Raw genomic sequence first — 115,343 nt, forward strand, 5'->3', positions numbered from 1 at the left:
GTGGCTGTTGGCTATGCTCCTATCGCAAGAAGCTCGATAATTCGAGCAGGTCGGCGAATTGTTAAATTGTTTGATCAGCTCTTCGCGGGTTTTGCCCTGCTGAGAACGCTCTGGCTGAGCCGTCGGCGTGTCCTGCTTAGCCACGGGTTTCCTGACCACGATCTTGTCGCAGGTCCCGTCGTCGTTCAACTCGTAACCGGAGCGACAAGTGATCTTCACGCACTTGTCGCCGCCGGACCGGTAGCCGGTCTCGCAGATCAAGGGACAAACGCGCACCGACTTGCCTCTTACTGCATCCAGCGCGTCCGCATTGGCCGTCTTCACGTCGAGTTTCATGCCCGCATGCTTGTTGAATAGCTCGAGGGCGTGTTGCGCCGCCGTGTTCCAGTTCCCGTCAACCGGCCCGGCGTTGCATCCGACGCGCTTCAACTCCGATTGCAGCGAGCGAGGTAGATCCGCAGCTGGTGCATGGTCCGGCTTTTCGGCCGATGGTGCTAGAGCGGCCAACTTCTCTTCCTTGGCTCTCTCTTCAGCCGCATCCTTGGTTTCTGCTGCAGCCTTTTTTTCTTCGGCAGCCCTGATGCGCTCCGCTTCATTCTCTGCGGCCTTGGCTAACGCTGCAGCCTTTAATCGTTCGGCTTCTGCGACCTTCGCCTCCTGGGCTTGCTTGGCCAACTCTGCTGCGACACGGGCCTCTTCGGTCGCTCTCGCCTGTTCGGCGGCCTTCGTCTGTTCGGCAGCCTTGGCACCCTCAATGGCTAGGCGGGTCTGTTCTTCCTGCGCTGCCCTTGCGTTGTTAGTGGCCTCAATCCGAACCGCTTCAGCTGACAGCTTGTCTCGATGGGCTTTGGCAAGGGCGGTGAAAAAGCCAGACGGATATTTTTCAATGAAGGCGTCCCAAACCGGCTTCGTGCCGACTTGAAGCGCGAATTCGTAATTCCGCTGCATCGTGGCATCGTTATCGGTCGGTGCGGCTGCTGCGGGCACCGGCGCGGCGGGCACGAGCGTTACGTCATCACCTCCTAACGACCCATAAACGAAAGGCTCCTGTGCATTGTTCGTCGCCTTCAATACGTCGTCGCGAACAAAGCCAAAGGCCTTGCGAAGATCAAGACCGGGCTTGGCAAGGTGATTAACCAGCGCCGTAGCGAAAGGACTGTTCTTGCTGTCGCCATCCGACGCCGTCGAACCCGCCTTCGCGGCAAACGCAATCATCGTGTTGGGGCTGGAAGGCTCAACCTTGGCGAGACCGCGTCCAATCGCGCGCGACGCAATCGTTCGCTTCATGTTTTTAGCGAACGGGTTGTCCCGGCAAGCATCGAGGATAACAAGCCGCAATTGCTTGGCCGGTTCAATCGCTACCAGAACGCGGTCCAACGGCAGCGTCTCGTCCAGGACGTCTGTATCCGTCTCGAGCGTGGCATCGACCGGAATGAGATAATTCGTGCCATCAAGCTCGATGCCGTGCCCGGCGTAGTAGACAACGGCGACATCCGCGTCCCGGCTTCTGTTGCCGAAGTCGCGCAGTGCCTTGCGTAATTCGCCCACGGTTAGGTTGAGCTTGGACTCGACCGTGTCGAAGCCTGCCGACTTGAACATCGTGGCAACCGCAGCTGCATCGTTCGCGGGATTACTAAGCTTGGCCACGTTCCGATAGGCAGAATTGCCGATCACCAGCGCAACGCGCTTCTCGGCAAACGCAGGCTCAGTGAAAAGCCAAGTCGACCAGATCGCAAAGACAACGGCCGCGATGGCGCGCATCAAAATTCCAATCGGCAATTGGCCGACCCTATCATTCAACCCATTGATCGCAATAGCGCGTACACACGTCTGTGACGTTACTCACAGATGATCCTCAGAGCCACAGTTTCAGACGTGACTTCCGCTCAGGGTCCAATCGCTGCCATATCGGACTCTTCGGCTCATGTCCGGTCTACCCCCGATAGCGACCGGATAGCGGACATCTCGGAATGGCAGTTTCGTGCCGATATTGTTGCAAAAGTCGTTTTGGGGTGCTGAACGAAAATTCCTAGAGCCGCTGATGCGTTTTAAGCGCGGCGACGGGAGGGACTCAGCAGTGGCGTTGAAACGCGACGCAGCAGCAGAGAAGTCCAAAGATCAGCTCTTGCGAGATTTTTGCGGTCATTCGATTTTCGACTTTTGCAACAAAATCTGCCAGAACCGGTCATTCAATCAACTCGTCGGCGGATGCGATAATTGAATCGGGCATGGTCAAACCAAGGACCTTGGCGGTCTTCAGATTTACTACAGTCTCGAATTTTGTTGGCCGTTCAATCGGCAATTCCGATACCGGAGTCCCTTTGAGCACGCGATCTACATAGTAAGCCAAACGACGATACGACTCGGAGAGCTTAGGTCCATAACTACAGATGGCGCCACTTCTTGCGAATACCGGCCAACCGGAAATTACTGGGGCACGATGTTTCATTCCGTAGTCAATGATCCGCTGCCGATACTGAATGGCAAAACCGTCGGCAAAAAGCGAAATCGCTTGCGGAGGGTTCGGGTCCATGGCGGCGAATGCGGAGGCTAGTTGTCCCTCGGTCGCGGTTCCAAAAAATTCCGTTGTCAGGCCAAGTTTCCGGGCTGTCTCCTCTGAGTAGGTCCGCTCGATCTGCGAACCGGGGTGTTCGGGGTTGGCGATGATGGCAACGCGCTGCAAACCTGGAATAGTATCCCGCAATATTTCCAACCGTTTGGCATTCAGTTCAGCCGCCATAAACGTTAGACCCGTCATGTTGTCACGGGGATGCGCAAGGCTGTCGGCGAAGCCAGCAACGACGGGATCCCCACTAAAAACGAACACGGTGGGTGTGGTTAGCTTCAGTTCGTATACCAAGGGGACCGCAGCGCCTTGGACAACCAACAGATCAACCGGTTTGCGAGCTAATTCGGCCGCTAGTGGGGCTACGCGCAACAGATTGTCGTCGCCATAGCGATAGTCGATTTCAAGGTTGTCGTTCTCACGATACCCAAATTCGCGAAGGCCACCTCGAAACGCCTCAAGAAACGGAGTAAGGCTCGGTTCTCGCTGAGCGGTGAGCCATCCGATGCGAAAGACCTTGGCCGCAGCGTGTGCGCAGCGATAGCCCGCTGAGAACGCGATAACAGCACTCGAAGCCAGAAATGTGCGGCGGTTCATTTTGGTTGTCCCGCAATCAGAGACCCGCAATATAACTGGACAGGACTGTTTTATCCAGCATCCGACCGAAGGCTATGACCGTTGTGGGTCAAAATGCGAAATACTCGCCCGGAGCACATGTCTTCCGGGTTACCACTGACAACGGACATGCCGCTGCACCGCAATAACTGACGCTATGTGCCATGAAGAGACATCGCAGTTTTTAATTAGCCTCCGACTAGGCGTTCAAACAACTGTACCTGCGAACGGCGCGCTATATCGTAACAGTAGATCGGCCTTACTCGATCTTGATGTTAGCCGCCTTTATGACCTTGGCCCACTTCACCGTCTCGTCCGAGATAAGCTTGCCGTAGTCAGCGGGTGAGCCTTGAAACACTATGCCTCCGCCGATAACAGCAAGCCGTACCACCATCTTGGGATCGGCGAGTGCGGCGTTGATCTCTTTGTTTAGCTTTTCGATTATTTCCACGGGTGTATTCTTGGGCACGCCAACACCATACCAGGAGCTTGCCTCATAGCCCGGCACGTATTCGCTCACGGTCGGGATGTCAGGTAATGCTTCCGAGCGCATCGCGGTCGTTACCGCCAATGCTCGTAAGCTGCCGGCCTTGATGTATTCGATCGATGCCGGCATGCTGCTAAACATCACCTGCACCTGACCAGCGAGCAGGTCAGTCAGCGCGGGGCCCGAGCCGCGATAAGGCACGTTAGTCATGTTGACGCCGGTCATAGTCTTGAACAATTCACCGGCCAGTTGTGTCACGTTTCCGAGGCCGGCAGACGCCATATTGATCTTGTCTGGATTAACTTTGGCCAAGGCAATGAACTCTGGGACCGTCTTGGCCGGAAATGACGAATTTACCACCATCACGAGAGGCTGACGAATAAGGCCCGTCACCGGGGCAATGTCGCGGATGAAATTAAAATTGAGATTTTCGTATAAAGTCACATTGGTCGCGGGAGAAGGATCTACGAGCAGAAGCGTATACCCGTCAGGATCGGCCTTTACGACCGCCTCGGTGCCTACATTGGTGTTGGCTCCAGGCCGGTTCTCAATAATGAACGGTTGACCGATGCGCTCCGAGAGCCATTGACCCAATAGGCGAGCGAGAATGTCTGTTCCGCCAGCCGGCGCGAAAGGAACGATGATTCTCACCGGGCGAGCAGGAAAGCTCTGCGCCCGCGCCACGACCGGCCACGCCGCCGCACCTCCCACGAGGCCAATAAATTCTCGCCGCTGCATGTCCACCCCCAACGTCGTTGGGCGACAGTGTAACTGCCTAAACTGGACACTTGGAAGACGTTGGGTCCAGCTCAAAGGAATATGTTTGGGGCATCGATGTCTCAGTTGGGTCAATCGCGTCACTTTGGCTGTATGCCGGTCACTTCTGGTTTGCACCCAACCGCGGACATGGCGCTGCACCGCAATAACTGACGCTAAGTGCACAGTTCCGGACTCATGCACCGTAGAGCAGCCGCCACCCTATTCAATCACTTCGTCTGCGAGCGCCGTCAGCGTCGCTGGAATTTCCAGTCCTATCGATTTCGCGGCCTTGATATTGATGACGAACTGGTAGCGTGTCGGCTGCTCAACCGGGAGGTCGGCAGGCTTCGCGCCCTTGAGGATAAGATCGACCATCGCTGCGGCACGGTCGAAGGATTCGCGCGTGTCGGCTCCATAGGACATCAAACCACCATCGCGAACGATGGAGTCCGCCTCAAAGATTGCAGGCAGACGATGCTCAGCGGCATAGTCAATCACGCGCTTTCGGTTGAGCACCGTCAGCGAGTCCGAAACCATCAGGATAGCGTCAGGCGGATCGCGGGTCATCGCCGCGAAAGCTTCATTAAAATCGTCGGGTTCCCGCACGCCAAGCGGCTGCACAGTAATTCCAACACCCTGGGCTGCGTTCGCGGAAGTCTCATAACGCATCGACATACCCAGATCGTCCTTGTTCCAAAGCATCGCTACCCGGCGAAGCCTCGGCAACAAGGTTGCCAGCAACGAGAGCCGCTTGGTGGATAGTATTGATGCGTCATCGGCTATTCCGGTTACGTTGCCACCCGGCCGCGCGAGACTTTCGACCAGTCCGGTCTTGACCGGATCGCCGGAGCCAGACGCCAACACGGTTGGGACGCCCGATGCCTTTGCTGCGGCAGCGGCTGGGTAGCCGAGGGTGACCACAACGTCCACGCTCGCCGCCTTGAGCTCCTGCATTAGCTTCGGCACCAGCTCAAGCTTGCCCGACGCCCCTCGTGCCTCGTGGATCAAGTTTTGTCCAAGCAAATATCCACGCTTCGCCAGCCCGTCGAAGAGAACCGCACCGCGATCCGCCGTAGCAGAGACCGGGGGGCCGGGAGTGAGCGTGCCAACGCGATAAACCTTCGCGGTCTGGGCAAGCGCGCTCAACGGCCAAGCCGCAGCCGCTCCACCAGTAAGCGCGATGAAGTCTCGACGTCGCATTCCTAATCCCGCCCCCGATGCCGCCAACCCGAGCCTAAGCAATTTTCGGCACAGGTCCAAGCGGTCAGATGTCCGAGTTGGGTCAAACTGAGAAGTCCGGGCGTTCAACCGGCAGGTCGGCTTTACCCCCAACTCCGGACATGGCCTTCCACCGCGCAAACTGACGCTTTGTGCCAACAGCGGAAGTTATTCGGTCCTATTCGATCACCTTATCAGCGCGCGCGATGAGACGGTCAGAGAAGGTTAACCCAAGGGCTGCGGCCGTTTTTAGATTGAGGGCTAACTCAAACGTCACTGGCTGTTCGACTGGAATTTCAGCCGGATCAACTCCTTTGAAGATTTTGTCGATATAATGCGCTGCCCTACGGAACACTGGTTTCAAATCGGCGGCGTAGCTGGCCAATCCACCCAAATCTACGTAAGCACTGCTTTGATAGATAGCTGGAATAGCAGACTGCGCGGCCAACGAAACGATTTCGGGTCTGGTTACGTCGGCAAGAACAAAGAGAGCGTCGCAGTTTTCTCGTTTCATTGTTTGGAACGCTTGCTCCAGATCACTAGGCGCCGCAGCCACAACCGGAACAGTCGCAAGGTCAAGCTTCTTCGCGGCACCGTCGAACAACTCGTACTGATGCGGATGGGTTGGATTGCGAGACATCAAGACGGCTACGCGCTTGGCGGTCGGTAGGGCCGAGTGAAGCAATTCGACGGCCTTACCAAGAGCATCGCCAACCATATTCGCTGTGCCGGTGATATTTCCCCGGGATGAGCAATGCTTTTGACGAAGCCTGATCCAATTGGATCGGTCGCTGGCGACATCACTATTGGAATGGTCGAGGTCGCGCGCTGAGCTGCTGCTATCGCTGGCGTGGCCACCGCAACGATGACGTCAGGGTGGCGACTTACCAGTTCTTTCGCGAGAGCAGGCAATTTATCGATCTGTCCGTTCGCATAGTTATAGTCGATCACGATATTCTGTCCTTCGACGTAACCGAGTAACTTAAGCTCATCGCGGAAGCCATCCCAATAAACGCCATCCGCCGGTTCTTGCCTGCCGGGATAGATATGACCGATCCGCCACACCTTGGAGGCAGACTGCGCCGCTGCGATAAATGGCCACGCGACTGTCGTGTAGCCGATGGCCTTGATTAAATTGCGCCGCAACATCGCAAGGGCTCCCAACATCGATCAAGAGGGAGCCGATCTTGAACGGGCTCGGGGATTTCGCAAGCGGGCCTTTGGTCTGGTTTGGGTCAAAGTGAGAAGTCTGGGCGTTGGACCGGCAGGTCGGTATACCGCCAACTCCGGACATGGCCCTGCAACGCAACAACTGACGCTATGTGCCACAAGCAGACATCGGCACCTGATCGATCACCTCGCTAGCGCGCAGCAGGAACGATCCGAGCGCGTCTTTGACGACGTAAAGTGCATCCGCGCGACCACTAAGCGATGAGCGGCACCACATGCCGCAGCGGCGGTTGAGGCCCCCTCGGCCCGCGGGTGCGGCAACTCCTGCCAACCACTCAACGGAAATTTACTGGTGCGCCCGTTCGGCGTCGGCGATCGCGGTGCCCATGTATTTCGATTGGAAATGAGCAACCCGCTCTCGCCACATTCCGACGAACGCCTCCGACGTCAGCTTTTCCACCGATTTCCACGCCTCTTTGACGGCCGGAAGCGTATTGCCCCAGATCGCGCGCCTGCACCATTTTTCGCCCTTCTCCCTGCCTTCGCTGGTGGCGCACATCGATTTCCAGGCGATGCGATTGGGTTGGCTGAGGTGCTCCGCGGCGCCTTCCCAGCCCTGCTGATGGATCAGGTAGAGATCGTTCAAGTCCGGCTTCCTGTGCGTCACCCACTCGAACAGAATGCCTTCAGTAATGATCTTGTAGGCTGCCGCAACGGCATTATCGCGGGGATTGAGAATGTCTCCGGAGCCGAATTTGCCGAACTCGTATTTGCTCAGCTGGAACAGCCCGATATACGACCCGGTGCGTTGCTTGGGGTCGAAACCGGACTCGACCTTGGCCACCGCCTTCATGAAAGTGAAATCCAGACCGAAAGCGTCGGACGCGCGCTTGATCTCTTCCACCGGCGTTCCGACCGGGATGTCCTTGAACGAACGCAAGACGATCGCAGCCGGCTTCTCGGCAGGCGGCAGTTCGGACCAGACATAACAAATGAGATACCGGAAATCCTGCGGCCCCGAGTTGGAGGCACCGCCCGATGCACCGCACGTTGTCGGCGCCAGTTGCGCGGCATCACGGTGGCCCGGGTCCACGGATTTCTGCACAGGCGGTAAATCGGCCGACAGCGTCTGCGACGGATCGGGCAACGCGGCCACGACCATCGTTTCCGGCTTATCCGAGGCCGCCGTCGTGTCTGTGGCCGTCCCCGCCGCGGGTTCGGCGGCCGTCGCCACTTCGGCGCTAGCGACGGCGGCGTTCGCGACAATGGCGTTGGCCATTGCGATTGCCTGCGGTTCATCTGCGAGCCTGGCGTTGGCGGCGAGAGAGGCTGCGCGGTCCTCGATTGGCACTGCGCCGGAGTTCTCGATACTGGCCGAAGCGAAGCCAGGAAGCCGGGCGACGACCCAGCCTGCGAGAACGACCGTTCCGCACAACGCCGCCGCCACTATCGCAAATCGCCGCGTGTTCATGATGCCGTCGCCTCCATAGGCTCCACCGGAGCCGTGTAGAAAAGCCAAGCATGCGAAGAGCCTCATTCTTGGGATCAATATGGGTCGCGCAATGGCGCAAACGGCCGCTCGTCAATTTTTCCAAAACATGTTGCCCGATGGCAACGCGTCGATCGCAAGCAATTGCGCCCGTCTCAACGGCAACTCACACCGTAATTGTGAGTACGGTCCAATTTTCGACCCACTGCGACCAGATTTGAAGGAGAGGCTTGGCGCGCTGTCGGGATGACGCATCAGGCGTCGGCTTCGCGCATCGTCTCGAAACGATGGAATCGCGGCTATGGGACCGGGCGATGTTCGCTAAGGGATTACCAACAATGCAGCGCGCGATAACAACGGCTGTATTCGCCATTTTCATGATCCCTGCGGGGATCGCACACGCTCAATTTCTGTTTGGACCCCAACACACGTTCTGGCCAAGCCAATACCCTCCGTACAAACACAAGCACCACCACCGGCAGACAAACTCCGAAACGGCGAAGAGCGCTCGGCCCGATCCCCTTCCGAAGGGCCCGCTCCAGATCATCATCTCGATAGTAGACCAACGGGTCTCGCTTTTTGACAACGGCGCCCTGATCGCACGCTCTTCGGTGTCCACGGGAATGGAGGGGCATCCTACGCCCCTCGGCGTGTTCAGCGTCATCAGCAAACAACGATGGCACCGTTCAAATATTTATAGCGCCGCCCCCATGCCCTACATGCAACGCATCACCTGGTCAGGGATAGCGTTGCACGCCGGTGTCGTGCCTGGGCATCCGGCATCACACGGCTGCATCCGTTTGAAAAATGATTTTGCCGTTCGGCTCTGGCATCTCACGAAGCGCGGCACGCGCGTGATCATTGCGCACGGTGATGTCCAGCCGGTCGAGATAACCAATCCGCATCTTTTTCAACCGAAAGCCGCGTCCGGTTCGTCGGAATTCCAGACTGCCACCGTCGCAACCAAGAGCATCGGTACAGCCGCAGCAACGCAGGGATCACTGGTGTCAAACGCTGAGACTCCGGAAGCCGCCAGTCTCCAGGTGCCGGGCTCGGCTCCCGCTGCAAGCGCGCCCAAAAAGATCGTCCCGATCTCCATCTTCGTCAGTCGTAAGTTGAGCAAGCTGTTCGTGCGTCAGGGCTTCACGCCGTTGTTTGATGTCCCGGTCAAGATCGAAAATCCGGAGGAGCCGCTGGGAACGCACGTGTTTACCGCAATGGAATTCCGGAACGAGGGAACTGCTATTCGCTGGACCGTCGTGTCGATTCCGGACGAATTTCCTCGCATCGAGGGTGCCACGAAAGGGCGCGAAGCGCCCGTGAAGCATGCCGCCCTATCGGTACCGTCGCCCGATCAGGCAAACGCTGTCCTCAACCGCATCGAAATACCGCAGGATACGGTTGAGAGGATCTCTAAACTTCTGACGCCGGCCTCTTCATTGATTATTTCCGACAACGGATTTAGCCATGAGACGGGAAAAGACACGGATTTCATCGTGGTAACGCATTGATGCGGCGGCGCAACCCACCAACACACGGTGCCGCTGCGCAACCCGCTGGAATTGTTCGACCGCAATTCTGGTGCAAAATTCTTGATGTCCGCACCTAAGCCAAAGCAGCGCGAGGTCCGTTCTGGGGTCAAACTGAGACCTTGGGCCGCGTCTAGGATTAGTCCGTTCATCCCCTGATAGTGTTGCAAAAGATGAAAATCGAACCACTCCGAAAATTCCGCAAAAGTTGATTTTTGGCCGACTCCGCCCCTGCAATACTCCGTAGCGTCGATACGAACCTCGATGGTCCTTTTTCTGAGGAACGTGTGGTCACTCACGTCGCCACGCACGAAACGCATCAGCGGCCTCTAAGAATTCGCTCGTCACCGCCAAAAGACTTTTTCAACACTATCCACCCCAGATGCGGACATCGCTCACCCTCGTCATCGTCCGACGTTCAAGGTTCAAACAAAATTTTCCGGAGTAGCGTAATACCGTCCTTATTCGTTGGCCGAAGATTGATGCAACGCGGGTCTCCGTGATGTCGCCGGCTCATGGACCCGCTCAATCAGTCGCGGCGTTCATATCAGTCTGAATTTTTTCAACGCTGCGAGTGGGTTCGACCTTGCTGTCGAGTGAGCGCGTACAGCAATCCAGCCGTTCTGTATCCTGCAAATACTCTCTTGAGTAGCGGACATTTGTATTAAGCACCCCTTAAAAACATCGAGGACCAGCCGCGCCGAATTGCCGCAAACAAGACGTGCCATCCGGGAAATATTGGGATATTTTTTTTGTTTCCGTGGTCCAAAATTGGGCTGGCCGCCAACCAGACAGTCGGTGGTGCCAATGCAACAGATTGCGGACTGGCTCGAGAAGCTTGGGCTTGGACAATACGCGTTGCGTTTTGCCGAGAACGGGATCGACCTTGGTGTCCTTGCCGAACTGACGGACCAGGACTTCGACAGGCTCGGGGTCCTGCTCGGCCATCGACGTAAAATGCTGCGCGTGATCGCTGAACTCAATCAAGCAGAACTGGTTGCCGAGCCGGCTCTTCGGCATGATGCCGAGCGACGCCACCTCACTGTAATGTTCTGTGATCTTGTGGGCTCGACCGCGCTTTCGGCGCGCCTCGATCCCGAGGACATGTGGGAGGTGATCCGTTCCTATCGGACCGCGTGCGCTAGGGTCATTGCCACTTATGACGGCATTATCGCCAGGTTTGTGGGCGACGGAATACTCGCCTATTTCGGCTATCCCCGCGCACATGAGGATGACGCGGAGCGCGCAGTGCGAGCGGGGCTCGACATCATCGCCGCAATAGGGCTGCTCGAAACGCGCGGGCAAGAACAGGTTGAGGTGAGGATCGCCATCGCGAGCGGGCTTGTGGTGGTTGGCGACCTCATCAGCGGAGGCGCATCAGAGGAGCAGGCAATGGTCGGCGATACACCGAATGTCGCTGCCCGTCTCCAGAGCTTGGCGGAGCCGGGAGCGGTTGTCGTTGCTGCTTCGACGCGCGCCCTGCTTGGCGATTTATTCACTTTTCGCAGCCTCGGCCGCCGCGAGGTCAAGGGCATCTCCGAGCCCATCGCGGTCTGGGCGGTCGAAGGTGGAGCCGCATCGGAGAGCCGCTTCGAGGCGGTGCGAACCGCGCGCTCGATTGGCTTTGTCGGCCGCAAGGCAGAGATCGAATTCGCACTCTCGCGCCAGCAACTGGCGTGGCAGGGCCAGGGCCAAGTGGTGTTGATTTCTGGCGAGGCCGGGATCGGCAAATCGCGCCTTGTTGCAACGCTCTCCGAGAACCCTGCGTTGGGGGCCCACCGTCGGGTGCGCTATCAGTGCTCGCCCTACCACACCAACAGTGCGCTTCATCCCTTTATCGCTCAACTCGAGCGCGCTGCCGGCATCAGGTCACAGGACACGCCCGAGGAAAAGCTCGACAAGCTTGAGGCAATGCTTGCGCTTGGAACGCAGCAGGTGGCTAAAGCGACGCCGCTCATTGCCGCTCTCCTTTCGATCGAAACTGGCGAGCGCTATCCGCCGCTCGGCTTGAATCCAGTGCAGCAGCGGCGGCAGACATTCGCCGCCCTTCTCGATCAGCTTGAGGGTTTGGCACGGCAGCAACCAGTGCTGATCGTCTGTGAGGACATGCATTGGGCCGATGCCACGACGCTTGAGCTGTTCGATCTCGCGGTTGACCGGGTCAGGGGGCTGCCGATACTCGCGCTCATGACCTGTCGGCCCGAGTTCGAGCCGCCCTGGGCCGGTCTTCCCAACGTCAGCCTGCTGCGGCTCGATCGGCTTGACCGGCAGGACACGCGCGCTCTGGTCGAGCAGGTGACCGTCGGTCGACGGCTGCCAGGTGAAATGATGATGCAGATCATCGAGAGGACGGATGGTATCCCGCTATTCGTCGAGGAATTGACCAAGATGGTGCTGGAGTCCGGACTACTCGTAGAAGATGCCGGGCGCTATCGCCTCGATAGTCCGCTCCCGCCGCTCGCCATTCCCGCGACACTGCAGGACTCGCTTATGGCGCGGCTCGACCGGCTCGCGCCGGTCAAGGAGGTGGCACAGATTGGCGCTGCCATTGGCCGCGACTTCTCATACGCGCTGCTGCGTTGTGTGGCGGGGCGCGATGATCTGACGCTGAGCGCCGCGCTCGGGCAACTCGAGGAGGCCGAACTGCTATTGCGCCGCGGGACGCCGCCAGAATCAAGCTACAGCTTCAAGCATGCGCTCGTTCAGGAAGCCGCTTACGAGAGCCTGCTCAAGAGTCGCCGGCAACTGCTCCATAAGCAGATTGGCGATGTCCTGCGCGATAGGTTTCCGGTCATCGCCGAGATCGAGCCGGAAGTCCTAGCATACCACTTCACTGAAGCCGGGCTGAGCGGAATAGCCCTCGAGTGGTGGCGTAAGGCGGGTCAGCAGGCGCTGAAACGCTCGGCATATTCCGAGGCAATCGCACATCTCGGCAAGGCGGTTGCGATCGCCGATGAGCTGCCTGATGAGCCGGGCCGGATCATGAACCGGCTGCATCTTCAAATCGTATATGGCCGAGCGCTGCGGGGCAGCCTTGGACACAGCGCGCCCCAAACGGTGGCCGCGTGGACGCGCGCCCGACAGCTAGCGGCTGACATCAACGATCCGGTCGAACTCGCGCCGATCCATTCGGGGCTGTTCAATGCCTGCTTGACTCACGGCGAGATCGCGCCGATGCGGGAATTGGCGGATGCAATAGTGAGCGCCGCCAACCGACGACCGGAATCGCCGGTGGCTGCAGTCGTCGCACATTGGACAAACGGGGTGACCTGCTGGTTCGGTGGCGATTACTTGAACGCGAAAATGGATCTTGAGCGGGCACTCGCGATCTACGGTGCCGAGCCGAATCCCGAGACCTTCAGGGCATCGACGCTGGACCTGCCGTGCGTTATTATGAGGTTTCTCGCTCTGGTGCTTTGGCCGATTGGGAAGATTGATCGATCGCACCGGCTCGCCGCACAAGCGGTGAGCGCGTCAGGAGAAAAGCGAGCGCTCCCTCAAGCCAACGCGCTCGTTCATAAGGCTGTCTTCGACGGACTATGCGGAGGCCCGTTGCAACAAACGGAGACAATCCTTGCCTTGGGCCTCGCCCGCGAGCACACGATGCCCTTGTATGTGGCCGCCGGCACCTACCTAAACGGTCTGGCAAAGTGGCGTGCCGGCGACCGAGAGGGTGGACTTGCAGAAATGCACCGAGGCTGGACCTTGCTGCACGAAAATGACTGCTATCTTTGTGAGCCATTTTGGGGGAAGCAGGTTGCCATAGCGAATGCAGCGGCAGGGCAATTCGAGACTGGGCTGGAAATTTTGCGCGAGTTGATCACCTGGACGGAACAATCCGGCCAGCGTTGGCTGGATGCCGAACTGCATCGTGTCCAGGGTGAGCTCTTATTGCGTCGCGACCCGCCGAACCCTTCTAGCGCCGAAAATGCCTTCAATAAGGCCCTTGACATCGCCCGAAGCCAACAGACGAAGACCTTCGAATTGCGCAGCGCAGTCGGACTTTCGCGCCTTTACATCAAGGATGGTCGTGCGGCGGCCGTATCTGCGATGCTCGCGCCGCTCCTCGCAGATTTCGATGCAGGGCGAGATATCCCCGAAATCGAAGAAGCGGAGAAGTTGCTCAGGCATAGGCATTAGCCAAGCTGGCCATTCTTTTTCGACCTTTCTCAACCCGAAACCGATAATGCTCGTGCACAAGTATCCCACTCGATACCCCACTTGCACGTTTGGTCACAGTTTATCCCGGAATCGAAATGAGCATCATCTAATGCGTTTGCACAAATTGGAGCGGTTGATGTCCACACATGCGGCCGATGCCACCTTCTCGACATAGAGGGATACGGCGCCTCGGTGCAGCCACGACAATTCTGGCGGGGCCAGACCATCAAGAGAAAGTTTGGATTAGATCCAGCCTAGCCGAAGCCGGTGAGATCTAGCGTCCGCACCTCAACGACCGCTTTGCGCCGCCAGGACCGACCGTTCCATAGTTGCCATTCCGCGAACCGGCTCATCTCCAAATCCTTCCATTCTGGTACTATTTAGAGCTTCGCATCGGCTTCGGAGATTAGCTGGCAGTACTTCGTGCCGTCGCCAAAACTGCCCGGCTCAGGCGGCAGTCCTGATCGAACCCGTCTCCGCCGATAGTCTCCCCAAAACGGGAATATTCGCGGAAATGGCCGGAGACTTTCGGCGATTTCCACCTCAAGTCCGGCGAATTGGGAGCCTGGAGACCAAATCGAATGCGCGAAAAGCCGGGATTTCCGGCGCATTCTCGCGTTTCCTGGGGAGCCCGGCCTAACGCCGGAATGGCTGGCTGGGGCGGGAGGGATCGAACCTCCGAATGGGGGAATCAAAATCCGCTGCCGGCGGCTGAATCATACCAAGCTTCTAACAGCACCGAGGGCGCAATAGGCTTTCAACGCGCGGCAGCCCGCACCGAGGATGAGCTCGGACACCGCTGATTAACAGGAAGCCGGCGCCGCTTCTCGTTCAAGGCTGAATTCTGATCGACTTTGACAATCAGCCTACTCGGTCGGGGCGGATCTTCGCCGTCGCAGACTCGCGACCGAAAACGTGGTGCGGCGCGTGGTGCGATAGAATTCGGAGCGTCAGAACGAGAGCTAAGTTATTGATATTACTGGTAGCGAGAGACCGCTGCGCTTTTCCCCACACGACCCAAATCTGCGATATTTCCTCCGATCGTCCGCCTAAACTCAGAAATTTGTCGGACGGAAGATTCAAATCGGGACACGCAAAAATCCGGCACGTTTGCCGACCATCGGGATGGCTGAGACGACCCTTGGGTCGGCATCCCCACCGCGATAGCCGCGGCGGAACTCAGAGGTGGCGCGTAACGAGGCCAGTCGGCGTGGCAATGCCTTCGAGGGTTCTGATCCGCTTCTCGAGCCACCAGCCAAACTCAGGTGACCAGTCCTCGAAGCGCGCGTCGATGCCGAGATCGTGCGCCCAGTGGTGGGCGATATTGGGATTGAACTGCGACTGGCGGCCGACAGCGATCAGATCGGCTTGGCCCTTCCGGAGAATGGTTTCGGCTTGCTCCGCCTCAAGAATGATGCCGACGGCCATGGTGGGCATGTCAGCTTCCTGGCGGACGCGCTCAGCAAATGGGACCTGGAATCCGAGGCTGCGCGTTACCTGAGCTGCCGTGGCCGCACCGGAGATACCGCCCGAAGAGCAGTCGATCACGTCCACGCCGCGCACCTTCAATTCGTGCGCAAGGGCGACCGTGTCATCCATGTTCCAGCCCTCCACGGTGCCATCGACCGACGAAACACGTACGAAAAGTGGCATCGAGTCCGGCATTTCACGGCGCACCGCCTCGACAGTTTCCAAGGGAAGCCGCATGCGCCCGGCCCGGTCGCCGCCGTACTCGTCGTCGCGCGTGTTGGAGACCGGCGACAAAAACGAGGCGAGCAGATAACCATGCGCCATGTGGATTTCGATGGTATCGAATCCGGCCTCAACCGCCCGTTTTGCGGCACCCGCCCACGTGCCGACCATCGTCTTGCAATCGGCTGTCGTCAGTGGCCGCGGCGTTAGCCAGCCTTTGGCGACGGGCTCGGCCGTCGGCCCGACCGGCTGCCAGATCTTGGCGCCGGCTTTCAGATTCTCCTCGGTCAACGGGCCCATGCCCTGCATGGCGCTCTGAATCGAGGCCTTGCGACCGGCGTGACCTAGCTGGATGCCGATCGCCGTGCCTTGGCGCTTCATAAACGCGATCAGCGGCTTGAAGCTTTCGGCCTGCGTATCGTTCCAGAGGCCGAGGTCATGCTCGTTGTTCAATCCAACCTCCTCGACCGCCGTCACCTCGACAAAGACGAGTCCGAAGCCGCCCAGCGCGTAGCGGCCGAGATGGACGACGTGGAATGTACCGCAGATATTTCCGGGATCGCAACGATAGTGGACCATCGGTGGCACAACGAGGCGATTTTTCAGCGAGAGCCCTCGAATCGCGAGTGGCTGGAATAGCATTGGCCGCACCACTTTTTCGCCGTTGATCGATCCGTCGGTCATTCCAATATCTCCCTGTATGCTGTGACCACTCAGCGGGCCTGCGCCATCATGCGTTGCGTTTCGGGGGTCCCACCGATGCGCGCGAGACGAATTCATTTGGAACGAGAACGCTGCGCGCTTCTTGCGAGTTACCATTTCGAATCCGATCGAGGAGCATGCCGGCGGCAATCCGGCCTACCTCCGCCTGATCCCACCCGATGACGGCAATCGGCGGTGTGAACAACTCGGCCAACTCGGAATGGCCCGACGCGACCACCGAGACATCTTCCGGTATCCTCAGATTGCGACCCCGGATGGCACGCAATACGCCCGACAACATGTCGATACCGCCGGAAATAATGGCCGTCGGCGGATTGCGCTGGCCGAGCATCGCCGAGGTGAAACGGAATCCGGCACCGGGCAGAAAGCTTCCGACTTGAATGAGCGACGGATCAGGCTCCAGACCGCGCGCGGCGTAGGCCTCCTGATAGCCGCGGACGCGTTCGCGCGCCGGGTAAAGCCCGCGCTCGCCGGTGATCAGGGCGACGCGCCGGTGACCGAGGTCCAGCAAATGGCCGACGGCAAGACGCATTCCTTCGGCGTGATCGGCGATCACGGCATCCGCCCAGGCCGTTTGATCTCGATCGATCAACACGATGGGAATATCGAGATCGCGCAGGAACGCCTCAAACTCACCGGAGATAGCCGTGTACGGCCCCATCATCACACCGTCGGCCTGTCGCCGCGACAGGCGGCTGAGCAACTCCCGCTCGCGCTCCATGCGGCCTTCCGAATTGGAGATGACCAGGGAGAAGCCGACCTCATCGAGCACGTCGTGCGCGGCTTTGACGAACCCGGCAAGCTGCGGGATGTTGATCTCGCGCAGGATACATCCGATCGTATGGGTCGACCCCATGCGCATGCTGCGGGCCACCGCATTCGGCGAATAACCGAGTACATCGATCGCCTGCTGGACCTTGCGGCGGATTTCAGGGCGAACGGTGGTGTTTTCATTGAGCACGCGCGACACCGTACCGGTGGAAACCCCGGCGGCAGTCGCCACATCGTGGATCGTCAGCTTGCTTCCGCGACTTGCCATCCGCCATCCGTCATCTGTCGCCCGTCGTTCGCCATCGTCGATCGATTCTAACGCATGATACACGGAAGTGAATCCCGATGGGTGATCCGAAGGTCGTAGGCATTTGGCGGGATTGCGGCTCAGACCTCGAAAGCCCACTGCTCCGCAACCAGGCTGTACTTTCTTGCCTCGCATCGCATATGGCCAAAGCCCGGAAAATGCAGGTGCATGCCGCCGACCAGCATGTCATCGGAGACCACCATGTCGAATATCATCTGCCGAGCAACGGCGGCGGCCTCAGGATCGGTGTCAAACTCCATCGTCACTTCGGGACGGGCGACCTGGATTTCCGGTACATGGACCGTGTCGCCCCAAATCACCAGTGAGCTGCCGCCGGACGAAATGACATAGGCAGTATGGCCGGGCGTGTGGCCGGGAATCGGAATCGCGGTCACGCCGGGTAGCACTTCGCCTTTCATGAAGGTACGCACACGGTCGGCGGCCATATAGGGCTTGATCTGGGTACGTCCGGCTTCGAAATAGCGTCGGCGGGGACGCTCGGCCGCTTTGGCCATCGCTTCGTCGTTGAACCAGTGATTGATCTCGTTCTCATGCACGATGACTTCGGCGTTCGGGAACAGCCGCGTTCCGGTCGCGGCATCCGTCAGGCCGTTGGAATGGTCGGGATGAACGTGGGTCAGCAGCACCCCGTCCACCGAGTCCGGATCGATACCGGCGGCCGCGAGATTGGCCGGCAGGCGACCGCACGTCGGCCCCATCAGGTCGGCAGAGCCGCAGTCGACGAGATAGGTACGGCCGCCGACGCGCAAGGCAAATGCGTTGACCGAGATGCGCGGCGGAGACGTGCGATGATCGCGCGCGAGGATGGTCTTGGTCTCGTCCTCCGGGATATTGCGGAAAATCGTGTATCCCATATCGACGTAACCGTCGCTGAGGCCGGTGACCAGCACGTCGCCGAGTTTGCGATGATAGACGCCTGGGACCTGCGTCGGGGACAAATTGTTCATCGGGCTTCCTCTTGAAAAAACCGAGCGACGACGGCGGGATCGTCGCGTCTGTGGTGCCAGCTGCGGCCGACGCGAAGTCCGGCCTTCGACCAGAGTCTGATCTGCATCAGGGCGTAGGCCCAGGTGACGGCGAAGACATCCATCACCGGCGCGCCGGCAATCTCGTGGACGCCGTGGCGGACAAGGAGCTCGGCCAACACACCCTCGGCCGGAATGATCACGTCGGCGCCGCGTGCCACCAGCCGCTCGGCCACCGCCGTGAAATTGGCGATAACAGGCGCCGGGTCGACGTAAGCCCGCGCCAGTGCCGGCTCGTCAAGCGGCGGATCCATCGCTGCAACTTCGAGCACGCGGGCGCCGAGCTTGTGTTTATCGACCGCAACCTTGGTCATCCACTGCACCGCCGGCGCGTTGGAGACCAGCGCCACGTAACTGCCGAGCGAGCAGCCGACCAGCAGCCCGCTTTCCGTGAGTGAGGCCACCGGGATATCGACCGCCGAGCGGATCTCGCGCAAGAACGGCTCGCTGAACGAGCCGATGACGAAGGCGTCGTAGCCCTGCTTCTCGGCCGCTATGGCATAGTCGATGACCCGGTCGAGAATCCGGTGATAGGCAAAGGCATTGCCCAGCACCGCGGTCGCCGAGGCGCCGCCATACGACCCGACCGGAAGCCCGTGGACGACGACATTTGCATCATCGCCGAGGATCTCCGCAGCGTGGGCCTCCAGCGCGCGTTTGTAGACATCAAGGTGATCGAGTTCGTTGACCGACTGATGCCAGATGCGCGGCGGCGATCCGTTCGGGACAGCTTCCATCATGCATCGATCCGCTCAGCTGTCAGACGCAGCGAGCGGAGCGAACCGAGATCTTCCAGGTTCCAGAGCTGCTCGAACAAGGCCGCGGCCTGCGCCCGCTTGAACACGCGCGTCGCGCAATCCATGAACTTGTCTTTCAGTTCGTCCCGCGAGAGCGGCAGCTGCCAACTGCCCTTGGCATGAACCACCGGCGCGTGCTCCAGCAACTGACCGGACGCAAGCACGACGCTGACCTGATCGGCCGGGGCGAACGGCTGGTCCCCGGGCATGATCTCATCCGTCGTCGTGCAGCGGACTTTTGCAAAGGTGGCGCCGACTTCCGGTCGCGACACAAACTCGTCCGTCAATTCGGAAAGACTGACCCGTCCGGCGATCAGCGCGGACGCCATCGCGAATTCCATGCTGAATTTGGCCTCAAGACCGGTCTGCGGATTGTTGTTGCGCAGCATCAGCTTTTGCGTAATGCCAGTATGGACGCGAATTTCTCGCACATCGTCCGGCTTCAGCTTGTGTTGGCTCACCAGTCCCAGCATCGCATCGATCGAGCGATGAGTGGCATAGCAGGTGGGATAGCGCTTCACATTGACGCCGAGATCCTCCAGCCGCCAGTTCTTGCCGATATCGATCGTTCCATGCTCGATGTCAGGCGTGCCTGAAGGCGAATGGGCACGCAGGAAGCCGGTTTGGTGCTCCAGCACGTCGAGCGACGCCGTAAATCCCTGATCGGCCAGACGCGCCGCAAGCACGCCCGACTGGGCGGTGCGGCCGGCATGCAGCGATTTGGTCATGGTGCCGAAATTGGCGACCAGACCCGACGCGAGCGACGCGGCAATGGCGATGGCATGCGCCGTCTTGGTGGAATCGAGCTTGCGCAGCCGCGCGCAGGCGGCGGCGGTCGCGAGCGCGCCCATCACCGCGGTCGGATGAAAGCCGCGTTCATGGAAGTGACCGGGCTCCAGCGCTGCGACCTGCGCCCATACTTCATAACCCGCGACGTAGGCCGCGAGCGCGTCGGTGCCGCTGGAATCGAGCGACCAGCCTTCGGCCAGGATCGCCGGCACCAGCACCGCGCTCGGATGGCCGGCGAGCGCGACGTCGTCATAGTCAAGCACATGCGCCGCGACGCCGTTGACGAGCGCGGCATCCGATGATGCGAGATTGCGGCCCGACGGAACCTCCGGCGCACCATCGTTATGGGTGGATGCGGCCACCATGGCCGACACAATTCGCACCGGCTGTTCTGCCGCGCCGGCGATCATGACGCCGACGCAATCGACGATGCCGGTCCGCACGGCCGCGCGGCACCTGTCGGACAGGTCGGATGGCTTGAGGCTCGCAACAAAATTCGCAGTCTGACGGGTGATATCCAGCATGGGTCGCCTCCTCAGTAAGAACGTGGAAGACCGAGCACGTGCTGCGCCACATAGGCCAGCACCATGTTGGTCGAGATCGGGGCCGTTTGATAAAGTCGTACTTCACGCCACTTGCGCTCGACGTCGTATTCCTGCGCAAACGCGAATCCGCCATGGGTCTGGAAGGTCGTGTCGGCCGCTTTCCAGGTGGCCTCGGAAGCCAGCAACTTGGCGATGTTGGCGTCCGGACCACAGGGCCGTCCCGCCTGGAACAATGCGGCGGCGCGGCGGCACATCATGTCGGCGGCCTCGAGTTCGGCGTAGGCGCGCGCCAGCGGGAACTGAATGCCCTGGTTCTGGCCGATCGGCCGGCCGAAGACCCGCCGTTCGTTGGCGTAGGCAACGCCCTTGTTGAGGAGCCAGCGGCCGTCGCCGACGCATTCGGACGCAACGAGGATGCGTTCAGCGTTCATGCCATCGAGGATGTAGCGGAAGCCCTTGCCTTCCTCGCCGATGAGGTTGGCCGCCGGCACCTTCAGATTCTCGATGAACACTTCGGTCGTGTTGTGATTGACCATCGCCTTGATGGGGCGGATTTCAATGCCGTTGCCCTTCGCTTCCCGCAGATCGACAAGGAATACGGAGAGTCCTTCGGTACGCCCCCTCACCTGATCGATCGGCGTGGTGCGCGCCAGCAGCAGCATGAGATCGGAGTGCAGCGCCCGCGACGTCCAGACCTTCTGACCGTTGACGACATAGACGTCGCCCTGACGCTCGGCGCGCGTCTTGAGCTGGGTGGTATCGGAGCCGGTGTTTGGCTCCGTGACGCCGAACGCCTGCAGCCGCAACCTTCCCGCCGCTATCTCCGGCAGATAGGTTCGCTTCTGCTGTTCGTTGCCATGACGCAGCAACGTCCCCATGATGTACATCTGCGCATGCGCCGGGCTGGCGCTGCAGCCATTGGCGTTGATCTCTTCGAGGATCACCGCGGCCGCGCGCAGCGGCAGGCCGGAGCCGCCATATTCCTCCGGAATCAGCGCACCGAGGAAGCCCGCTTCGGTCAGCGCGGCAACGAACTCGGTCGGATAGCCGCTGCGATCATCGAGCTTGCGCCAGTATTCGCCGGGGAAACCCTTGCAGATCTGCCGCACGCTGTTGCGCAGGTCGGAAAAATCTTCACCCAAGGCAACGGTGACTTCCATGTCAGCCGTCTGGGCGGTGTCGTGATAATTCATGTCTGATCCTTTCAGGCGGCGGCGCTGGCCGACACGCGGTACGTTTTGGGCAGCCCGGCGCGGGCGATCGCGCCGGAGAAGCGCTCGCCCGGTAACCAGCTCTCGACTTCGCGTCGCAACGCGACCAATCTTTCGACGTCGGCGCCGGTATCGAAGCCAAGCTGTTCGAGCAGGAATACGGTGTCTTCGGTGTCGATGTTTCCGGTGGCGCCCGGTGCGAACGGGCAGCCGCCGAGGCCGGCGAGCGAAGCGTCGAACGCACGCACACCCGCTTCCAGTGCGGCCGTTACGTTGGCGAGGCCGAGACCGCGGGTGTCGTGAAAATGACAGGCGACCGGCAATGGACGGACCGCCGCGATCACGGCGCCCATCAGCCGGCGAACCTGGCCGGGATCACCATAACCCACGGTATCTGCAACGATGATTTCGTCGGCGCCCAACCTCGCGAGCCGCACGGCGATCTCGACTACGCGAGCTTCCGACACCGCGCCCGAGATGGTGCAGCCGAAGGCGGTCGCGATGCCCGCGCCAAGCCCGATCCGCTTTCCCGGACGCTGGTCGCGCGCTGCGGCGATGCGCTCAAAATCGAGCAGCGAATCCTCGGTACTGCGGCGGACATTGGCTTGATTATGGGCCTCGCTTGCGGACAGCACGTAATTGACCATCGGCACGCCGAGCGCAAACGCACGCTCCGCGCCCTTCAGATTCGGAACCAGAACCGACGGCCGCAGGCCTGACATGGCCAGCGCGCCCCGGGCCACCTCCTCCGCGTCGGCGAATTGCGGGATGACCTTGGCCGGCACGAACGAAGTTACCTCGATCTCGCGGATCCCGGCCTCCATCGCCCCGCGGCACCAGGCGAGCTTGCGCTCGCTCGGCAAGATGCTCTTGACCATCTGAATGCCGTCTCTCGGCCCGACTTCGCGAACATGAGCTTTCTCACGCATCTGACGGTCTCCTCTACTTGCCCTGAAAGTTCGGCTTGCGGCGCTCGTTGAAGGCGAGCACGCCTTCACGCCGGTCCGCCGTTGGAACCAGGCGGTTGTAGGCCTCGATCTCGAAGGTGAGGCCGTCGGCGAGCGACATCTGCAGGCCGCGATGGATCGCCTGCTTGGCCTGCCGTACCGAGATCGGACCGTTGGCGGCAATGCGATGGGCGATGGCGAACGTCGCCTCCAGCAATTCTCCTGATGGCAGCACCCGATTGACCAGGCCCCATTGTTCGGCCTCGGCGGCGGAGAACGGCATGCCGGAAAGGATCAGTTCCTTGGCGCGGCGCTCACCGACGGCGCGCGGCAGATTCTGCGTGCCGCCACCGCCCGGCATGATGCCGAGCGTCACTTCGGTCAGCGCGAAGCGCGCATTGGTCGAGGCGTAGACGAAGTCGAGCGCCGCGGCGATCTCGCAACCACCGCCGTAGGCCGCGCCATTGATCGCACCGATCACCGGGATCGGGCAGCCCAGAAGCGCACGCAGCATGCGCTCGAAGACAAGATGCTGCGCTTGCCAGGCATCGTCAGTCATGCCGTTGCGCTGCTTCAGGTCGCCGCCGGCGCAAAACGCCTTGTCGCCGTGTCCGGTTAGGATCACCGCCCGCAGACCTTCGATGTCGGTCGAAAATCCCTCAAAGAGCTCGACCAGATCGAGGCCCATCTGGGTGTTCATGGCATTGGACGCCTCCGGCCGATGCAACGTCACAAGCAGGATATTGCCGTCGCGCCGCTCGACCTTGATCGTCTGGAATTCACTTCGCATGGGTCGTCCTCTTGCTTGCGGATGTCCGAAGGATGCCATTGTGCTGGCCCAGCGCCGGCGCAGCCGTGCGCGCGCGGGGACGCGCGCCATCGAAGGCAAGCGGTATACCGACCAGTTCGATGTCGTCGTCCGAGCAACGCACCATCATATCGAGTGCCCGGGTTTGTGGATGCCGTGCCACCTGATCGGTGGTGAGCAGCGGCGCATTTGGAACACCTGCTTCATCGAGAATTTCGCCGAGCGCATCGGCCGTATAGCGGCCGACAGCCGTCTGGATTTGCGGGATCAGCCGCTCGCGGTTGACGACCCGCGCTGCGTTGGTCGCAAAATCGCGATCGGAAGCAAGCGCCGGCAGATCCAGCGCACCGCACAGCTTGCGGAACAGATTGTCGTTGCCGGCAGCGATCATCAGCCAGCCGTCGGAAGCCTTGAAGGCCTGGTAGGGCGCGATCTCCGCCGTACCCGAGCCGTAGGGCTTGCGTACTTCGCCCGATGCCGCATGACCGGCCAGCGGCACCGTCATCCAGGCAAGTCCGGTCTCGTAAAGCGAGGTCGCAACGCTGCGCCCCTGCCCACCCTTGTTGCGCGCGACGAGGGCCGCGAGCATGCCGATCACCGCCCACATGCCGGAGCCCATGTCGACCAGGGAAACACCGACGCGCACCGGTGGACGGCCGCCCTCGCCCGTCACGCTCATGATGCCGGTGCTGGCCTGGGCGAGTGGATCGTAACCCGGCTTGCTGGCCAGCGGCCCTGTGGCGCCAAAGGCCCCGATGTCGCACCAGATCAGCGCAGGCTTCTCTGCGCGCAGCGCGCCGGCCGTGAGGCCGAATTTTTCCAGGATGCCGGGGCGCAGGTTCTGGATCACCGCGTCGGCCTCTTCCAGAATAAGCGAACGCAATTTTTCGCAGTCGCCGGGGTCGCCGAAATCGACGGTGACGCCTTCCTTGCCGCGGTTGAGGCTATGGAAAACACTTGCAGTCTCGTTCCAGAACGGCGGCCCCCAGCCGCGCGCATAGTCGCCGCTCCTGGGGTTTTCGACCTTGATCACGCGCGCGCCCAGATCCGCCAGAATGAGTCCCGCATAGGGCGCAGCCACGCTGTGCCCGAGTTCCACCACGGTGATACCCGCGAGCGGCTTGTCGACGTCGGTCATCAAATCCTCCCGGCAGGCGACGCAGACGTCGCTGCCATCATCAAAACAACTCTCATCGTGCGAGAAACCCTCCGTCGACCGGCAGCGTAACGCCGGTGATCATGCTTGCGGCTGGACTGGACAGAAACAAAATGGCTGCAGCGACCTCCGCCGGTTCGGCCAATCGATGCATCGGCGTCGCCTCGATCACATGGGCCGCCTTGACCGGATCGGCCATCATGCCGGCGATGAAATTCGTCCTGACGAACGTCGGCGCCACCGCATTGACGCGAATGCCGTCGCCGACCCACTCCAGCGCTAGCGCGCGTGTCATGTTGACGACCCCGCCCTTGGTGGTCTGATAGGCCACGTTGGGGTAGAGCCCGCCTGACAATCCCATGATCGAAGCCGTATTGACGATGGCGCCGGAGCGTCCGCGCATGCTGCGGGCCGCGATCCGGGCACACAGGAACATACCCGTCAGGTTCACGGCGAGGACGCGATTCCAGCTATCGACCGACAGCGTATCGGCCGGCTCACGCACCGCGAGACCGGCATTGTTCACGAGAATGTCGACCGGACCGAGCGTTGCAACCACGCTGGAAAATGCCGCCTCGACAGCCGTTTCACCGGAGACGTCGGCCGTGATGGCCATCGCCTTACCGCCTGCACCAACGATCTCCGCCCGAACGGCTTCCGCTTTTGCAGCATCGTGATCAAGTACGGCTACGGCGGCCCCGGCCTCCGCGAGCAACAACGCAGCGGCGCGCCCGATCCCATCGCCGCCGCCGGTCACGACCGCGCACTTCCCCTGGACCAGGAATTGCTCCAACGCTTTTGGCAGTTCGGTCTGCGCCATTTGCTTCATCGCCTCCCGTATTCGCGCGTCACGACTTGTCCATGGCGTTGTCGGCAACCAGTACCGCGCCATTGACGAAGCTGGCACGATCAGACAGCGCGAAGACGATCAGGTTGGCGAGTTCTTCCGGCTCTCCCCACCGCGTATTGCGCATCGAATTGTTTTCCGACCAGCGCTTTCGTTCGGCTTCGGCCTCTTCTGGGTTCAGATTGCGTTTGGCCAGCTCGCGCTCCCATTTCGCAAAGCGTTCCGGCGTGGTGACGAAGCCGGGAACGACGCAGTTGACGCGGATGTTGTGCGGTCCGAATTCGTTGGCGAGGATTTTCGAGAAGCGAATCTCCGCCGATTTGGCAGGCCCCGTGCACGACGACAGGAACGGCGGCATCGTCACCATGATCCCGGTTTCGCCGGCAACATTGACGATGCTGCCGCCGTTCTGCTCGACCATGATCGGGATGATACGCTGGCAGATGCGGAACTGGGCAAAGAAATTGATCGTCATGCCATATTGCAGTTCCTCGTCGGTGACTTCGAGGAACGGTTTGTAGGTGCCAGTGCCGGCATTGTTGACGAGGATGTCGATGCGGCCGAGGCGCTCGCGCGCAACCGCCGGCAGTGCTTCGATCTGCTTCAGATCGGTGACGTCGAGAGAGAGGGTCTCGACCTTGGCACCGGTTGTCTTCTCGACGTCCGCGCGGCATTCGGCCAGCGCGTCTTCCCGCCGCGAGCAGACCAGAACCTTGACACCCTCCTCCGCCAGCAGCCGCACGGTCTCAAGACCGATACCCTTGCTGCCGCCGGTGACGATGGCGGTCTTGCCTTCCAGTCCGAGTTTCATTGCTTTGTCCCGTTGTAAGATATGGTCAGGCGATCCAGCAGCGTGCGTATCGGCATCGATCCACCGTTGTGGGTGGAAGCGAAGACTTCCGCGGCCAGACTGCTTCCTTTGCCCGCCGGCATTCCTGAGCCGGCGAGACGGTTCTCGAACACCTCGCTGGCCCTCGCTTCGTCCTGAAACACCAGCCTCCCCGGCGCCTCGCGGGCAGTTCGGCGGTGGCGTGCACCATCCTGCATCTCAAGTTCGACAGTCGCGTCGAGATGGGTACCGACGTCGTCGGGCTCGACGGTCGTCTTCTCGACAAGCGCCATGATCTCCGAATCCTGGCGATGCGCGACGCCCATGTCGTAGTCCAGCCGACCGTAGCGGAGCATGGCAGCAACCGCGAAAGCCGTGCTGGCCTGGGTCTGCACAGTTCTCGTGAACGGTCCTTTGAAGGACGTTCCCGGGTATTCCGTATAAGGACGCCAGATCGTGACAGTGACCCGCTTGATCCGCGACAGGTCGATGCGGTCGCCGTGGAGCATATGGGCGGCCAGCACGGCGGACATGTTGTCGCCGAGGGTAGCGAAGGGCTTTGCCATGATGCCGATCATGGTCCCGAGATCGGGAGCCTGCAGCCATTGGTCCGGCATGCGATCGAGCCCGGCGAGCGAACGCATCAGGCCCTTTGGTCCTTCCAGGGCATCGGGCGCCCCCTGCACACCACGCGCGGCGAGCTCGGCGGCGATCAGGCCGCCATGGGCGGCGCGGCCGTTCTGCACACGCCATTCATCTGAACCGCAGCGCACCGGCTCCAGCGTGCCACCGGTCGTACAGGCAGCGATGGCGACCGCGTTCGTGGCCTTCGCAGCATCGAGCCCGAGCGCCGCAGCGCCAGCGGCGGCCGCGCCAATGGTGCCGAAGGTCGGGCTGGTCCGCACGCCCCGCCCGATCAGCCCGCGAGCGACGGTTTCGCCGGCCCCCAGCCATTTCAGCGTGGCGTAACCGACGGCGAGCGCCGCCAGCACGGTACGCAACGGCGCATCCAGCGCCTCGCCCAACGATACGGCAACCGGCGAGATCAGCGATCCCGGATGGGTCCAGGAATCGTGGTCGGTATCGTCCTGGAAATGCGCATGGACGGCGATGCCATTGGCGAGAACCGCTTCGGACAACGGCGCGCGCTTGCCGTTCGCCCAGATGCGCGCGGTCCGCGCGCCTGATGCGACCTCCGTCGCCATAGCGCGGGCCGCGGCAGCCGTCGGTTCGTCACGCGCGGCAAGCGCAAGTCCCAGCGAATCCAGCAGACAGATAGCGGCCTTTACCGCGACATCCGGGGAGAGTCCGGCGGCGGACGCCGTTGCCGCAAAAGTCCCAAGGTGCGTGGTCGCGTTCAATGTTGCAGTCATCACAGATACTCCTCGGCGAGCGCGACATCGCGAATTTCCGCGACGGTGCCGCTCCGCCTGATCTCGCCGCCACGCATCACGTAGCCGCGCGTGGCAAGTTTCAGCGCCGGGCGCGCCATCTGCTCGGTCATGAGAATAGTCGTGCCGCGCCGTTGCATGTGGCGGATCGCCTCGCTGATCTGCACGATCCAGACCGGCGCAAGACCTAGGAACGGTTCATCCAGCAGCAACAACTTCGGAAACGAACTCATGGCCCGCGCCAAGGCGACGATCTGTTGCTGGCCGCCCGACAGTTGTCCGGCCGGTTGACCGGCGCGCTCCTGCAGGATCGGAAAGATGCCGCAGAGCCAGCTCCAGGCCTCCCGCTGTGCCGCACCACCGCGCCCACAAGCGCCGCTCAGCACATTGTCGGCGACCGACATGGTTGGGAAGACACGGCGGCCTTCGGGAGAATAGCCCATCCCGGCGCGCGCACGCCCGTCACACGACACGGCACTGATATCGGCGCCGGCGAAACGCACGCTGCCGCGTGACGCCGTAACGAGCCCGATGACGGCATTGATCAGGCTCGACTTACCTGCGCCATTGGCGCCGATCAGCAGCACCGTCTCGCCCTCAGCGACGTCGATCGAGACGCCGCGGAGCGCCGTGATGCCGCCGTAGCGGACTTCAAGGTTGTCCACCGCCAGCATCAGGCCGCTTCCTCATCGATCGTTCCGAGATAGGCGTCAATCACGTCCTTCCGTGCCAGCACTTCATCCGGCGCGCCTTCGGCCAGGACGCGGCCGGAATCGAGCACCAGGATCTTCGGGCAGAGACGGCGCACGAGATCCATGTCGTGTTCGACAATCAGCACGCCGCAGCCCAGTTCCTCCCTCGCATGGCGGACAAAGGAGTCGACGCGCAGGCGTTCGCGCCGCTCGAGGCCGGCGGCCGGCTCGTCGAGCAGCAGAACCTTCGGCCGAACGGCGTAGGCCAGGATGAGGCCGAGCATCTTCTGCAACCCGTAAGGCAGCTTGTCGCTCTGCTCGTCAAGCTGCGGCGCGAGTTCGAATTCCTCGACCAGCGGTGCAATCGCCTGCCATGAATCCTGGCCGCCGCCGCTAAAGCGCAGGGCGCGCGAAATGTTTTCGCGCACCGTTGCGGTGCGGAAGGTATTCGTCTGCTGAAAGCTGCGGACGATGCCCATTCGGCTGATGACGTGAAGCGGCTTTCTCGTCATGTCCCTGCCGTCAAGCCAGACCCCGCCGGCGGTCGGCTGCAGCATGCCGCAGATGACATTGATCAACGTGGTCTTCCCGGCACCGTTCGGGCCAATGACGCCAAGCACTTCACCGGGCGGAATGGAAAAACTGATACCGTCGAAGACGTGCAGTCCGCCGAAGCGCTTGGAGATGGAGGCAACTTCGAGAAGCGCACCGCCGGTGCTGCGTTCGCTTGCATCGGTCATGGCTGCGGCTCCGTGGCGGTTGGCACCCGCAACGCCGCGGGCGAAGCCTTCAGAGACGATGAAGATGGTCCGGGCGAAACGAGCCGGACGCCAAGGCGATAGATCGTCCCGACCACGCCGTCGCGCGCCGCCAGCACCACGACGACGATAAGGAAGCCGAACAGAAACTGGGAATACTCGCCGCGCAACGCGAATATTTCTCCTGCCCAGATCAGCAAGGCGCCGCCGACCACCGGCCCAAGCATGCTGCCTTTGCCGCCAATGATCGCATAGGCGATATAGTTGACCGACGAGAGCGGGCTGAATGATGTCGGGTGAGCGGTGAGCAGCATGTTGACCAGCGCAAAACCGGCAAGGCCGGATACGCCCGCGGCCACGGCGAAGCCAAACGCCTTGTAATGCCAGACCACCAGGCCGAGGCTCTGGGCCAGCAGCTCGTTCTCCTCGATGGCCGCGAAATGCTGGCGCAGGCCGCGGGTAACCATGGCCGTGATCGTCGCGCCGGCAAGCGCCAGACCGGTGGTCACCAGCAGCACCGCCCGGTTATCGCCAAGCTCGATGCCGAAGAATGTCACGGCGGGCATGCCGACGAGGCCGTTGGAGCCGCCGGTCCATCCCGGCGTTTCAAACAGGACCAGTTGGGTGATTTCGGTCAGCACAAAGGTAACGAGCACGAAATAGACGCCGGTCAGCCGGAGCACCAGCGCGCCGAGCGGCAGCGCAAACAGCGCCGGCACCACGAAGCTCGCAACGCCGAGCAACAGGACGTCGGTCACGCCGTGACGAAGCCCGAGAATTGCAACCGTGTAACCGCCGATGGCCATGAAGGTCGGCACCGCAAAGGTCATCAGGTTCATGCGCAGCATGATGTAGACGCTGAACGCCGCGGTGATCGCGATCAGCATCTGATTGGCCAGCGAATAGATCATCGGGTTCTCGCTGACCCACGGAACCACGAAGACACAGGCGATGACGGCGACGCTCGCCGCTTCGGCAATGCCTCCGTCACGTCTCGTCGAAAGGGAGCGCGCGGTCATCGGCTCAGGCTCCCCGGACCCGGTGGCCAAACAGCCCTGACGGCTTCACCACCAGCATGACCAGCACCAGCACGAAGAGTGCGAGCGCGCCCTTGGACCCGCCGAGATAGACCGCCGAGAAGGCCTCCACCATGCCGACGAGGAAAGCAGCCACCGTCGCACCGCCCACGCTGCCGAGACCGCCGAGAATGACGATGAGGAAGGACGTCGCCAGCACCGGGTCGCCGATATGCGGCGCAAGCGACAGGATCGGGGTGACCAGCGCGCCCGTGAGCCCGGCCAGCCCCGTCGCCAGCGCGAAAGCGGCGGGAAACAAGACCGTCGGACGCAGCCCCTGCGCGGTCGCAACGGCGCGGTCATCGGCAAGCGCACGCAACGCGCGGCCGAAATCGGTGTGGTACATCAGGCCGTAGATCGACAGGATTCCGACGATGCAGATCCCCAGCACCACGAGATTTTCGACCGGCACAAAGAAACCGTAGCCGCGAATGACGCCGGTCAGGGGAAACGCGAAGGCGGGCGATTGCGGCCCGAAGATCACCAGGATGCCGCTCGACATCATCATGTAGAGGCCGAGCGTCAACATCAGCGTCGCCAGATGATCGTCGATCAGGCGATCCAGCGCGAAGCGTTCGAACAGATATCCGAGCCCGGTGGTGCCGAGCGCGGCGCAGACCACCGCGAGCGCGTAGGGCATGCCGAGAAAGGTCACCGCGGAATAAGCGAGATATCCCCCGAGAACATAGAAGCCTCCATGTGCGAAGTTGACGACTCCAAGGATGCCGAAGATCAGAGTGAAGCCGAGGGCGAGCAGCGCATACTGCGCGCCCAGGCTGATGCCGATGAGGCCGGTGGCGACAAAGCCCTGCACTAGATATCCGCTACTTGCCGCCGGCCGCTTCGACCCTCATGGTCGGCTGCAGCTTGCCGCCGGTCACAAGTCCGACACCGAACGGGAACGATAGTTCCTGGTTGATGCCGAAGAAGTCCTGGCCGATCCAGTGACCGGCTCCCAGATTGGGATCGCTTACCGGCAATGCCCGCAGCGCTTCCGCCACCTTGGCCGTATCGGCCGTACCCGCCTTGGCGATCGCCTTGACCACCATGCGAGCGCCGGACACCCACTGGAAGAACAGGTTGTTCTCCGGCCGTTCGGTGCCGAGCAATTTCTTGTAGTCGTCAGCGATCTGCTGCGCCTTCTCGTCGATGAAGACCGGCTCGTACCAGTAAAAATCCTTCAACACCTCGTCGCCGCCGGCGACGCGGGAGATCTCGCTGTAGCCAGGGCCGCCCAGGCGTCCGATCGGTCCCTCAAAACCGGCCTGGCGCAACTGCTTGACCATGATGCCGGCGTCGCCGGGCGGCGACGAGGCCAGATCGACGGCCTCCGGCTTGGCGTTCATGATGCGGGTGACGATCGGTGCGAAATTAGTGGTGCCGCGCTGATAGTATTCCTCGGTGGCTGCGATTCCGTTCTTCTTGTAGGCATCGGCATCGACGCTCGCGATATCGGTGCCGCCCTGATCGTTCGGCGCCACCAGCACGACGCTCTTGATGCCGAACTTCTGTTTGGCAATCTTGATGATTGGGTCGGCCCAGCCCGATGGGCCCGGACCAACGTGAAAGACCAGCGGCATCTGCGGCGACAGCGCATCCTTGGCGTAGCTGTTGCCCATCACCAGCATCAAATTGCGCTTGGCGATCGGCTTCACGCCCGTGAGTTCGGGCGAGCCGATCGGGCCGATGATGAATTTGACGCCCTGTCCCGCCAGCGTATTGGCCGCAGCGGCGGCGCCTTCAGCGGTATACTTGCTGTCGATGGCGACAACATTGACCTTGCAAGGTGCGCCACCGATCTTGATCAGACCATCCCTGTTGGCTTCCGCAGCGACAAATTCCACCGCGCCGCGCAGTGCCAGGCCCCACTGCGCGGCAGGGCCCGACAGAACGCCGACCACGCCCAGCGTCAATTCCTGTTCCGCGGCCAGCACCGAGGTGTTCGAACCGGCAAGCGCAGCACCGACAGCAGCGCCGGACAGCAACAGGCTCCTACGCGTAATGCTCATGACTTCCACCCTGAATTTTTTCGGCTGTACCGCCGCGATTTTTTGAACGAAGACCCGACGCGCCGCAGCCGGGAGCGCTCCCTTCGCATCGTTCGGTGGCAGGCAAGCTAGGTCGAGAAATGGCAATTGTCAATGAAACGTTTCATCTAATCGCATTTCGACAGCGCTGACTGTCAGCCGGGCTTCTCAATCGACCCACATCAAGTTACGCGAAATTGCATATAAATACACGTTTTTAGGCACATTTCGGGATACCGCTGACCGATGCGCGAACCGCAATCAGACTCGAATAAAGACTGACGCATATGAAACGTTTCACTTGAATGATGCAAATGCCCCAGCTACCGTCCCGAAAGTGTCGCAAGAACAGACGACGGTCAGGGGAGGAAATCGATGATGCGAAGCGCCGTGATGGCTCTGCTTGCCATGTTTGCCGCTCAATTCAGCCCGGGAGCCGCGGCTGAAGCGCAGTTCAAGATGCGGGCCTCGGTCGATACGTCAGCGACCCACGGCCGGACGTTGGCAGTCGGCGACTACCTGAAAAAACTGCAGGAAAAATCCGGCGGCAGGATCGAAACCGAGCTGTTCCACAGCGGCCAGCTATTTCGAGACCGCGATGTGGTGAAGGCGCTGCGTCAGGGCGCGGTCGAGATGGCCATCCCCGGCACATGGGTCTTGACCGCTTTCGTTCCTGATGCCGACGTCTTTCAGTTGCCCGCGTTTTTCGGCCAGCCCTACCCGGTGGTTTATGCCGCCGCCGACGGCAAGATCGGCGAGATCATCAACAAGCAGCTCGAGAGCAAGCTCGATATCCGCCTGCTCGGTCCCTGGCTGCAGCTCGGCTATCAAAACACCTACAGCACCAGCAAGCCGATCCGTGACTTTTCGGATCAGGCCGGCATGAAGATCCGCAACTCCGGCGGCGCCGGCCAGTCGTCACGCGCCAAATTCTTCAACGCCTCGCCGAACGTGACGGCGTGGCCGGATGTGCCTCTGGCGCTCTCGCAAGGCACGTTCGACGGCCTGAGTTCGACCGATGAGAGTCTTGCCAGCGCCAAGCTGTGGGAATCCGGCGTCAAATACGGTTTCGCCGATCGCGAATTCGTCGGCTTCTACGTGCCCATGATCAGCGAAAGCTTTTACAAAAAGCTGCCGCCCGATCTGCAGGCGCTGGTCATCGACCTCTGGCGGGAAAACATCAAGACCTACCGCAAGAGCATGGAAGATGCCCAAACCGAAGCGCGACATACGCTGGAGAAAAACGGCATCGTGTTCGTGTCGCCTTCGGAGGGCGCGCTTGCGGAAGTCCGCTCGAAGATGATGCCGTCGCAGGAAGGCATCGCCAGGGAACTGCGGATCTCGCCAGCGTTGCTGCAGCAGGTGCAGTCGGACGTGAATACGGCCGGCCATTGATCTGCATCCCATGATGAAGATCTGGAACAGGATCGAACTCCTCCTGATCGGAGTTCTCGGCGCCATCGCGCTGACGGTCGGGACCTTCCAGGTCATCGGCCGTTACGTGAACAAGAGTTTCACGTTCATCTATGGCGAAGAGGTCGTCGTCTATCTGACGGTCTGGGCGGTGTTCCTGGCTTCGAGCCAGCTGGTCCGGAGCGACGGCCATGTCAGGCCCGACGTCATCCTGCGGCTGCTGCCGCCGCAGGGACAAAGATGGGTCGAGACGTTCAACTGCTGCGTCGCCATCGTATTTTGCGCGGGGCTCGCTTATTGCGGATTCCAGATCGCCGATGCCGCCCGCAGCCTCGACGAACGCAGCATCACCGGCCTCGAATTTCCGATGTGGATCTACTATTCTGCAATCCTGACCGGCGCTGTCCTGATGCTGCTGCGCTACGTCATCAAGCTCTACCAACTCGTCTTCCACTTCGATCCCGCCACCATGGTGATCGCCGTTCACGATCACTGAGCGGACGGCGAAATCTTGCGGTCCGAACACGACCGATCTGCCATCGTCAAATTGACTGCCGCGGCCCCGGACCGGAGTGCCGTCCAACAACAACGAGAACCGACGCGATGTGGACGCTGCTCTTCCTGCTGATGTTCTTCGGGCTGCTTTGCGCCGGCATGCCGATCTTTCTGGTGCTCGGGCTCTGCGCGGCGGTCCTGTTCGGTTCCAGCGGACATCCGCTGGTGGCGATCGCGCAAAAGATTGCCGACGAGATGAATTCGAGCACCCTGATGGCCTTGCCGTTGTTCGTCATGGCCGCGGCCTTCATGCGGCGGGGCGGCGTGGCCAAGGCGCTGGTCGATGTCGCCATCGCATGGTTCGGGCAATTGCGGGGCGCGCTCGGCCTCGTAACCGTCGTCTCCTGCACGCTGTTCGCCGCCATCTGCGGCTCGTCGGTTGCGACCGCCTTGGCGATGGGCACCATCCTGGTGCCGGCGATGATCGAGCGCGGCTATCCCCGGCATTTCGCGCTTGGCGTGGTGGGTGCCTCCGGCACGATCGGTATCGTCATTCCACCCAGCCTGTCGCTGATCCTCTACGGGCTAATCGCCGAACAATCGGTGCCGCGGCTTTTCCTGGCCGGCATCCTGCCGGGCCTGCTTCAGGCCGTCATGTTCTTCGGCTGGGTGTTCTACTACTCCTACAAATACGAACTGCCCCGCGAACCGGCGGTGCCGCATGCCGAACTGATACGGATGAGCCTCAATGCGCTGCCCGCGCTCTGCGTGCCCTTCATCGTGATGGTCGGGATCTACGGCGGGCTGATGACGGTGACAGAAGCGGCTGCCATCTCCGCCACCGTGGCCCTGCTGGTCAGCCTGCTGTTCTATCGCGGCTTCCAGCTCAACCAGACGCTCGAAGTGATCGCAGAAGCCATCAAGAGTGCAGCCACGATCATGATCATCGTTGCGACCGCACTGGCCTTCGGTCACTGGATGACGGATTCGGGTATTCCGGCGTCGCTGGTGAAGTTTACGCTCGATAATCAGTTGCACCCCTGGCAATTCCTGCTCGCGATCAACGTGCTGTTGCTGGTGCTGGGCTGTTTCCTCGAAGTCGCTGCAACCCTGCTGGTGGTGATGCCGATCCTGGCGCCGGCGCTGAAGCCGCTCGGCATCGATCCCGTCCATTTCGCGATCGTCTTTACCCACAACATGGAGATCGCGCTGGTTCATCCGCCTGTGGGCCTGAACCTCTACGTCCTGGCGACAATCTCGACGGCACCGGTCACGGAAGTCGTGCGCGGCGTGCTGCCGTTTCTGGGTCTGTTGCTGTTGTGCCTCGCGATCATCACCTATGTGCCGCAACTCTCGCTTTGGTTACCCAACCTGGTCTACGGACCGGGTTAGCCTCGCGCTTCGAGAATGATCCAGACCTGGAGCACACTGTTGAAATCAATCCATTGGGCCTCTGAAATTTCCGATCTTGCGCTCCGCTACGGAGGGAGGCCGGCGGTCTTCGACATCGACGGCACGACGTCCTACGCGGACCTGTTCGCGAAGGCCGCCGGTGTCGGACATGCCTTGATCACGGTGGGCATCAGTCCGGGCGATGCGGTGGCAACATTGTTTCGAAACGGCGCCGACGCCGTCGCGGCAACTTTCGGCGTCATGATGGCGGGTGCCGTGGAGGTGCCGGTCAACCCTGCCCTCAGCGCCGACGAGCGGGCCTATTGCTTCGCGGTTGCGGATGTCCGCCTGCTGGTCACCAGCGCGGGATTGGCAAAGGATATCTGCACCGACCGACCGGCCGTCCTGACCATCGAGGGCATCAAGCCGGCGGCGCTCGATCCGGCCAGCTTTCCCTTCGTCGATGGCAATGCACCGGCACGCATTGTGTTCACGTCGGGCACCACCGGTCGACCGAAGGGCGCGGTTCACAGCCAGAATGGCCGCTGGACAGCCAACATCCTGCTTCGGGCGAACCTGCCGTTCCGGCCCGGCGCCGAAAGCAATGTTCTGCTAATGACGCCGTTTTCTCACGGCTCCTCCCTGATGACGCACGCCTATCTGTCGTCGGGAGCATCCGTGACGCTGCTGGATGGCGTCAATCCTCCGACGGTTCTCGGCATCCTCGGTCGCGGTGAATGCGACGCCATGTTTGCGCCTCCCACCGTGCTGGCAAAAATCGTCGCGGCGGCAAGCGAGCAGCGGTTCTCATCACTGCGTACGATTTTTTGCGGCACTGCGGTACTCAAGCCGACGCTCTACGCACGTGCCCGGGAATTGTTCGGACCCATCGTGCGGGTGACCTACGGCAAGAGCGAAGTGTTCAATCCCATTACCGTGCTCGAAGCCGAAGAGACCGAAGCCTGGTATGCGTCCGGCGGCGACGACGCCTGCGTCGGCTGGCCGGCACCCGGCGTCGAAATCGTCATTCGCGGCGAGGACGGCGAGCCGGTCACAACAGGCGATAGCGGCGAAGTTCTGATCCGCGCGCAACATCTGATGACGGGATACCGCACCGCCGAAGGCTTCAGCCCACTCGCACCGAATGAATTCCACGACACCGGCGATCTCGGCTATGTCGATGCCAAAGGCCGGCTGCACCTCACCGGCCGTAGCGCCGATGTCATCAAGTCGGGCGGCTACAAGGTCACCCCGGAGGAGGTCGAACGATTGCTTGCGCCGGCGCTTCAGCCATCGGAAGTCGCCGTCGTCGGCATTCCCTCGGATTACTGGGGCGAGGTCATTCTGGCCGCGGTCGAGAATCCCGCGCCGGGATGGGAGGAGCGCATCGATACGGTGGTGCGCACCCTGACCGACTACAAACGGCCTCGCCTGCTGATTGCCATGGACGAACTGCCGCGCAACGGAATCGGCAAGATCCTGCGCAGCGCCATTCGCGCCGACGTTCTGTCCCGGTTCCATCTCACCGAAGGGCCGCGGCCGCGACTGGAAAAGCGCGACTAAGCGATGGCTGTCTCGCGCGATATCAGGAAACAATATCCGCTGTGCCTTCGTTTGTCAGGTCGGCCCTCGGTGGGGGGATCGGAAGGCGGCATCTGCGCGATTGAGCTTCCGGTCGAAGAGATGACACCGGAGGTCCCCGCGCGCCGATATCCATCAAGCATGAAGCAAGTAGTCAGAGATTTCAGACGTCGATGGTCGGTTGCGAACGGGTCCGCCGAGTACGAATAATCCCGATCGCGCGCAAACCGAGCTTGCCCCATTTCGCCTGAGTTTATCGGACGAATTCATCCGCTCGCGTCGACGAGGCGCTACCATTGAGCGCAAAGGATCGCAAAGAATAGAAAGAAGGCGAGCAAAATCGTAGAAGTTGGTAGCGAGAGACCGCTACCGCTTTTCCCCACACGACGCAAATCTGCGATATTTGCTCCGATCGTCCGCCTAATTCAGAAGCTCGTCGCATGGCCCACCGAGACCCGACATTCACTGATAGGGCCAGTTGACATGGGGAGTTCGGTCCGAAGCTAAGAAGCGGGCTAATCCTGATGCACAAGTATCCCACTCGGTACCCTACTTGAACGTTTGGTCACGGCTGATCCCCGGAACCCAGATGACCGAGCGTGATCCAGTGCCTTTGCATAAAATGGAGCTGTTGAGTTCCACAACTGCGGCTGATGCATAGAGGGGTACGGCGCCTCATCAGGCGATGGGAGGCACGGCAATGCTGGTCGGTCCAGTCCATCATGGGGAAGTTTGAGCTAGGTCCAGCCAACGAAAGCTAGTTGGGTCAAATCTGCGTACATCTCAACGGCAGCTTCGCGCCAGAAGTGGTCGGTCGCGAATTCTTTTTGGGGAGAGCCAGACTGCTCAGTCGTCATAAATAATACGCTCGCGATAGAGCGACGCGGAGGGCGGGGTGGCGGAGGAGCCCCCATGCTTGTACGTCCTGTCGGCAGAGACCAACGACCTTGGAATAAGGGATTGCACATCGGCCAGAAAAAACCTCTCGAACCGAAGCACGTCTGGTCCATTCGCGTTCGCCTGGAAATCTCACGATCGTGGCGCGACCTTGTCATCTTTAACTTGGCGATCGACAGCAAGCTTCGCGCCTGCGACCTGGTCAAACTTCGATTAAACGACATTTGTTCAGGAGCAAAGGTGCGGCACCGAGCAACGATCGTGCAAAAGAAGACAGGTCGACCAGTCCAGTTCGAGATCACGGAGCAGTCGAGGAGCTCCGTTGAAGCCTGGTTACCGATGCTCGGGACCACTGGCTCCCGATATCTCTTCCCAAGTCGACTTCATGCAAGACCCCACATATCCACTCGCCAATATGCCCGGCTGGTGCATCGCTGGGTTGAAAGCATCGGCTTAGAGTCGACCTTTTATGGCACGCACTCGATCCGGCGCACGAAGGCTGCCCAGATCTATCGTAAGACTGGCAACCTGCGCGCTGTGCAACTCCTCCTGGGCCATTCGAAGCTGGAGAGCACCGTCCGATATCTCGGGATCGAGGTGGATGACGCTCTAAATATCGCCGAGCAGATCGAGCTCTGATCGTCGACGACCGGCGTCATGCCGGTGATCGCTTACGCGCCAGGAGCGGACCAGGCGCTCCTGCCGCTCCCACGTGACAATGTGATCTCCCAGGACAGAAGCCAGCAGCCCAGATGAGCGCTGCGAAATCAGCCTCGGGCGCGGTGAAATCAGTTCCGGATGTTGCTACGCTGATACTGGCAACGTTGACTGGAGCCGTTGGATGCCGTCGCATCCACCGTTCCTGACCGCATCGTCATTGCGGAAGACCCCAACGCAGGGCAACGTTCCGAATCAAGACAGCGAGGCAGGCCATGGTGAAACCGTTTCCGTCGAAGACCCACATCGGCAACCACATGCTGCATCCCGAAACGCTCATGCTGAACTACGGCTACGATCCGCAACTGTCGGAAGGAGCCGCCAAACCACCGGTCTTTCTGACCTCGACCTTCGTCTTCAGGACCGCCGAAGACGGACAGGACTTCTTCGATTTCGTCTCGGGTCGGCGCGAGCCTCCCGAGGGGATGAGTGCGGGCCTGGTTTATTCGCGGTTCAATCATCCCAACAGCGAGATCGTCGAGGACAGGCTCTCTGTCTACGAGCGCACCGAGAAATGCGCGCTGTTCTCGTCCGGCATGGCGGCGATTGCGACCACGATTCTCGCGTTCGCCCGCCCTAGCGACGTCATTCTGCACTCTCAACCGCTCTATGGCGGGACGGAAACTCTGCTTGCGAAGACGCTTGCGGGCCTCTCCATCGGCGCCGTGGGCTTTGCCGACGGCATCGACGAATCTGCCGTAAGGCTGGCGGCGGAGGATGCCATGCGAAAGGGCCGGGTGGTGGTGATCTTCATCGAAACCCCCGCAACTCCGACCAACGGCCTGGTCGATATCGCGATGGTCCGCCGCGTCGCCGAGATGATCGGCCAGGCTCAGGGGCACACGCCGATCGTCGCCTGCGACAATACGCTGCTGGGGCCAGTGTTTCAGCGGCCGATCGAACACGGCGCGGATCTTTCGTTGTACTCGCTAACCAAATATATCGGCGGTCATTCCGACCTGATCGCGGGCGCTGCGCTCGGCTCAAGAGCCCTCATGAAAGACATCAAAGCGTTGCGAGGCGCCATCGGCACCCAACTGGACCCCCATTCCTGCTGGATGATCAGCCGGTCGCTCGAAACACTGAGCATCCGCATGGAAAAAGCTGACAGAAACGCGCGGCTCGTGGCGGATTACCTGCGCGACCACACCAAGGTCGCGAAGGTCCATTATCTTGCTCACCACGAAGAGGCCTCCCCCGCCGGCCGTCTGTTTGCGAGGCAATGCACCGGCGCGGGCTCCACGTTCTCGTTCAACATTGTCGGAGGCCAAGCCGCCGCATTCAAATTCTTGAACGCGCTGCAACTCTTCAAGCTGGCGGTGAGCCTGGGCGGCACCGAGTCGCTTGCCAGCCTGCCCGCAAGCATGACCCACTCCGGCGTTCCGGCTGACATCCGCCAAAAGATAGGCGTTCTCGACTCCACGATCCGGCTGTCGATCGGCATCGAACACCCGTCCGATCTGATCGCGGACATCGCGCAGGCTTTGAACGAGGCATAGCTGCACTCCTTGCGTGAGAGCCAGCGCAAGAACCGACAACGGCCTTTGACAGCAGACGCACGGGTCTGCCTTGCGCCACCGGCAGACGTCAAGCTTCTGCACAGGTCGCGAGGGCTCACACGGTCTATCTATCCGCGTTTCTCCACGATGTGCATTGGTCAGCAGAACTGACCGATAGAATATCCGGTTGGTCGGACTTGATGAGTGGAAAAAATCAGCGCAGGGTCAGCCGGTGACGATCTGGCTGAGGATCGCGTAAAATGACGGCCACATCGATGAGCCGAACAGTTGTGCCGTCTCTCGCGCTTGTTGCAGCATGTGGTGCAGCACTTGTCTTCGGCATCACGCACATACGGCGCGAGCCGCCGGTTGAAACGGGCGCCGCAACCGCGGCGCCAACGGTTTCGTCACCTGCATCGAGCGCTCGAGATGAGAGTTCGGCGGCGCTCGCAACAGCGCAAGCTGACGCAAACGCCGTGGCAGCTGAACTTGCCGTTTCGCCACCCCCGCCGGTCACCGACGGGTCTGTGCCCGTTTTCGACATCGCCCGCATTGAGCGAACGGGCGACGCAGTCATCGCTGGCAGGGCAGCGCCAGGCGCGATTGTGGAACTGTTGCGAAACGGCGAGCGCCTTGATGGAGCGACAGCAGATCAATCTGGACAATTCGTTATGGTCCCTCCCCGCCTGCCGCTTGGGGATTACGAGCTGAGGTTGAGGTCCAGATTGCCCGACGGCACGATGGCAACATCCAAACAAGGCGTCGTGGTCGACGTGAACCGATCGCGCGCTGACGTGCCGTTCAATGTTCCAGAGACGGCGGCGACAAATCGATTATCCCTGGATCGCGCCACTAGGTCGTCTCAAGCGCGCCTGCTCTCCCAGCCTCCTCTGCATATTGCGAAGCGGCAGGACGTTGCTGTTTCAGAGCTGCCGCGCGCAACTGCTGCCGCCCGTCTGTCAGATGGAGGCTCATCGTCCCCCGTGGTCGGGCCCAAGATTGCGACCACGGTCGTATCTCGTGGCGACAGCCTGTGGCGCATCAGCCATGTCACCTACGGCGTGGGCACGCGATACGCGGTCATTTACAAAGCGAACCGAGACCGGATCCGAGATCCAAATCGTATATATCCCGGCCAGATCTTTGTCCTTCCCTTGAAAGCGCGCTGAAACGCGGCAATCCGATGTCGCAACGCGGGCCCACCGCCCTAACACAGTGCACGCAAAGACCGGTTCTGGCACTCCGCACACCGGCGAACGTCGGCTTTGAAACCGGCCATTCCATAACCGTTCATTCCGCACCGCTCATTCCGCGAGTTGAATCGTCGGCAATTGACTCGAAACATCGGTCCGCCACTGACGCCGCAGCACGTTCAGTTCAGCCTGCTTGCATTGGTTGTCGCTGGATCTTCTTTGATCTCTGGCGCTCCGTAGGGAAGGCCCCAGCAAAAATGGCATCGAAACCATGCATTACGCGCCTAAATGGGCGCCGCCGTTGGCATGGATCGCCTGCCCGTTGATGTAGCGCGCGCCCGGCCCGCACAGGAAGCGCACGGCGGCCGCAACGTCTTCCGGCCGACCCCGCTCCCCGGTGATGGTCCCGTGGGTCAGGTGGTGCGCCGGTTCCGGTCTGTCCTTCGGCCGCGGCGTGCCGATCAGGCCGGGAACCAAGCAGTTGACGGTGATGCCGTCATCGGCGAGGTCGTGGGCCAGCGCCCGGGTAAAGCCGATAATCCCGGCCTTCGCGGTGACCACATGCGCGCGATTTTTCGCGCCGGTATGCGCGCTGAGACCGCCGATATTGACGACCGTCCCTCCCCCCGACTGCCGCAATGCCGGCAGGCAGGCCTTGACGCAATGGAAGGTGCCGTCGAGCGTGACGTCCATGATCTCGCGCCACTCGGCATAGCTCATCTCGGTGAACGGCTTTTCCCGCCGCAGCGCGGCGTTGTTGACGAGGATATCGATCCGTCCGAACTGCTTGACGGCGGCGTCCGCCATCGCCTGAACCGATTTGGCGTCGGCGACGTCGCCGATGTGAACCAGCGCCTTGCCGCCGACGGCCTCGATCTCGCGCGCGACGCCCTCCGCCTCGGCGCGGTTGCTGCGGGCGTTGACCACAATGGAAGCGCCGCCTTCCGCCAGGGTCAGCGCGATCGCGCGGCCGATGTTGCGTCCCGCGCCGGTGACAATGGCGACCTTGCCGGTGAGTTCTTTGGTGGTCATTTTCGTTCCTTGGTCCGTCATCGTCCGCCTTGTGCGCGATTGCGCACTGGGGCGGACGATCCAGTAAACACCGATGCCCTTAGTTTTCTCGATCAAATTGCGATTACTGGATGTCCCGCCTTCGCGGGGCATGACAATTGTGGTTATGCGCGCAACGATGACAGATCGATCTTCCCCCGATACAGGTCCGCCATCAGCTTCAACGCCGCTTCGCCCTGCGCCCCGCTCCAGCCGCCATGCCGCGCATTGAGCGCAAACTTGTCGGTCACGTCCTGCCGCGTCAGCGGCTCCTGTGCACCGCTGCGCAGGTAAGGCTGCCGGTCTTCCACCACGCTGCCGTCGCGGAGCGTGGCGCGGATATGGCCGGTGTAATTGTTCGGATAGGGGTTGTCCGGATCGATCACGAATTTCACTTTCGCGGCCAGCGCCAATACGCGCGCATCGCTGATCGCGCTCTCGGTGAATGCGCCGAGCCCGACGCCGCCATGCACGAAACCGGTGGAGAGCAGATACGGCGTCGCGAATTTGGCAGCGTAGCCGTTGCGCGGGCGCTGCTTGTCGGCGAGCGGCTCCCACAACCGGTGCACCGTCCCTTCCGCGACCTCGCAGACGATTTCGGTGACATCCTCGGGCTTGATGCCGCGTGCGCCCAGCCGCCGCGCGCAATCGATATAGGGCTGCGCCATCGTCCCGCAGGGATAGGGCTTGAACGCCAGCGTGTCAGTGACCCAGCGGCTACCGAAATCGCCGGTCAGCGCGTCGTAATCGCCCTCCGTGGTGTGCGCGAAGCCGTGGAACAGGCCGTGGACGCCCTCGAACACCGTGCGGGGCCCTACGAACCCGCCCCGCGCCAGCAGCGCCGCGCGGATGCCGGATTGCGCCGCCCAGCCGGCATGCAACCGCTTGGTCCAGGCGCCTTCGGCCAGATATTCGATGATGCCGCCGGCCATGCTGCCGGCGACGCCGAGCGCGTCGACGATTTGCCTCGCATTGAGGCCGAGGGCGGCGCCGACACCGGCGGCGGCACCCATGGCACCGAACACGGCGGTGGGGTGAAAGCCTGCCTTGTGGACGGCCTTCGGCACCACCAGACTGAGACGGCAGAGCACTTCGGTGCCGACCGCGATCCCGATCAGCGCCATGCGCCCGTCCGGATTGTGCCGCTCGCAGGCCGCCAGCACGGCCGGCACGATCACCGCGCCGGCATGCACCGGGCCGCCCTCAAATGTGTCGTCGAAGTCCTCGCCATGCGCCGCGGTGCCGTTGACGAAGGCGGCGCCCGCGGCATTCAGCGTGCGTCGATGCCCGATCGCCGTACAGGGGCCGTCATCGTCGCAACCGGCCAGCGCGCTCTTGATGTAGTCCTCGTTGCGCGCGGTAACGCAGAGACCGACGACGTCGATCAGCAGATCCTCGCATTTGCGCGTGGTCGCGGCCGGGAGCGTGCCCGGCCTCAACGCTACGATTTTTTCGGCAAGCGTTTCCGCGACCGAAACCTTTGGCAATCCTGAGGTCATGCCGGTCAGACGCGGAAGATCTTGGTGTAACGCGCCTTGATGGACTCGCTTTCTTTCTCCACCGCCGCGGCATCGTCCTTCATCGTCTTGATCTCCTTGAGCGGTCTGCGCCCTGCCTTCTCAACTGCCTGCGCATGCACCGAGCGGAGGCCTCCGACATCGATGATCATCTGCTGGGCCTCGCGGCCGAGGCTGAACGACTGGAACAGCTTTGCCGCGTTCGGATGTGGCGCGTCCTTGAAGATGCCGTTCGGCCCGATGATCAGCGGCGATCCCTCCGATGCATAGACCGGCTCGACCGGGCGGCCCGATTCCTTCATCTGAAAGATGTTGTACTCGTTGCCATCGGCCATCACCGCGCGCTCGCCGAGGTCGAGCTTCTTTGGCGGATCGGCCGACGACTGTACCTGCATGATGTTCTGCTTGGCGAGCTGCTCGAAGAACGTCCAGCCGAGATCGCGCTGCATCTGGTAAGTCGCGGTCATGATGGTGCCGCTGTAGCCGGGATGCGCCTTGACGATCTTGCCCTTCCATTTGGGATCGAGCAGGTCGGCAAAACTCTTCGGCGCGTCCTGCGCCTTCACCAGATTGGTGTTGTAGGCGATGATGCTGAGCCAGACGCGGAAGCTGGCGAACTGGCCGTCGATATCCCTGTGCTCGGCCGGATAAAACTTCGCAACTTCCTCCGGCACATAGGGTGCCAGAATGCCGTCGCGCTTCCAGACGATGAAATGCGCGGCATCGGACGAATTGACGACGTCGACAGCGTGGATGTTGCTGGAATATTCCTGACCGATGCGCTGGAACACGCGTTCCGCGCCGGTGCGCTCGACGCGAACGGCGATCCCTGAATATTTCGCCTCGAACGCCTTGGCCAGCTTCTCCGCGACCGGCAGGTCGGTCGAGGTGTAGTAGATCACCTGACCTTCCTTCCTCGCCGCCTCGATCAGCGCCGGCGTCACCGGTTCCGCCGCCGGCGCATCCGCCATCACGCGAGTCGAAAATGCTGCGCCTGCGAGCACCGCGCCGGTGCCTTTAAGCAGGGTGCGTCGCGAAATCGAAGTCTTCATCGGCGTTTCCATGGGATTGGTCTTGGGACGTGTTTTTTTGCCCCGTTATGGGCTTATTCTTGCAGGGTCCGGTACGCCGAGCTTATCTTTTATTCCGATGGCGCACAGCCAGTCTTTCGTCGATTGCGGATTCCACCACCGACGGCGCCGCGCCATCGCAGCCGTGCCCAGCTATTATTTTGCAGGGCAAGCTGCGCCGGTTTTCACCCAGGCTTCGACCAGCGCCCCAGCCTGCTTTTGCGTACCGGGCGCGGGACTGCGTCCGGCACCCGGCGCCCAGGCCCAGCCCACAAGCGTATCTTCGCCGATGTGATGGATGAGATCCTCGACCTTGCGGCCGCCATTGCGTGCGGGATCCCTGAGCTGGTCGCAAATTTCGGCGACCGTTTTGCCCTCCCACGCCATTTCGCGCGGGGCGAGGTGCCATTCGGGGTGACCCGGCATGTGGCCGGGTTCGAAATTGGCATTGCCATGGCAAATCGAGCAGCGCATCGCCGGGAGGCCATGACCGTCGGCCCCGCGGGTAATCGGCGGCTGATGCAGTCGGCTCTCGTCGCCTTGCCGCGGTCGATCACCCGCCGGATGGCAGTTGGTGCAGCGCGGATGGGTCAGCACCTTGCCAAGTTCGGTGAATATAGCGGCCGAGCGCGCGTTGGTATCCGATATCGACGCAAAGCTGTCGGGGCTCGCAAGCGATGTCGGTGCGGTCTCGGAAACGGCGTAGCCCGCGAGCATGCTCACCGCGACTACGACAACGCAGAACACAAGCTGAGACCGCAGTTCCGATTTCATGTCGCGTTCCCCCCGCCTCCGCTCACTGGTTCGCTACGAGATAGCGTTTGGAATCCGCAAGGATCACATCGAGCACCGCCTCATGGTACTTGACGTAGCCGGTGCAGCGGCAGAGGTGACCGTCGAGCGCATCGGCGACGGTTTGCTCGAGTTCGGCGCGTTTGACCGGCGCCCTGGCCAGACGTTCCAGCAGGACCTGGCCCTCGTTCAAAAAGCCCGCCGTGCAATAGCCGCACTGGAACGCAAAGTGCGCGATAAAGGCCTTCTGGAGCACGGAGAGCTCGTCATTCTTCACATGGCCCTCGACGGTACGGATCGCCTTGCCGTCGAAACTCACCGCCGGGGTGACACAGGTCGGGCTGGTGTAGCTCGTACCATCGGGATTATCGACGATGATGGCGCAGCTCAGGCACTGCGCGGCGCCGCAGCCGAACTTGGTACCGGTCATGCCGAGATACTCGCGCAGGAAATCGTTCATCGAGAGATCGTCGCGGACATCCGTCGGTCCGTGCGGCTGACCGTTGATCGTGATGCTCAATTTGGTCACGCGAGCACTCCCTTGAGCAGGCTTGCGGTCACCGGCAGCGATTGAAAGCGGCGGCCGGTGGCGTCGAAAATGGCGTTCAGAATCGCAGGGACGACGGGAACCGTCACGACCTCGGCCATCCCCTTGGGCGGTTCGTCCGGCGTCAGCGGCGGCAGCATCTCGATCTCGAGGTCATGCAGCGGCAGGTCCGATCCGCGCGCAATGAGGTACTGTCCGAGGTTCCACTGGCCGTTGCCCGGTCCGCCTTCGTAGAGCGGCAGCGTCTCGAGCAGGGCATAGCCGACACCCATCGCAAAACCGCCCTGGGCCTGGCCCAGCACGACCTCAGGCACCAGCGCCTGTCCGCATTCGAAAACGCTATAAGCCTTGGCGATGCGCAGCGCACCGGTTGCCCGTTCGATCTCGACCCGGACCACCGTGCCGCACATCGAGGTATAGGCGGTGCCGATACGGTTGTTGTCAGTCGGCGGAAACTTGACGCTGACCCGATCGATACGCGCGAACTTGCCATTCCCCTTGCGCACGGCCAGCGCGTCGATCTCGGCACGATATTGTTCGCCGCCGAGCGGGAAGCGCGCGCGCGACCATGCCCAGCGGGAGAAACTATGCGCCACCGCCCCGGTCACGAGATTGCGCGCATGCGCTCTCGCAGCCAGCGCCGGCAATGGCAGCGGGTCGAGGCCGGGCATGACGAGATTCCCGTCCTTCCACTGCGCTTTGGGCCAATCCTTCGCGCGCGCGTCATCGGGCCCGATGCGCCAAAGCTCCAGCGCCGCCGGCCACAGGCCGAAACGAAAGATGACACGCGCCGCCTCGGCGGCCGAATGGGTACCGACATGCGCTCCGATCGAGGCGCTGGTCGCCGAACTGACCGCCGGCACCCAGCGCGGATTCTTCTCGGCGGCGTCCTGCGTCTTCTGGTCGATCGTGTAGGGATCGCCTGATGTGATCAGTCCGAGGGCGTCATAGCTGTCGACCCGCGCCACCGAAACTTCGTCGGCCACTGTACCGAGATGGATCGCCACCCGGTTCGCGAGCGCCGTGCCGATGCCGTTGCCCATTTCGACATGATCACAATAGATCGCGACTTTGCCTTCCGGCGACAGTTCGACCCGCCCCAGCGAGCAATCGGCGCCGGCGCCGTAATCCTTGGTGACGCAGGCAACGCCAGTGCCGACCAGACTGCCGTTCGGCGCATCCGATTTCCGTTGCGCGCGTTGCTGCCAGATCGGATGCTTTTCGAGCTTGTCGAGAATCTCCGTGGTACGGACCGAGACGATGTAGGGATTGCCGGTCATGGTCCGGCCGTTGGGCGGAAGCGCGTTCCGCCGCCGGAACTCGATGGCGTCGAGCGGCAGAGCGGCAGCGACTTCATCGATCAGCACTTCCAGCGCCGTCATCGTCTGCAACGTGCCATAGCCGCGCATCGACCCCGCGGTCACCCCCCGCGAATGCAGCGCAACCGTGGTCACGTCGACTTTCGGAACGTCGTAGATGCCGATCGCGGCGGCCGCGCCGACGGTCGCCACGTTCAGCGAGAAATTCGCCAGCCCGCCACCGTCGAGGACGTGGTCTGCCGCGAACGCCTTGATCTTGCCGGTAGACCGGTCGACTCCGATGCGCGAACGCATCTTGAAAGCGTGGCGCTTGATGCCGCCCTGAAACTGCTGATAGCGATCATGCGCCAACCGTACCGGATAACCGGGAAAGAACATCGCCGCCAGCGCCACATAAAGCACGAACGGCGTGTGATCGCGTCCGCCGAAGCCGCCGCCGACATAGGTGAACTGGGTGTTGATATGCGCCGGCTTAAACGGTCCCCGCGCCTTGCCGAGCAGATGCGCAATCGACTCCGCCGCTTCATACGGAGATTGCACGCCAAGCACGAGTTCGAGGCTTTCGGTTTTTCTGTTGTACCAAGCGAGCCCGGATTCCGGTTCGAGGAACATCGGATCGACCGACTGTGTCTCGAACTCACGGTCCAGCACCAGCAGGTTGGGATCCTTCGCCGCCAGTTCGCTGCGGATCTGCTCGCCATAGACGGCGGCCTTGGCATAGGGAGCCTGCGTCCCCTTGGCAGCCGGAGACCATACCGGAAGTGGAGAGTTCTGGGAGCGTCCAGGGCTGACCCAACCCGCCAGCAGCGGTGAATAGACATCGGGCGCATCAGGCGTTGCACCGGCCACGCGCGTAAAGCGGTAGGCACCGTAGTCCGGGATCGTGACGGGGCCGGTCTCCTCGCCGAATTTCACGAACGTGCCGTCGCGCAGCAGGAGTCGCGCCTGGTCGAAGGCATCGAACGTCTCGAAGATCAACAGCGCTACCGGCTGCCCCATATAAATCGGCGTCTTGCCGATCGGACAGAACAGGTCGCCGGTATAGAATTCAGGAACGCGCGTGCCGACCTTGTCGAGATCGGCCGCAGTCACCACCACCGATGGTTTCGCCGCGCCGCTCAGGCGCGCGAGGTCCATTCCAGTATAGACGTGGGTGGCATCCGGCGCGCGAACCAGGATCGCGTGCGAAGTCTTCGCGGGCCAACCCGGGAGATCGGACGCCCGGAAATCCGAAGCGTAGAGTTTTGCGCCGGTGACCTTGGCAACGCCGTCAATCCGACCGGCGCCATTGATTGCGGGATTCCAGTTCCCGCTACCCGGAAGCGACGCACGCGGCGGCAGGCCGGCAGCTTCCGCCGATCCCAGGCGCGACAGGCTGAGTGCTATGCCGCTTGCCGACACCCATTTCAGAAACTCGCGCCGTGAAGGCCGCATGCTCTCACCCGTTGATCCGCGCTGCCGCTTACTTCAGGTCCGCGATCGATGCCGGGCCCGGACCCGGCGTAACCAGTGTCGGCCATTGTTTCGAGCCGAATGGCACAACGGGCGGCAGGAACGGCGTCATGCCGCGTTTGCCGGTTTCCGCGACGATGGCGGCGCGCGCGTCGCCTCCCATCAGCTCGTAGTCCATCAGGTGATAATTGCCGAAGAACAGCGCGCCGACCGAACGATCCGCGATGATGCGGGTCAGCGATTCCAGCATGTCCGCCGGCGTGGTCGTGAAGGACACCGTCTCGATCAACAACAGGCGGTTGTTGATGGCGTCGGGTCCGAAGAACTGCGCCAGGACGCTGAACAGCACGTTGTTCTGGCGCGCAACATAGATCGTATTGCTTGCGGCGTAGGTCTTGTCCCAGTCGGCACCGAGCTGGGTCTTCCAGCCAGCCAGCACCGTCATCCAGTGCGCGACCTGGGTTTGCGCCGCCCATGCCACGTTCTTCGCCAGATAAGGCGCCTGTTTCTTGCCGAAGGCTTCGAGCGTGGCGAAGGGAATCACGCCCTTGGCAACGCATTCATCCATAAAGGCGATATTGTTTTGCAGGATGGTGCGATTGTTGTCGCGCCATCCCGGCTCCATCGGCGTCGCGTCGAGGCCATCGAGCGCCGACTGCATGCGGCTGCGGTAGGCGAGCATCGAGCCGCGCCAGGACTTGTCGTCGGAATTATCGACGTAGGGACCGACAACCTCCGCCAACGCCATCGTGCTGTGGCCGACCGACTTCAACAGTTGATAGACCACCGGTACCTGCGGCGCGTCCATTGGCGCCATCCCCGGCCGGTAAAGGATCATCCGTCCCCCGGCGCCCGAGAACAGGCCGAGGATCACCGGATGCTTGCCCAGGATGTTGCTCTGGAAAATCCTCGCGGCATCGCCATAGAGCTCGAACATGCCGGTGTTGAGAGCCAACATGTCCTTGGTCGCAATATCGGCGGGTGTTGCGGCAGTTTTGCCGGCAATCGGCGCCATGTACGATGGCAGGGACTGGGCGTGGGTCGCGGTACTGCCGGAGACGAATATCGAGGCAGCAATCAGGCAGGGGTAAAGTTTCATAGCGCGCTCCTCGTGACCTTGCCCAAATCCTTGTTCGACTCACTCCCGCACTCTGAAGGATTCTACGCGCCGTTGCCATGGCAAGCGCGCAATGCTCACGCCGATGATTGCAGCCTGCTTAATGCAATCCATCAAATAGGACGAGGGCCGTTTGCCAGATGAGCGAAATCGTCGACCAGTTGCAGTGCCGGCACGACCAATGTCTGATTTGAGGGGGCTGGCGGTCGTGCCGCGGATCGCTACACTTGGCTGCAGAGAAGCAGACACGGCAATCAGCGTCGGTCAGCAAACAGGCCGACGCAGAAAAAGGCCGGGTTCGGGAGGTTAACATGATGCGGCTAAGGCTGGCATTCGCGCTGGCGACAGGTCTTTTCGCAGGTCAGGTTGTTCTCACTTCTTCCAGTCAGGCGCAGGACTATCCGTCGCGGCCGGTGCGGGTGATCGTGCCCTTTGGCGCCGGCGGACCCGCCGACGTCACCGCCCGCCAGATCGGCAGCATTCTGCAGGAAAATTTCGGTCAGCCTTTCGTGGTCGAGAACCGTACTGGCGCCGGCGGGGTGATCGGCACGCTCGAGGCGGCCAAGTCGCCACCCGACGGCTATACGCTATTGATGATGTCGAACACCCAGACCGCGAACGAATCGCTGGTGCCGCAACGCAAATACGAATTGATGCGCGATCTGGCGCCGATCGCCCCAGTCAACTATTCGGATCTGGTGATCGTGGTTCACCCCGCCGTGGCGGCGAAGACGCTGCAGGAATTCATTGCACTGGCGAAAACGCAACCCGGCAAGCTGAATTACGCGTCGTCCGGCCAGGGCACGCCGTATCACATGGCCGGCGAACTGTTCAAGGCGATGGCCGGCATCGATGTCCTGCACGTGCCGTACCGCAACAGCGGCGAAGCGCGCAGCGGCGTGATCGGCGGCCAAGTGCAGATGATGATCGACGCGGTTCCGGCGATGGCTCCCAACATCGCAGAGAATCAAGTGCGCGCGCTCGCCACTACCGGAAAGACGCGCTCGGCCGTGCTGGCTGACGTGCCGACCGCAAGCGAAGCAGGCGTTCCCGGCTACGAGGCCACCATCTGGCTCGGCCTGATGGCGCCGGCGGGCACACCGAAGCCGGTTATCGACAAGCTCAACGCTGCGGTGAATGCCGCGGTGAAGCGGCCGGATATCGTCAAGCTCTGGACCCAGCAAGGCGCGGTTCCGATGTCGATGACACCGGAAGAGTTCGACAAGTTCCTGCGCACCGATATTGTGAAATGGGCTGAAGTCGTCAAGAAGTTCGAAAAGCCGCAATAGGTTCGCCCGCGATGCCGTGTGTTCGATTTCGCCTTAATGGCGCCGAGACCGAGATCGACGCCGATCCCGACCGATCGCTGCTGGATATCTTGCGCGCACAGCTCGGCATGACCGGGCCGCATTTCGGCTGCGGCGCCGGCGAGTGCGGCGCCTGTAACGTCATCATTGGCGACCGCGCGGTGTCGGCCTGCGACATGCCACTGTGGTCGGTGGTGGACAAGGACGTCACCACCATCGAGGGCCTTGGCACCGCCGAACAGCCACATCCGCTGCAGCGCGCATTCATCGCCGAGCAGGCGCTGCAATGCGGCTATTGTATCCCCGGCATCCTGATGAGCGCGGCGGCGCTGCTGAAGCGAAATTCGTCACCGACCGGTCGCGAGGTCAGGGAAGCACTCGACCGCAACCTCTGCCGCTGCGGCTCGCATAACCGTATCGTGCGGGCGATATTGCGCGCCGCGGGCGAAATGGCGGCGGAATGAACCAGCAGCCGCCCTCTCCGTCCCCGCCCAAATTGCCGGTCAGCCTGGCGGCGAACCCGAAATTGTCGTCATGGCTGAAATTCTCGCGCACCGGACAGGTGACGGTTTCGCCCGGCAAGGTGGAGATCGGCCAGGGTATCGTGACCGCGCTGGCCCAGATTGCCGCCGACGAACTCGATGTCGATTTGTCGCGGGTGCAAATGATCCGTGCTTCGACCGCGGCGAGCCCCAACGAGGGCGTTACGTCGGGCAGCCTCTCGATTCAGCAATCCGGCCGCGCGCTGCGGCATGCCTGCGCCGAGGTTCGACATATCTTTCTTCAACTGGCTTCGGAACGGCTGGGCGTTGATGTCGATGCGCTCGGCATTGAGGACGGCACCATTTCGGGACCCGGCAATGTCAGGACCAGTTATTGGGAATTGGCCGACGCCATCTCGCTCGATCGGGACGCCACGCCGGGTGCTGTGCCAAAGATCGCGACGCAGCGCGCGCTGGCGGGCCATTCGGTGCAGCGGATCGACATTCCCGACAAGGTGTTTGGCCGGCCGCGCTTCATCCACGATCAGTCGCTGGCGGGCATGCTGCATGGCCGCGTTCTGCGCCCGGAGCATGCCCGCGCAAACCTCCTCGAACTTAAGGAGGACAGCGCCCGCGCGATCGCCGGTCTCGTCGCCGTGGTCCGCGACGGCAATTTTGCCGGAGTCGTTTGCGAGACCGAGCACGGCGCGGAGCAAGCCCTTCTGGCGTTGCGCAAAAGCGCGACGTGGTCCGACGGCGAACCGCTGCCTGATGAAAACGATCTGGTTTCATTCCTGAAGGCGCAACCGTCGGAATCGACTGTCATCGACAAGCGAACGGCCGCGGCAGGCGGAACCGGAACCAAAACCATCCGGCGGCAATACACCCGCCCCTATATCGCGCATGCCTCGATCGCGCCGTCTTGCGCGATGGCGCAGTGGAACGGCGACCGCGTCCATGTCTGGACCCATAGCCAGGGCGTTTATCTGCTGCGCGCCGATCTGGCGCTGGTGCTCAAGCTGCCGGTCGAGAACATCACGGTCGAGCACATGGAAGGCGCCGGCTGCTATGGGCACAACGCCGCCGATGACGTGGCGCTCGACGCCGTACTGCTCGCGAGAGCTGCCGGCGGCCCGCCAGTGCGGGTGTTGTGGTCCCGCAATGACGAGATGTCGGATGCGCCGTTTGGCGCCGCAATGGCCATCGAGATCGAGGCCGATCTGGATGCCGGAGGCGACATCGTCGACTGGCGCCATTCGATCTGGAGCAACGGTCATGCGGCGCGGCCAGGGCGCGCGGCGCAGCCTGCCTTGCTGGCGGCGTTCGAACTAGCAACACCGTTTCCGCGTATGGTCTCGACCAACCCGCCGCAGGCCAATGGCGGCGGCGCCGACAGGAACGCAATTCCGCTCTATGATTTTCCATCCTGGCTGATCGAGAGCCATCGCCTGACGACGATGCCGATCCGCACTTCGGCGCTGCGGACGCTGGGCGCGCAGGGCAACGTGTTTGCGATCGAGTCCTTTCTCGATGAGATCGCCATCCGGCGCGGCGAGGACCCGATCGCCTTCCGGCTGCGGCACTTGCGCGACGAACGGGCCAAGGATGTGATCCGTGCCGTAGCGGGGCGTGCGAAGTGGAAGCCTTCGCGACAGCCCGGCATCGGCCATGGCATCGGCTTTGCCCGTTACAAGAACACCGGCGCCTATTGTGCCGTGATCGCCGAGATCGAGAGCGCCGAAGACATCCGGGTCAGGAAGCTGACGCTGGCAGTCGATGTCGGCGAAGCCATCAATCCCGACGGCGTGATCAACCAGATCGAAGGCGGCGCCATTCAGGCCACGAGTTGGGTGCTCAAGGAGCGCGTGCGCTTCGACCGGCAACGCATCACCAGCACCAGTTGGACCGACTACCCGATCCTGCGCTTCAGCGAAGTGCCGGAGGTGGAAGTCGAATTGATCCAGCGCGCGGAGATGGATCCGGTCGGCGCCGGGGAAGCCGCGCATGGCCCGGTCACATCAGCCATCGCCAACGCCGTGTTCGACGCCCTCGGCGTGCGGGTGCGCCATCTGCCGATCACGCGCGACAGCCTCATCGCCGCCATGGAAGCCACAGCATGACCAACCTGAACATCCTGAGCGGCGGCGCGGCGCATGGACTGGTTGGAAGCCTGGCGCCGGCATTCAAGGCCCAGACCGGGTTCGATATTGCAGGCGAGTTCGGCGCCGTCGGCGCCATGGCAGACAAATTGCGTGGGGGCATGCGGACCGACATCGTGATCCTGACCGCAGCGCTCCTCGCCACGCTGGCGGAGGAGAAGCTGGTCGTCGCCGCCTCGATATCAGATGTTGGTATGGTCGAGACCGCCCTCGCCGTCCGCGCCAGCGATCCCAAGGTCGTGGCGCGGGATGAAGCCGGATTGCGCGATGCGCTGCTGGCCGCGGACGCGATCTTCGTGCCCGACACCCGAGTCTCGACGGCCGGAATACACGTCGCCAAGGTGCTGGCACGGCTCGGCATCACTGACGCCGTCGCCGCGCGGCTGAAGATCTTTCCGAACGGCGCGACCGCGATGCGCGAACTGGCGGCATCGAACGCGCGGCGTCCGATCGGTTGCACGCAGTCGACCGAAATCATCGGCACGGCAGGCGTCGTGCTGTCCGGTTCGCTGCCGCCGGGGTCCGAACTTGCGACCATGTACACGGCCGGCGTCACGACAGAGGCCACCCACCCGGCACAGGCTTCTGAACTGATCGGCCTGTTGATCGGCGCCGCGCAACGCGAACAGCGCGAACGCGCGGGCTTCATCAGCGCGCAGAAGTGACCTCATCTGGGAGGTTCTGAAGGGTCCGGACGCAAAATCGCGAAAACAACCCCATGCAAAGTAGAATGGGACCCAGCGGGATGATTTGGAGTTTGCCAAAGTCAATTCATATACTAATATATCAATCGAGAAAGCAGACATGCCCGTGCCACCATCGAAAAAGACCGCACCGTCGGTTCGCCGAGTGGCCGCCGGCAATCGCCGCAGCGGCAGGCCGCGCTCGGCCACCACGGCGTCACGGATCTATTCGGACCTTCGCAGCGAACTGGTGTCGCTGCAGCGCCGCCCCGGCGAGGCGATCTCCGAAGCCGAGATCGCGCTTTCATTTGGCGTCAGCCGAACTCCCGTCCGCGAAGCCATTCTGAAGTTGTCGGATGAGGGGCTGCTGGAGATCTATCCCCAGTCGGGCATCTTCGTCTCACGCATTCCGATCGACGCACTGCCGGAAGCCATCATCATCCGCAAGGCGCTCGAGGAAACCACCGCACGACTGGCCGCGGAACGGGCGACATCGAGCCAGGTCCTGGCGCTGCGGGCGATCCTGGAACGACAACGCGAGGCCAGCGCTGCCGGCGACAGCGAAACATTCCACCAGACCGACGAACTGTTTCACGCCACCGTGGCGGAAGTCGCGGGCTATCCCGGAATCTGGAAATTCATCCAGCAGGTGAAGGTCCACGTCGATCGCTATCGCCGGCTGACCTTGCCGCAGCTCGGCCGGATCCCGAAGGTGATCACCGAACACGAAGCCGTCCTGACCGCGATCGAGGCCCACGACCCCGAGCGCGCGCGGCGGGCGATGGAAGCCCATCTCGAAAATCTTCTCGACAACATTTCGGCCACCCAGCACATCAACCCGGAGTTCTTCGACCAACGACGCTAGAACTCCAAAAGCAATCAAAACGACAAGCAACATCGGGAGGAAACATGAAACGCCGCGATTTCATCAAGATGGGTGCAGGATTTGGGGCCGCCTTGGCGACCGCGACACCGCTGTCGGGCGCACGCGCGCAGGCGAAATCGGTTTTCAAAGCGTCCGACGTTCAGCCAGCGGGTTATCCGACCGTGGTTGCGACCGAGAACATGGGCAAGAAACTCGAAGCCGCCACCAATGGACGGCTCTCCGTGCAGATGTTTCCGTCGATGCAACTGGGCGGAGAGAAGGAAACCATCGAACAAACGCAGATCGGCGCGATCCAGCTGCTGCGCGTCAGCGCCGGAACCGTCGGTCCGATCGTCGACGAGATCAACGTGGTCAACATGCCATTCCTGTTCAAGAACATGGCACAGGCCGAACGGATGATGGACGGCCCGATCGGGCAGGAGCTGCTCGACAAGATCACCGCCAATGCCAACGCCGGCCTGGTGGCGCTGTGCTGGATGAACTCGGGCTCGCGCAGCCTCTACAATACCAAGCACCCGATCAAGTCGATCGAGGATCTCAAGGGCCTCAAATTCCGCGTCATCGGCAACCCGATCTTCGTCGACATGATGAATGCGCTCGGCGGCAACGGCGTCGCGATGGGGTACGATCAGGTGTTCAGCGCCCTGCAGACCGGTGTCATCGACGGCGCCGAAAACAACATGCCGAGCTACGTCTTCAGCAACCACTTCACGGCTGCAAAATATTACTCGCTGACCGAACACCTGATCATTCCCGAAGTCATGGTGTTTTCGAAGCGCAGCTGGGCCGCGCTGTCGAGCGAGGATCAGAGCCTGGTGAAGAAATTTGCCCGCGAGGCGCAACTGGAAGAGCGCGATCTCTGGAACAAATACGAGCAGCAGGCGATGGACAAGGCCAAGGCGGCCGGCTGCAAAATCGTCGAAATCGCTGACAAGGCGCCGTTCCAGAATGCGGTCAAGCCGGTGTGGGAAAAATACGGCCCGAAATATGCGGACATGATCAAGCGTATCCAGGCGGTCTGATCGAACGCCGGTAACCGGGGGGGCTCCAAAAATGGCCGGATCATTTCGCCGGGCGATGGACTACCTGTACCTCGCTTGCGTCGTCGTCGGCTGCACGGCGCTGGTGCTGATCTCGGCCATCATCCCCTGGGCGGTGTTCACGCGCTACGTGCTCAACAGCGCCGCCTCGTGGCCGGAACCGCTTGCGGTTCTGCTGACGATCGTGGTGACCTTCATCGGGGCGGCGGCCGGCTACCGGCTCAACCTGCACATGAATGTCGCCTTCTTCGCCGACAAGCTGCCGGCCCCTTATCGCAAGCTGCTCGAACTCGTCGTTCAGCTTTTGATGGCGCTGATTGCGATCTTCATGATCGTCTGGGGCGGCCGGCTGGTCGAGGTGACCTGGTACAACACGATCGCGGATTTTCCGTTCCTGTCCGTCGGCGTCACCTACCTGCCGATTCCGGTCGGTGGTGCCTGCCTGCTGCTTTTCATCGTCGAGCGGATTTTCCTCGGTGTGCCGCCCGACCCGATCGCCCATCTCCACGAAATCGCGATCGACTGACGGCGGAGATCCCTCATGGATATCTTCATTCTCCTCACGACGATGCTGGTGTGCTTTGTGATCGGCATGCCGATCGCCTATTCGCTGGCGATGGCCGCGATCGTCGGCGCGCTGTCGATCGGCATTCCGCTGGAAGCCGTGATGCTGAAAATATCCGACGGCGTCAGCAAGGTGGCGATGCTGACCATTCCGTTCTTCGTGCTGGCGGGCGCCATCATGGCCGAGGGCGGCATGGCGCGCCGGCTGGTCGCGTTTGCCGACGTGCTGGTCGGACTGACGCGCCTGCGCGGCGGCCTGTCCATCGTCAACGTGCTGGCAACGACGTTCCTGAGCGGCATTTCCGGCTCGGCGGTGGCGGACACTTCCGCGATCGGCTCGGTGATGATCCCGCAAATGGAGAAGAGCGGCTATCCCCGGGTGTTCGCCACCAACCTGACGATCACGTCCTCGGTTCAGGCGCTACTGGTGCCGCCGAGCCACAATGCCGTACTGTATTCGCTCGCGACCGGGGGCACCATTTCGATCAGCGCCCTGTTCATGGCCGGCGTTTTTCCGGGGCTCCTGCTCGGCTTCTCGCTGATCATTCTCTGTCTCGTCATTGCCTACCGCAACGACCATCCGCGCGGCCAGCTCGTGCCGGCAAAGGACGCCATCAAGATCACCATCGACGCTGCCTGGGGCCTCATCACGCTGGTCATCATCCTCGGCGGCATTCTGGGAGGAATTTTCACGGCAATCGAAGCCGGCGCCGTGGCCTGCATCTGGGCGTTTTTCGTCACGATGTTCATCTACCGCGACTATCGCTGGCGCGACCTGCCGGTACTTCTGCATCGAACGCTGCGCACCGTCGCCATGGTGCTGACATTGATCGCCTGCGCTTCCAGCGTCGGCTACATCATGGCGCTGACGCAGATGCCGGCCAAGATGACCGCGTTCTTCCTGTCGATCTCCAGCAATAAATACGTCATCCTGTTCCTGATCAACATCCTGCTGCTGGTACTCGGCACCCTGGTCGACATGGCGCCGTCGATCCTGATTGCGACGCCGATCCTGCTGCCTGTCATGGCTAACTTTGGCGTCGACCCGGTTCATTTCGGGATGATCATGCTGCTCAACCTCGGTATCGGGCTCTGCCACCCGCCGGTCGGGGCGATCCTGTTCGTGGGGTGCGCGGTCGGCAAGGTCACCATCGAGGAGGTGATGCGGAAGATCTGGCCGTTCTACGGCGTGATGTTCCTGGTGCTGATGTTCGTCACCTACATTCCCGAAATCTCGCTCTGGCTGCCGCGGCACGTCTTGCGCTGACCGACCGGCCATCTTGCCGCCAGCCAGGAAAAACGCCAGCATGACGGGACATTTTTGCGAGAAGGGTCCCCGCCGTGAAGATCGTCGATCTCAGCCGAGAGTTATATCACCGCACCCCGAGCTATCCCGGCCATCCGCCGGTCATGCACGGCGTCTGGAAGAGCCACGAGGAATCCTTTGCCGAATCCGGCAACGTGCACGGGCTGGCCTCGATGTTCATCTCGATGGTCGACCATGCCGGCACCCATATCGACGCGCCCCTTCACTTCGGCAAAAGCGGCATCCCGATCGACCAGTATCCGCTGGAGAAGTGCATCGTGCCGGGCATCTGCATCGACCTGCGTCACATCGCGCCGCGCGCCGAGATTGCGCCCGCCGATCTCGAGGCGGCGGTGACAAAGGCCGGCGTCCCGGTGCCCAATGGCGGCACCGTCCTGCTTTGCACCGGCCACCACGCCCGCACCTTTCCGCGCAAGGAATATTCCAGCGACAATTCGGGCGTGAACGTCGCCGCCACCGAATGGTTGGCAAGGCAAGGTGTCGTGCATTTCGGCATCGATTCGATGCGGCCCGGCCCGGAGGGCGATGTCAATGCGTTGGTTCACAAGGCCTGCCTCGACCTCGACATCACCCACATCGAGAGCCTGTGCAATCTCGAAGCATTGCTCGGCAAGGGCCAGTTCACCTTCATCGGCCTGCCGATGAAGTGGCGCGGCGGCACCGCCTCGCCGATCCGTGCCGTGGCGGTGTTCGATATGTAGCCGCGCGACCGCGCTGAATTCACGATCGAACACGGCGCCAAACTCCGGCCCCTCAATAAGCCTTGACGGTCCGGACTTCCCTGTTTGGCCGGACGAGGCGCGTTGGCGGCTCGCGCACGAAGTTCATGCCGACGAATTCGGCCTCGGCGGCGTCCGATATCCATTTGGACGCGCCGGGATGGCTGATCGCAAACGCGATCAACGCGACCACGCCAAGGACGGGCAGAGCAATCAGCTTCATGTTCCAGTTGCGATAAGCGCCGTGGCTGTCGCGGCGCTGCTTGTCAAACGAACCGGGCATGGACGCCTCCATCATAGGCAGTGCCCTCCCCCCGGAGCATGCCTTACCGTCCCGCGCGCGTGGGCCATGTGAAATGCTTCACACGCCGTTTGAAGTTCACTGCCTTGTGAGAATCGGCCGGAACGCTAGTCGCCGTCGCCGGCAGGACCCGCTTCGGCGAGTTCGCGAAGCATCTCGGCATTCAGCACCACGATGGCGCCATGCTCCAGACGAACCCAGTCGCGCGAGGCCCAGGCGCGTAGCTGCTTGTTGATGCTCTCCCGCGTCATGCCGACCATTTCGCTGATTTCCTGCTGGGTAATCGCGATGGTCCGCCCCTGCGGTTCGAGCTTGTGCTTCTCGGTCAGGCGAAGCAACGCGCTGGCCAATCGTCCCGGCAGATTCTGAAGAATGATCTGTTCGACCTGATCGCTGGTCACGCGCAACCGCTCGCAGAGCAGCTCGATGAATTTCATCGCTAGCGATGGCTGGCTTTTCACGAACGGGATGAACTCGCGCTTGTCGATGACGAACAGCTCGCAATTGCTGTTGGCGATGGCGTCGGCGGATCGTGCGCGTCCATCGAGCAGCGCCATTTCGCCGAAAATCTCGCCGGGTCCGATGATATTGAGGATGGCATTGCGGCCATCGGGCGACGAGATGCTCATCTTCACCGTGCCCGAGATAACCGCGTACAGGCTATTGCCGGGATCGCCCTTGGAGAACAGCGTGCTGCCCCGTTTCAGCGTCGCGTGCCTGGCGTAACGGCAGAGCTGATCGAACGCATCAGGCTCGAGATCGGCAAAGATCGGGTGCTTGCGCAAGACCGACAGCTTGCTGCTCGTGAATCCGTGCGCTTCGCCCGTCCTTTGTTGAGGCACGCCAGTCAAACTCCAAGGAATTTCCACGGAAAACTGCAGGGGATGCAGTCCTTCCGTAATGAACGCCGGTCGGCTTTTCAACCGGAAAGCACGCGACTGCGTCGTTTTGGCGGCCAATGCATAAAAATGGTGCCCGTTATTCAACGCTTCGGTAACCGCGGGACCCCGCGATCACCGCCTACGGCAGTCGAGCCCCGGCACCGGTTGTCGCAGCAACTTCATCCGCCGATCAATGCGATAGCTTCCCTGAGCCGGTCGACCAGCATGGCGCCATTGTCCGGCCCGGCCCCTGATCCGCGGAAAACAGCAAACCATTCCCGCCACGCGGAAATAGCCGGACGCCGTTGAGGCGGTGCGCAGGGAAATTCGCGGAGCCTATGCGTGGTCCGCCGGCCCCTGTGCGATGGGCGCCAAGTACTATGTCGGCCGCGGCGGCCGCCGGTATGCCTGCTATTGATGGCGAGACTATTTATAACAAGATTTGCCGCCGGCCAGTGACGCCAGCAGCCTCATCGCCGGCGGTCTATTCGTTGGCGATACCCATTTCCTTGATCACGCGCGCATATTTGGCGAGCTGATCACGCGTCAGGATCCGCAGCTCCTCCGCCGAACTGCCGCGCACCGCAAAACCCAACTCCTCCAGCCGGCGGCGAACATCGGGGTCACCGACCGCCTTCAGGGCCTCGGCATTCAGCCGGGCAATGATCTCCTTCGGCGTGCCGGCAGGAGCCAGAATCGCAAACCACGAATTGAACAGGAAACCCGGCAGGCCGGATTCCGAGACGGTCGGCACGTCGGGGAATTGCGCCAACCTCTTCTCGGTCGTCACCCCGAGCAGCTTGACCTGACCTCCGCGCACCAGCGCCGCGACCGTGCCGAGGCCCTGGAAGGCGACCGGAATCTGACCGGCGGCGACGTCGGTCGCGGCCTGGGTGGCGCCCTTGTAGGGCACATGGGTCAGCGAGATGCCGGCGGCGGAAGCAAACATCGCCATGGCGAGATGCTGCGGGCTGCCCGGTCCGCCCGAGCCGTAATCGATCTTGCCGGGCGCGGCCTTCGCGGCGGCGATCAGGTCCGCCGCGTTCTTGAAGCCGGCGCTGTTGTTGGCGATCAGTCCCCACTCCACCGTCGCAACCAGTGATACCGGCTCGAAATCCTTCAGAATGTCCCAACGCATCTTGGATTGCAGGTTGGGCACCATGGTCATGATGCTGTCGTTGAAGCCGCCGATCGTGTAGCCGTCGGGCTCGGCACGCGCGACGGCTTCGGCGCCGATCAGGCCCGACGCGCCCGGCTGGTTCAGGATCACGAATTGCTGGCCCATGTTGTCGGCCATCTTCTGCGTCACGATCCGCGCCGCAACGTCGACTGCGCTTGCGGCTGCCAGCGGCACGATCATCTTGATGGGCCGGTCGGGATAGGCGCTCTGCGCGACTGCATGGGAGCCCGGGAGCAGCGCAAGCGCCGGGATCAGCAAGTGGAACAGGCGCATTTTCTGGTTTCTCCCGGTGGGCGATCACGTTTGCGGGTATCGGCGGTGATCTTTGCAGGGATGATTGCCCTCCCGCATCCAACTTGGCAATGTGGTGGACGCCAAATTAAGAAATGAGCCGGCGCATCATGCAGCCGGCCGGGGAAACGCCACCAAAAAAATCAAGGGAGGCTATCGATGACCACCCGCAGGGACTTCCTGAAGGGCGCGGCCGCGTCCGGGATCACGTTTTGCAGTTGCGGCATGCTGGATGCCGCGCATGCGCAATCAAAAGCCCCTCGCCTGCCGGTCAAGGTCAACGGCAAGCGCGTCTTGACGGTGGACGTGCATTCGCACTGTTATTTTCGCGAGGCCATCAACCTGATGGGCGACGGGGCCGACAAGGTCCTGCCACCGGTCAAGGGCGTGCCCGAGCACTTCATCGTCGTCGAGCAGCGCCTGAAGGAAATGGACGCGATGGCGATCGACATGGAGGTGCTGTCGATCAATCCGTTCTGGTACGGCAAGGACCGCGACACGGCGGCCCAGATCATCAAGCTGCAGAACGAGAAACTTGCGGAGCTTTGTGCCGCGCGGCCGGAGCGGTTCGCCGCCTTTGCCTCGCTGACGTTGCAATATCCGGATCTTGCCGTGCAGCAGCTGGAGACCGCGGTCAGGAAGCAGGGCCTGCGCGGCGCAGCGGTCGGCGCCAGCGTGCTGGGCGAGGATTTTTCCGATCCGAAATTCCATCCCGTCTGGGCCAAGGCGGAAGAACTCGGAGCAGTCCTGTTCATCCATCCACAGAGCACGCCCGAGTTGGCAAAACGCTTCAAGGGCAATGGCTGGCTGTCGAACACCATCGGCAATCCGCTCGACACCACGATCGCTCTGCAGCATCTGATCTTTGAGGGAACGCTCGATCGCTTCCCCGGGCTCAAGATCATCGCGGCCCACGGCGGCGGCTATCTCGGCTCCTATGCCGCGCGCTGCGACCATGCCTGCTTCGTATCGCCGCAAAACTGCAATCCGGCCATCACGCTGAAGAAGAAGCCGTCGGAATATCTCAACCAGCTTTACTTCGATGCCATGGTGTTCACGCCGGAAGGCCTGCGGCATCTGGTGGCGCAGGTCGGCGCGAGCCAGGTGATGCTCGGGACCGACCACCCGATTCCCTGGGAGCAGCACCCGGTCGACCATGTCTTCGCGACCACGACGCTGTCGGACAAGCAGAAGATCGCGATTCTCGGCGGCAACGCGGCGAAGTTGTTCGGGATGAAGGAGGCGTAGAGCCTTTTCGGTTCTGATTGAATCAGAACCGGGCTCTCATTTATTTTTACGCGTTTTCGTTACGCGAACCGGCGTCCACTTCGCTCGAAAACGCTATAAGCCGCATTCTCAGAGCAACTTCCCATCCGCTCCGAAAAACGGGTGCGGCCCGTCAAACGTCCCGATCGGGACCTGATGGGTGACGACGGTGCCAAATCCCTCACCCGGAAACCAGGTGTGAAGATGGAAAGCCGGCGGCTCGACCTTGAAGGAGGGCTCGCGCAGTTTGGCCAGATCGAGATCGACGGCATGGTTTGGCGCCGGGCAGATCGTGGTCGGCACACCCGCAAACATCGTCAGCGTGGCGCGGTGGATATGCCCGGTCGCGATCAGTTGCACGCGCGGATGACGCCGGATGACGGGTGCAAACTCGCTGGCGTTGAGCAGATTCTGGCGGTCCATGTGCCAGATCCCGGCCTTGAACGGCGGATGGTGCAGGAACAGCAGCGCGGGACGGTCCGGCGCTGCCGCCAGCGTCGCGTCAAGCCATCGCAGCGTCGGCCCATCGAGCTGACCATGCGGCTTGCCGTGCACGCTGGAATCCAGCAGCACCAGGTCAAGCCCACCGACCTCGATCTTCTGGTTGAGCGCTCCCGCAGCAAAGGCATAGGACGCAGACGGAAGCGCCGCACGCATCAATTCGCGCGAGTCGTGATTGCCGGGAATGCCGGCAAAGGGCAATTTGAGCGGCGCCAGCAGCCGCTTGAGATATTGATATTCGTCGGCCGACGGCGTGTCGGCAAGGTCGCCGGAGATAACCACGAAGTCAGGCGCCGGATCGAATTCGTTCAGCGCCGCGACACAGCGCTCAAGCGCCTTGGCGGTATCGACCCGGCCATAGGCCAGCAAGCCCGGCGGTTTGATATGCAGGTCGGAAATCTGGGCAATACGGACCGGCTTTGACGACATATGCCCTCTCACTCCTCTGGCGGCAGCAGGCGGACGGCGTCCGGCGAAATCGACAGTCCGACCCGATCCCCGGCGCTGGCGCGCACCGTATTCGGCGCATCGACGGTGAGCGGCCGATCGGATGCGCCGCTGACGACCAGCCGCTGCCGATCACCGATGAAGCTGACGCTGTCGATGCTGCCCGAAAGCGGCGCACTGCTGGGCTCCACAATGTGGATGGTTTCGGGGCGGATCATGGCGACCGCCGCCGGCATATCCGCGGCGCCGGCAACCGGCTGGCGCCCTCCTGGCAATACCAGATGACCGTTCTCGATCGCGGCTTCGACGATATTCGCAGCGCCGATGAATTCGGCGACGAAGCGGTTTTTCGGCGTGAAGTAGATCTCCCGCGGCGTGCCGATCTGGGCAATCGATCCCTTCCGCATCACAACCACGCGGTCGCCGAGCTCCATTGCTTCGGCCTGATCGTGCGTTACGTAGATCGTGGTGATCCCGAGCGCGCGCAGCAAACGGTTGAGCTCACCGCGCAGCCGGTCGCGCAATGCCGCGTCGAGCGCGGTCAGTGGCTCATCGAGCAGCAAAATGCCCGGCCGGATCGCAACCGCGCGCGCCAGCGCCACGCGCTGACGCTGGCCGCCGGAAAGCTGATCGATGCGGCGGTTTTCCAGCCCGGAGATGTTGGTCAGCGCAACCAGTTCGGCGACGCGCGACGCACGCTCCTTGTCGGGTACGCCGCGAATCTTCAGGCCGTAGCCGATATTGTCGGCGACGCTCATGTTGGGAAACAGCGCGTAGGACTGAAACACCATGCCGACATTGCGCCGCTCGATCGGCACCGGCGTCATGTCCTTGCCGTCGAACAGCACCCTGCCGCCGGCGTCGGGCAATTCGAGGCCGGCGATGATGCGCAGCATGGTGGTCTTGCCGCAACCGGAAGGACCGAGCAGCACCAGCGTTTCGCCGCGGGCGATATCGAGGGTCGCAGGTTCAAGCGCGTGCGTTCCGTCGGCAAAAGTCTTGCCGCAGGTCTCGACACGCACGGAGGCGCCATGTCCGGCCTGCGTCATCATCGCTTCTGTTCCTTCTCGGCAAACAATTGCATCGCGACCAGAAGCGGGATGATCATCACGAAAAAGATCAGCGTATAAGCCGAGGCCACCTCCAGCCGCATCGAGGCGTAGCTGTCGGCGAGCCCGATCGGCAGCGTCTTGGTGAGCGGGGTGTGGAGCATCCAGGTGAGGTTGAACTCGCCAAGCGACAGCGTCACCACCATCAGGCTGCCCGCAAGTATTCCCGAGACGGCATTGGGCACGATCACATCGCGAAAACGTCGCCACGGCGATGCGCCGAGCGATGCCGCGCCCTCGTCCAGCGTCTTGATGTCGACGGTTGCGAACACGGCCATGACAGAGCGAACCATGAAGGGCATGGTGAAGATGACGTGACCGACGAGGATGAAGAGCCAGGAACGCCGGAAATCGCCGAAACTGCCGTAGGTCAGGAGCAGCGCTAATGCAATCGCGAGCCCCGGGATCGCCAGAGGCAACGTGATGATTTCTTCGACAATCCGCGCCATCCGCCCGCCCCGCACATGCAAGGCGTAAGCGGCGGGTACCCCCGCCGCGAGTGTCACCGCGAGGGTCGCCGACGCGATCACAAAAGACAGCAGGATTGTGCCGGCGTAGAGCTCCCACACCTGCGCTACCCATTGCAGCGTCACGCCGGACTGGATACCGCGAAAGTAATTCACCGTGACGCCGGCGGAAATCGACAGGATCGCCGGCACCACGAGGAACGCGGCGACGAGCAGCGTGAAGATGAACTGACCGGTAAAAATCAGGCGATCGCGCATGGTGTCATCCGGCCGCGGCGACGGCGCTGCCGCTGAAGGAGCGGGCAAGCGCCAGAATGAACCAGGTGATAATGCCGAGCCCGACCGATAACGCCGCGGAGGTTGAGAAATTGGCGGCCAGCGTAAACTCGGTGTAGATCAGCATCGGCAGCACATCGATATTCGTCGCCAGCGTAAACGCCGTGCCGAATGCACCCATCGCGGTTGCGAAGGCGATCGCACCGGAAGCGACGAAGGCCGGCGCCAGCGCCGGCATCACGACGTCGCGCTGCACCGCCCATGGGCTTGCACCAAGCGAACGCGCCGCCTCTTCCAGGCCGACATCAAGCTTTTGCACCGCCGCCATGATGGTGAGGATGACACGGGGAATTGAGAAATAGAGATAGCCGAGGAACAGCCCGTAGATCGAATAGGCGAACACCAGCTTTTCGCCAAGCAGGCGGTTGGAGAGATCGCCGATCAGACCCTGACGGCCAGCCAGCAGAATGATCAGGAAGCCGATCACTACACCGGGAAACGCCAGTGGAAAGGTCAGCATCGCGATGAGGACGGCGCGACCCGGAAAGCGATGCCGCTGCAGAAACATCCCGGCAATGGTTGCCACGATCAGCGTAACCACGGTGGTCGCGGCTGCGAGCAAAACCGTATTGATGAGGGTTGCGCGGTAACGCGGCTCGGTCAGGATTGCCAGATAGCCCGCGAGGCCTTGCGGGCCTTCCGCGCCGGTCAGGACGAGCCGGGCCATCGGCAGCAGGAAGAATGCCCCCGTTATCGCCACAAGCGGCAGCAGGCACAGCCAGACAAAGGACCTATGTGACATCAAAGGAAATGGCGCCCCGGAGTTATGGTTCTGATTGATCAGAACCATAGCTCTATCTCATGTTTTGACGCGTTTTCTTCACGCGAACCGGTACCCACTTCGCTCGAAAACGCTATTACCGGGGCCCATATTGCCTCAGCGGACCTCGGCGAGATAGCGGTCGACAAAGCCTTTTTGCATGTTTTCCATCTGGCCCCAGTCGACGCTCTTCGCACGCGCGTAATCGCTGTCGGGCAGGAACTTCTTCTTGACGGCCTCAGGCAGCTCGATCGGCCGCGCCGGGCGGAGATAGGCATTGGTCCAGATCGCCTGCCCCTTGTCGGACAGCAGATAGTCCATCACCTTCTTGGCCTTGTCCTTGTCGGGCGCGTTCTTGACCAGGCCAACGACGTAAGGAAACACGACCGATCCTTCGCAGGGGATCACGAATTCAAAATTGCCCTTCTCGGAATACTTCGCGCGATAGGCGTTGAAATCATAATCCAGCAGGATCGGCATCTCGCCGGACACGACGCGGGCGTAGGACGTCTGTTTGGGAACGATTGGATCGTTCTTGCGCAGGTCCTTGAAGAAGTTGATCGCGGGGTCGAAATTCTTGTCGGATCCGCCGAGCGCCAGATTGATCGCGACAGCGCCGACATACCCTACCGCCGCCGACGACGGGTCGAGATAGCCCACCATGCCTTTATAGTCGGGCTTGAGGAGGTCCTTCCAGCAGGCCGGCACCGGCTTGCCGCCGAGCGCGTCCTTGTTCACGAACAGGCCGAGGGTGCCGGAATGAATCGTGGTCCAGTAACCGTCGGCATCCTTCAGCCCGGCGGGGACCTGATCCCAATTCACGGGCTTGTAGGGCTCCAGCGCATCCTGAGCCTTCGCCTTCATGCCGAAGGTGACGCCGAAATAGCCGATATCGCCGACCGGATTGGCCTTCTCGGCGAGGATCTGCGCCAGCGCCTGGCCGGAGTTCTTGTTGTCGTGTGGGATGTCGTAGTTGAGGTCGGCCTTGATCGCCTTGAGCATCGAGGCCCAGTCGGCCCATTCCGGCGGACAATTGTAGCAGATGACGTCGGCCGCTTTGGCGGATCGCCAGGGCGCAATCACCGACAGCGCCAGCAAGACAACAACAAAACGGACGGTTTTCATGGACTACCCCGGCTAGCATGGCGACTGAGGACTTCAGCACCAACCGGAGAGCAAGTATAGGCCGCGTATGAAGGTTTTGCGACAGAGCATATTGCTCTGCAGCAAACGGGGATGGCGCGACCGCAGGCATCAACGAATTTGGTCAACCTGTGATTTCCGGGTAGTGTATCAGTTTGAAATTTCGGCGGCCTTTTTCTTGTAAGGTCCGCGCTTAGCGGTAAGATTCGCAAGGGAGAGGCAACCCGATGGCAAGTCTTCATATCTTTCTGACCATCCGCGATCGTCAAGACGCCGCGAAAAATCTCGTGCTGCAATACCGCATCGAGCGTGCGGCAAAATGGATGGGGCGCGTCGGTCTCGTGATGCTCGCCATCGGCATCCTCTGTATGATCGTCGGGCCCATGAGGCCGAACCATTTCTACGGGAAATGAACGGGCTCAAGCGAGATTTCAAACTGATACACTTCCGATTTCCGGTAAGTTCGAACGCGGGAGGATCCGCGCCATGTACCAGCCCGACGGCGTCAAGACGTCGCCCGGGTTTCCGATTCCGGACCGCATGAAAGCCTGGGTGCTGGGGGATCCGGACCAGCTGTTGCTGCGCGACAAACCCGTACCGGTGCCCGCGCGCGCTGAAGTCCTGGTCCGCATCGACGCGGTGGCGATCTGCGCAACCGATCTCGAGATCATTCATTCGGGTTCGCCGGCCAGTATTCAGGGCGGCCTGCCCTTCAACAGGAATTTCACGCCGGGCCATGAATATATGGGCACCGTTGCCGCGCTTGGGCCCGATGTCGACGAGTTCGCGATCGGCGAGCGGATCAGCGTGGAGATTCACGCCGGCTGCGGCCAGTGCAAGCGCTGCCGGCAAGGCATGTACACGTCATGCCTGAACTACGGGAAGCCCGAGAAAGGCCATCGCGCCAACGGCTTTACCACCGACGGCGGCTTTGCCGAATATGCCGTCAACCACATCAACACGCTGGCGCGGGTGCCCGACACCATGAGCGATGCGGAGGCGACGCTGGTCGTCACCGCCGGCACCTCGATGTATGGCCTGACAGAATTGGGAGGGTTAGTCGCGGGCGAGAGCGTCGTGGTGATCGGCCCGGGGCCGATCGGGCTGCTCGCGGTGGCCGTAGCCAAGGCGCTAGGCGCCAGCCCGGTGATCCTGACGGGGACCCGCAACAAGCGGTTGGCAATCGGCCAGGAGCTCGGCGCCGACCGAGTCGTCAACATCAACGACGAGGACGCCGTCGAGGTCGTCAGGCAGCTCACCGGCGGCATCGGCGCCGACTATGTCGTGGAATGCGCCGGCACCGAGGCGACCATCAACCAGGCCATTCACATGACCAATCGCGGCGGAAAAATCTGCCTCGCCGCGTTTCCGCACGATCCGGTGACGATGGACCTCGCCCATCTCGTGAAGAACAATATCTACGCTTACGGCATCCGCGGCGAAGGCCGTAGCGCTACCCGCCGCGCCATGGCGCTGATGGCGGAAAAGCGCTTCGATGCGACCCGAATTCACACCCACACATTTCCGCTCGCCGATCTGCCGACCGCGTTAAGATATGCGCGCGAGCGGGTCGAAGATGCCATCAAGGTGGTCGTCACCAACCGCCGGGTAAATGCGGTTGCGCATGCCGCGGCCGAGTAAGGCCGTCAACGCCCCTCGAACTTCGCCTCACGTTTCTGCATGAAGGCCTTGATGCCTTCTTGCATATCGTGCGTCTTGAATAGCGGCAGGAGCTGCAGGTAGACGTGATGGACGTGGTCGGGGAACGTCTCGTTGAGCCCCATCCGCATCATGCGCTTGGCAGCCTGAACCGCCAGGGGCGCATTGGCCGCGATCTCCCGCGCTACTTCGCCCGCCCGCGCCATCAGGGCCGCGTCCGGCACGACCTCATTGGTGAGGCCCCATTCCAGGGCCTCCCGCGCCGAGAGCGTGCGGCCGGTAAAGATCAACTCGGATGCCTTGGCCCAGCCGATCATCCGCGGCAAAAACCACGTGCCACCCGATTCCGGAACCACGCCCCGCTTGACGAAGGCTGCCGCGAGCTTGGCCGATTCGGCCATGATGCGGATGTCGCAACCGAGCGCCGTATCCATGCCGTAACCGGCGGCCCCGCCATTGACGGCGCAAATGGTCGGCTTGTCCATGGATTGCAGAACGGTCGGCGGCGTGTTGCGCAGATCGAGCGACGTCGGAGAGGATGCCGAGCTAAGGCCGTCGCCACTTCGTTCCTTCCGCAGATCCAGGCCGGCACAAAACGCCCGTCCGTTTCCGGTGAGGATGACGCAACGGACGTCCCGGTCTTCATTTGCCCGGATGAGCAACCGCGTCAGATCATTGAGCATGGGGCCCGAAATCGTATTCATCCGCTCCGGCGCATTCAACGTGATGACGGCGATATGGTCGGCGACGTCGTAGAGCACTTCGCTGGATTCGGTCTGCGTGGCGCGTTGAGCTTGTTCCATATCGGCTTCTCTTTGTTCGTGTTTATCGGCGACGCTACCGCTTAGATCCGTCCCAGGGCGGTCAGGATAACCTGAGGCGTCAGCGGAATCTCCGTGATAACAGCGCCAAACGGCCGGAGCGCATCGTTGACGGCATTGGTCACGGCCGCCGCCGCCCCTGCCGTACCAGCTTCGCCCGCGCCCTTTGCACCCAATTCGGTTTCAAGCGTCGGCGAAACCACATGCCCGACATCGATATCCGGCATCTCACCGGACATCGGAACCAGATAGTCGGCCATGTTGGCGTTGGTGAGCTGACCGCGCTCGTCGTAGACACATTTTTCAAACAACGCGGCGCCAAGGCCCTGCACCACCCCGCCCCTGATCTGCTCATCGACCAGTTGCGGATTGATGATGGTGCCGCAATCCTCGACCACCCAATGCTTCAATAACTTGACGAACCCCGTATCGGTATCAACCTCCAGCCACGAGGCCTGAACGCCGTTGGTAAAAGCGAACGGATATTCGCGCGGGACAAAATGGCGGGTCGCCATCAGTTCGGGTTGAATGCCCGGCGGCAGCGTATCAGGGCGGAAATAGACGATACGCGCGAGCTCATTCAATTCGATGCGCGTCGCACCATCGCTGGCATTCACGACATTGTTGTTGACGATGTCGAGTTCACCCGCCGTCGACTGCAGGATGGCGGCGGCAACATCGAGAATATTCCTGCGCAGCACTTTCGCGGCTTGAAGCGCAGCTTCGCCGCCGATGCCGGCGCCGCGCGACGCCCAGGTGCCGCCGCCATAGGGCGTATTATCGGTATCGCCCAGAATGACACGGACACGGTCCATCGAAATGCCGAGCGTGCTGCCGACAATCTGCGCGGTGAGCGATTCCGATCCCTGTCCCTGCTCGGTGATGCTGGTCTGGCAGATCACCGAGCCCTGGGCGTCCAGCCGCACGGCGACGCCGTCCTGCGATGAAATCTTCGCGCCGCCCACGCCATAGAATGCCGCGCTGGGGTTGGTAACTTCGATAAAACTGGCGATGCCGATACCGCGATGGATATTCCTGGTTCGCAAGGCCGCTTGCTCGGCGCGTAGCGCGTCATAATCCATCATGCTGATGAGCTTGGTCAGCGCGGCATGATGTGACAATTGCTCGAAGCGCAACCCCGATGGCGACGCGCAGGGATATGCGTCGTCAGCAATCAAATTGCGACGACGGATTTCGACCGGGTCCATGCCGATTTTCATGGCTGCCAGATCGACCAGGCCTTCGGTCACCGAGCAGGCGATCGGATGACCGACCGCGCGATACTGGCACATCACATTTTTATTCTGGAACACGACGCGGGCACGGGCGCGGTAATTTTGGGTCACATAGGGACCGCCGACGAGATTGACGACCTGGTTGGCCTCGATCGCGCTGGTGCGCGGATACATCGAATACGGCCCGATCCCCGTGAGATCATCGATCTCGAATGCCGTGATGGTGCCATCACGCTGGACGCCGATCTTTCCCTTGCACCGATGGTCGCGGGCATGGATGTCGGTGTTGAAGCTCTCGACCCGGTCGGCGACGAATTTGACCGGCCGCCGCAGGAGCTTCGATAGTGCATAGGTCGCCATCTCGTCGGCATAAATATGCACCTTGATGCCGAACGAGCCGCCGACGTCCTTGCAGACCACGCGAACCTGAGCCTCCCTAAGCCCCAGATGCAGCGCGGCGATATTCTGCACCATGTGCGGCGCCTGGGTGCCTTGATAAATGGTCAGCCGCGCTTCCGCGGCATTCCAGTCAGCAACTACCGAGCGCGGCTCCAGCGTCACGCCGGTATGCCTTCCGAAGATGAACTCCGCCTCCACCACCTCGTCGGAGCCGGCAAAGGCCTGGTCCACCGCGCCGGCGTCGTGGTTCCGTTCAAAGGCCAGGTTGTCACCGAGCGAAGCATGAATCACAGGCGTCGCCGGATCGAGCGCCGTGCTCATGTCCGTTACGGCCTCAAGCTCCCCGTACTCGACCAAAATGTGTTCGGCGGCATCTTCGGCCGCACTCCGGCTGCTGGCCACCACGGCCGCGACCGCCTCGCCCTGCCAACACACGCGGTCGATCGCGATGGCGCTTTGCGGAGCGGATTTCAGGCCCTTCAAATGAGAGAGCACGCCGACCCACGGCGTGATGACAGCGGCAAGTTCCTGTCCGGTCACGACGGCGACCACGCCGGGCATACATTTTGCCGCTGACGCGTCAATGCGTATGATCTTTGCGTGCGCATACGGCGAGCGCAGGAACACGACATGCGCCATGCGTGGCAATTCGATGTCGCTGACATAGAGCCCGCGCCCCTGCATCAGGCGATCGAGGTTCGGCCTTGGCACGATCTTGCCGATATAGGAGTTCGGCCGGTCGAGCACCGAGAGCGGGTCTCGCTTTTCAGGTCCCGACGTCATGCGGTACGCCCGGCGCGTGCACGCGCGGTGGACTCGACGGCGTCGACAATCGCCTGATAGCCGGTGCAGCGGCAATAATTACCGGAAAGGTGCTCGCGGATCTGCTCTCGATCGGGGGCGGAGGTTTGCTTCAACAGATCCTGCGCCGCCATCAGCATTCCCGGCGTGCAAAAACCGCATTGCAACGCGTTGCGGTCACGGAACGCCGCCTGCAAATCGGCGATCTCGCCGCTGTCGGACAGTCCTTCGATCGTCTCCACCGATGCATTGTCTGCCTGCACGGCCAGCATCAGGCAGGCGCGCACGATCTCGCCGTCAACGCGAACCGTGCACGCGCCGCAAACGCCATGCTCGCAGCCGACATGTGTGCCGGTCAATTTCAGATACTCACGCAGAAAATCCGCCAGATTGAGCCGCGGGAGCACTGAGGTATCGACACGTTCGCCATTCACTTCGAGCGAAATGGTTATGGGAGCCGTCAAACGAAGGCTCCCGCGTGGAGTTCGGGGCGGGAAAGCAGCTCGGACACGGAGCGCGCCAACAGGACCTTGGCCAGATGCCGGCGCATGGCAGGTGTTGCCTGATGATCCTCTTGCGGATCAAGTTCGTCAGCCAATGCAGACAAGGCCTCGGACAACACAGACGACGTGACCGCAACATTGACCAGTTTGCCGGCGGCCCCGGCGAGCAACGGGCGATCGCCGACGGCAAAAAAGCCAAGCCGGAGATCGGCAAAGCGACCGTCATTGATGACCGCCTGCGCCGCCAGACCGACGATGGCGTAGTCGCCATGCCGGCGGGCGAATTCATGGAAAAAATGGCTGGATTGCCTTGGCGCGACCGGCAGGTCGACCGCGACCAGCAATTCCTGCGGCGACAGTGCCGTCTCGTATATTCCGGTGAAGAATTCCCTCGCGGCGATTCGCCGTTCGCCACCAGGACCGCGGACGACGATGGTGGCCGCCAGGGCGACCATACAGGCCGGCAGTTCTGAGGCTGGATCCGCGTGTGCCAGACTTCCCCCGATCGTGCCGCGGTTGCGGATCGCCGGATGCGCAACATGAGTGACCGCATCCGCCAGCAGGGGCGCGTGGGCCGCGATTTCGGTGGATTTCAGCAGGTCGACATAGCGGGTCAGGGCTCCGATGGTGAGGATTCCCTCCTTCACCGCGATCCCGCGCAACTCGGCAAGCCCCCCAATGTCGACAACGAGTTCGGGAGAGATCAGCCGCAGGTTCATCGCCGGCATCAGGCTCTGGCCGCCCGACAAGACCTTGGCCCTGTCGCCCTGATCGGCCAGCAGTTCCAGCGCATTTTCAACGCTGGTTGCGCGGGCATAAGCGAAAGCCGAGGCCTTCATTTCGACGTGACCTCCCCGGCCGAATATGAGTATTTTCCCGAGATTAGACGGCGGCCCCTTTCAAAGGTCAAGTTTGTTTCTGGAGCGATTATTTAGACTTGGGACTTGTCATGATGCGGCGGACGAAGCACGTTCGCTGCCAAACAAAAAACTGTCGTTGGGAACAGCAGACTATGAAGCTCGGGTTCTTTACCATGCCGATCCATCCTATCGACAAGGATTGGCGGCTATCTCTGAAGGAGGACCGCGAAGCTTTCCTGCTGGCGGACGAGCTGGGCTTCACCGAGGCCTATGTCGGCGAGCACATCACCGACAAAGCCGAGAACATCACCTCCTGCATCGCCTTCATCGCCTGGCTCGCCGCCGCGACGAAACAAATCAAGCTCGGCACCGGCACCGTCAACATGCCGAACGCGCATCCTGCTGCCGTTGCTGCCTCGATAGCGATGCTCGACCACATGCTCGACGGCCGCCTGATCTTTGGTATTAGCCCCGGCGGGCTGCTGTCGGACGCGGAAGTCTTCGGTAATCTCGAAGCGGACCGTAACGCGATGTTCCTGGAAGCGATCAACCAGGTCCTTCAAATCTGGGCGAGCGAGCCGCCGTATAATCTGCAAGGCAAATACTGGAACGTATCGGTTCAAAAGACCCTGATCGAGGATATCGGCCAGGGGTTCATCCCACGCCCCCTGCAACGGCCGCATCCGCCGATCGTGGTGACGGCGGTGGCGCCGTTCTCAAAGGGCGTGACGGAAGCGGCAGCGCGCGGCTGGGACCCGATCTCGGCAAACTTCCTGATGCCGGCCTGGGTGAAGAGCCACTGGCCTAAATACGTCGAAGGTTGCGAACGTTCCGGTCGTCCTGCCGATGCAGCGAATTGGCGCGTCGCCAAGAGCGTGTTCGTCGCCAACGACGCCGCGACTGCCAAGGCCTACGCGACCGACCCGAACGGGCCCTACGTTTACTATTATCGTTCGCTGTTCACCAAGCTGAAACGCGGCGGCCGCATCGAACTGTTCAAGACACGCCGAGACCAGCCGGACGACGAGGTGACGCTGGAGTCGATCTGCGACAAGCTCATCATTCACGGCACGCCCGACAGCGTGGCAGATCAGCTGTTGGCTTTTCAGGAAGAGACCGGCCCGTTCGGCACGCTGCTCTATGCCGGCAAGGACTGGAAGGATCGCGAACTCGGGCGTCAGTCGATGATCCTGATGGCCGAAAAAGTCATGCCACGGGTCAACGCCGATATGGCCGGACGCGCGAAAGCCGCCGAATAGTCCGCTCACTCAGGGAAACCGACCTTGGCTCTCAGCGATCGCATCCCCTATCAGGCTCAAATCGACCGGCCAAGGCTGACACTTCCCGGCGGCAGGAAGCTCGCCGTTTGGGTCATTTTAAATGTTGAGGAGTGGCGCATCGAGAACGCGATGCCGCGCACGGTGCTGAGCCCGCCGATGGGCCAGCCGCTATTGCCTGATGTGCCGAACTGGTCATGGCATGAATACGGCATGCGCGCCGGCTTCTGGCGCCAGTTCAAGGCGCTGACCGACCGCAAGATACCGGTGACCCTCGCGCTGAATGCCAATGTCTGCAACAGCTATCCTCGGGTTGCGTCCGCGGCGCTTGAAGCTGGCTTCGAGTTCATGGGCCACGGATTCCTGCAGGGCCCGATGCACAAGCTCGACAACCAGGCCGATACGATCAAACGCTCGGTCGAGACCATCGCGAAGTTCTCGGGAAAACCACCGCGATCCTGGGAGAGCCCCGGCCTCACCGAAACCGAGGAGACCCTCGACCTCCTGCGCCTCAACGGCATCGAATATCTGGCGGACTGGGTGATCGACGACCTGCCGCAGGATATCGCCACGCCTCACGGCAAGATCACAACGATCCCGTATTCGGTCGAAACCAACGATATCGTGATCCACGCACTGCAGCACCTGCCTTCCGAGCAATTCCTGAAGCGCTGCGCCGATCAGTTCGACCGGCTCTATCTCGAAGGCTCAACCAACGCGCGGATCATGGCGATCTCGATTCATCCGTATATTACGGGCGTACCGCATCGTATCAAATATCTGGAAGCACTGCTCGATTACGTCATCGGCCATGATGGCGTCGCGCTGATGACCGCCAGCGAGATCGGAGATTGGTACCGAGCCGAAATGGCGAAGGCATAGTCGGCACAATACAGTGGCACCTGATCTGGCCACGCTTCGGCGTGGCCAGACGGCTTACGGCTTGCTCTCGTCAGCAACAAACCGACCGAAACCACCGCGCGCAAACAACAGCGGCTCCTGACGATTATAGGCATAGGCCTCGACCGCGCCGAGGAAGATGATGTGGTCGCCGCCATAGTACCGGTCCGCGGTGCGGCATTGGAAATTGGCAACACTGTCAGCCAGCACCGGCGCATTGCCGAGCCCCCGGGTCCAGCTCACGCTGGCGAATTTGTCGCCGGAGGATTTTGCGAATTGCGAGGCTAGCGCCTGCTGCGAGGCTCCGAGAACATTGATGGTGAAATGACTGGCATTCTGGAAGATGGTCAGGCCTTGCGAGAACATGCCGAGACTCCACAACACCAGCGGCGGGTTCAGGGACACCGAGGCAAAAGAGTTGCAGGTCACGCCATAAGGCTTTCCGTCAGCCGCCATCGCAGTAACGATAGTGACGCCGGTCGCAAACGTGCCCAACGCGTTGCGAAAGTCCCGGGGGTCGATGGCCGAGTTGTCGGCGGCGAATTCATTGGCCGGATCAGCCGGATGTTTGGGTGCGTCGGACATCCGCCTGGCCTCAAAGCGTCAGATTTTCGGACGGCAAGCCAAGCGCCACACGTCCATAATTGGTTCCCGCCGCATCGAAATTGAATGCGAGGTGCGAATTCACTGCATGGGCATCACGGAACTGCCGCTGCAACGCTCCTGACGTGAACAGACTGCGTGCGCCGCTCGCAGCAAACAAAAGCGATACCGCATCGGTGCAGAGGTTCACCGAAAACGCGCCATCGCGCCGCAACCTCGTCTTGGCCGCAATATCGGGAACGCGGTGACGCTGCGCGTTCGCCATCGCATCGATGCAGTTGGTGCGCATGATCAGGCGTGCGGCATCGATCTTGGCGGAGGCCTCCGCGATCTTGATTTGCGTGGTCTGCATATCGCTGACCTTGGCGCGATTATAGGTCGAAGCCCGGTGACGCGCTAATTCGACATAGTCGTTCAGGCACGCCTGCGCGTTGCCGAGACCGACACCGGACAGCACGTACGGAAACAGGGAAAATACCGGCAGCGCATAGAGCGCATTTGGATTGACGGCGCTCCCGGGTGTCGGTCCGCCCGTGAGATCGCTCACGGAAATCGTCATCGGTTCAGCAACAAAGGCAGCCGTCACCCTGACATCGTTCGATCCGGTGCCACAGAGGCCGGTCGCGTTCCAGGTATCATTGATCTTGTAATCGCGCCTGTTGAGCAGGAATATCCGGTATTCGATGCCATCGGCCTCATCGTCCGACGAGACCACACTGGCAAGCATATTCCAGTCGCAGGACTCGACGCCCGAGGAGAACGGCCAGTGGCCGTTCAGCTCATACCCCCCGTCGACCTTCCTGGCGCGACCGGCTGGAAAAACGAAGGACGATGCGATCAGCGCGTTGACGTCTTTGTCCCAGACCGCCGCTTGCGCACGCGGGTCAAACATTGCCAGCATCCAGTGATGACTGGCGAGGTTGGCGAAATTCCACGCCACGGAAGCATCGGCCTGCCCCAGCGCATCCGCGCAATCGACCAGCGCGACATAGTCAAGCTCGGATCCGCCGACACGTTTGGGCTGCAAAATCCGGAACAGGCCGGTATCGTGCAAATCACGCTCGGTTTCCGGCGGCAAGCGCCGCAGTTCTTCGGTTCTCTGGGCGCGGTCGCGCAACTCTGGAATCAGCGCCCTGGCGCGAGCGATCATGGCGGCATGGTTGCCCGGCCCCTCCCCGGCGGGCGAACCAGCATCTGGCCTGTGGCCGTCTCCCGTCATTGACGTTACCTCGGACGTTCCTCGCTCGCTACGTGTTCTGCGTTCTGATGCGGCCGAGCTTGGCCAGTCTATCGTCTGGTCACCAATGATCAAGGCACGCGGCGAACATGGCTACTCCGCCATATTATGCTGCTGCCAGCGTAACAGATATGCCTGCAATCGCCAGATGACCGCCGACAGCGCAACGCCAACCAGCATCCCCTACCCTATCTTTCACGGCCTCAAGAACCACGAGGGGAAAGGTGTTGAGATTGTCGGCGAGGCGCGTCCCGCGCGGAGGAAGTTGAAAGAGGTCTCCAACTGAGGCGGCCTCTTGCTGGCCAGACAGTCTTAATGCCCTCGATACTTTTCGGCTGGCCCCCATTGGCCGCATTTATTTCGGCAATATCCGTATGGGTACGCGTTCCAAAGCCCGCGCTCCTTTAGGTTTGCTCGGCACTGATTGAGGCATGCGAGGCCCCTGTCGTGCGCCGAGGCGGGGACGACAGCGGCTAAAAGTACGATGCCTATGCCACCGGCTATTGTAGCGATCCAATTTGAACGCATCATGGAGCGTCCTCCAACTGGGGTCACCAACTGAGGCGGCCTTAGTACAAGGCGAGCGCAATACCAAAGCACGCGAACAGCGTCGCCGGGCTGAGCGTCACGTAGACCAGAGCCTCTTCCTTGCATTTTTTCAGATCGTGCATTTGGCTTCAATGCCGATGCCGGAGACTGGTTCCTACAAGCGGCCAGGGAACTAGGTTCTGGGTAGGAGAACTACGGGGCTTAGGCCAAGCTTGGGTCGGCCGGACCAAAAGGGACCACTCCTAAAATTGTAAGGGGACCATTCACCATGTAATTGAATGGAAACGGGCCAGTACCCGAACGTTGCAGTACCTAGACGCACCCATTCGACAAGCGGGACGGCGCGCAAGACTTGTGAAGTGCGAGCCACCAATGACCGTGATCAAACGCCGGGATGGGAGCGGTGTCGAGGAACGTCCGACGATGAAGTTCGGCGAGCGAATCCGCGACATCATCGTCCCGCCCATCAACCTCTCGAATTCGGTACATTGGCGAGACTCTACAGACCTGATAGTTGTTGTTTGAGTCCACACGCTAACGAGCCATCGATGAGAATTCGTGACGCTGTCCCGAACGATGCCTCCGCCGCGTGCGAGGTGATGCGGCGCTCCATCACAGAGCTCTGCGCTGCCGATCACGGCAACGCCCCAGTCATTCTGGGACGATGGCTGAGCAACAAGACGCCTGAAATATTCAGGTCATGGATCCGGCCTGGGAATTCCGTTCTCGTCGCCATCGATATCGAATCCGACAATATCCTTGGCGTCGGCATCCTTGGCGTCGGCTGCGTTACCGATGACGGAGAGATCACACTCAATTATGTTTCGCCTGTTGCACGATTCCGCGGCGTAAGCACGGCCCTACTAGTGGATCTCGAAAAGCGGGCGATCGAGCGCGGTAACAGGGAGTGCCGACTTGAGAGCACGGAAACCGCGCGACGATTTTACCGGGCTAGAGGATACCGAGAAGAAGGAGCAGCCGGACGCAAATTCGGAACCGCCGCCGGCTATCCGATGTCAAAGCAAGTCAAATAACGCAGCAGGGCTATTTGCTAAGCATTGCCATGAAGCCCATCCAGACCGCGCCAACAAGGCCGGTAGCTATGACGGTAATTGCCGCCTTAAAGGCGTAGTTCTGCGCCTGCTCTACGCTCTTCCGCCACTTACGTAGATGGATAAAATCCGCTCTGATTTCCTTTCTGTCTTCCTCGTCAATACCAAATGAAGTCAGGATGGCCGTGACGGTCTTGACCATCGCTTCATCCAATGTGTTATCGTTTACCCTACGCTGCTCGGCCAGCACCCCATGGACAGTGCTCCTGATTTCGTCCGGGCCCATCGCTTGATGATCCTCGCAACGTGCTAGCGACCGGATTTCAGTACGTGATTTGGCCATGCCGGTGAATTTCCGCAATCAGGAAGAGCCGACACCAATGAATCGGCATCTGATTTTGCAGTGCACTATATATCCATGTTGGGCATCGCGACGACTCCGAAAGGTGGTAGTGTCGAAACGTCGTTCGATGCCGTCATCGCGCGAAGAGCTTTCTTCGGCCTTGATCCTGATCCGTGTTCTCTGCTTTAGAACGACCAACAATACGGGCCGGCCAATCGCGCGGCTTTTGGAGGAATACGATGAACCTACCCGTCCGCGCGAATCCGCGCCCTCAGCCTTCCGACTCACCGCGCGGCCTGGCGCTGTTGCGCGATCCGCTGCTGAACAAGGGCACGGCATTCACCGAGCAGGAACGCGACGCGCTCGGATTGCGCGGCTTCCTGCCGGCGCACGTATTTTCGATGCAGACGCAGGTCGAGCGCGTAATGGCCAATTTGCGCGAATTGCCCAACGACCTCGCCAAATATGTGGCGCTGAACGAACTGCACGACCGCAACGAAGCCCTGTTCTTCCGCGTCGTGTCCGACAACATCGATGAAATCCAGCCGCTGATCTACACCCCGACGGTAGGCCTCGCCTGCCAGCGCTTCGGCTACATCTTCCAGCGGCCGCGCGGCCTGTTCATCGCGGCCTGCGATCGCGGGCGTATTGCCGAGCTTTTGGCCAACTGGCCCTATTCGACCAAACTGATCGTGGTCACCGACGGCGAGCGTATCCTGGGCCTCGGCGACCTCGGCGCCAATGGCATGGGCATTCCGGTCGGCAAGCTGTCGCTCTATTCCGCCTGCGCCGGCATTCATCCGGAGCTCTGCCTGCCGGTGGTGCTCGATGTCGGCACCAACAATGAGGCGCTGCTGAACGATCCCTATTATATCGGCATGCGCCAGCGGCGCCTGAGCGGCGCGGCCTATGACGAGTTCGTCGACGAGTTTGTCACCGCGGCGCGCGAAACCTTCCCCGGCGTCATGATCCAGTTCGAGGATTTCGCCAATCACTCGGCCTTCCGTCTGCTGCACAAATATCGCGACGTCATTCCCGTCTTCAACGACGACATTCAGGGGACGGCTGCGGTCGCGCTCGCAGGCCTGTTCTCGGCGCTACGTGTCACCGGCGGCAAGCTCGCGGACCAGACCGTGCTTTTCCTCGGCGCGGGAGAAGCCGCAACGGGGATCGCCGACCTCATCGTTTCAGCCATGATGACCGAAGGGTTGACCGAAGCCGAGGCCATCAGGCGCACCTGGCTGGTGGATTCACGCGGCCTCGTCGTCAAGGATCGCGCCGGCCTCACCGAGCACAAGCTTCGCTACGCACACGATCAGGCGCCGATTGGCGATTTTCTGACCGCGATCAACACGCTCAAGCCCACCGCGATCATCGGCGTCGCGGCGGTCGGCGGTGCGTTCACGCCTGAAGTGCTGCAGGCCATGGCCGGGCTCAACGAGCGGCCGATCGTGTTTGCGCTCTCCAATCCGACCTCGAAGGCGGAATGCTCCGCCGAGGAAGCCTATCGCTACACCGGCGGTCGCGCGCTGTTCGCATGCGGCAGCCCCTTTGATCCGGTAAAATTCGACGGCAAGACGTTCGTGCCGCGCCAGGGCAACAATTCCTACATCTTCCCCGGCGTCGGGCTTGGCGCAACGGCGTGCGGGGCACGACTGGTGACCGACGAAATGTTCATGGTTGCCGCTCATGCGCTGGCGCAACTCGTCAGTCCGGAAGACCTGGCGCAGGGCAGCCTTTATCCGGCGCTGCCGCGGATCCGCGAAGTCTCCGCCCGCATCGCCGAGGCGGTCGCTGTCGTTGCCTACAACAACGGGCTTGCGACCGGACACGCACCGAACGACATGACGGCGTTCATTCATGCGAAGATGTACGATCCGCATTATTGAGCACGCGCGGTTTCGAATCGATGCCGTCCGGCCCGGCACGCCGGTCCGTGGCGGTATCCGGGACCACGGTGCGAAAGGGCAATGGCCGGAAAATCCGTGTGCTCGCTGTCGTGCCCGGGGCTCGGCATGAGTTGAATGATCTCGGCACTCAAGAACACCCCTCCCAAATCGCGACAGCAATCAATCCGACAAGGGCGAGCGATATCAGATAAGCGGTCATTGGCTTCTCGCTTGCAATGAATATGCGGCATGATCGCAAGGCCGATCATTTCGGGCACGAACCCTATCCCCACCGGGGGCCGCGTGCGGTCGTGGATTTCAGCCCACGCCGCGCGCTGGCACGTTCGCGCATGCCGGCTAATAGTGCTCATGGTTGGAGGCTCGGACGGCGGCACGCTGCGACGCCCGTGCGGCAGGCGTTGGGAGACGTGGCGCCGCGATGTGCGACCGCCGTCCGATTCAAAAAGCTCGTGAAAAAGCCCGCGGCGGATTTCTCCGCGCGGGCTTTATGATTTCTGCGATGATGTCGTTTTGCCCCTGATTTGCCCGACGTGCCAAACTATTTTCGAGCCGTCAACAAATTGCGGAAAATGCAACACAACTAATTGGACGAATTGAAACTTCCCTGACCGATTGTCGCTCACAGAACGAAAAACCCGCTGCCGGTTTCCCAGCGCGGGCTTTACGATATTGGCGATGATGTCGTTTTGCCCCTGATTTGCCCGACGCGTCAAGCGCTATATGATTTGGTCCGGCGTATCGACATTCAGGCGAAATCACTGGACGCCGGTTGGCAAACCAGGCGCCCACCAGAGCGCAAGGAGGCCATCGATGTTTTTCGTTGCTACCGTGCTCGCAATCCTGTCGGGCCTGTTCTATGCGGCAAGCCACCATGAGATCGGCTCACTGGGTGTCACGATGTGCCAGTATGGCAGCCCGTTCTGCGACAACCCGCTGCTCGTCCTGACGGGAGCAGGTCTTGCCGCATGCTGGGGCGCATTCGTCAGCGTCCGCTGACGTCGCTGCCTTTACGAATTTTCGTGATGATGCCCCTATGCCCCTGATTTGCCCGACGTGTCAAATTCAGGATGGCCCGATGCCCCCTCCGGGCGTCGGGCCCGGCGGCGCAGGACCGCAATCTGGAACCTCAACGCGTTTCCGGATTGGCCGGATAAATCGGCTTTGGCCCGGCCGGATCAGGCTCCAGCCTCGGGTTCGGTTCGCTCGGCACGACGCTGGCCTCGGCCGCGCGGGCAGCCTCGCCGGTGGTGCCGTAGTGGGCCATCGCTGCGGTTTGCACCTTGGGCTTGTTCCTGGGCCCGTGATCGACGATCAGCATGCCGAGCACGCCCAGAACAGCAATCGCAATCGCGACCAGCAGCGGTATCCCGCCGCTTCGCATCGAATGATTTTCTCTCGATTGATCGTTCGTCATTTCGACGTCCCGGGTTGATTTCCTCTGATGAAATCAAATCCCATCGACGACGATGGTTCCGCTTCCGGACCATTGGGCGGCAAAGCCAGCGCGGAACAAAATTCTCTCTCAGGTATTGTTCCATCAGACCGTTATTTGACGGCCTCCCGCGGGTGCGAACCATTTCAGTGAGCAGCAAAACGTGAACATCGAACCATCAGAGCCATCGCAACCCGGCATGGCGGAGCGTGCCATCGACACCGCGACCGATGTGTCACGCACGATTACCGAAGTGTCCGCTGCGCTTCGGGCCGCAGTCGATCGCCTAAGCAAAGCGATCGCAACGGCGCGACAACCTGGAAATCCGCTATCCACCGTCAGCGCCATCACCCGCGAAGCGCCGCTGGCGAGCTTGTTCGTCGCCTTCCTGTTCGGTGTCGCAGTCGCGCGACGGCGCTAGCTCTCAGAGTTTGATTTTCGTCGCGTCCTTCGCGGCCGACATCACGCCGCCCGTGATCTGGCGCATATGCTCGCCGGCGTTGGTGAACTGGCTTCGTAGGAATTCCGACTGGATGCGCATCGCTTCCTGGAGATCGGTCGCATGAACCAGCTTGCGGGCATGCTCGAACGCAGCCTTCATGTTCTGCTCGGTGAAGGACAACGCCTGCTTGGAAATCTCGGTGCCCGCGCCCGGCATCGAGGTCATCGACTTGCCGGCAGCATCGAAGAACATGCCGAACGCCTTTTCTGCCTGATCAATGGTTTTTTCGGCCAGATCGCGCAGTTCGGCCGGAACTTCGATTTTCGGTTCAATCATGACCACTTTCTCCAATGTCCCCTTCGGGAAGCTAGCATAATTCCGGGCCGCGTCTGCCGCCGTATTGGGCCAAAGCGGCCCGCCATGAGGCCACCGGCAGGGCCCATCGCCAAGGAATAATTTCCTGTCCGCCCGTAACGTTACGGGCGCCCCGCCCGATTCCAATCGAGTCAACAGTGTGGCATAGTGATTCGGGGTTAGGGCTCAACTGTCGGTGGCGTTGCGTCTCTTGTTACGTCTCTCTTGGGGACTTGGGGATAAGATGCTGCAAACTTTCAGGCCGACGCCGACCTGCACGCGATTCCAGACCAGCATAGAAATGCCGTGTATCAAATGCGGCGCGCAGATGCGGCTGGCCACGATCGAGCCGCGCGATCAAACATATGACGTGCTGACTTATCGGTGCGCGCCCTGTAACTCCGGCGAGAGCTTTCTGAAAGCACGCTAGAGTTTATCGGTTCTGATCAAACAGGCTCCGGTCGTTTGTTTGACGCATGTTCTTCACGCGAGCAGGCACCCCCTCGTTCGAAAATGCCATGGAACGAACCGCTACCCGTTCAGCACGGCGGTCCCTGCCGGTGTCAGCACAGGCCCTTCGTCACGAACCTCGATCATGCCGAGGTCGGTCAGGATGCGCATATCCTCGTCGCTGACGGGCGACATCTTCAGCCGGCGCGCCTGAATGTCGCGTAGCGTCCAGCGAAGTCCGATAGCTCTTTCAAGGCCGAGTTCAGCGAAGGGATTATCCATTCGCTTCAATTATTGGGAGATTTCGATCAGATTTTGTCTTTGCTGCGGCGTATTCTTGAACGCACATGATATTGCGGCGAGGGCGCCGTAGCGGCGGCTTCGCGAGAAGCCACCATCCTGGCCTGTCAACCCGGTACTCGCCGCCTTCAGTACCGATAGGGTTCGATATCCAGCAACGGGAAGGCGCTGAACACGCTCGGCGGATTGGTCGGCGCCGCCGGATGCAGGCAGGATTTGTTCAGCTCGCCGAGACTGGTGAGGCCGAGCAACCCGAGACATCGGATCATTTCATCCTCCAGCAGCTCCAGCATTCGCACGATGCCGGCCTCGCCGGCTGCAGCGAGCGCCCAACATTGCAGGCGGCCGATCCCGACCAGATCGGCGCCGGACGCGATCGCCTTTATAATGTCGGTGCCACGGCAGATCGAGCCATCGACCATGATCTTGGCGCGGCCAGCGACGGCATCGACGATTTCCGGCAGCACATGCATCGAACCGCGGCCGTGGTCGAGCTGGCGGCCGCCGTGGTTCGACACATAGATCCAGTCCACGCCGTGATCGAGCGCGATCTTCGCGTCCTCTGCGGTAGCGATCCCCTTGAGCACCAGCGGGATCTTGTACTTGTCCTTGATCAGCTTGACGGTGCGCCATTCCAGTCCCTTCTGGAAGTCGCCGCCGGTGGCGCGGATCCGGCTTTCGCGGACATAGCGCTTGGCGATATCGCGTTCGCGCCGGCTGTAATGCGCGGTGTCGACGGTCAGGCAGAACGCCGAATAGCCGTGTTCGATCGTGCGGCTGACGACATCCTCGACAAAGGCGTCATCGCCGCGGACATAAAGCTGGTAGATGCGTAACGCATCGGGCGCAGCCTTTGCGGTCGCCTCAAGGCCCGGCTCGGACACGGAGCTGAGCATATGGGCGGCGCCGAAATGACCGGCTCCGCGCGCCACGGCGGCGCCGGAGGCGGGATCGAAGATTTCGAGGGCCCCAACCGGCGCAATCATGACCGGGATGCGCAATTTGCGGCCGAAGACCTCGGTGGAGGCGTCGACCTTGGCAACGTTGCGCAGGACCCGCGGCCGGAACGCGATCTCGTCCAACGCCATACGGTTGCGCCGCATGGTGGTTTCGGTCTCCGAGGCGCCGACGATGTAGTCCCAGGCGTTCTGGTTCAGGCGGGCGCGAGCTTTCTTGACGAATTCGTGGAGATTCTGGAATTCTTCGCCGCTGGCACCCAGCTCGACATTTCTCGTCGGCCGGATGGGGGTCCCGTCATTCATGGTGTTTCTCTCCCGTTTTGGCGGCACATTAGCCGCAGAAACGGGAAAAGCTACCGCTTTGAACGGGTTATTCCGGTGCGAGAACGGAGGGCTGCTATTCGCTGAAGAGGTGCATCGGCGAGGGGTGGAAAATTCCCGCGCCCGAAACCTGGGACGCGATCAGGAAGGCCGCCATCACGGCCGGCACGCTGACGAACCGCAGAAATTGATCAATCGAAAGCATGAATGTCGTCCCCAAAGGTGCTTCAGGCGCGAATTCAGTTCGCCCCTTGTGTCGTGCGCTGATCGGTCGTGAAAAGCTGGTCGGTATAGGCCGCCCCGGAAATCGTGAGCAGCGCAAGAAGCGAGATGAAGGCCAGCGTTTTCATGGCGCCAGCGTCGATCTCGATTGTGGCCGAAAACGTTAGAGTTCGGCGCCTTTTCGGGACCAACACAAGGGGACTTCGTGGCCGCGCACTCCCGCTTCGCGGCCACCGTTCGACTGGAAAAAATGCGTTTGCGCAGGCACGACGGAGCCTTGCTGCGCCTGCCCCGCCTGCAAATCGCTTCGGCTCAGGCGGTATTTCCGGCCTTACCGAAAGCCCCCGCCTCGGCCAAGGCCGCAATGCTGCGGTCATCATAACCGAGCGTGTTGCGCAGCACTTCCCTGGTATGCTCGCCGAGCAGCGGCGCGGCGACGGGATCGATCGACGGCGTCAAGCTCATATGCAGCGGCGTTTCGATATTGGGCACCGCACCTGCGGTCGGATGCGGGATCTGGCTGAGGCGATCGCGGCCGCGCACTTCCGGCGAGTTGAAGCCTTGTTCTACCGTGCGCAGATAGCCGACGGGAATGTTGGCCTTCTTCATCTTCGCCATCCAGTGCTCGAGCGTGTCGCTGGCAAAAACGCCGGCGATGATGCCGCGCAACTTTTCCCTGTTGGCGGTTCGGTTTTTCCGATGGGCGAATTCCGGATCGGTGACGAGGTCGGGCCGATCGAGCACCTCCGTCACGAGACGGCGGTAGAGCCGATCATTGGCGCAGGCCATGTATAGCGGCCCGTCGGATGCCTGATAAACGCCAACGGTGGGCGAGCCGTTCGGCGAATTGCCGAAACGGCCCGGGTTCTCACCGCTGATCAGATAGGCCATGCCGTAAAAGCCGGTCAACGCCACAGCGGTGTCGATCAGCGCGACCTCGACCTGCTGGCCGCGGCCGAGCCGGTCGCGGGCAATCAAGGCCAGCAGGATCGCATTGCAGGCCGACATGCCGGTCGCCATGTCGACGATCGGCGATCCAGTACGGACCGGCTCCCCATCCGGAAAGCCATTGAGCGACATGAAGCCGCTTTCGGCTTGCGTGATCGGGTCGAAGCCCGGGCGCAGGGCGAACTCGCCCTTGCGGCCATAGGCCGAGATCGAGCAATAGATCAGGCGCGGATTGGTCGGCGCGACCGAGGCGTAGTCGAGCCCGTATTTCTTCATCACACCGCCGGAGAAATTCTCCACCACCACATCCGCTTTCGCGATCAGCTGGCGCGCAAGCTCCAGCGCTGCCGGATTGGTGAAATCCAACGCAATGCCGCGCTTGTTGCGATTGAGACTGATAAAGGCCGCGCTCTCGCCGCCGATTTCCGCGTGCTCGTAATGGCGGGTATCGTCGCCCCCGTCCGGGTTTTCGATCTTGATCACTTGGGCGCCAAAATCGGCCAGCGTTTGCGTGCAGGCGGGACCGGCAACGACACGGGTAAAGTCGACGACCAGCAGACCATCAAGGGCAGTCGGCTCGCCCTTTGCGCGCGGCGTTCGCTCGGGCAATTGCGGTCCTGCGGACATTTCGGGCATTTCCTCTTATTGTTTTGCATGGCGAAACTGGCGGCCAGCGCCGCAAGAAACGGCTTCGGGGCCTTTTAGCGGAAGCCCGCCGATAACGCCAAACCCCGATTTTGCAGGGCGGGAGCTGCCGCTGACATAGCTCTCGGGCCAGCGCGCCCGCGCGGCTTGCCGCTCCCGCTCCGCAACCGGCCGATGCCCTCGTTGCTGCCCGAGGGGCCCCTGACGTGAGCCTTGCTTCTTATGCACGGAGCCGAACCGCGCAGAGATTCGCCCCAAACACCGCCGCCCGACCCCTGGGTCTGTCCAGGCAGTCGGGCGGCGCGAAGAGTTGAGAAGTGCGCAGCGACAATGCTCGCCGCGCCGTTGCCGATGAGAACCCGTCTCCCTACTCGGCGACCATTTCGCCGGAGCCGCCGAGCTCTGCGGGAAAATCCTTCAGTTTAGGCAGACCGTCGCGCATCGGCAGCACCGTGTCGGCATAATTGACATGGACGCCGGGTGTGAAAGCCAGCGTCGGAAGCGTGGCGGCGAATACGTCGACGAGTCCGAGCGTCGGATGAACGGTCATCAGATGACCGCCGCACTTCGCGCAGTACTTGCGCTGACTCATCGGTGTCTTCTCGAACGTCGCAACGTGTTGCGCGCCGGAGGTAACCTGCACCGCTTCCGGCTTCCACAGGCTGAAGGCATTCACAGGCCCGCCCGACCACGACCGGCACGAACTGCAGTGGCAGTAGCCCATGCCTTCCGGCGAACCGGAGACCTGCACTTCGACCGCGCCGCAAAAGCAGCTTCCAGTATGTTTCATGACTTTATGTTCCTTACAATTTGAGGGTCGTTCAGATCAGTTTCGCCACGGGAGCAGCATCGAGACCCGCTCCCGGTAACGGCGGTAGTCGTCACCGAACATCGCGGTGAGATCGCGCTCTTCCAGCAGAATGCCGACGAAGATATACGCCGTCGTCACCGCCGCAAACAACAGGTGTCCCGCGGTCATCGTCGGCGCCGCCCAAAAGGCGATGATGAAGCCGAGGTAAATCGGATGCCGCACAAAATTGTAGAGCAGCGGCGTCCGGAACACCGGCGACGACATCTCCCGTCCGGCAAGATGGTTGGCAACCTGGTGCAATCCGAACAGTTCGAAATGATTGATCAGGAAGGTGCTGGTGAAAACGATCACCCAGCCGACGAACGACAATCCGGTAACAACCGCGGCCATTTCCGGCTCCTCGACGTGCCAGATCACCGCCGGCATCGGACGCCACTGCCAGAACAGCAGGAGCAGCGTCAGGCTTGCGAGCAGCACATAGGTGCTGCGCTCGACCGGTTCGGGAATAAACCGCGTCCACCATTGTTTAAACGATTTGCGCGCCATCACGCTGTGCTGGAGGGCAAACAACGACATCAGTGCGAGATTGATCGCGAACGCTTCAAATACGCGAGATTTCGCACCGGTATCGATGGCTTTCGGCACAACAAGGCCAGCGACGAAGCCGATGGCATACAGAATCGTGAAGAGAAATGTGAGATAGGCCACAGCGCCGAACAGAAATGCAGTCAATTTGAGCATTCGGTTACCCGGCGCCGCCGGGCCAAGGGCATCGACTTCGGTCATAAAAATGTCTCCGCTGCAGGCAATTGGATCGCAACTCCCGGTTTATGCGGGATACACGACCGGAAGACTTTGCCTGTTGCTTGAGGTTGACTTGATTGTTTCTTGAGAAAGTTACGATGACGTACCTGACATTCAGCTTTGACAATCACACCCTCGATACCAGCCGCCGCGAATTGCGACGCGGCAGCGAGCTGGTCGCGACGCAGCCGCAGGTGTTCGATCTGCTCGTCCATCTCTTGAAGCACCGCGACCACGTCGTCAGCAGGGACGACCTGATCGCCCTGGTATGGGGCGGCCGGATCGTGTCGGACTCCACGCTCGACAGCCGCATCAACGCCGCTCGAAATGCCGTCGGCGACAACGGCAAGGAGCAGAAGCTGATCCGGACCTTTCCGCGCAAGGGCCTTCGCTTCGTCGGCGCCGTGAACAAGCATTCTGACGGCGGTCCGCCGGCTGCCGCACTGCAGGAAGGCGCCGAGCAGCCGCAGCCGGCGTTACCGTTGCCGGACCGGCCGGCGATCGCTGTGCTGCCGTTCGACAACATGAGCGACGACCAGGAACAGGAATATTTCTCCGACGGCATCAGCGAGGACATCATCACCGCGCTGTCGAAATTGCGCTGGTTCTTCGTAATCGCGCGCAACTCCTCGTTCACCTACAAGGGCAAGGCGGTGCACATGAAGCAGATCGCTGCCGAACTCGGCGTCCGCTACGTCGTCGAGGGCAGCGTGCGAAAGAGCGGCGATCGGGTGCGCATTACCGCGCAGCTCAACGATACCGCGACCGGCAGCCACATCTGGGCGGAGCATTACGACCGCAACCTGACCGACGTGTTCGCCGTGCAGGACGAGATCACCGACGCCATCGTGACGGCGATCGAGCCGCAGATATATGCCGCGGAAAATTTTCGCAGCCGGCGCAAGGCCCCGAACAGCGTGGACGCCTGGGACCTGGTGATGCGGGCGCTGTCGCATCACTGGCGGGTAACGCGAACGGACAGTGCTGCCGCCAAGGCCCTGCTGGAAAAAGCGATTGCGATCGATCCGGACTACGGTCAGGCGCTGTCCTTGATTGCGACCAACCAGATGTTCGGCGTGCATCTGGGCTGGACCGATATTGCGTCCGCCGCCCCGATAGCCGAGCGGGCGGCGTTGGCGGCCATCGCGGCCGACGGCGAGGACGCCTGGGCGCATACCGCGCTCGGCAGCGTCTATTTCTCGACCCGCCGGCTCGACAATTCGTTGGCCGAATTCGAACTGGCGCTGCAGCTCAACCCCAATTTTTCGCTGGCGCAAGGCTACTACGCCCTGGCGCTGTGCTATAGCGGTCGCTGGCAGGACGCCTATGCGGCCACGCAACGTGCCATTCGCCAGAGCCCGCGCGATCCGTCCTCAGCGATCTATCACGGCGTTGCCGCCTACGCCCAGTTCGTCGGGAAGAACTATTGTGAGGCAATGACGCTAGCGCGCGAGGCGACCCGGCAGCGTGGCGATCTCACCGGCGCCTACCGGGTGCTGACAGTTGCCGCCGGCATGGCCGGACACATCGACGTCGCCAAGGCGGCACTTGCGGAATTGCGCCGGACCCAGCCCAATATTTCGCTCGCCTGGATCGCGACCCAGCTACCCTGGAAACTCGATGCCGATCGCGAGCACTATCTCGAAGGCTTTCGCCGCGCGGGACTTGAGTAGGGAACCGGATTAGACTCCAACTGGAGCGGCCACGGCTGCTCCGCCATCACTGCTGCTTCTCCCAGAACGACAGCAGCCCCTGCGAGGCCGAACCTCCGATCACGCAGGGAATGCCCACCGCCACCTGCCCCAGCGCCGCCGCCGAGACGCAACCGAGCGCGACTGCGCCGACACCGACCTGCCCCCAGAAGTCGAGATTGCGCCGGCTGTCCGAGCCCTTGGTCTTGAGCTCGTCCACGGCCGCGAGCGCATCCTTGCGCAACGCCGCGATCTGCACGGTGTCGGCGGCCTCGATCACTTCACCAAGCGGCGCCTTGACCGCCGCCGGCTGCTTGCCAAGTTCGCTGCGAAGATATTCGCGCAAACCGCCATCGCGGATCGCATAACTCGCCAGCGTATAGCGCGCCATGCTCCCGACCGTCAGCTTGTCGACCGTATCCCGGCTCCTGCTCCACGGCAGCATCTGCAGGATGCGCTGGATCGGCGCATGCGAGCCGGTTGCAAAGTAATATCCCCAGAGCGTGTCCAGCAGATCCTGGTTGCTCGCGAATGTCAGCGTCGTGTTCAGCTTCTTGTCGTCCTTGGCGAAGGGGTTCTTGGTGAAGGCCCCCTTCAGCTTGTCGAGCATGCCGGGCTTCACCTCTTCCAGCGGAATATCGGTCAGCGTCGGCAGCTTGCCCGAAAGATAGCTGTCGATCATCACCTGCCGCGCCGGCATTCGCGGGGCCACCCGGCGCAATATGTTTCTCCAGTCCGGCAGCCCCGAATAGGCGATGGCGCGGACGATCACCCATTCGTCTTCCGGCGGGACTGGAAACAGGCCGGCGATGAGTTGCTCGGCCTTGAGCGGACTGGATCCGATCGCGCCCGCGATAAAGCCGAGATAGATGCCGGCGTTTTCCGGCTCCTTGAAGGTCTGCGAATGAAACAGTACGCGCACGGCGGCGGGGACATGCGCGTAGTCCGGCTTCGCGCGGTAGTTATAGATCCACTGCTGGACCACGCCGAGCGACGCACGCGCATCGACATCCGGCGTCTTCTCTGCATGGGCGGACTGGATCAGCATGAGCGAGGCTGCAACGAGGGCCGCATAACGCATGTGATGCTCCTGGCGAAAGGCTGGCGCGTGGCGCAGCCACTGCGCGAACGTCCCGGTCTCTTTCGAGCACGAAGCATGAAGCGGCTATTGCGACAATTCTGAGAACCGAACGGTCTATCAAGACGTTCAAATTGTGGCGCCTGGACTACCTCGGCCTGCAACTCACCTTACGGGAGACATTTTTTCGCCCAGCGCAGGCAATTCGATCGGCGCCGGGCGGATGGGAGACCGACGTGAAGACCTTGTGCATCACGCATTGCAAGCGGTCGCACCGATGGCGCGTCGCCGCGTGCTGGCTTTCCGGTACGCTCGCGTTGCTATCCGTGACATCGGTTGCCGCCGAGCCGTCGCACGACCTGATCGTCGTCGAGGGAAACCGCCGCGTCGATGCGGAAACGGTGCGGTCGTATTTTCACGCCGCGCCGGACGGAAGGTTCGACGAGGCCGCGCGCGATGCGGCATTGAAGGCCTTGATCGCAACCGGCCTGTTCGACAACGTTTCCATAGATCGTTCCGGCGAGCGGCTTGTCGTGCATCTGTCCGAGGCCGCTGTGCTCGACCGCGTCGCATTCGAAGGCAACAAGAAGGTCAAGGACGCCGATCTCACGGCGGCGATTGCGTCCAAGCCGCGCGGCACGCTGCAGCGCGCCACGGTGCAGGCCGACGTCGGCCGCATCATCGAGGCTTACCGGCATGTCGGTCGCGACGACGTCAGGGTCGAACCCGAGATCATCGACCGCGGCAACGGCCGCGCCGACCTCATCTATGCCATCACCGAAGGCGCCAAGACCACGGTTCGGCAGATCCATTTCACCGGCAATCATGTTTTCGGCAAGCGACAGCTGAACGCCGTCATCAAGACGTCGGAAACGAACATGCTGAGCTTCCTGACCGGCGGCGACGTCTACGATCCCGATCGCATCGCGCAGGATCGGGAACAACTACGAATCTACTATCGCAGCAAGGGTTATGCCGACGCTGGCGTGGTTTCCGCCAGCGCGGAATACGATCCGGCGATCAAGGGGTTTGCGCTGACTTTCGCGATCGACGAGGGCCCGCTCTATCATTTCGGCGACGTCAGCGTCAGCTGCGACATTCCGGAGCTGGATTGCGACAAGCTTCGCCGGCTGCCGCTCGCCCATGCAGGCGCGGTGTTCGACGCCAACGCACTGGACAAGTCCACCGAAGTCCTCGCCGTCGAGATGGCAAAGCTCGGCTATCCCTTTGCGCGGGCTACACCCCGCCTCGACCGCGATGCCGCCGCCCAACGCATCGACATCGCCTTCGTGATCGATCAGGGGCCTCGAACCTATGTCGAGCGTATCGATATCCACGGCAATACGCGCACCCGCGACTACGTGATCCGGCGCGAATTCGATATCGCCGAGGGCGATCCCTATAACAAGACGTTGATCGATCGGGCCGAGCGGCATCTGAAGAACTTGAACTATTTCAAGACCGTCAAGATCTCGGACAGGCCTGGCTCGACGCCGGATCGGATCGTGCTCGACGTCGAGGCCATCGACCAGTCGACCGGCGATATCAATATCGCCGGCGGTTACTCCACCACCGACGGCGCCCTCGTCGAACTCAAGGTCGGTGAGCGCAATCTCTACGGTTCGGGGAAAAACGTGCAGGCCACCTTCACCTACGGTCAATATGCCCGCGGGGTCGATCTGGCAGCTTCCGAGCCATATTTCCTGGGCACCAAGGTTTCGGCCGGGATCGAGCTGTTCGGCCGACAAAATGACGCCACCAGTTACCAGTCCTATGCCAGCACCACCTACGGCGCGACGCTGCAACTTGGCACGCCGATCAACGAGCAACTCGGCATGCAGTGGCGCTACTCGATCTACAACCAGAACATCACGCTGGTGCCGAACGGCTCCGGCCTGACGCCATCGCTGCCGATCCAGCAGGCGGCCGCCGCCGGCCCGGCCTGGGTTTCCGCCACCGGCAGCACCGCGACCTATAGCACGCTCGACAACACCAAGAGCCCGACCAGCGGAATCAAATCGCAGCTCAGCCAGGATCTGGCCGGCCTTGGCGGCGACGTCAAATTCCTGCGGACCGCCGAGGACGTGCGCTATTACAAATCGATCAACAGCGACCTGGTCGGCATGATTCGGGCGCAAGGCGGCTATATCACCGGATGGGGCGGCCAGCAGGTGCCGCTGATGAACAACTTCTTCGGCGGCCCAACCATGGTGCGGGGGTTTGCGCCCAACGGCTTTGGGCCGCGCGATCTGACGCCCGGCACCACCATGGATAATGTCGGCGGCAGCATGTACTGGGCAACGACCGCGGAACTACAAAGCGCGATCCCCGGCGTGCCCGATGAATACGGCCTCAAGGCAGGCGCTTTCGTCGATGCCGGCAGCGTGTTTCGTTACAGCGGATCGACCGCCTCGCTGCAGGTCGCCAACAAGAGCGTCGTGCGCTCGTCGGTCGGCGCCGGCCTGACCTGGGCGTCGCCGTTCGGTGCCCTGACCGTCGACTACGCCGTGCCGCTGACGAAAGCCGCCTACGACGTGGTGCAGCCGCTGCGATTCAGCGCCGGTGGGTTCTAGCCTGCAGGCGAGCACCGCTACTGCTTCTTCAGCGTATAGACCGTGTTGTTCAGGCCGACTTCAGCCGTCGTTGCATCGACGAAATGAAAGTCGATCTCGCATCCGGTTTCCACCGTCTTGATGCCATTGCCGGTAAAGCCGAGCGAAGCGGCAATCTTGTTCAGGTCGACCGATTTGTCCTTTGACTTCATCTCTTCGAACGCGCCCTGGAAGATCATATCGGCCGTATAATTCCTTTCCTTGTAGTGCGCCGACTTGCAGGCCAGGGGCTCGGGCCCGGCGATCTCTTTGGTCTTGAACACGACGGCCTTGCCGATCAGGCGCGCCTGCTCCGCAACGTCGGGCTTCAGTTCTGGATCGGCCCACGGCGCCGTCGTTGCGCCGGAAACCTTCCAGGTCCCGAGATAGGTTGCATCGGCCGCGATGGCAGCGACAGCCATCGCTGCACCAATGCAGGCAAGAAGACAGGTTACAACGGCGTCTTTCATGATGGCCCCCCGGGTTACCGCGTTTTGACGGCGCCGGGCGCCGTTTGGTTCATTCCCCGACGGCCGTATTTCCACCGAAATGGCCTTCGACGCAGGTCCGCGCGCGATGCAGACCGTCAGCGCTTCTGCGTCGCGAACCCGTAGATCAGCGCCAGACGGTCGAGGCATTCGTAGAAGCGCCTCGCGAAATAGTCGCGCCAGCGCTGGGTGCGCAATCCCCGCCGCTGCCCGATCTGTTCCATGGACATGCCGTGAACCAGCACATCATGAACCAGCGCCGAGCCGTCGGCGCCGAGTTCGCGCTCGGCGCGGTTCAGCCGCAGCACCGCCTTGCGCTGTCCTTCGGTGATCGGTTCGCGCATCTGGCCGCCATCGACATATTCCCGGGTCGGATCGACCGCGCGCGGGCCCCGCTCGGCCTTTTCCCAATCGCTCTGGAAGGCGCGTCCGGCCTGATACTGTGCCTCGTCGATCTGGCGGTGCGAATGCAACCGCCCCAGCGGATCGTTGCGGATCGAGCGCAGCGCCACGATCTTCTCGCCGGGATCAAGCGCAAGTGGATTGTCGACCTCGACGGTCGCGACTTCGGCGTTGCGCAACAGATCCCGCGCCCGTCGGTCATGCGCCTTGGCGGGGTTGTGGGGCTTTTTGCGTTTCGCTTTGGGCATATCTGGCGGTCTCCTTTCGACAATGACATTCGAATGCGGGTTGAAAAATCCTCGTTACGCCGTCTCCACGATCCGCAGCCAGATGGCGCCGGCCTCGCGCTCCGGCGGCACGACGGGATCGCGGCTCAAATGAAAATGCGGCGTGCAATAGCTCGAACCGGGCCGGCGCGGGTGACCGCAGAAGGTGATGGCTTCGCCCTCTTGGTCGCCGCTATAGGGATAGCGGCAATCGCCGCGCTCGAGCTCGATCAGCGAAAGGTGGCGCGGCTCGACTCCGGCGCAACGCAGCTTCGGCGGCTCTTGCGCCTTCAGAGGTGGTGTCGGCCAGCGTAGCGCAGCCCATCCGGGCTCGGCCGGCCGAGGTTTGACAATTCTCTCCAGCCGCGGCGGCTCCGCCTGCAGCAGGGGCTGTGGACGATCGGGACCGCCAAGTCCCATTCGCCTGGCGCGGCCGATCGCGGCGTTCCGCGTATAGGCCGTCTTGAACTTCAGGTTGATCGCCTTGACGATCTCCGAAAATGGCAGCCGCTCGGCGAGATGCTTGCGCAGGGCGTCCGAATGCTCAGGCGGCCAGCTTGTCTGCTCCATTACTCCCACCTCTTCCCTGTCACGCCCGGCCCGCCCTCAATTTCTGATATTCCGAAATCAAAGTCAAGCTTGATTTCTGATAATCGGAATTGCTATCATTTCTGAAATTCGGAAAGGATGAGCCATGCTGGACATCAGGCTGATCGAACGCGGACTGGAGAAGCCGGGCAAGACCAAGGGCGGTCTCGCCGCGGCCATGGGCGTTCGTCCGGGCGCGGTCTCCGAGATCCTGTCGGGGATTCGCCTGATCAAGGCGTCGGAAATCGCGCCGATCATGGAGTATCTCGAACTGAACTCGGTGCCGATCATGGGCCGCGTCGGCGCCGGCGCCTCGATCGAGCCCGAGCACGAGCAGGTGCCGCCGGAAGGCCTTGGCGAGGTCGAACTGCCCTTCCCGATAGCCGAAGAGACCATCGCGTTCGAGGTCGCCGGCGATTCCATGCTGCCCAAATACGAAAATGGCGATATTATCGTGGTCTTTCGCGAACAGCATCATCCGCTGTCGAGTTTCTACGGCGAGGAAGCCGCCGTGCGCCTGAAGACCGGCGAACGCTATCTGAAGACGATCGAGCGGGGAAAATCCGCCGCACTGGTCAATCTCACAAGTTTCAATGCCAAGCCGATCAGCGGAGTAAAGCTCGAATGGATCGGCGAGATCTGCGTCACTCTGCCGAGAGGCCAGATCGAACGGCTGCGCAACAAGGCGCTGACGCGGACGCGCAAGGCGGCCAAGGCGCCGGGCGGACGGACGCCGGAAAAGTAACCGGCCCGACAGTAGGGTGATTCTGCCCGACGGACCCGGACAGAGCCGCCAGGGCGACGTCTTTCCGATTTGCCGAATTTTGCGCTGGACTTTTTTCTGATTTTCAGAAATAATGCCGTCGTTCGATTCCCATTCCCCGGATGAGGGCCAGATCGCCAGCATGCAATACTTCGTCGTGATGGTCGACTACGGCCGGCGCGGCCGCGAGGCCGTCGTCGACCCGGAAATCACCCGTCGCAAGGTCGTCTCGCGGATCGCGTCCGGCGAATACGCGAACATCAGCTTCATTCATGAAATCGCGGATTGCTCGGTCGAGGACATCACCGCCGATATACTGAGCGAAGCCGCCCTGCCCGACATCGACGCGGCGGGCCCCGATCTGCAGGCTAACCAATTCGATCATGTTCGCGATCGGCGCAAGCATGAGACGATTTGAGGGCGCGCGATCGCGGTCTTCCTCAAAAGCGCCTTCCTCAAAAAATTGTGATCGTCTACCAATTCCAGGCGCTGGCAATCGGCTTAATTTTCCTTCACGCAGAGTCTATTCGAACGTGGCGGACAGTCGCGCTAGATTCGCGACTCAATTCCTCCGGCATGCAAAGTTCTCAACTCTCAATGTATCCTTCCATGAAGGCCGAGATTGCCGCGCGCGACGGCGATCTCCGGCTCTGTCTCCTGCTCGGAATCGCGGCCTGGTTTCTCTTTTTGGATCACGTTCCGCACAACGCGGTCAATCTGCTGACCATGCGCAATTACGGATTCAGCGGTGCCACCGACCTGTTCGTGTTCGTCGGCGGCTATACCGCCGCTATCCTCTACGGAAGGATGATGCTGGAGCGCGGCTTCATCGTGACGGTCACCCGCGTCTTCAAGCGGCTGTGGCAGCTCTATGCCGCCTATGTGGTCCTGTTCGTGATCTATATCGACCTGATCGGATACGTCGCGCGGAAATCCGCGGCACCCGAAATCATCGGCGAATTCAATGTTACCGGGATCGTCGATCACACCATCCGGACACTGATTTACGGCCTGTTGCTGCAGGCCAAGCCGCTCAACCTCGATGTGCTGCAGCTCTTCATCGTGTTGATGGCATTCTTCCCGTTCGTGCTGTTCGGGATGATGCGCCGCCCTGGCCTGACAATGGCCGGGTCGGTCGGCTTGTACATGGTGGCCCGGCATCTCGACTGGAACCTGTCGGCCTATCCGGATGGACGCTGGTATTTCAATCCCTTCTGCTGGCAACTGCTGTTTGTGCTTGGGGGCTGGCTTGCCCTGAGCCGCGCCAAGGCGATGCGCGCCATCCACGCGCTGCAGGAAATCTCGCTCCTGCGCATGGCGGCGCTGTTGTACCTGCTGTTCGCATTGATCGTGACGCTGGCCGGGAAATTCCCGCAGCTCGCCGCGATGATGCCGGAGCCCGTGCTCGATACTTTCCTTCCCAACGACAAGGAAAGCATCGCCCCCTACCGGGTGCTGCACTTCCTGGCGCTGGCTTTCCTCTTCAGCCACTTGGTGCCACGGGACTGGCGCGGCTTTCAATGGCCGGCGCTGCAGCCGCTCATGAAGTGCGGCGAAGAATGGCTGCCCGTGTTCTGCGCCGGCGTATTCCTGTCGTTTGCCGGACACTTCATCCTGATCACGGGTCCAGATTCACTCGCCATGCAGGTCCTCGTCAGCATTGCCGGAATTGCCGCCATGACAGGCGTTGCCTATTACGTGTCCTGGTCCAGACGGCAGGACCTAAAGCCCGCGCGCTCGCACAGTCCTGACCAAGCCGCGACGCTGGTTCCTACGGCGCATGCTCAATATGAGCACGGATCGATTGGCTGGCCTGATCGATCCAGCCAAACTTCGTCACGGCCGCAATCATGTTCGACAGACCTTCCTGCCACCATGCCTCGGATTTGAGCGAAGGCCATGCCCTCGGACTTGATCCGAGGGTGTTACCGGTTCGCGTGAAGAAAACGCGTCAAACCAAGAAAGCCTAGACCCGCTCGATGATGATGGCCGGCGCCATGCCGCCGGCGGCGCACATCGTCACCAGGCCGCGCTTGAGATTGCGTCGCTCCAGCTCGTCGAGCACGGTGCCGATCAGGATCGAACCGGTCGCCCCGATCGGGTGGCCGAGCGCAATCGAGCCGCCATTGACGTTGACCTTGTCGCGGTCGAGCTTGAGGTCGCGAATGAATTTTTCGGCGACGACCGCAAAGGCTTCGTTGATCTCGAACAGGTCGATATCGTCGATCGTGAGGCCGGCCTTGGCCAGCACCTTGCGGGCCGCCGGCACCGGCGCATTCAGCATCAGAGTCGGCGAGTCCCCCATGTTCGCCATCGCGACCACACGAGCACGCGGCTTCAGGCCATGCGCCTTGGCATAGCTCGGCGAGGCCAGCAGGATCGCGGCCGAGCCATCGACGACGCCGGAGGAATTGCCGGCATGGTGCATGAAGTTAATGTCGAGGCCGGGATGTTTTTCGAGAATGAGATTGCGGTAGGTGGTGCCCTTGTCGTCGAGCGGATAGTCGGCAATCGCTGAAAAGGCCGGCTTCAGTCCGGCCAACCCTTCGAGCGTGGTCTGCGGGCGCGGATATTCCTCGCGGTCGAGCGCGAGACTGCCGTCCTCGTGGTAGACCGGCACGAGGCTCTTGTCGAAATGGCCGCCCTTGATCGCGGCCGCCGCCCGCTTCTGGCTTTCAAGGCCCAGTTGATCGACGTCCTGCCGCGTGATGCCTTCGAGCGACGCCACCGCATCGGCGCAAACGCCCTGATGCGACTGCGGATGCCGGGCGCGCAGGCGGAGATTGCCGTTGTCCATCATGAACGGCCCCTCGCCGCGGCGGCCTTCCATCGACATCATCTCGGTGCCGCCGGCGATCACGAGATCCTCGGAGCCGGACATGATGGCGTTGGCCGCCATGTTGACGCTGGTGATGCCGGACCCGCAAAAGCGATCCAGCGTCACGCCGCTGGCGCGCACGTCGTAACCGGCATCGAGCGCCGACATCCGGCCGAGATCGCCGCTCTGCGGACCGCGCTGGGAACTGGTTCCCCAGATGATGTCATCGACATCGGCGGTATTGATGCCGGTGCGATCGGCCAGCGCGCGCAATACAGTCGCGCCGAGTTGCTGCGGATGGATACCCGCCAATGCACCCTTGCCGGCCTTGCCAATGCCGCGCGGCGTCCTGCATGCGTCGATGATCAGCGCGTCAACCATGGTGTTTCCTTCACGGGTTTTCTTTACGAAATTTCTTTGCGAGGTTTCTTTACGAGATTTCTTGGAGAAGCCTGTTGATTGGCCGCATTTGCAGCCGATCATGCGCCAAAGTCAATTCACCCTGCCCCCGCATCCGGACACCTCCGACGTGCCCTTCAATCAACCCTGGCGCCGGTCGCCTTGACGATGTCACCCCAGCGCGAATATTCGCTTTTGATGAACGCGCCAAACCCTTCCGGTCCGGCCGTGCGCTGAATCACGCCTAGGGCCACGAATTTCTGGCCGATGTCGTCGGATTGAACGACCTTGATAATCGCGGCGCTGAGCGCCTCGACCCGTTCCTTCGGCGTTCCCGCCGGAACCACGAAGCCGAGCCAGGCTGCGAGACCGAAGCCCGGAAAGCCTTGTTCGGCCAGCGTCGGCGTATCGGGAAAGGCCGGCACGCGCTGCGAATAACCACTCGCGATCAGCCGCAAGCCCCCGGACTGGATGAAGGGCTGGGTCACGGCCACCGTATCCATCGCGCTGTTCACGACGCCCGCCATCAGGTCGGTCATTGCCGGTGCGCTGCCGCGATAGGGGACGTGCAGCATGGTGATGCCGGCGCGCCGCTTGAAGTCTTCCATGCCGAGATGCGACAGCGTACCATTGCCGGAAGACGCGTAGACGAACTTGTCGGGGTGCGCCTTCGCATAGGCGATCAGTTCCGGCACGGTCTTCACCGGCAATGACGGGTTGACCACCAGCAGCATCGGCAAGTCGCAGATCAGCGCCACCGGCGCAAAATCCTTCAACGTATCGTAGCCGACGGATTTATAGAGATGCGGATTGGCGACCATCGAGGCCAGCGGCGCCAGCACCAGCGTGCGGCCGTCCGGCGGCGACTTGGCGAGGCCTGCAAGCGCGATACTGCCGCCCTGCCCCGGCCGGTTCTCGACGATGAACGTCTCACCAAGGATCGGACCGATGCGTTCGGCGATCAGGCGGGCGATGATATCCGTCGCCTGCCCTGGCGGAAATCCGACGACGATGCGCGACACTTCGGCCGCCTGCGCCGGTGCCAGTGCGGCCAGGAACAGCGCCAGCGCGACAACCACGATGCGTTTCATTGGTCGTTCCCCTAAATGATGCGCGCGGCGCGCAGCCGGTCTATCTCATCCGGCGTCAGCCCCAGCGCGGCGTAGATCTCATCATTGTGCTGGCCGATCGAAGGGCCGGCGCTGAGCACCGCGCCCGGCGTTTCCGAGAAGCGCGGCACCACGCATTGCATGCGGACGTTACCGAGTTCCGGATCAGCCACACTGACGATGGTCTCGCGTGCGATGAAGTGCGGATCGGCAAAGATATCGGCGGCGTCATAGATCGGCGAGAAGCCGACTTCGTGCGCCTCGAACCGCGTGCGCAGTTCCGCCAAGGTGAGACGCGCGATGGCGCCGCCAACGATGGCATCCAGCGCGTCGCGGTTTTTTACCCGCGCCGGATTGTCGGCAAACCTGGGATCGCCCAGCAAGTCCCCGAGTTCGAGCGCGGCGCATAGCCGGACGAAGATGCTCTGGGTGGAAGCGGCGATCGATGCCCATTTGCCGTCGCCGGTCGCATAGATATTGCCGGGCGCGGCATACTGGCTGCGATTGCCGCTGGCGGTTCGCACCACGCCGAGTTGGTCGTATTCGATGGCGAGGAAGTCGAGCGTGCGCAGCATCGCTTCCGTCATCGAGCAATCGATCTCCTGGCCACGCGCCGCCGGCTCTTCCTTCAGCCTGTACAGCGCCGACAGCACGCCGACCGCGCCGAACAGTCCGCCGATCGCATCCGAGATCGGATAGCCGAGATGCAGCGGCGAGCCGCCCTCCTCGCCGCACATCCGGGTGAAGCCGCTCATCGCCTCGAAGATCCGCGCAAAGCCGGGACGGTCGCGATAAGGCCCGGTCTGCCCGAAGCCGGTGACGCGGAGGATCGTCAGCCGCGGATTGATCTGCTGCAGCCACTCCCGGGTGATACCCCACTGGTCTAGCGTGCCGGAACGGAAATTCTCGATCAGGACATCACGGTCGCCGAGCAGCCGCGCCAGCAGCGCCATGCCGTCCGGCTTGCGCAGATCGAGCGTGATGCCCTTCTTGTTGCGGTTGGTGACCTTCCACCACAGCGGCACGTCGTTCTTGTGCGGCGCCAGTTCGCGGAGCGGATCGCCCTTGCCCGGCAACTCGACCTTGATGACGTCGGCACCGAGATCGGCCAGCAGAGTTGCTGCGAACGGACCGGCCACCACGGTCGACATATCGAGGATGCGCAGGCCGACGAGCGGGCCGGAAGGACGGGGTGAAGCGGAGGATGCGGCTGAAGGTTTCATGCCGGCATCCTAGCCGGGCGCCAATCCATGCTGTAGGATCATGCCAGATAATTCAGAATTGCTGAAACGGCATATCCGGCAGATGGAGCTGCGACACCTCAGGGCATTCGTCGAAGTCGCGACGCACGGCAGTTATGTCCGCGCCGCGAATGCGCTCGGCATCGCGCAATCGGCCTTGAGCCGCCAGGTCTCGGCGCTGGAGCGCGCGGTCGGCGGCCGGCTGTTTCACCGCACCGGGCGCGGGGTCGCGCTGACCGAGATCGGCGAGCGGGTGCTGCCGCAGGGACGCGCGCTGATCGCGGATGCCTTGGCCTTCGAGCAGGCCGCCAAGAGCCCCGGCGACCGGCCTTCCGGCGAAGTCACGCTCGGGCTGGTGCCGGTCGCATCACGCGCGTTCGTCGCCGGGCTGACCGCATTGCTGCGCGACGATTATCCGGGGATCCGGCTGCGCGTGCTTGAGGGCTATAGCGGCCAGGTGGAGGAATGGCTCGCAACCCAGCGGGTGGATATCGCGGTCTATAATCGTTACCGGCGCGGCCGGGTCGCCAACGCCGAGGCCATCATGCGCGCGGACACCCATCTGATCATCCGCAGCAGCCACCCGATCGCGAAAGGCGCCGAGGTGGCGTTGCGCGCCCTTGCCGATGTCCCGCTGGCGCTGCCGGTGCGGCCGAACAGCCTGACAAACCTTCTGACCGGCCTCGCCGCAGCCCAGCATTTCGACCTCGATATTAGGCTGGAGGCGAGTTCGACCTCGCTGATCGGCGAGACCATCCGCGCCTCCGACCTTGCCACCATCTCGCCCGCGCATGTGTTCGCCCGCGAAATCGCTTCCGGCGAATTCAGCGCCGTGCGAATCGTGCGTCCGACCATCGAACAGACAACCTGGATGTCGTTCGGCTCGCACCGGCCGCTATCGGCCGCGGCCGAGATCGTGACGCGCCTGATCCGAAAACTGGCTGCGCCGAAGCGCGGACCAACGGCGCGTCCCAGGCGGCCCGCGACCTCCTGAAGCATTTGGTCTCAGGCCCTGCGTCCCCCGGTTGTGAGGCCCATCATCTTCAGCCGGAGCGCCGTCCTTGACGATCAATTTCCTTTATGCGCAGCTATTTCAAACAACAACATGTCCCTTGGGAGGAAATCTTGGGAGGAGATATGGTCGCGCTTCTGCGAACGCTTGCCGGTTCCGGCCTTCTGATTGCAACAACCGTTCTGGCACAGGCCGCGGACCCGGTGAAACTGCGCGTGGCCGACTCGTTTCCGAAGGGCCACTATCTGGTCAAGCTAATCCTTGAACCCTGGATGGAAGAGGTCACGAAGCGTACCAACGGCGCGGTGACCTTCGAGCACTATCCAGCCCAGCAGCTCGGCAAGGCGACCGACATGCTGAAGCTGACGCAGACCGGCGTCGCCGATATCGGCTATGTCGCCCCGGCCTATACGTCGGACAAGATGCCGGTCTCCGAAGTGGCGATGCTGCCAGGAGCGTTCGAGCATTCCTGCCAAGGCACCCTCGCCTACTGGAAGCAGGCGCGGACCGGCGTGATCGCGGAGCAGGATTATACCGCAAACAACATCCGCCTGCTGCTCGCCGTGAGCCTGCCGCAATACCGCATCTTCACCGTCAAGAATCCGGTGAAGGATCCCGCTGATGTCACCGGCCTGAAATTGCGCTCCACCGGCGGCGCGCAGGACCTTACCCTGCGCGCGATCGGCGCCGTACCGGTGCGCATGGCGGCCCCCGACGCCTATGAATCGCTGTCGCGCGGCACCATGGACGGGCTGCTGTTTCCGCTCGAGAGCGTGGTCGCCTATGGCGCCGACAAGCTCGTCAAATATTCCACCGACGGCGTCGGCTTCGGCAGCTTCATCGTCTCCTATTCGATCAGCGACAGCGCCTGGAAGAAGCTGACTCCGGAGATCCAGAAGGCGATGGTCGATGTCGCTGAAGAGATCATTCCTTCCGCCTGCCAGTCGGTGCAGAAGTCGGACGACGAGACCAAGAAGTCGCTCGAAGCCAAGGGCATTCGTTTTGATGCCCTCTCGCCTGAGGTCAACGTCAAGTTCAAGGACCTGATGAAGGGCGTCGCCAAGACCTGGTCGGAAGGACTGGACGGGCGCGGCAAGCGCGGCAGCGACGCGCTGAAGGAATTCGACGCGGCGGTAGCGGCCATTTCCGCCAAATAGACGCAAGACGCGGTTCGCCGCAGCCTGCAAGATAGGCACCTGGGGAGGTGAATTTTGCTCGACGGAATATTAAAGGTGCTGGCCACGATCGAGAAGATCGCCTCGACCATTGCCGCGGTGTTCATGTTTGCGATCATGATCATCGTGTTCGGCGACGTCATCATGCGCTACGCCTTCAACAAGCCGTTCTCGTGGGCCTATGACCTGATCTCGCTGTATCTGATGGCGGGTATTTTCTTCCTGGTTCTCTCCGAGGCTTACACCGACCGCGCGCATGTCAGCGTGGATATACTGCAGCAGAAATTCTCGCCGCCGATGATCCGCCTGTCCGAGATCGTCACCTGCATCGTCGGCATCACGGTGTTCGCGCTGATCGCCTATCTCGGCTTCCTGCGCGCCGCCGACAGCTTCCGCTCCTCCGACGTCATGGCCGGCGCGATCCCGTGGCCGATGTGGCCCTCGATCGGCATGGTACCTTTCGGCGCCGGGCTCATCACTCTCCGGCTGGCCGCGCACCTGATCGGTCATGTCCTCTCACTCGCCACCGGGCGCGCCGTGATCGCGCTGCCTGCCGCCCACGCCGCCGGAGAAACCTTCGAATGATTCTCACTCTGGCGATGGTGGTGCTGTTCGTGCTTCTCGCGATCGGCACCCCGGTAGGCTTTGCGATGGCGGGCTCGGGTGTCCTCGGGCTCTATCTGATCGGCGGCATGCCGATGCTGTCAGGCATCCTGCAGACCGCGCCGCTGTCGGCGGTGACGTCTTACGAATTGATCACCATCCCGATGTTCCTGCTGATGGCCGAGTTCGTTCTGGTCAGTGGCATTGCCGACGATCTGTTCAAGGCGACCGCCGCCTGGGTCGGCAAGATCCCCGGCGGTCTCGGCATGGCAACGGCGCTCGCCGGCGCAGGGTTCGGCGCGATCTGCGGCACCAGCACGGCGTCGGCTGCAACGCTGTCGGCAACCAGCCTGCCCGCGATGCTGAAGCAGGGCTATGAGCCGAAAATGGCAGCCGGCGTGGTCGCCATTTCAGGCACGCTCGCAATGCTGATCCCGCCGTCGGTGGCGCTCGTCATCTATGGGCTGCTCGCCGAAGTGAATATCGGCGCGCTGCTGATCGGCGGCGTCATCCCCGGCATTCTCGTGACTTTCACCATCATGGCCACCGTCTGGTTCCTGGCCTGGCAGGATCCGTCGCGTGCGCCTTCGGCGCCCGCGGTTTCGCTCGCCGAGAAATTCCGGATGCTCCGGGTGGTCGGTCCGATGCTGTTGCTGTTCGGCATGGTGACCGGTGTGATCTATACCGGTGTCGCGACGCCGACCGAAGCCTCGGCCCTCGGCGCATTCGGCGCCTTCGTGCTTGCGATCTGGAAGGGCAAGATCAATCCGCAGTCGCTGCGCAGCGCGCTTTTGCGCTCGGCTCACGGCACCTGCATGATCGCAATGATCCTGTTCGGCGCCTCGATCTTTGGCTACTTTTTTACTCTGACGCAGGTGACGCAAAATCTGGTGGCCTGGGTCGGCGGCCTGCATGTCGCCCCCTGGATCATCCTGACCATCATCCTGTTCGGCTACATCGTGCTCGGCTCCTTCATGGACCAGATCGCGATCCTGGTGCTCACGGTTCCGATCGTGCTGCCGCTGATCAAATCGCTGGGCTACGATCCACTCTGGTTCGGCGTCATCAAGATCGTCACTGCCGAGGTCGGCATGATCACGCCGCCGGTCGGACTGAACTGCTTCGTGGTGGCACGCTATTCGGGACGACCGGTCGCTGAAGTGTTCCACGGCGTGTTTCCGCATTTCGTCGCCCATCTGTTCGCGATCGCGATCCTGGTGGTCTGGCCGCAGATCATTCTCTGGCTGCCCATCAAGATGGGTTACTGAGGCAACAACAATAACGGGAGCGAAATCTCATGATCGCAGGTCTCAACAAACGATCCGTCCTTGGGCTGACCTTCCTTGCCACCGCGGCATACCCCGCCGCGGCGCAGGAGAAGATCACGCTGCGCCTCGCCGAGAGCCTTCCTGCTGGTCACGTCATTCATGAACTGGTGGCCAAGCCGTTCATGGAGCTGGTGACCAAGGGCACCAGCGGGCAGGTGACATTTCAGGAATACCCCGCCGAGCAGCTCGGCAAGGCCAAGGACATGGCGCAACTCACCGTCGCCGGGGTCGCCGACATCTCCTATATCGTCCCGTCCTACTCGTCGGAGAAATATCCGTTGACCGCGGTCGCCGAATTACCGGGCATCTTCCAGACCGAATGCCAAGGCTCGCTCGCGTTCTACAAGATTTCGCATAATGGCGGAATCCTGGAGACCAAGGAATTCGGACCCAATCAGTTGAGGCCACTGGTGACCATCGCGCTGCCTGCCTATCAGATCCAGCTCGCCAACAGCCGCGAGGTCAAGACCGCCAAGGATCTCGAAGGTCTGAAGATCCGCACCACCGGCGGCGCCATGGACCTGATGATGCGCTCGATCGGCGGCGTTCCCGTTCGTATGGCCGCGCCCGAGATCTATGAATCGCTGACCCGTGGCACCCTCGACGGCCTGATCTTTTCGTACCAGAGCTCGGTGTCGTACGAGTTCGGCAAGATCCTCAAGTCCGGCACCGAGGGCCTGAACTTCGGCACAGCGATCTTCACCTATTCGATCGGCGAAGCCAAATTCAAGTCGCTACCCGAGAACGTCCGCAAGGTGCTGGTCGAGGCCGGTGAGCAGACCACGCGCGAAGGCTGTAAGCGCTTCGAGGATGGCGAACTGGCGGCGGCCGAGAAGATCAAGTCGCAGGGCATGAAGGTGATCAACTTCAGCGCCGAGGACAAGAAAGTGTTCGACACCGCGTTCAAGGCAGTGGCTGAGGACTGGGTCAAGGACATCAACAAGCGCAACAAGCCCGGCACCGAGGTGTACAAGGCCTTAACCGAGGCTTTGGCCGCGGGCCATTGACCGGGCATCCCGTGACAAGCACCACAACTTCCGCGCCGGCGGGACCGCTCGCCGGCGTCAGGATCCTCGATCTCACCAGTGTGATGATGGGTCCCTATGCGACCATGATCCTCGGCGACTACGGCGCCGACGTCATCAAGGTCGAGAGCCCCGACGGCGACGTCATGCGCTTCGCCGCCCCGATGCGTCATCCCAAAATGGGCGCGATGTATCTGCAGGGTAATCGCAACAAGCGCTCCATCGTGCTCGACCTCAAGAAGCCCGGCGGGCGCGCGGCGTTGCTCCGGCTGGCAGCGACCGCCGATGTCTTCGTCCACAATGTCAGGCCGGCGGCGATGGCCCGGCTCAGGCTCGGCGCCGACGATCTGCTCGCGATCAACCCGCGGCTGGTCTATGCCAGCCTGCACGGTTTTGGCGAAACCGGTCCCTATGCCGGACGGCCCGCTTATGACGACCTGATCCAGGGCCTGACCGCATTGCCGGCGCTGACCGGAAAGATCACCGGCGAGCCGCGCTACTCGCCGGCCACGATGGCCGACCGGATCGTCGGGCTGAATGCGGTCCACGCCATCCTGGCGGCGCTTTTTCACCGCGAGCGCAGCGGCGAAGGCCAAGCCATCGAAATCCCGATGTTCGAAACCATGGCGCAGTTCGTGCTTGGCGATCACATGGCCGGCCGCAGTTTCGAGCCGCCGATCGGGCCAGCAGGCTATTCGCGGTTGCTGTCGCCCGATCGCCGGCCCTACCAGACCAGCGACGGCTATGTCTGCGCGCTGGTCTACTCCGACAAGCAGTGGAATGCGTTCTTTCGCCTGATCGGCCTCGTCAACGAAGCCGACCGCGACCCGCGCCTGAACGGCATCAGCGCGCGCACGAGGAACTACGACTTCGTCTACGACTGGTTTTCGCAAGTGATGAAGACCCGCACCACGGCCGAATGGATGGCGTTTTTCAACGAGGCCGACATTCCGCATGCGCCGATGCACGACCTCGACAGCCTGATCGACGACCCGCATCTCGCCGCGGTCGGATTGCTTCACACCATCGACCACCCGACCGAAGGCCCGCTGCGCGTCGCCGGCCCCGCCGCGACCTGGAGCAAGACCCCTCCCTCGATCCGGCATCACCCGCCGCGGCTTGGCGAGCATGGCGGCGAGATCTTGCGCGAGGCCGGGTTTTCGGAAGACGAAATTGCAGCACTTGCGGTGGAAGGCGCATTGATTGAGTCGGACAACACCGATCTCAATCAGTCATCCTGAGGCGGGAGCCTTGCGGTGCACTTGCACCGCTGGGCGAGCCGCGAGGGTGCGCGGCCCGGCTGGAGGCCGTCGCCCTTCGAGACGGCCGCGTTGCGCCACAGCTCCCTCTACGTCATTGCAATGACGGGAACGGGACCTACCACGCGTCGATGCACGGCCGCTTGCGGTGGTTGCGCGGTTCGGGCTTCGGCACCGAGCGCAGGCCGGACATGATCCAGTGCCTGGTATCGGCGGGATCGATCACCTCGTCGATCTCCAGCACCGAGGCGATCGAGACCGCCTTGCCGTTGGCATAGAGCTCGGCGACCTTGGCCTTGTACCAGTTCTCGCGCTCGACGGGATCGGCGATCGCTTCCATCTCCTTGCGGAAGCCGAGCCGCACATAGCCTTCCAGGCCCATGCCGCCGAACTCGCCGGTCGGCCATGCCACCGTGAAGAACGAGGCGTGGAAGCCGCCGCCGATCATGGATTGCGCGCCGAGACCGTAGCCCTTGCGCAACACGATGCCGAACAGCGGCACGGTGAGGCTGGCGCCGGTCACGAACATGCGCGCGACGTGGCGCACGATCGCGGTCTTTTCCGCCTCGGGACCGACCATGAAGCCCGGCGTGTCACACAGCGACACGATCGGAATATCGAAGGCGTCGCAGAGCTGCAGGAAGCGCGCGGCCTTGTCGCCGGCCGCGGCATCGATCGCGCCGCCGAGGTGCTTTGGATTGTTGGCGATCAGGCCGAACGGCTTGCCCTCGATGCGGATGAACGCCGTGATCATGCCGACGCCGAAATCCCTGCGGATTTCCAGCACCGATCCTTCGTCGGCGACGAGATCGATGACGGTCCGGATGTCATAGACCCGCAGGCGATTTTCCGGAATCGCCCGCCGCAGCAGCCGCTGGTCCGGCGCTTTCCAGTCCGCGACCGCGCCCTGGAAATACGACAGATACTTCTGCGCGACCGAAGTCGCCTCCTCCTCGTCCTCGACGAGGATATCGATCACGCCATTCGGCGACTGGAACGACACCGGGCCTACTTCGGCCGGGTGATAGACGCCAAGGCCGCCGCCCTCGATCATCGCGGGGCCGCCCATGCCGATCGATGCATTTTTCGTCGCGATGATGACGTCGCAGCAGCCGAGCATCGCGGCATTACCCGCGAAGCAATAGCCGGAGACGACGCCGATCACCGGCACCAGCCCGGACAGTTTTGCGAACTGCACGAACGACGGTCCGTCGAGGCCGGTCATGCCGAGCCGGTCGGTATCGCCGGGACGGCCGCCGCCGCCTTCGGCATAGAACACCAGCGGCAACTTCCACTGCTCGACCAGGCCCAGCATGCGGTCGATCTTCTTGTGGTTCATGTGGCCTTGCGTGCCGGCCAGCACGGTATAGTCGTAGGAGATCACCATGCAGCGCGCGCCCTCGGCGCCGAATTTGTCGGCGTTGACGGTGGCGACGCCGGAGATCAGGCCGTCGGCCGGCGTGTTCATGATGAGATCGTCGACCTTCCGGCGGCGGCGTTGCGCCGCGATCGCCAGCGAGCCGTATTCGACGAACGAGCCTTCGTCGACCAGTTGCGCGACGTTCTCCCGCGCCGTGCGCTGGTTGGTCTTGCGGCGACGCTCGACCGAGGCCGGGCGATTTTCATCGAGCGTGATGGCGTGGCGCGCGATCAGCTCGGCCAGGTCAGGGCGGATGTGATCGAGATCGACGGTCTCTTCCTCGGCTATGTCATGGGCGTCGATCTCGGCGGGTTCGAGATACAGGATCGCCTCGTCCTGCATCAGGGTCACGCCGGCGCCCGCAATCACCTTGGTCACCTTGCCGCCGTGTGGCGCCGTCACCAGATGCTCCATCTTCATCGATTCCAGCACGGCGATCTGCTGGCCGGGGCGCACGAGATCGCCTTCCCGCACCTCGATCGCGACGATGGTGCCCTGCAACGGCGCGGGGACCGCAACCGAACCAGCGGGGCCTGCCGTCGAGGTCTCGGCCTTGGGCGCGCCGTTCTCGGCCGCGCTGCCGGCCTCGGCGAGCAACGACTCCGCCGTGGTTTCCCTGGCGGCGCCGACCAACTCGGCGGCATGTGCATCGATAAAACCGGTGCTGACATGGTTGGCGGCAAAATCCGGATGCGCCAGGATCGCGGCCAGGAACGGAATATTGGTGGCGACACCGCCGATCCGGAACTCGCGCAGCGTTCGCTGCGCCTTTTGCACCACGTCGGTCCATTTCCCGCCCGGCGCATGCACGATCACCTTAGCGAGCAGCGAGTCGAAGGCGGCGCTGGTCCTGTAGCCGGAGTAGCCAAACGTATCGACGCGCACGCCGGGGCCAGACGGCAGGTCGAACATCGACAGCGTTCCGCCGGTCGGCTTGGTAGCCCCGGTCTCGTCCATCACTTCCATGTTGACGCGGAGCTGCATGGCGTAGCCGCGCGGCTTTGGGATATAGGCCTGCGCCAGCCCGAGCGAGCCCAGCGTGGCGCCGGCCGCGACCGCAAGCTGCGCCTGCACCAGATCGACGCCCAGCACTTCCTCGGTCACGGTATGCTCGACCTGAAGCCGCGGGTTGGCTTCGATGAAGGCGAACGCCTTGTCGTCGCCCTTGTCTTTTCCCTGAGCCTCGTTATCGACTAGAAATTCGAAGGTGCCGAGGTTGCCGTAGTTCGCGGCAGCCGCCAGCTTCTTGGCGGCATCGATGATGCGCGAACGCAGGCCATCGGTCAGCGAGGGGCTCGGTGCCACCTCGATCAGTTTCTGGTTGCGGCGCTGGATCGTGCATTCGCGCTCCCAGAGATGGCTGACCGCGCCATGCTGGTCGCAGATGATCTGCACTTCGATGTGGCGGGCATTGCGGATCAGCCGCTCGACATAGACGCCGTCGCTGCCAAACGCGGCCTTGGCCTCGGACTGGCAGCGCGCATAGGCCTCGTCCAGCTTGGCGGCATCCTCGACGATCCGCATGCCGCGGCCGCCGCCGCCGGCGATGGCCTTGATCATCACAGCTGCGCCGTCGCCCTGGGATGCGAAAAAGGCCTTGACGTCGTCGAGGCTGGTCGGTCCCTCGGTTCCCTCGATGATGGGGACGCCGCACTGCGTCGCCAGCGCCTTGGCCTGCCCCTTGTCGCCGAACAGATCGAGCGCCTCGGGCGACGGACCGATGAAGACGATTTGCTCTTCCGCACAACGCCGCGCCAGCGCCGAGTTCTCGCTCAGGAAACCGTAACCGGGGTGCAGCGCATCGCAACCCGTGGCCTTGGTGGCGGCGATGACCGCCTCGATGTCGAGATAGGCGCGCGCGCCCCGCCCCGGGATCTCGTGGGCCGTGTCGGCGCTGCGGACATGCAGCGACAGCGCGTCGTCGGCCGGATAGATCGCGACCGTCGCAAGGCCGGCTTCGCTCGCAGCCCGCGCGATGCGAATGGCGATCTCGCCGCGGTTGGCGATCAGCAATTTCTGAAAGGACATGAATGCTTCCGTTTGGGCTGTGGCGTGGTGGCGTTAGCGATCTCTCATGGTCGGATCGAGCACGATGCGCAGGGATTCGCCGAGGGCATTGAATGCCAACGAGACTACCAGAATGGCAAGCCCCGGCGCGTACATTTGCTCGGGCGCGATCTCCATATACTGGTAGGCGCGGGCCAGCATGGCGCCCCAGCTCGGGTTCGGTGGCTGGATACCAAGGCCGAGGAAGCTCAGGCTGGCCTCCGCCAGCAGCGCCGCAGCCAGCAGCAAGGTCACCTGGACGATGACCGGCTGCAACGCGTTCGGCAGCACATGCTTCCACAGGATGTGCCAGGCCGGCGCGCCGAAACACCTGGAGGCATCGACATAGAGCTCCTGCCGCACGATCAGCGTGCGGGCGCGGACAATTCTGGCGAGTGCCGGGAACATCACGATGCCGATCGCGATCATGCCGTTGGTCAGGCCAATGCCGAGCGCGCCGGTGACGGCAATCGCCAGCACGATGGCCGGGAACGACAGAAAGGTGTCGATGACGCGGCTGATGATGTCGTCGGTCCAGCCGCCGAAGAAACCGGCGGCGAGCCCGACCGGCAGGCCAATGGCGACGGCGACGCCGACCGCGAGTAGGCTGGCATAAACCGTGGCCGGGGCGCCGTAGATCAGCCGGCTAAAAATGTCGCGGCCGAGATCGTCGGTGCCGAGCAGATGTTGCGGCCCCGGCGCGGCCAGCATGTTATTGACGTCCTGCGCGGTCGGCGCATAGGGCGCGATCCAGGGCGCGCCGATGGCGACGATCACCAGCGCCAGCAGCACGAGGATCGCCAGCGCCGCGCGCAGATCCCCCGACAGCCAGCGGAACAGGCGTTGTGGCCTCCCCGGCTCGGCCTGCGGTTTGCGTGTGGCGAGCGACAGATCTGTCATTGCTCGATCCTCGGATCGACGGCGGCGCATAAGAGATCGGCGATCAGGTTGACCGCGATGACCACGATCACCATCGTGAACACCACGCCCTGCACGATCGGAAAATCGCGCTGGATGGCGCCGCGCACGATCAGGCTGCCGAGGCCGGGTACGGCAAACACCGCCTCGATCACGACGGTCGCGGCCAGCATGCGGTTGACCAAAAGGCTGATGATGGTGAACAGGTTGACGCTGACGTTCTTCAGGCCGTGCTGCCAGAGGATGCGCGACATCGACAGGCCCTTGGCGTGCAGGGTCCGGACATATTGCGATGACAGCACTTCCAGCAGCGAGCCGCGCAACTGCCGCGCCACTTCCGCCATGCCGTAGGCGGCAATCGCGATACCGGGCAGCAACGCGTGGCGGATCGCGTCGAGCGGCGACACGCTGAACGATTTGGCGCCGGTCGCCGGCAGCCAGTTCAGTTTTAGCGAAATCTCGGCGACCAGGATCATTGCCAGCCAAAAGCCGGGAATGGCGACACCGAGCGAGGCGATCAGGCTGACCGTCTTGTCGATCCAGCCATTGGGTTTGACCGCGGCGATCACGCCCATCGGGATGCCCGTCACCAGCGCCAATACCAGCGCAATCGCCACGATCAGCAGCGTGTTGGGAAAGGCGCGGCCGATCGAGGTCGCGACCTTCTCGCCCGTCAGCAGCGATTGCGAGAGATCGCCCTGCACGACGTTGCCGAGCCAGGCGCCATACTGCACCAGGAACGGCCGGTCCAGGCCGTAAAGGTTTCTGATCTCGGCAATGCGGGTGTCGGTGGCGTTGTCGCCGGCCAAGGTCACCGCGATGTCGCCGGGCACCAGCTTGAGCAGCGCGAACACCATGAAGGTCGCAAGCAGGATGACGGGCAACGCCTGCAACAGGCGGCCGCCGATCACCCGTGCCGGACTTCGTCGCGCCATGAACTAGCTCTCCAGCCAGACGTCGTCGTATTTCGGCTTGCCGAG

General features: G+C 62.0%; 102 protein-coding genes and 1 pseudogene (2 of these 103 running past the window's edge). 39 read left to right on the plus strand and 64 right to left on the minus strand.

Features of this window, described 5'->3' with window-relative positions; translation table 11 throughout:
- The 6 genes and pseudogenes from FFI89_RS23880 to FFI89_RS23910 all read right to left on the minus strand — a co-directional run.
- Window positions 1-1,761, minus strand: the 5' portion of a protein-coding gene (locus FFI89_RS23880) for a caspase family protein (RefSeq protein ID WP_138830050.1). Its footprint begins 84 nt before the window's first position; only the first 1,761 of its 1,845 coding nucleotides appear in the window; the start codon lies at window positions 1,759-1,761; its stop codon lies off the left edge, out of view.
- Window positions 1,762-2,185: 424 nt separating this feature from the next.
- Window positions 2,186-3,163, minus strand: a complete 978-nt coding sequence (locus FFI89_RS23885; protein WP_138830051.1) for an ABC transporter substrate-binding protein — start codon at window positions 3,161-3,163, stop codon at window positions 2,186-2,188.
- Window positions 3,164-3,440: 277 nt separating this feature from the next.
- The gene (locus FFI89_RS23890) at window positions 3,441-4,406 is read right to left on the minus strand and encodes a tripartite tricarboxylate transporter substrate binding protein (protein ID WP_138830052.1); all 966 of its coding nucleotides are present in this window, start codon (window positions 4,404-4,406) and stop codon (window positions 3,441-3,443) included.
- A gap of 240 nt (window positions 4,407-4,646) precedes the next feature.
- On the minus strand, window positions 4,647-5,627 hold the full coding sequence (locus FFI89_RS23895) for an ABC transporter substrate-binding protein (RefSeq protein ID WP_138830053.1): 981 nt from the start codon (window positions 5,625-5,627) through the stop codon (window positions 4,647-4,649).
- 196 nt (window positions 5,628-5,823) lie between these two features.
- Window positions 5,824-6,812: pseudogene (locus FFI89_RS35405) on the minus strand (ABC transporter substrate-binding protein).
- A 349-nt stretch (window positions 6,813-7,161) separates the two neighbouring features.
- The gene (locus FFI89_RS23910) at window positions 7,162-8,286 is read right to left on the minus strand and encodes a transglycosylase SLT domain-containing protein (RefSeq protein WP_168213016.1); all 1,125 of its coding nucleotides are present in this window, start codon (window positions 8,284-8,286) and stop codon (window positions 7,162-7,164) included.
- A 356-nt stretch (window positions 8,287-8,642) separates the two neighbouring features.
- Between FFI89_RS23910 and FFI89_RS23915 the strand changes: the two genes are divergently transcribed.
- Window positions 8,643-9,815, plus strand: a complete 1,173-nt coding sequence (locus FFI89_RS23915; protein WP_168213017.1) for a L,D-transpeptidase — start codon at window positions 8,643-8,645, stop codon at window positions 9,813-9,815.
- 825 nt (window positions 9,816-10,640) lie between these two features.
- Window positions 10,641-13,973 carry an adenylate/guanylate cyclase domain-containing protein gene (locus FFI89_RS23920; RefSeq protein WP_168213018.1) on the plus strand — a complete coding sequence of 1,111 codons (3,333 nt, stop codon included), beginning with the start codon at window positions 10,641-10,643 and terminating at the stop codon, window positions 13,971-13,973.
- A 1,200-nt stretch (window positions 13,974-15,173) separates the two neighbouring features.
- Here the strand turns inward: FFI89_RS23920 and FFI89_RS23925 are convergent.
- The 17 genes from FFI89_RS23925 to FFI89_RS24005 all read right to left on the minus strand — a co-directional run bounded on the left by FFI89_RS23925 (window position 15,174) and on the right by FFI89_RS24005 (window position 32,388).
- Window positions 15,174-16,370, minus strand: a complete 1,197-nt coding sequence (locus FFI89_RS23925; RefSeq protein WP_138830057.1) for an NADH:flavin oxidoreductase/NADH oxidase — start codon at window positions 16,368-16,370, stop codon at window positions 15,174-15,176.
- Window positions 16,371-16,416: 46 nt separating this feature from the next.
- Window positions 16,417-17,412, minus strand: coding sequence for a LacI family DNA-binding transcriptional regulator (locus tag FFI89_RS23930; protein ID WP_246669239.1), 996 nt, complete (start codon window positions 17,410-17,412; stop codon window positions 16,417-16,419).
- 155 nt (window positions 17,413-17,567) lie between these two features.
- Window positions 17,568-18,455, minus strand: coding sequence for an MBL fold metallo-hydrolase (locus FFI89_RS23935; protein ID WP_138830058.1), 888 nt, complete (start codon window positions 18,453-18,455; stop codon window positions 17,568-17,570).
- A complete protein-coding gene (locus FFI89_RS23940; RefSeq protein ID WP_138830059.1) occupies window positions 18,452-19,273 on the minus strand; it encodes an aspartate/glutamate racemase family protein in 822 nt (273 codons plus the stop codon). Before FFI89_RS23940 ends, FFI89_RS23935 begins: the two co-directional genes overlap by 4 nt.
- Window positions 19,270-20,643, minus strand: coding sequence for an MmgE/PrpD family protein (locus tag FFI89_RS23945; RefSeq protein WP_138830060.1), 1,374 nt, complete (start codon window positions 20,641-20,643; stop codon window positions 19,270-19,272). The genes FFI89_RS23940 and FFI89_RS23945 overlap by 4 nt, the downstream gene beginning before the upstream one ends.
- Before the next feature lie 11 nt (window positions 20,644-20,654).
- Window positions 20,655-21,857 (minus strand): acyl-CoA dehydrogenase family protein, encoded by a 1,203-nt coding sequence (locus FFI89_RS23950; RefSeq protein WP_138830061.1) that lies wholly within the window; start codon window positions 21,855-21,857, stop codon window positions 20,655-20,657.
- A gap of 11 nt (window positions 21,858-21,868) precedes the next feature.
- Window positions 21,869-22,804, minus strand: a complete 936-nt coding sequence (locus tag FFI89_RS23955; protein ID WP_138830062.1) for a hydroxymethylglutaryl-CoA lyase — start codon at window positions 22,802-22,804, stop codon at window positions 21,869-21,871.
- 13 nt (window positions 22,805-22,817) lie between these two features.
- Window positions 22,818-23,612 carry an enoyl-CoA hydratase/isomerase family protein gene (locus FFI89_RS23960; protein ID WP_168213019.1) on the minus strand — a complete coding sequence of 265 codons (795 nt, stop codon included), beginning with the start codon at window positions 23,610-23,612 and terminating at the stop codon, window positions 22,818-22,820.
- Window positions 23,602-24,768 (minus strand): CaiB/BaiF CoA-transferase family protein, encoded by a 1,167-nt coding sequence (locus FFI89_RS23965; protein WP_138830064.1) that lies wholly within the window; start codon window positions 24,766-24,768, stop codon window positions 23,602-23,604. The genes FFI89_RS23960 and FFI89_RS23965 overlap by 11 nt, the downstream gene beginning before the upstream one ends.
- A 52-nt stretch (window positions 24,769-24,820) precedes the next feature.
- A complete protein-coding gene (locus tag FFI89_RS23970) occupies window positions 24,821-25,606 on the minus strand; it encodes an SDR family NAD(P)-dependent oxidoreductase (RefSeq protein ID WP_138830065.1) in 786 nt (261 codons plus the stop codon).
- A gap of 28 nt (window positions 25,607-25,634) precedes the next feature.
- Window positions 25,635-26,444: an SDR family NAD(P)-dependent oxidoreductase gene (locus FFI89_RS23975; RefSeq protein ID WP_138830066.1), complete on the minus strand. Its 810-nt coding sequence runs from the start codon at window positions 26,442-26,444 to the stop codon at window positions 25,635-25,637.
- Window positions 26,441-27,835 carry an MmgE/PrpD family protein gene (locus FFI89_RS23980; protein ID WP_138830067.1) on the minus strand — a complete coding sequence of 465 codons (1,395 nt, stop codon included), beginning with the start codon at window positions 27,833-27,835 and terminating at the stop codon, window positions 26,441-26,443. Before FFI89_RS23980 ends, FFI89_RS23975 begins: the two co-directional genes overlap by 4 nt.
- Window positions 27,835-28,527 (minus strand): ABC transporter ATP-binding protein, encoded by a 693-nt coding sequence (locus FFI89_RS23985; protein ID WP_138830068.1) that lies wholly within the window; start codon window positions 28,525-28,527, stop codon window positions 27,835-27,837. Before FFI89_RS23985 ends, FFI89_RS23980 begins: the two co-directional genes overlap by 1 nt.
- A complete protein-coding gene (locus FFI89_RS23990; protein ID WP_138830069.1) occupies window positions 28,527-29,285 on the minus strand; it encodes an ABC transporter ATP-binding protein in 759 nt (252 codons plus the stop codon). Before FFI89_RS23990 ends, FFI89_RS23985 begins: the two co-directional genes overlap by 1 nt.
- The gene (locus FFI89_RS23995; RefSeq protein ID WP_138830070.1) at window positions 29,282-30,322 is read right to left on the minus strand and encodes a branched-chain amino acid ABC transporter permease; all 1,041 of its coding nucleotides are present in this window, start codon (window positions 30,320-30,322) and stop codon (window positions 29,282-29,284) included. Before FFI89_RS23995 ends, FFI89_RS23990 begins: the two co-directional genes overlap by 4 nt.
- Window positions 30,323-30,326: 4 nt before the next feature.
- On the minus strand, window positions 30,327-31,193 hold the full coding sequence (locus tag FFI89_RS24000; RefSeq protein ID WP_138830071.1) for a branched-chain amino acid ABC transporter permease: 867 nt from the start codon (window positions 31,191-31,193) through the stop codon (window positions 30,327-30,329).
- A 10-nt stretch (window positions 31,194-31,203) separates the two neighbouring features.
- Complete coding sequence (locus FFI89_RS24005) at window positions 31,204-32,388, minus strand: ABC transporter substrate-binding protein (RefSeq protein ID WP_138830072.1); 1,185 nt, start codon at window positions 32,386-32,388, stop codon at window positions 31,204-31,206.
- Between the two features lie 393 nt (window positions 32,389-32,781).
- On the opposite strand from FFI89_RS24005, the gene dctP (FFI89_RS24010) reads away from it, so the two are divergent.
- The 7 genes from dctP (FFI89_RS24010) to FFI89_RS24040 all read left to right on the plus strand — a co-directional run bounded on the left by dctP (FFI89_RS24010) (window position 32,782) and on the right by FFI89_RS24040 (window position 41,569).
- On the plus strand, window positions 32,782-33,801 hold the full coding sequence (gene dctP, locus FFI89_RS24010) for a TRAP transporter substrate-binding protein DctP (protein WP_138830073.1): 1,020 nt from the start codon (window positions 32,782-32,784) through the stop codon (window positions 33,799-33,801).
- 10 nt (window positions 33,802-33,811) lie between these two features.
- Window positions 33,812-34,315: a TRAP transporter small permease gene (locus tag FFI89_RS24015; RefSeq protein WP_138830074.1), complete on the plus strand. Its 504-nt coding sequence runs from the start codon at window positions 33,812-33,814 to the stop codon at window positions 34,313-34,315.
- Between the two features lie 107 nt (window positions 34,316-34,422).
- The gene (locus FFI89_RS24020) at window positions 34,423-35,706 is read left to right on the plus strand and encodes a TRAP transporter large permease (RefSeq protein ID WP_138830075.1); all 1,284 of its coding nucleotides are present in this window, start codon (window positions 34,423-34,425) and stop codon (window positions 35,704-35,706) included.
- Window positions 35,707-35,745: 39 nt separating this feature from the next.
- Complete coding sequence (locus FFI89_RS24025) at window positions 35,746-37,269, plus strand: class I adenylate-forming enzyme family protein (RefSeq protein WP_246669240.1); 1,524 nt, start codon at window positions 35,746-35,748, stop codon at window positions 37,267-37,269.
- Window positions 37,270-38,199: 930 nt separating this feature from the next.
- Entirely contained in the window at window positions 38,200-38,823 is a 624-nt protein-coding gene (locus FFI89_RS24030; RefSeq protein ID WP_138830077.1) for a tyrosine-type recombinase/integrase, read from the plus strand.
- Window positions 38,824-39,116: 293 nt separating this feature from the next.
- Window positions 39,117-40,400, plus strand: a complete 1,284-nt coding sequence (locus FFI89_RS24035) for a cystathionine gamma-synthase family protein (protein ID WP_138830078.1) — start codon at window positions 39,117-39,119, stop codon at window positions 40,398-40,400.
- Window positions 40,401-40,660: 260 nt separating this feature from the next.
- On the plus strand, window positions 40,661-41,569 hold the full coding sequence (locus tag FFI89_RS24040) for a LysM peptidoglycan-binding domain-containing protein (protein ID WP_138830079.1): 909 nt from the start codon (window positions 40,661-40,663) through the stop codon (window positions 41,567-41,569).
- Between the two features lie 300 nt (window positions 41,570-41,869).
- Here the strand turns inward: FFI89_RS24040 and FFI89_RS24045 are convergent, their stop codons facing one another.
- From FFI89_RS24045 to FFI89_RS24075, 7 genes are all read right to left on the minus strand, one after another.
- The gene (locus FFI89_RS24045; protein ID WP_138830080.1) at window positions 41,870-42,625 is read right to left on the minus strand and encodes a 3-oxoacyl-ACP reductase family protein; all 756 of its coding nucleotides are present in this window, start codon (window positions 42,623-42,625) and stop codon (window positions 41,870-41,872) included.
- 143 nt (window positions 42,626-42,768) lie between these two features.
- Window positions 42,769-44,130: an MmgE/PrpD family protein gene (locus tag FFI89_RS24050; RefSeq protein ID WP_210249024.1), complete on the minus strand. Its 1,362-nt coding sequence runs from the start codon at window positions 44,128-44,130 to the stop codon at window positions 42,769-42,771.
- 17 nt (window positions 44,131-44,147) lie between these two features.
- Window positions 44,148-45,212: an ABC transporter substrate-binding protein gene (locus tag FFI89_RS24055; protein WP_168213020.1), complete on the minus strand. Its 1,065-nt coding sequence runs from the start codon at window positions 45,210-45,212 to the stop codon at window positions 44,148-44,150.
- 174 nt (window positions 45,213-45,386) lie between these two features.
- Complete coding sequence (locus tag FFI89_RS24060; protein WP_138830082.1) at window positions 45,387-46,004, minus strand: Isoquinoline 1-oxidoreductase subunit; 618 nt, start codon at window positions 46,002-46,004, stop codon at window positions 45,387-45,389.
- Window positions 46,005-46,026: 22 nt separating this feature from the next.
- A complete protein-coding gene (locus tag FFI89_RS24065) occupies window positions 46,027-46,551 on the minus strand; it encodes a (2Fe-2S)-binding protein (RefSeq protein WP_138830083.1) in 525 nt (174 codons plus the stop codon).
- Complete coding sequence (locus FFI89_RS24070) at window positions 46,548-49,322, minus strand: xanthine dehydrogenase family protein molybdopterin-binding subunit (protein WP_138830084.1); 2,775 nt, start codon at window positions 49,320-49,322, stop codon at window positions 46,548-46,550. The genes FFI89_RS24065 and FFI89_RS24070 overlap by 4 nt, the downstream gene beginning before the upstream one ends.
- A 28-nt stretch (window positions 49,323-49,350) precedes the next feature.
- Window positions 49,351-50,439, minus strand: coding sequence for a hypothetical protein (locus FFI89_RS24075; protein WP_138830085.1), 1,089 nt, complete (start codon window positions 50,437-50,439; stop codon window positions 49,351-49,353).
- Between the two features lie 332 nt (window positions 50,440-50,771).
- Here FFI89_RS24075 and FFI89_RS24080 point away from each other — a divergent pair, with 332 nt between their 5' ends.
- The 9 genes from FFI89_RS24080 to FFI89_RS24120 all read left to right on the plus strand — a co-directional run bounded on the left by FFI89_RS24080 (window position 50,772) and on the right by FFI89_RS24120 (window position 59,606).
- Window positions 50,772-51,746 carry a tripartite tricarboxylate transporter substrate binding protein gene (locus tag FFI89_RS24080; protein ID WP_168213178.1) on the plus strand — a complete coding sequence of 325 codons (975 nt, stop codon included), beginning with the start codon at window positions 50,772-50,774 and terminating at the stop codon, window positions 51,744-51,746.
- 11 nt (window positions 51,747-51,757) lie between these two features.
- Complete coding sequence (locus FFI89_RS24085; RefSeq protein WP_138830087.1) at window positions 51,758-52,228, plus strand: (2Fe-2S)-binding protein; 471 nt, start codon at window positions 51,758-51,760, stop codon at window positions 52,226-52,228.
- Entirely contained in the window at window positions 52,225-54,366 is a 2,142-nt protein-coding gene (locus FFI89_RS24090) for a molybdopterin cofactor-binding domain-containing protein (RefSeq protein ID WP_138830088.1), read from the plus strand. The genes FFI89_RS24085 and FFI89_RS24090 overlap by 4 nt, the downstream gene beginning before the upstream one ends.
- Window positions 54,363-55,070, plus strand: a complete 708-nt coding sequence (locus FFI89_RS24095; RefSeq protein WP_138830089.1) for a substrate-binding domain-containing protein — start codon at window positions 54,363-54,365, stop codon at window positions 55,068-55,070. The genes FFI89_RS24090 and FFI89_RS24095 overlap by 4 nt, the downstream gene beginning before the upstream one ends.
- Window positions 55,071-55,209: 139 nt before the next feature.
- The gene (locus tag FFI89_RS24100; RefSeq protein ID WP_138830090.1) at window positions 55,210-55,953 is read left to right on the plus strand and encodes a GntR family transcriptional regulator; all 744 of its coding nucleotides are present in this window, start codon (window positions 55,210-55,212) and stop codon (window positions 55,951-55,953) included.
- A 44-nt stretch (window positions 55,954-55,997) separates the two neighbouring features.
- Window positions 55,998-56,996 carry a TRAP transporter substrate-binding protein gene (locus FFI89_RS24105; RefSeq protein ID WP_138830091.1) on the plus strand — a complete coding sequence of 333 codons (999 nt, stop codon included), beginning with the start codon at window positions 55,998-56,000 and terminating at the stop codon, window positions 56,994-56,996.
- Between the two features lie 31 nt (window positions 56,997-57,027).
- On the plus strand, window positions 57,028-57,540 hold the full coding sequence (locus tag FFI89_RS24110; protein WP_138830092.1) for a TRAP transporter small permease: 513 nt from the start codon (window positions 57,028-57,030) through the stop codon (window positions 57,538-57,540).
- 15 nt (window positions 57,541-57,555) lie between these two features.
- Window positions 57,556-58,845 (plus strand): TRAP transporter large permease, encoded by a 1,290-nt coding sequence (locus FFI89_RS24115; protein WP_138830093.1) that lies wholly within the window; start codon window positions 57,556-57,558, stop codon window positions 58,843-58,845.
- Window positions 58,846-58,919: 74 nt separating this feature from the next.
- Entirely contained in the window at window positions 58,920-59,606 is a 687-nt protein-coding gene (locus FFI89_RS24120; RefSeq protein WP_168213021.1) for a cyclase family protein, read from the plus strand.
- A gap of 52 nt (window positions 59,607-59,658) precedes the next feature.
- On the opposite strand, the gene FFI89_RS24125 is transcribed toward FFI89_RS24120, so the two are convergent.
- The 3 genes from FFI89_RS24125 to FFI89_RS24135 all read right to left on the minus strand — a co-directional run bounded on the left by FFI89_RS24125 (window position 59,659) and on the right by FFI89_RS24135 (window position 62,259).
- Window positions 59,659-59,907 carry a hypothetical protein gene (locus FFI89_RS24125; RefSeq protein ID WP_138830095.1) on the minus strand — a complete coding sequence of 83 codons (249 nt, stop codon included), beginning with the start codon at window positions 59,905-59,907 and terminating at the stop codon, window positions 59,659-59,661.
- 125 nt (window positions 59,908-60,032) lie between these two features.
- Entirely contained in the window at window positions 60,033-60,767 is a 735-nt protein-coding gene (locus tag FFI89_RS24130) for a Crp/Fnr family transcriptional regulator (protein WP_138830096.1), read from the minus strand.
- A gap of 523 nt (window positions 60,768-61,290) precedes the next feature.
- A complete protein-coding gene (locus FFI89_RS24135) occupies window positions 61,291-62,259 on the minus strand; it encodes a tripartite tricarboxylate transporter substrate binding protein (protein ID WP_210249025.1) in 969 nt (322 codons plus the stop codon).
- A gap of 177 nt (window positions 62,260-62,436) precedes the next feature.
- Here FFI89_RS24135 and FFI89_RS24140 point away from each other — a divergent pair, with 177 nt between their 5' ends.
- Entirely contained in the window at window positions 62,437-63,525 is a 1,089-nt protein-coding gene (locus FFI89_RS24140; protein ID WP_138830097.1) for an amidohydrolase family protein, read from the plus strand.
- 108 nt (window positions 63,526-63,633) lie between these two features.
- Here the strand turns inward: FFI89_RS24140 and FFI89_RS24145 are convergent, their stop codons facing one another.
- The 5 genes from FFI89_RS24145 to FFI89_RS24165 form a co-directional block, all read right to left on the minus strand.
- The gene (locus FFI89_RS24145; RefSeq protein ID WP_138830098.1) at window positions 63,634-64,473 is read right to left on the minus strand and encodes a phosphodiesterase; all 840 of its coding nucleotides are present in this window, start codon (window positions 64,471-64,473) and stop codon (window positions 63,634-63,636) included.
- An 8-nt stretch (window positions 64,474-64,481) separates the two neighbouring features.
- Window positions 64,482-65,543: an ABC transporter ATP-binding protein gene (locus FFI89_RS24150; RefSeq protein ID WP_138830099.1), complete on the minus strand. Its 1,062-nt coding sequence runs from the start codon at window positions 65,541-65,543 to the stop codon at window positions 64,482-64,484.
- Window positions 65,540-66,325: an ABC transporter permease gene (locus tag FFI89_RS24155; RefSeq protein WP_138830100.1), complete on the minus strand. Its 786-nt coding sequence runs from the start codon at window positions 66,323-66,325 to the stop codon at window positions 65,540-65,542. Before FFI89_RS24155 ends, FFI89_RS24150 begins: the two co-directional genes overlap by 4 nt.
- 4 nt (window positions 66,326-66,329) lie before the next feature.
- The gene (locus FFI89_RS24160; protein ID WP_138830101.1) at window positions 66,330-67,145 is read right to left on the minus strand and encodes an ABC transporter permease; all 816 of its coding nucleotides are present in this window, start codon (window positions 67,143-67,145) and stop codon (window positions 66,330-66,332) included.
- Between the two features lie 135 nt (window positions 67,146-67,280).
- Entirely contained in the window at window positions 67,281-68,288 is a 1,008-nt protein-coding gene (locus tag FFI89_RS24165) for an ABC transporter substrate-binding protein (protein ID WP_138830102.1), read from the minus strand.
- Window positions 68,289-68,533: 245 nt separating this feature from the next.
- Here FFI89_RS24165 and FFI89_RS24170 point away from each other — a divergent pair, with 245 nt between their 5' ends.
- Together FFI89_RS24170 and FFI89_RS24175 are read left to right on the plus strand one after the other, a co-directional pair.
- Window positions 68,534-68,719, plus strand: a complete 186-nt coding sequence (locus tag FFI89_RS24170; protein WP_138830103.1) for a hypothetical protein — start codon at window positions 68,534-68,536, stop codon at window positions 68,717-68,719.
- Window positions 68,720-68,792: 73 nt separating this feature from the next.
- Window positions 68,793-69,947 carry a zinc-binding dehydrogenase gene (locus FFI89_RS24175; protein WP_138830104.1) on the plus strand — a complete coding sequence of 385 codons (1,155 nt, stop codon included), beginning with the start codon at window positions 68,793-68,795 and terminating at the stop codon, window positions 69,945-69,947.
- A gap of 5 nt (window positions 69,948-69,952) precedes the next feature.
- Here the strand turns inward: FFI89_RS24175 and FFI89_RS24180 are convergent, their stop codons facing one another.
- Genes FFI89_RS24180 through FFI89_RS24195 form a run of 4 tightly spaced genes read right to left on the minus strand, consistent with a single transcriptional unit; the run spans window position 69,953 to window position 74,563 of the window.
- Window positions 69,953-70,768 carry an enoyl-CoA hydratase/isomerase family protein gene (locus FFI89_RS24180; RefSeq protein ID WP_138830105.1) on the minus strand — a complete coding sequence of 272 codons (816 nt, stop codon included), beginning with the start codon at window positions 70,766-70,768 and terminating at the stop codon, window positions 69,953-69,955.
- A gap of 41 nt (window positions 70,769-70,809) precedes the next feature.
- On the minus strand, window positions 70,810-73,203 hold the full coding sequence (locus tag FFI89_RS24185; RefSeq protein WP_138830106.1) for a xanthine dehydrogenase family protein molybdopterin-binding subunit: 2,394 nt from the start codon (window positions 73,201-73,203) through the stop codon (window positions 70,810-70,812).
- Complete coding sequence (locus FFI89_RS24190) at window positions 73,200-73,685, minus strand: (2Fe-2S)-binding protein (protein ID WP_138830107.1); 486 nt, start codon at window positions 73,683-73,685, stop codon at window positions 73,200-73,202. Before FFI89_RS24190 ends, FFI89_RS24185 begins: the two co-directional genes overlap by 4 nt.
- The gene (locus tag FFI89_RS24195) at window positions 73,682-74,563 is read right to left on the minus strand and encodes a xanthine dehydrogenase family protein subunit M (RefSeq protein ID WP_138830108.1); all 882 of its coding nucleotides are present in this window, start codon (window positions 74,561-74,563) and stop codon (window positions 73,682-73,684) included. The genes FFI89_RS24190 and FFI89_RS24195 overlap by 4 nt, the downstream gene beginning before the upstream one ends.
- Before the next feature lie 173 nt (window positions 74,564-74,736).
- On the opposite strand from FFI89_RS24195, the gene FFI89_RS24200 reads away from it, so the two are divergent.
- Window positions 74,737-75,843 (plus strand): LLM class flavin-dependent oxidoreductase, encoded by a 1,107-nt coding sequence (locus tag FFI89_RS24200; RefSeq protein WP_138830109.1) that lies wholly within the window; start codon window positions 74,737-74,739, stop codon window positions 75,841-75,843.
- Window positions 75,844-75,867: 24 nt separating this feature from the next.
- Entirely contained in the window at window positions 75,868-76,743 is an 876-nt protein-coding gene (locus FFI89_RS24205; RefSeq protein WP_138830110.1) for a polysaccharide deacetylase family protein, read from the plus strand.
- 54 nt (window positions 76,744-76,797) lie between these two features.
- On the opposite strand, the gene FFI89_RS24210 is transcribed toward FFI89_RS24205, so the two are convergent.
- On the minus strand, window positions 76,798-77,346 hold the full coding sequence (locus FFI89_RS24210; protein WP_138830111.1) for a flavin reductase family protein: 549 nt from the start codon (window positions 77,344-77,346) through the stop codon (window positions 76,798-76,800).
- 10 nt (window positions 77,347-77,356) lie between these two features.
- A complete protein-coding gene (locus FFI89_RS24215; protein WP_138835631.1) occupies window positions 77,357-78,583 on the minus strand; it encodes an acyl-CoA dehydrogenase family protein in 1,227 nt (408 codons plus the stop codon).
- Window positions 78,584-79,522: 939 nt separating this feature from the next.
- Here FFI89_RS24215 and FFI89_RS34550 point away from each other — a divergent pair.
- Together FFI89_RS34550 and FFI89_RS24230 are read left to right on the plus strand one after the other, a co-directional pair.
- The gene (locus FFI89_RS34550) at window positions 79,523-79,675 is read left to right on the plus strand and encodes a hypothetical protein (RefSeq protein WP_168213022.1); all 153 of its coding nucleotides are present in this window, start codon (window positions 79,523-79,525) and stop codon (window positions 79,673-79,675) included.
- Window positions 79,676-79,698: 23 nt separating this feature from the next.
- The gene (locus FFI89_RS24230) at window positions 79,699-80,184 is read left to right on the plus strand and encodes a GNAT family N-acetyltransferase (RefSeq protein ID WP_138830112.1); all 486 of its coding nucleotides are present in this window, start codon (window positions 79,699-79,701) and stop codon (window positions 80,182-80,184) included.
- A 10-nt stretch (window positions 80,185-80,194) separates the two neighbouring features.
- Here the strand turns inward: FFI89_RS24230 and FFI89_RS24235 are convergent, their stop codons facing one another.
- Window positions 80,195-80,545 carry a hypothetical protein gene (locus tag FFI89_RS24235; RefSeq protein WP_371721675.1) on the minus strand — a complete coding sequence of 117 codons (351 nt, stop codon included), beginning with the start codon at window positions 80,543-80,545 and terminating at the stop codon, window positions 80,195-80,197.
- A 296-nt stretch (window positions 80,546-80,841) separates the two neighbouring features.
- Here FFI89_RS24235 and FFI89_RS24240 point away from each other — a divergent pair, with 296 nt between their 5' ends.
- On the plus strand, window positions 80,842-82,434 hold the full coding sequence (locus FFI89_RS24240; RefSeq protein WP_138835636.1) for an NAD-dependent malic enzyme: 1,593 nt from the start codon (window positions 80,842-80,844) through the stop codon (window positions 82,432-82,434).
- A gap of 831 nt (window positions 82,435-83,265) precedes the next feature.
- Window positions 83,266-83,451: a hypothetical protein gene (locus FFI89_RS24245; RefSeq protein ID WP_079587755.1), complete on the plus strand. Its 186-nt coding sequence runs from the start codon at window positions 83,266-83,268 to the stop codon at window positions 83,449-83,451.
- A 130-nt stretch (window positions 83,452-83,581) separates the two neighbouring features.
- Here FFI89_RS24245 and FFI89_RS24250 read toward each other — a convergent pair whose 3' ends face one another.
- On the minus strand, window positions 83,582-83,869 hold the full coding sequence (locus FFI89_RS24250) for a hypothetical protein (RefSeq protein WP_138830113.1): 288 nt from the start codon (window positions 83,867-83,869) through the stop codon (window positions 83,582-83,584).
- Window positions 83,870-84,086: 217 nt separating this feature from the next.
- On the opposite strand from FFI89_RS24250, the gene FFI89_RS24255 reads away from it, so the two are divergent.
- Window positions 84,087-84,308 (plus strand): hypothetical protein, encoded by a 222-nt coding sequence (locus FFI89_RS24255; protein ID WP_371722531.1) that lies wholly within the window; start codon window positions 84,087-84,089, stop codon window positions 84,306-84,308.
- Between the two features lie 3 nt (window positions 84,309-84,311).
- Here the strand turns inward: FFI89_RS24255 and FFI89_RS24260 are convergent, their stop codons facing one another.
- The 7 genes from FFI89_RS24260 to mddA form a co-directional block, all read right to left on the minus strand.
- Window positions 84,312-84,665 carry a phasin gene (locus FFI89_RS24260; protein ID WP_138830115.1) on the minus strand — a complete coding sequence of 118 codons (354 nt, stop codon included), beginning with the start codon at window positions 84,663-84,665 and terminating at the stop codon, window positions 84,312-84,314.
- A 549-nt stretch (window positions 84,666-85,214) separates the two neighbouring features.
- Window positions 85,215-85,415, minus strand: a complete 201-nt coding sequence (locus FFI89_RS24265) for a hypothetical protein (RefSeq protein WP_138830116.1) — start codon at window positions 85,413-85,415, stop codon at window positions 85,215-85,217.
- Window positions 85,416-85,561: 146 nt separating this feature from the next.
- The gene (locus tag FFI89_RS24270; RefSeq protein WP_138830117.1) at window positions 85,562-86,695 is read right to left on the minus strand and encodes an alpha-hydroxy acid oxidase; all 1,134 of its coding nucleotides are present in this window, start codon (window positions 86,693-86,695) and stop codon (window positions 85,562-85,564) included.
- Between the two features lie 94 nt (window positions 86,696-86,789).
- A complete protein-coding gene (locus FFI89_RS35265; protein WP_256379155.1) occupies window positions 86,790-86,918 on the minus strand; it encodes a hypothetical protein in 129 nt (42 codons plus the stop codon).
- 329 nt (window positions 86,919-87,247) lie between these two features.
- The gene (locus FFI89_RS24275) at window positions 87,248-88,510 is read right to left on the minus strand and encodes a CaiB/BaiF CoA-transferase family protein (protein WP_138830118.1); all 1,263 of its coding nucleotides are present in this window, start codon (window positions 88,508-88,510) and stop codon (window positions 87,248-87,250) included.
- A 385-nt stretch (window positions 88,511-88,895) separates the two neighbouring features.
- On the minus strand, window positions 88,896-89,318 hold the full coding sequence (locus tag FFI89_RS24280; RefSeq protein WP_138830119.1) for a GFA family protein: 423 nt from the start codon (window positions 89,316-89,318) through the stop codon (window positions 88,896-88,898).
- A 36-nt stretch (window positions 89,319-89,354) separates the two neighbouring features.
- The gene (mddA, locus tag FFI89_RS24285) at window positions 89,355-90,125 is read right to left on the minus strand and encodes a methanethiol S-methyltransferase (RefSeq protein WP_138830120.1); all 771 of its coding nucleotides are present in this window, start codon (window positions 90,123-90,125) and stop codon (window positions 89,355-89,357) included.
- A gap of 125 nt (window positions 90,126-90,250) precedes the next feature.
- Here mddA and FFI89_RS24290 point away from each other — a divergent pair, with 125 nt between their 5' ends.
- Window positions 90,251-91,816 carry a winged helix-turn-helix domain-containing tetratricopeptide repeat protein gene (locus FFI89_RS24290; protein ID WP_138835638.1) on the plus strand — a complete coding sequence of 522 codons (1,566 nt, stop codon included), beginning with the start codon at window positions 90,251-90,253 and terminating at the stop codon, window positions 91,814-91,816.
- A gap of 46 nt (window positions 91,817-91,862) precedes the next feature.
- Here FFI89_RS24290 and FFI89_RS24295 read toward each other — a convergent pair whose 3' ends face one another.
- The gene (locus FFI89_RS24295) at window positions 91,863-92,915 is read right to left on the minus strand and encodes a hypothetical protein (RefSeq protein WP_138830121.1); all 1,053 of its coding nucleotides are present in this window, start codon (window positions 92,913-92,915) and stop codon (window positions 91,863-91,865) included.
- A gap of 233 nt (window positions 92,916-93,148) precedes the next feature.
- On the opposite strand from FFI89_RS24295, the gene bamA reads away from it, so the two are divergent.
- Window positions 93,149-95,485, plus strand: coding sequence for an outer membrane protein assembly factor BamA (bamA, locus tag FFI89_RS24300; protein WP_371721680.1), 2,337 nt, complete (start codon window positions 93,149-93,151; stop codon window positions 95,483-95,485).
- 17 nt (window positions 95,486-95,502) lie between these two features.
- Here bamA and FFI89_RS24305 read toward each other — a convergent pair whose 3' ends face one another.
- From FFI89_RS24305 to FFI89_RS24315, 3 genes are all read right to left on the minus strand, one after another.
- On the minus strand, window positions 95,503-95,973 hold the full coding sequence (locus FFI89_RS24305; protein WP_138830122.1) for a hypothetical protein: 471 nt from the start codon (window positions 95,971-95,973) through the stop codon (window positions 95,503-95,505).
- 116 nt (window positions 95,974-96,089) lie between these two features.
- Complete coding sequence (locus tag FFI89_RS24310) at window positions 96,090-96,641, minus strand: DUF6456 domain-containing protein (RefSeq protein WP_138830123.1); 552 nt, start codon at window positions 96,639-96,641, stop codon at window positions 96,090-96,092.
- Window positions 96,642-96,695: 54 nt separating this feature from the next.
- Window positions 96,696-97,229 (minus strand): GcrA family cell cycle regulator, encoded by a 534-nt coding sequence (locus tag FFI89_RS24315; protein ID WP_138830124.1) that lies wholly within the window; start codon window positions 97,227-97,229, stop codon window positions 96,696-96,698.
- Between the two features lie 124 nt (window positions 97,230-97,353).
- Here FFI89_RS24315 and FFI89_RS24320 point away from each other — a divergent pair, with 124 nt between their 5' ends.
- The 3 genes from FFI89_RS24320 (at window position 97,354) to FFI89_RS24330 (ending at window position 99,900) form a co-directional block, all read left to right on the plus strand.
- Entirely contained in the window at window positions 97,354-97,992 is a 639-nt protein-coding gene (locus tag FFI89_RS24320) for a S24 family peptidase (protein WP_138830125.1), read from the plus strand.
- Between the two features lie 160 nt (window positions 97,993-98,152).
- Entirely contained in the window at window positions 98,153-98,428 is a 276-nt protein-coding gene (locus FFI89_RS24325) for a hypothetical protein (protein WP_138835642.1), read from the plus strand.
- A 179-nt stretch (window positions 98,429-98,607) separates the two neighbouring features.
- A complete protein-coding gene (locus FFI89_RS24330; RefSeq protein ID WP_138835645.1) occupies window positions 98,608-99,900 on the plus strand; it encodes an OpgC domain-containing protein in 1,293 nt (430 codons plus the stop codon).
- 76 nt (window positions 99,901-99,976) lie between these two features.
- Here FFI89_RS24330 and FFI89_RS24335 read toward each other — a convergent pair whose 3' ends face one another.
- The 3 genes from FFI89_RS24335 to FFI89_RS24345 form a co-directional block, all read right to left on the minus strand.
- Window positions 99,977-101,209, minus strand: coding sequence for an acetyl-CoA C-acetyltransferase (locus FFI89_RS24335; protein WP_138830126.1), 1,233 nt, complete (start codon window positions 101,207-101,209; stop codon window positions 99,977-99,979).
- A gap of 155 nt (window positions 101,210-101,364) precedes the next feature.
- Entirely contained in the window at window positions 101,365-102,318 is a 954-nt protein-coding gene (locus FFI89_RS24340) for a tripartite tricarboxylate transporter substrate binding protein (RefSeq protein ID WP_138830127.1), read from the minus strand.
- Window positions 102,319-102,329: 11 nt separating this feature from the next.
- On the minus strand, window positions 102,330-103,559 hold the full coding sequence (locus FFI89_RS24345) for a CaiB/BaiF CoA-transferase family protein (protein WP_138830128.1): 1,230 nt from the start codon (window positions 103,557-103,559) through the stop codon (window positions 102,330-102,332).
- A 40-nt stretch (window positions 103,560-103,599) separates the two neighbouring features.
- Here FFI89_RS24345 and FFI89_RS24350 point away from each other — a divergent pair, with 40 nt between their 5' ends.
- The 6 genes from FFI89_RS24350 (at window position 103,600) to FFI89_RS24375 (ending at window position 109,961) form a co-directional block, all read left to right on the plus strand.
- Entirely contained in the window at window positions 103,600-104,571 is a 972-nt protein-coding gene (locus FFI89_RS24350) for a LysR family transcriptional regulator (RefSeq protein WP_138830129.1), read from the plus strand.
- A gap of 143 nt (window positions 104,572-104,714) precedes the next feature.
- Window positions 104,715-105,746 carry a TRAP transporter substrate-binding protein DctP gene (gene dctP / locus FFI89_RS24355; protein WP_138830130.1) on the plus strand — a complete coding sequence of 344 codons (1,032 nt, stop codon included), beginning with the start codon at window positions 104,715-104,717 and terminating at the stop codon, window positions 105,744-105,746.
- A gap of 54 nt (window positions 105,747-105,800) precedes the next feature.
- The gene (locus FFI89_RS24360) at window positions 105,801-106,349 is read left to right on the plus strand and encodes a TRAP transporter small permease (RefSeq protein ID WP_138830131.1); all 549 of its coding nucleotides are present in this window, start codon (window positions 105,801-105,803) and stop codon (window positions 106,347-106,349) included.
- The gene (locus FFI89_RS24365) at window positions 106,346-107,635 is read left to right on the plus strand and encodes a TRAP transporter large permease (RefSeq protein ID WP_138830132.1); all 1,290 of its coding nucleotides are present in this window, start codon (window positions 106,346-106,348) and stop codon (window positions 107,633-107,635) included. The genes FFI89_RS24360 and FFI89_RS24365 overlap by 4 nt, the downstream gene beginning before the upstream one ends.
- Before the next feature lie 29 nt (window positions 107,636-107,664).
- Window positions 107,665-108,702 (plus strand): TRAP transporter substrate-binding protein DctP, encoded by a 1,038-nt coding sequence (dctP, locus tag FFI89_RS24370; RefSeq protein WP_138830133.1) that lies wholly within the window; start codon window positions 107,665-107,667, stop codon window positions 108,700-108,702.
- Between the two features lie 11 nt (window positions 108,703-108,713).
- Window positions 108,714-109,961 (plus strand): CaiB/BaiF CoA transferase family protein, encoded by a 1,248-nt coding sequence (locus FFI89_RS24375; protein WP_371721683.1) that lies wholly within the window; start codon window positions 108,714-108,716, stop codon window positions 109,959-109,961.
- A gap of 136 nt (window positions 109,962-110,097) precedes the next feature.
- Here FFI89_RS24375 and FFI89_RS24380 read toward each other — a convergent pair whose 3' ends face one another.
- The 4 genes in view from FFI89_RS24380 to FFI89_RS24395 are tightly spaced (at most 33 nt apart) and all read right to left on the minus strand, a layout consistent with a single transcriptional unit that may run on beyond the window.
- Entirely contained in the window at window positions 110,098-113,427 is a 3,330-nt protein-coding gene (locus FFI89_RS24380; RefSeq protein ID WP_138830134.1) for a carboxyl transferase domain-containing protein, read from the minus strand.
- A gap of 33 nt (window positions 113,428-113,460) precedes the next feature.
- The gene (locus tag FFI89_RS24385) at window positions 113,461-114,345 is read right to left on the minus strand and encodes an ABC transporter permease (protein WP_138830135.1); all 885 of its coding nucleotides are present in this window, start codon (window positions 114,343-114,345) and stop codon (window positions 113,461-113,463) included.
- The gene (locus FFI89_RS24390) at window positions 114,342-115,298 is read right to left on the minus strand and encodes an ABC transporter permease (protein WP_138830136.1); all 957 of its coding nucleotides are present in this window, start codon (window positions 115,296-115,298) and stop codon (window positions 114,342-114,344) included. Before FFI89_RS24390 ends, FFI89_RS24385 begins: the two co-directional genes overlap by 4 nt.
- Window positions 115,299-115,301: 3 nt before the next feature.
- A protein-coding gene (locus FFI89_RS24395; RefSeq protein WP_138830137.1) for an ABC transporter substrate-binding protein crosses the window boundary here: on the minus strand, window positions 115,302-115,343 show its 3' end. It continues 1,506 nt past the right edge of the window; the window shows 42 of its 1,548 coding nt (coding positions 1,507-1,548); its start codon lies off the right edge, out of view; its stop codon occupies window positions 115,302-115,304.

The organism is Bradyrhizobium sp. KBS0727 (assembly GCF_005937885.2).
Classification (GTDB): domain Bacteria; phylum Pseudomonadota; class Alphaproteobacteria; order Rhizobiales; family Xanthobacteraceae; genus Bradyrhizobium.

What these genes read in the sequence shown, in the direction of transcription:
- FFI89_RS23885 (WP_138830051.1), bottom strand. Translation starts at nt 3,163, where the DNA reads ATGAACCGCCGCACATTTCTGGCTTCGAGTGCTGTTATCGCGTTCTCA.
- FFI89_RS23890 (WP_138830052.1), bottom strand. Translation starts at nt 4,406, where the DNA reads ATGCAGCGGCGAGAATTTATTGGCCTCGTGGGAGGTGCGGCGGCGTGG.
- FFI89_RS23895 (WP_138830053.1), bottom strand. Translation starts at nt 5,627, where the DNA reads ATGCGACGTCGAGACTTCATCGCGCTTACTGGTGGAGCGGCTGCGGCT.
- FFI89_RS23910 (WP_168213016.1), bottom strand. Translation starts at nt 8,286, where the DNA reads ATGAACACGCGGCGATTTGCGATAGTGGCGGCGGCGTTGTGCGGAACG.
- FFI89_RS23915 (WP_168213017.1), top strand. Translation starts at nt 8,643, where the DNA reads ATGCAGCGCGCGATAACAACGGCTGTATTCGCCATTTTCATGATCCCT.
- FFI89_RS23920 (WP_168213018.1), top strand. Translation starts at nt 10,641, where the DNA reads ATGCAACAGATTGCGGACTGGCTCGAGAAGCTTGGGCTTGGACAATAC.
- FFI89_RS23925 (WP_138830057.1), bottom strand. Translation starts at nt 16,370, where the DNA reads ATGACCGACGGATCGATCAACGGCGAAAAAGTGGTGCGGCCAATGCTA.
- FFI89_RS23935 (WP_138830058.1), bottom strand. Translation starts at nt 18,455, where the DNA reads ATGAACAATTTGTCCCCGACGCAGGTCCCAGGCGTCTATCATCGCAAA.
- FFI89_RS23940 (WP_138830059.1), bottom strand. Translation starts at nt 19,273, where the DNA reads ATGATGGAAGCTGTCCCGAACGGATCGCCGCCGCGCATCTGGCATCAG.
- FFI89_RS23945 (WP_138830060.1), bottom strand. Translation starts at nt 20,643, where the DNA reads ATGCTGGATATCACCCGTCAGACTGCGAATTTTGTTGCGAGCCTCAAG.
- FFI89_RS23950 (WP_138830061.1), bottom strand. Translation starts at nt 21,857, where the DNA reads ATGAATTATCACGACACCGCCCAGACGGCTGACATGGAAGTCACCGTT.
- FFI89_RS23955 (WP_138830062.1), bottom strand. Translation starts at nt 22,804, where the DNA reads ATGCGTGAGAAAGCTCATGTTCGCGAAGTCGGGCCGAGAGACGGCATT.
- FFI89_RS23960 (WP_168213019.1), bottom strand. Translation starts at nt 23,612, where the DNA reads ATGCGAAGTGAATTCCAGACGATCAAGGTCGAGCGGCGCGACGGCAAT.
- FFI89_RS23965 (WP_138830064.1), bottom strand. Translation starts at nt 24,768, where the DNA reads ATGACCGACGTCGACAAGCCGCTCGCGGGTATCACCGTGGTGGAACTC.
- FFI89_RS23970 (WP_138830065.1), bottom strand. Translation starts at nt 25,606, where the DNA reads ATGGCGCAGACCGAACTGCCAAAAGCGTTGGAGCAATTCCTGGTCCAG.
- FFI89_RS23975 (WP_138830066.1), bottom strand. Translation starts at nt 26,444, where the DNA reads ATGAAACTCGGACTGGAAGGCAAGACCGCCATCGTCACCGGCGGCAGC.
- FFI89_RS23980 (WP_138830067.1), bottom strand. Translation starts at nt 27,835, where the DNA reads ATGACTGCAACATTGAACGCGACCACGCACCTTGGGACTTTTGCGGCA.
- FFI89_RS23985 (WP_138830068.1), bottom strand. Translation starts at nt 28,527, where the DNA reads ATGCTGGCGGTGGACAACCTTGAAGTCCGCTACGGCGGCATCACGGCG.
- FFI89_RS23990 (WP_138830069.1), bottom strand. Translation starts at nt 29,285, where the DNA reads ATGACCGATGCAAGCGAACGCAGCACCGGCGGTGCGCTTCTCGAAGTT.
- FFI89_RS23995 (WP_138830070.1), bottom strand. Translation starts at nt 30,322, where the DNA reads ATGACCGCGCGCTCCCTTTCGACGAGACGTGACGGAGGCATTGCCGAA.
- FFI89_RS24005 (WP_138830072.1), bottom strand. Translation starts at nt 32,388, where the DNA reads ATGAGCATTACGCGTAGGAGCCTGTTGCTGTCCGGCGCTGCTGTCGGT.
- dctP (WP_138830073.1), top strand. Translation starts at nt 32,782, where the DNA reads ATGATGCGAAGCGCCGTGATGGCTCTGCTTGCCATGTTTGCCGCTCAA.
- FFI89_RS24015 (WP_138830074.1), top strand. Translation starts at nt 33,812, where the DNA reads ATGATGAAGATCTGGAACAGGATCGAACTCCTCCTGATCGGAGTTCTC.
- FFI89_RS24020 (WP_138830075.1), top strand. Translation starts at nt 34,423, where the DNA reads ATGTGGACGCTGCTCTTCCTGCTGATGTTCTTCGGGCTGCTTTGCGCC.
- FFI89_RS24030 (WP_138830077.1), top strand. Translation starts at nt 38,200, where the DNA reads ATGCTTGTACGTCCTGTCGGCAGAGACCAACGACCTTGGAATAAGGGA.
- FFI89_RS24035 (WP_138830078.1), top strand. Translation starts at nt 39,117, where the DNA reads ATGGTGAAACCGTTTCCGTCGAAGACCCACATCGGCAACCACATGCTG.
- FFI89_RS24040 (WP_138830079.1), top strand. Translation starts at nt 40,661, where the DNA reads ATGACGGCCACATCGATGAGCCGAACAGTTGTGCCGTCTCTCGCGCTT.
- FFI89_RS24045 (WP_138830080.1), bottom strand. Translation starts at nt 42,625, where the DNA reads ATGACCACCAAAGAACTCACCGGCAAGGTCGCCATTGTCACCGGCGCG.
- FFI89_RS24055 (WP_168213020.1), bottom strand. Translation starts at nt 45,212, where the DNA reads ATGAAGACTTCGATTTCGCGACGCACCCTGCTTAAAGGCACCGGCGCG.
- FFI89_RS24060 (WP_138830082.1), bottom strand. Translation starts at nt 46,004, where the DNA reads ATGAAATCGGAACTGCGGTCTCAGCTTGTGTTCTGCGTTGTCGTAGTC.
- FFI89_RS24070 (WP_138830084.1), bottom strand. Translation starts at nt 49,322, where the DNA reads ATGCGGCCTTCACGGCGCGAGTTTCTGAAATGGGTGTCGGCAAGCGGC.
- FFI89_RS24075 (WP_138830085.1), bottom strand. Translation starts at nt 50,439, where the DNA reads ATGAAACTTTACCCCTGCCTGATTGCTGCCTCGATATTCGTCTCCGGC.
- FFI89_RS24080 (WP_168213178.1), top strand. Translation starts at nt 50,772, where the DNA reads ATGCGGCTAAGGCTGGCATTCGCGCTGGCGACAGGTCTTTTCGCAGGT.
- FFI89_RS24085 (WP_138830087.1), top strand. Translation starts at nt 51,758, where the DNA reads ATGCCGTGTGTTCGATTTCGCCTTAATGGCGCCGAGACCGAGATCGAC.
- FFI89_RS24090 (WP_138830088.1), top strand. Translation starts at nt 52,225, where the DNA reads ATGAACCAGCAGCCGCCCTCTCCGTCCCCGCCCAAATTGCCGGTCAGC.
- FFI89_RS24095 (WP_138830089.1), top strand. Translation starts at nt 54,363, where the DNA reads ATGACCAACCTGAACATCCTGAGCGGCGGCGCGGCGCATGGACTGGTT.
- FFI89_RS24100 (WP_138830090.1), top strand. Translation starts at nt 55,210, where the DNA reads ATGCCCGTGCCACCATCGAAAAAGACCGCACCGTCGGTTCGCCGAGTG.
- FFI89_RS24105 (WP_138830091.1), top strand. Translation starts at nt 55,998, where the DNA reads ATGAAACGCCGCGATTTCATCAAGATGGGTGCAGGATTTGGGGCCGCC.
- FFI89_RS24110 (WP_138830092.1), top strand. Translation starts at nt 57,028, where the DNA reads ATGGCCGGATCATTTCGCCGGGCGATGGACTACCTGTACCTCGCTTGC.
- FFI89_RS24115 (WP_138830093.1), top strand. Translation starts at nt 57,556, where the DNA reads ATGGATATCTTCATTCTCCTCACGACGATGCTGGTGTGCTTTGTGATC.
- FFI89_RS24125 (WP_138830095.1), bottom strand. Translation starts at nt 59,907, where the DNA reads ATGCCCGGTTCGTTTGACAAGCAGCGCCGCGACAGCCACGGCGCTTAT.
- FFI89_RS24135 (WP_210249025.1), bottom strand. Translation starts at nt 62,259, where the DNA reads ATGCGCCTGTTCCACTTGCTGATCCCGGCGCTTGCGCTGCTCCCGGGC.
- FFI89_RS24140 (WP_138830097.1), top strand. Translation starts at nt 62,437, where the DNA reads ATGACCACCCGCAGGGACTTCCTGAAGGGCGCGGCCGCGTCCGGGATC.
- FFI89_RS24145 (WP_138830098.1), bottom strand. Translation starts at nt 64,473, where the DNA reads ATGTCGTCAAAGCCGGTCCGTATTGCCCAGATTTCCGACCTGCATATC.
- FFI89_RS24150 (WP_138830099.1), bottom strand. Translation starts at nt 65,543, where the DNA reads ATGATGACGCAGGCCGGACATGGCGCCTCCGTGCGTGTCGAGACCTGC.
- FFI89_RS24155 (WP_138830100.1), bottom strand. Translation starts at nt 66,325, where the DNA reads ATGCGCGATCGCCTGATTTTTACCGGTCAGTTCATCTTCACGCTGCTC.
- FFI89_RS24160 (WP_138830101.1), bottom strand. Translation starts at nt 67,145, where the DNA reads ATGTCACATAGGTCCTTTGTCTGGCTGTGCCTGCTGCCGCTTGTGGCG.
- FFI89_RS24165 (WP_138830102.1), bottom strand. Translation starts at nt 68,288, where the DNA reads ATGAAAACCGTCCGTTTTGTTGTTGTCTTGCTGGCGCTGTCGGTGATT.
- FFI89_RS24170 (WP_138830103.1), top strand. Translation starts at nt 68,534, where the DNA reads ATGGCAAGTCTTCATATCTTTCTGACCATCCGCGATCGTCAAGACGCC.
- FFI89_RS24175 (WP_138830104.1), top strand. Translation starts at nt 68,793, where the DNA reads ATGTACCAGCCCGACGGCGTCAAGACGTCGCCCGGGTTTCCGATTCCG.
- FFI89_RS24180 (WP_138830105.1), bottom strand. Translation starts at nt 70,768, where the DNA reads ATGGAACAAGCTCAACGCGCCACGCAGACCGAATCCAGCGAAGTGCTC.
- FFI89_RS24185 (WP_138830106.1), bottom strand. Translation starts at nt 73,203, where the DNA reads ATGACGTCGGGACCTGAAAAGCGAGACCCGCTCTCGGTGCTCGACCGG.
- FFI89_RS24195 (WP_138830108.1), bottom strand. Translation starts at nt 74,563, where the DNA reads ATGAAGGCCTCGGCTTTCGCTTATGCCCGCGCAACCAGCGTTGAAAAT.
- FFI89_RS24200 (WP_138830109.1), top strand. Translation starts at nt 74,737, where the DNA reads ATGAAGCTCGGGTTCTTTACCATGCCGATCCATCCTATCGACAAGGAT.
- FFI89_RS24210 (WP_138830111.1), bottom strand. Translation starts at nt 77,346, where the DNA reads ATGTCCGACGCACCCAAACATCCGGCTGATCCGGCCAATGAATTCGCC.
- FFI89_RS24215 (WP_138835631.1), bottom strand. Translation starts at nt 78,583, where the DNA reads ATGACGGGAGACGGCCACAGGCCAGATGCTGGTTCGCCCGCCGGGGAG.
- FFI89_RS34550 (WP_168213022.1), top strand. Translation starts at nt 79,523, where the DNA reads ATGACCGTGATCAAACGCCGGGATGGGAGCGGTGTCGAGGAACGTCCG.
- FFI89_RS24230 (WP_138830112.1), top strand. Translation starts at nt 79,699, where the DNA reads ATGAGAATTCGTGACGCTGTCCCGAACGATGCCTCCGCCGCGTGCGAG.
- FFI89_RS24235 (WP_371721675.1), bottom strand. Translation starts at nt 80,545, where the DNA reads ATGGCCAAATCACGTACTGAAATCCGGTCGCTAGCACGTTGCGAGGAT.
- FFI89_RS24245 (WP_079587755.1), top strand. Translation starts at nt 83,266, where the DNA reads ATGTTTTTCGTTGCTACCGTGCTCGCAATCCTGTCGGGCCTGTTCTAT.
- FFI89_RS24250 (WP_138830113.1), bottom strand. Translation starts at nt 83,869, where the DNA reads ATGACGAACGATCAATCGAGAGAAAATCATTCGATGCGAAGCGGCGGG.
- FFI89_RS24255 (WP_371722531.1), top strand. Translation starts at nt 84,087, where the DNA reads ATGGCGGAGCGTGCCATCGACACCGCGACCGATGTGTCACGCACGATT.
- FFI89_RS24260 (WP_138830115.1), bottom strand. Translation starts at nt 84,665, where the DNA reads ATGATTGAACCGAAAATCGAAGTTCCGGCCGAACTGCGCGATCTGGCC.
- FFI89_RS24265 (WP_138830116.1), bottom strand. Translation starts at nt 85,415, where the DNA reads ATGGATAATCCCTTCGCTGAACTCGGCCTTGAAAGAGCTATCGGACTT.
- FFI89_RS24270 (WP_138830117.1), bottom strand. Translation starts at nt 86,695, where the DNA reads ATGAATGACGGGACCCCCATCCGGCCGACGAGAAATGTCGAGCTGGGT.
- FFI89_RS35265 (WP_256379155.1), bottom strand. Translation starts at nt 86,918, where the DNA reads ATGCTTTCGATTGATCAATTTCTGCGGTTCGTCAGCGTGCCGGCCGTG.
- FFI89_RS24275 (WP_138830118.1), bottom strand. Translation starts at nt 88,510, where the DNA reads ATGTCCGCAGGACCGCAATTGCCCGAGCGAACGCCGCGCGCAAAGGGC.
- FFI89_RS24280 (WP_138830119.1), bottom strand. Translation starts at nt 89,318, where the DNA reads ATGAAACATACTGGAAGCTGCTTTTGCGGCGCGGTCGAAGTGCAGGTC.
- mddA (WP_138830120.1), bottom strand. Translation starts at nt 90,125, where the DNA reads ATGACCGAAGTCGATGCCCTTGGCCCGGCGGCGCCGGGTAACCGAATG.
- FFI89_RS24295 (WP_138830121.1), bottom strand. Translation starts at nt 92,915, where the DNA reads ATGCGTTATGCGGCCCTCGTTGCAGCCTCGCTCATGCTGATCCAGTCC.
- FFI89_RS24305 (WP_138830122.1), bottom strand. Translation starts at nt 95,973, where the DNA reads ATGAAAGACGCCGTTGTAACCTGTCTTCTTGCCTGCATTGGTGCAGCG.
- FFI89_RS24310 (WP_138830123.1), bottom strand. Translation starts at nt 96,641, where the DNA reads ATGCCCAAAGCGAAACGCAAAAAGCCCCACAACCCCGCCAAGGCGCAT.
- FFI89_RS24315 (WP_138830124.1), bottom strand. Translation starts at nt 97,229, where the DNA reads ATGGAGCAGACAAGCTGGCCGCCTGAGCATTCGGACGCCCTGCGCAAG.
- FFI89_RS24320 (WP_138830125.1), top strand. Translation starts at nt 97,354, where the DNA reads ATGCTGGACATCAGGCTGATCGAACGCGGACTGGAGAAGCCGGGCAAG.
- FFI89_RS24325 (WP_138835642.1), top strand. Translation starts at nt 98,153, where the DNA reads ATGCAATACTTCGTCGTGATGGTCGACTACGGCCGGCGCGGCCGCGAG.
- FFI89_RS24330 (WP_138835645.1), top strand. Translation starts at nt 98,608, where the DNA reads ATGTATCCTTCCATGAAGGCCGAGATTGCCGCGCGCGACGGCGATCTC.
- FFI89_RS24335 (WP_138830126.1), bottom strand. Translation starts at nt 101,209, where the DNA reads ATGGTTGACGCGCTGATCATCGACGCATGCAGGACGCCGCGCGGCATT.
- FFI89_RS24340 (WP_138830127.1), bottom strand. Translation starts at nt 102,318, where the DNA reads ATGAAACGCATCGTGGTTGTCGCGCTGGCGCTGTTCCTGGCCGCACTG.
- FFI89_RS24345 (WP_138830128.1), bottom strand. Translation starts at nt 103,559, where the DNA reads ATGAAACCTTCAGCCGCATCCTCCGCTTCACCCCGTCCTTCCGGCCCG.
- FFI89_RS24350 (WP_138830129.1), top strand. Translation starts at nt 103,600, where the DNA reads ATGCCAGATAATTCAGAATTGCTGAAACGGCATATCCGGCAGATGGAG.
- dctP (WP_138830130.1), top strand. Translation starts at nt 104,715, where the DNA reads ATGGTCGCGCTTCTGCGAACGCTTGCCGGTTCCGGCCTTCTGATTGCA.
- FFI89_RS24365 (WP_138830132.1), top strand. Translation starts at nt 106,346, where the DNA reads ATGATTCTCACTCTGGCGATGGTGGTGCTGTTCGTGCTTCTCGCGATC.
- dctP (WP_138830133.1), top strand. Translation starts at nt 107,665, where the DNA reads ATGATCGCAGGTCTCAACAAACGATCCGTCCTTGGGCTGACCTTCCTT.
- FFI89_RS24380 (WP_138830134.1), bottom strand. Translation starts at nt 113,427, where the DNA reads ATGTCCTTTCAGAAATTGCTGATCGCCAACCGCGGCGAGATCGCCATT.
- FFI89_RS24385 (WP_138830135.1), bottom strand. Translation starts at nt 114,345, where the DNA reads ATGACAGATCTGTCGCTCGCCACACGCAAACCGCAGGCCGAGCCGGGG.
- FFI89_RS24390 (WP_138830136.1), bottom strand. Translation starts at nt 115,298, where the DNA reads ATGGCGCGACGAAGTCCGGCACGGGTGATCGGCGGCCGCCTGTTGCAG.